Raw genomic sequence first — 115,343 nt, 5'->3', positions numbered from 1 at the left:
AGGACAAATAGAGTTCTGTTTCACAAACAAAAACCTTGCACCTCGCGTCTGTATATTGCAACCAAGCTTTATCACACTCCCTCAGCCCGTCTGTGCTAGATTGGGCGTACCGCTCACACCTATTTATCGACACAAGGTTATGGCAATCACAAAGCGAGGATTTGTCCTGGGAACAACAGCCGTTGCGGTTACTGCTGTAACTGTGACAGGGGCTGGCTTGCACCTTTCGCAGGGGCAAGCCTTTTTCCAAGAAAGTCCGAAGGAGCTGATCGATGAAGTTTGGCAGCTCATTGACCGCACCTACGTGGATGCCACCTTTAACCAGGTCGATTGGCAAAACGTGCGCCGAGACTACCTGAGCCGCGACTATACCGACCGCGAGCAGGCCTACACAGCCATTCGCGAAATGTTGGAGCAGCTCAATGATCCCTACACTCGCTTTATGGATCCGACCGAGTTTCGGGACATGCAAATCGATACTTCTGGTGAGCTGACTGGGGTTGGGATTCAGTTAACGCAAGACGAAGAAACCAAAAATTTGGTGGTTGTTTCGCCGATTGAGGGCACTCCAGCGGCAGAGGCTGGCATTTTGGCCCAGGATGTCATCATTAAAATTGATGACCAGCCCACGGAAGGCATGGATACCAATGCCGCAGTTTCTTTGATTCGAGGGCCTGTTGGCTCGAACGTGACGCTGACCATCCAACGAGGCGAGCAAGAGCTTGTGTTCAATCTACAGCGGGCTCGGATTGAGATCCATCCGGTTCGCTTCTCTATACAAAATTCCCCAACTGGGCAGGTCGGCTACATTCGCCTCAACCAGTTCAGTGCCAACGCAAGCGAAGAAATGGAAGAGGCCATCCAAGAATTGGAAAGCCAAAATGTTGCGGGTTACATCTTAGATTTGCGCTCTAATCCAGGTGGTTTGCTAGATGCCAGCATCACGATCGCCCGGATGTGGATGAATGAAGGCGTGATTGTCTCGACCGTTGACCGTCAGGGCATTGCCGAACAACAGCGCGCCAACCGCACTGCCTTAACCGATAAGCCGTTGGTGATTTTGGTGGATGGTGGATCGGCCAGTGCCAGCGAAATTTTGTCGGGGGCGCTGCAAGACAATGAGCGAGCCACGCTGGTGGGTAGCAAAACTTTTGGGAAGGGACTTGTACAGTCAGTGCGTGGCTTGGGTGATGGATCGGGAATTGCCATTACTGTCGCGAAATATCTGACTCCGAGTGGACGTGATATCAACACGTCGGGAATTGAGCCCGATATTGTGTTGGAGCTGACGGATGAGCAGCGTGAAGAGCTAAGCCAAAATCAGGATCGCATTGGTACGCCTCAAGACCCGCAATATGCCCGGGCGCTAGACGTGCTAACCCAAACGATCGCCCGTCAAGAGCAAGCGCCTCGAGCAAATGCGTCTCCCTAGGGTGCTTGCACGGGTTGCCGTATGCATCCCTGCTGAGGCAGATTAAATCTTGAAAGCCAGGATCATGAGGTCCTGGCTTTTGGTTATTGACAGGGGATTATGAGGCTGTTGGATTGTGGTGCTGGGTTTATGGTCTGCGCTAATTTAAACAGGTTTACACTTGCCCGCACGAATTAGGCCAACCCGACGGGCGATCGCCTCTCCTTGTGAGGGAAATGGCCCCCATTGCTCTGCATCTGGGTTTTCGGAATTAGTGTTTTCAGAATTGGCCGCAAGGTCACTCGCATCCACAATGTCACAAACACCCGTTGACTGTTTCACAATGTACCAAGCCTCACTGGGCGCGCTGCGTTCAAACGTTTCGGTATCTGACATGGTTTTCGTCCCTGCTGAATTGGGCAAACGTGCGATCGCCATTTAAGCTGTAGACTTTAGACGGTATCTGGATATTACCGAATCAATTGCGATCGCAGCGACCTTTGCCATGAACGCACCCAACTCAGTCTCCTCAGCAAATCGCGATGCCCTTGCAGCGTGGCTGTTTTTGGCTCCTGCCCTCGTGCTGTTAGGCATTTTTGTGCTGTATCCCATCGGATATTTGTTCTACCTTAGCTTTACGCAAGGCAGCTTCACCCGGGGCGGCACTTATTGGGTGGGGCTGCGAAATTATTATCGACTGCTGCTGAATCCTGACTTTCGCCAAGTGTTGGGCAACACGGCTTACTTTACTCTAGCCACCGTAATTCCCAGTATTGTGCTGCCGTTGGGGTTGGCCGTTCTGCTGAACCGCACCGTAGCTCTACGAGACCTGCTGCGCACCGCCTACTTTATTCCATCGGTAACTTCGTTGGTGGCCGTAGGGCTGGGGTTTCGCTGGCTTTTTCAAAACGAGGGGCCTGTGAATGGGCTGCTTAGTGCCGTGGGACTTGAGCCAATCGCATGGTTGGGAAATACGACATGGGCCATGCCAGTGCTGATTTTGCTCAGCATTTGGAAGCAGCTTGGCTTTAACTTGGTGGTGTTTTTAGCAGGGCTGCAAACGATTCCGCAAAATCGCTACGAGGCCGCTGAGCTAGATGGGGCGAATGGATGGCAGCAGTTTTGGCATATTACGTTACCGGGGCTGCGTCCTACGTTAGTGTTTGCCGCCGTGACAACCGCCATTTTCACCCTGCGCAGCTTCGAGCAACCCTACGTTATGACGGGTGGCGGCCCATTGAACACCACAAATCTGCTAGTGTTCTACGTTTATCAGGAGGCATTTGCCCAGTTTGACTTTGGCTATGCGGCTGCGGCGGCCACGCTGCTGTTGGCGATCGCTCTCGTGTTGGTGTACATTCAGCTGCGCATATCGCGTGAAACAGACTCATGAGTCAAGACTGGTTGATATTTGAGCGAGGAAAATGGCGGCAATATACGCTGGATGACTGGTTCTGGATTGCAGGATTAGGCATGGCCTCGGTGGTCATGTTTACCCTGCGGTTAGGCAGTTTGGCCCTGCGTGATTGGGATGAGGGAACCGTTGCTCAAGTGGCCAAGGAAATTTCACAAGCTCCTTTTTCGGCGCTGGTGTGGCTATTTCCCACCCTGAATGGCCAGCCCTATGTCAACAAACCACCGCTGATGCATAACCTGATGGCGATCGCATTTCATATAGGCGGCATCCACGAATGGACGGCACGGCTACCGGGAGCCTTGCTCACAGCCATCTCGGTGCCCTTACTCTATGCGGTGGGCCGCGAGGTGTTTGCCAAACGAATTCCCGCTTTGTTTGCAGCCATGGTGTACTTGACGCTGCTGCCTGTGGCGCGGCTGGGGCGGTTGGCCATGCTAGATGGAGCCGTGCTGTGCTTTGCTTTGGTCATGATGTGGTGCGTGCTGCGATCGCGCCGGGATGTCCGCTTTGCCCTGGGCATTGGCATTGGGTTTGGGCTAATTTGCCTCACCAAAGGGGTGATGCTAGGTCTGCTGCTGGGGGCGATCGCGCTGCTGTTTTTGCTATGGGATACGCCACGGTTGCTGGCTCACCCCTACCTATGGATGGGGTTGGCGATCGGCAGTGTGCCCGTGCTGGGATGGTATGGCACGCAATGGTGGCGCTATGGGTCTCCCTTTTTAGGCGGCAACTTGGTGAATCAATCCTTTAGCCGCATTTGGACATCGGTTGAAAATAACGGCGGCCCACCCTGGTATTACTTGCTGGAAATTGTGAAATACACCGCCCCCTGGCTGCTGTTTTTGCCCCTGGCTCTGCAACGCGCCTGGCAAAATCGGGAAATGAGCTGGGCCAAACTGGCGATTGTGTGGGGTGGTCTGTATCTTCTGGCTATTTCGCTGATGGCCACCAAGTTGCCCTGGTATGTACTGCCGCTGTATCCGGCGCTAGCGCTGATGGTGGGGGCGCAATTGGCCCACTGGTGGGAACAAGGACAGCCCTCTAGCTTTTTGCAAAAAAGCACAGCTCGGTATAGCCGGGGTTGGGTGTTTGTGCTGCTGCTGTTGGCGGCGGTCGGCGGTGTGGGCGCACTGTACTTTGCCTGGTGGAATGAGCCCGCCGAGTGGGATTTGGTGGCATTGGCGATCGCCCTTATGGCCACGTTTGCCACAACGGCTATCCTCATTGCCCGCCAAAATCCCCAGTTTTTGCCCGTCCTTGGCTGGGGCACCTATGTAGTGCTGATGGTGCTGATGGTGTCGGATCATTGGGTATGGGAATTGGCCGAGGCGTACCCCGTCAAGCCCGTCGCGGCGATTGTGCAGGCATCGGTGCCGCGCGAGCGCCCCGTCTATACGTCATTTCCCTACCACCGCCCATCGCTAAATTTTTACAGCGATCGCTTTGTGCATCCAGCCGACCTCGCCAGCTTGCAAGCTCATTTTCTCAACGAGCCCACTCCTTATCTCCTGATCCAGCAAGAGGTCATGGCCCAACTCCAGTTGCCAAAACCCAAAATTTTGGGAGCCTCTCAGGGATTCATGCTCATTACCAAGTAAACGGCTGCGAGCATCTGAGCATGGCGATCGCCATCAGATTCTCACGGCCTCTGTCCTCCCACCTTTTTGGGTTATGGATATTGATATCAGCACTCCGGCCATTTTGTTTCCCACGATTTCGCTGCTGCTGTTGGCCTATACCAACCGTTTTCTGGCATTAGCGGCCGTCATTCGCAACCTGCACGCTACCCACAAAACCCACCCAAGCCCCATCCTGCTGAAGGAAATTGCCAATCTGCGCCATCGCGTTCGGCTCATTCGCGATATGCAAGCGCTGGGTGCCCTGAGTTTGCTGCTGTGCGTGCTATGTATGCTGGTGCTATTTGTGGGATGGATTCAGCTTGGCAAAGTGGTGTTCACCATTAGTCTGGTGCTCATGCTCGTATCGCTAGCCTTGTCCTTTCGAGAAATTCAAATCTCGACCCGAGCGCTCAATCTGCACTTACGAGATTTGGAATCGTTTGAAGTGGCAGGGCGCGATCGCCCTACCCACCCAATATCTGCCGAAGATGCGATCGCCCCTAAACTCAATCCATAGAAGCGATCGCCTTCTCCTTATTAACCCTGAGTCCGCTTCACATGATCCAGAATGCGAGCTTTGCGATCGGGCGAACCCGCCGAAGCCGATTTAGAAAACTCGCCCTTACTGCGGGCGATGTGCTCCATAATTTGCTTTTTGCGGTCGGTCATATCAGCCATAGACGGTGCAATCCCTTGAACTACATTTCAATTATGTAGAAATATGAAGCTCCTGGGGATGGGTTTCCCGCGATCGCAGCAAACCAGGCAAACCGATACATCACTCGATCCACTCAACAAACCTCTGAATCGCCTTGAGGTAGGACTGCTCTCCTGGTTGGTAAATCCTCACATGATCCGCACCGGGAATTAGAAACAGCTGCTTCGGATCGGGGGCCGCTTCGTAGAGTTGCTGGCTCATATGCGCTGGCACCACCGAATCTGCACTGCCATGCAGAAATAGTACCGGAACCTGAAGCGATCGCACCTTGGCAAGGGAATCAAATCGTTCTTGCAACAGCAGCGAAATCGGAAACAGTTGCAAAAACCATCTGTGCTGAATTGCCTCGCGCATTGATGTAAACGAGCTTTGGATGATCAATCCACCTGCTTCGGGATGGTAGGTCGCCAGTTCCAGGGCGATCGCCCCTCCCAACGATTCGCCATAAATTACGATTTGCTCTGGGGGAATCTGGCGCACATTCCGCAGGTAATTCCAAGCAGCCTGACTATCCTCATACACCTGCGACTCACTGGGAAACGCTCCTGTACTCAAGCCATATCCCCGATAGTCAAACACCAGCACCGAAAAACCCAACTGCCGAAACGCCGACACCCGCGCCAGGTAGTTGTAATCTCCCATATTCCGCCCAACCCCACAGAGATACAGCATCACCTTGGGAGACCGCAAAACATTCGCAGGCTCATCCGGCAGCAGCACAAACGGTTCTGCCTGAGCAGGAAGCCACCAGCCATGCAGCCGCTCTTGCGAGCCCGCGATCGCAATCCACACATCCTCATAGCTCAGGTTGAAATCTGAAGCATCTGGTCGCAGCGATCGCTCAAACGCAGGGCGGTAAATGAATTGCCGCTGCCCCCAAAGCAACACCAGGCAAACAGATAGATAAGCCCCAAACAAGCCCACCGAGCCAACAAGCAACACCCGTTTCCACTGGTCAAACCGCCTGTTCAATCTGTTCGCCAACACCTGATCCCCAAATCGGCAGTCCCAACGTATCACAGCAAAGCGGGCGATCGCTCCTCACCTAATTCACACAGCAAACACCACCCTGTATCGAGTCCAAACTCCTCCCCTACTCCCGAGTCCCTACTCACCCCTGCGTCTTTCCCCCGAGCCCCTTCCCCACTCCCTAATTCCCTACTCACCCGCTAGAGGGGTTGACGGACTTTCGAAACCTCTGTTACCGTTTGAAACAGATTAAACATTCCGCTCGCATGAGCAAATCGCAACAACGCATGTCTCACCAAAGCTTTTACTTTTATTGGTTTAGCAAGGTTCACCGGGAGTGAGTCCATTTTGTGATGGAATCCCAGGTGAACCGCAGAGACTCGTTCCTGCGGTTTTTGTTTTTCTAGGCGTAATTTTCGCTCAATTGGCCGACCACTAACTAGCACACTCCGCCCGCTCAATTCATTTCAACAACACCTCATCTACAGCCATGTTGACCCACCCCAACTACTTTTACTTTTTCTGGACCAGGCTAGCTCCCGGGTAAAGTGGTCATGCGCATTTACTCTAGCCCGGGACCTCACTAGGCCCGGGCTCTTTTTTTGGACTTCCCTCGCTCATTCCAACCTTCAACACTTTGGAGACTCCCATGCAGAAAGCTAAGCTCACCCTCAAAACCGAAACGAATCACACCACCGCTATTCAGATTTCAGATTTCATTACCGTGGGTGGGCAAGACCTGTGGATCGTCGGCGGCCCCTGCGCCGTAGAAAGCCGCGAACAAATGGAAACCGTTGCCAATCGCCTAGCGATCGCCCCCGTACAGGGCATTCGCGGTGGCGTGTATAAGCCACGCACCTCTCCCTACGACTTCCAGGGCATGGGGCAAGAAGGATTGGAGATTTTGGCAGATGTGCGCGATCGCTATGGATTGCCCGTCGTCACCGAAGTCATGGCCATTTCGCAAATTGAGGCGATCGCCGCCAAAGCCGATGTCTTGCAAGTCGGCAGTCGCAACATGCAAAACTTCGACCTGTTGAAAGCCTTGGGCGAAACCACTAAACCCATCTTGCTAAAGCGCGGACTTGCTGCCACCATCGAAGAATTCGTTATGGCCGCAGAGTACATCATGGCCCACGGCAACCCCAACGTTATACTGTGCGAACGCGGCATCCGCAGCTTCGACACCTATACCCGCAACGTGCTGGATCTGGGTGCCGTTGTTGCCCTCAAGCAAATCACCCACCTACCCGTCATTGTTGATCCCAGCCACGCCGCCGGAAAGCGCGAACTCGTACCCAGCCTCGCCAAAGCTGCGATCGCCGCTGGAGCCGACGGCCTCATCATGGAATGTCACCCCATCCCCGAAAAATCTGTATCCGACGCTCGCCAAGCCCTATCCCTCGATGACATGGTCGAACTCGTGCGCAGTTTAAAGGCGATCGCCACCGCCGTCAACCGTTCCATCCCAGCCGGAGTTGCCACAGTGCCCCGGCTGTCGTTCGTTTAAAGAGCCCTATCTCCCAAAAACGAAGGGATATCCATTTGCGACGAGATGGATATCCCTTCATGCATAAACCCCAATCCGCCACCTTTTGCTACTCAGATCACACCCTAATCCACGTCAGTTTCGGTTAAGGGCACTTCAGCTTATCCATAACTCACGTTAATCCGGAGCGCGGATTGGCATTGAGCCATTAACCCATGCGGGGAGGCTGGGGGAGTTAGGCCCTCAGAAGGCGGGGGATCGAGGGGAAGTCCCCTGAGCAGGGTTTCGTTAGAGAAGGCAAAACCTCCAAACTGCAGCCGAGCTGTAACGCTACTCAGCGATCGCCCCTTTCAAACTGCGGCAAAATGTCTCAATTGCCTCCAGTCCTTGATGCGGCTCACCTTCCGCCAACCGCTTCACAAACGCACTTCCCACAATCACCGCATCCGCGCCCCACTCCATCATTTGACGCGCCTGACCCGGTTCCGAAATGCCAAAGCCCACCCCAATCGGCTTATCTGTCACACTTTGCAATTCCATCAGCAAATCCTGCACCCGGTTTTCCACCTTCGTGCGAATGCCCGTCACCCCCGTCACACTGACTAGATAGATGAACCCCTGGCACTTTTGGGCGATTGCCTCAAACCGTTCCTTCGGCGTCGTTGGTGCCACCAGCAACGTGACATCCACCCCAATCGCCTTCGCAGGCTCCAGCAACACATCCATTTCTTCCAGCGGCATATCGGGCACCACCAAACCGCTAGCCCCCGCATCCACAATATCCTTCAAAAAGGTTTCGATACCGCGATTAAGAATGGGATTGTAATAGGTAAATAGGATGATCGGCGCTTTCAGCTTCGGACTCACCGCCTTCAGCATTTCCAGCACTGCATCCAAATTGGTGCCATTCGCCAGCGCCCGAGTTGCCGCCGCCTGAATCACCGGGCCATCGGCCAATGGGTCCGAATAAGGAACCCCCAACTCAATCAGATCCGCCCCGCTGCGATCCAACACTTCCAATGCCTTTGCGGTGGTTTCCAAATCCGGATCACCCGCGGTAATAAAAGGAATCAGCGCACATTGGCCGCGATCGCGCAGCGACTCCATCCGTTCAGAAACCGAAACCATGCTCTAACCTTCGTCCTTCTGCTTTGCTGCAAGCGCTTCTTGTTCAATTTCCGCCTGCAATTTTTCCAACTCTTCTGGTGTCATTTCATCGAGCCGCTTTTGCAACACCGCATCTTCGTAGTCTTGCAACTGCTGGTGATAGGTCATGTTTTTGGTAACAACCCGAAATAGATAGGTTGCCGTCCAACCCAGCAAACCCAACACCAATACCAACTGCGCCCAAATCCCAGCATCAACACTGTCTAGCCCCAGCACCGTAAAGGCTAAGTAAATGACTAAGCCTCCCCCAGCAACAGCTAAACCAACCCAAATTACATCAATGCGGCGCATATCAACTCTCGATGCTAGGCTTCTAGTTCTCGCTTTTTAGGCCGAGCATTCGTCAGCAAGCCCAAAATCAGCAACCCAGGAAAAAACAAAAACACGGTGAAGTACATCAAAAGTCGCTCAACAGAACCCGATGTATAAAACCGCTTTTGCATATACACCAAGATTGCAGCGGGAACTACCACCAAATAGGCACCCGCCAACACGACATAGATCGCCAAAGTTAGCAACGGAAACGGAAGAGTCATAGAATTTTGGATTGCCAGTACAAACTGCAAATACAAACCGATGCAATGTTCAACATCACTCAAAATTCTATCGCTTCCCTGTCCACAATTCAGGCCCTCAGGGATGAAACTTCCTGAAGGAACCTATCGCAAAACCTGTACTGGCTTGACAGACCTGAAGGGCGATCGCATCTCGACAAGGTCTCAAAGTGCAAGCCATATTGGGACATCATTGCAACCCAACACCACCAGCTCGCCCTTCAACTCCAAAGACGATCTGACCCAAAAGTTAACTAACTAGAACCCGAATCAGCCAGAAGACGACTTAACCAAAAGGCTACTCAGCTGGCAGATCAGGAGGATTGGGTCGTTCCGTATCCAATAATTGCGCTTTAGACTTTTTGAGCTTGCGCCACATTTCCTTAATTTCGCGGTAGGCGGCCTCTGGCTCAAGTTTGCCACCTGTTTCTAGGCTGCACAGCATCGCCACCCGCTGAGCAAACTCCTGCAAATTTGCATCAAAGGCTAATTTTTCGGGGGTGAAGTCGCCCTGGTATTTGGCTTTGGGGTAAATGAACCGATCTTTGTCGCTGGGGGGCTGGTTACTCAAAGGTTTATGTCCAAATGCGGCAAGCGGAGAGCAAAGCGGGAAACACTAACCAATGTCACTCTTAGGGCTGGCAATTGGTTTCTCTATAGGTTGCTCTAAGGGAACCTTCAAACAATTGCCAATCTTAATCAAGTGTAACGACAATCCGCTGCGATCGCTCCCTTCCGCAGACATAAACCCATCCAGTTAGCAACGGCTTCCCAGATTCAAAGTCAGTATCCGGCCGCTAGCCATCAAATATCAAATGAAATATCGTTGGCCATAAAGATGACCTCTTCCACGTTGTATACAGGCTCAGTCAGCAAGGTTTCGCGGATTGCCTCGAACAGGCTGTACTGATTGGCGCTGCTCAAGCTTTGAAATGCGCGTCCACCCCGAGGATTGTTCACCTCAAAGTTAATTTCAGCTTCGCGAGTGCGACTGTCAACGCTGACTTCATAGCTTTGAATACCTACGTCTTGCCCTTCGTAAGACTGAAGAATTTGGTCAACTGCAATCTCAGCGGGTTCATCAGCACCCACCAGCATGGATTGGGGCACCAACTCTTGCGTATTGGGATCGGGAATGTAAATCACGGCGGGACGATACTGCCGAGTCACCGACGAGTCAATTTCTTGAATTGATTCTTGAGAGGTGGGCGATGGTGCAGATTGGGCGACAACTTGAGGTGCGTCAGGCTGGGGAGTGGCGATCGCCTCGGCAGACAAACCAGCCAGCATCACCGCTGAACCCATTGCAACGCTCGCCAACTTAACCACGCGACCCGGAAAACCCGATAGACCTGAACGCAATCGTTCACAGGAATTACCTTTTCCAAAAACCGCTTCAAACATGCTGAACGTTCTTAACATTGTATTCATTGTATTCACTTCTATTCCTCCACCCCTGTTGAACAATACGATTTTCTTTTGCTTGGTTTTTCCGAATTTTGAATCCTACCAACCTGTCCGTTGGTGAAATTATACAAAGCTTGCAACGGCTGACGATTCAATGTTCGCAAACATTAAAGATTGACTAAACGCAATCTATATTTCGTTTCGTAAATTTCGTTTTGTAATCCCATCTTTAATTGAGTTGATGTATCTAAATTTTGATGAAAACGAGTGCTTAAATCTCTAAGTTTTTAACTGTTGTCTAACTGTTGGATGACAAGTTGAATTGCATGAGTTGGGCTTTCTGCAATCAAGATGCGATCGCCCCTGAGTGATTGAAAAAATGCTTGCCCAACTTGGCTACAGCGCAGCAAAACAACCGGAATGTTGCTCTTTATTGCCAGCGCAACCTCGGAGGCCGTACCCGCACCCATACCGCAAGCAATTACAACTCGGCTCGATAGAACGTTCACGTTGTTCCGCGCATTTCCCAAGCCTGTCACAATCGGAATATCAACATATTCGGATAGTCCAACAAGATACGCCGAGGGTAAAATACCGACCGTTAATCCACCTGCTACTTTCGCACCGTGATTTGCAGCTTGCATTACTCCACACCAGTGAGCAACACCCAACCATGTTGCGCAATCAATTGGCCTAATGCATACGCGTCATTGCACTCTTCAATGCTTGCATCTTCACCAGTACCCATCACGCCAATGATAATTCTTGGAGCGTTCATGCGCGTGTACCCGCAGAGTGAGTTCCGTCATGATTGCAAGAGCGCAAAAATCGTGTCTCTTGGGTTAATCAGTCGTCGATCTCTGCGATCGCCCTTGTGTTCTAAAACGCGATCGCACCGAATGTCATTTCATACTCAAATGCATTCACATAGGCGGTGATTTTACATGGGTTCTTCGTTGGGTAATGTCGATATTGACTCATCCAACGAGGGCTGAACAGAGCCTTCAATCAATCCGGCGGGTGGGGTAATCTCAATGCGCTGCTGAGTCAAATCAACAATAGGAACGATCGCTTTTACAAATGGAATTAGAACTGTTTTTGCCTTGGTTTGAGGGTTGGCCAGCTCAACTTGTAGCAAATCATTTCCAGCAGGGATCACATCCGTAACCGTGCCAATGAGCACCTGACTCACCTGATCAACCACAGATAAGCCCAACAAATCGCGTACGTGATATTCATCGTCGTCCAGTTGGGGGCGATCGCGCTCATCCACCACCAGCAGACAATCGCGCAAAGCCTCAGCCTGAGTGCGATCGGTAATGCCACCCAGTTTCAGCACATAGAGCCCTTTTCCGGGCAACAATCGCCCCGACTTTAGCTCAATGGGCTGAGGTTCGGTTGCGCCCGGTTGCAACAGCCAACGCTGTCCCGGATCCTCAAATCGCTCTGGAAAGTCGGTATCGGGATACACACGCACTTCGCCTTTCAGCCCTTGTGCGCCCACAATCTTGCCAATCGGAATCCACTCAGCCATATGTTAGAACTCAAGCCTTTGGTCTACACAGCTACACAGAACATTTGGTCAAACCCAACGAGCCCAACCTACAGCACTTTACCCTCTTGCGTAGACTTTTTCGGCAACCCCAGCCAAACGCTGCATTGCGGTTTCCAATTCGGCATCGCTGGCCGTCAGGCTAATGCGGAAGCACTGGTGCTTATGGCTCCACTCTTCTTGCAAGCCGGGAAAGAAGGGTTCACCCGGAACGACAATGACCCCTGTTTGCTTGAGTTCCTGATAAAACTCCCAGTCGGTCATGGGCAGGTCGTTCAGCCACAGCCATGCAAAGATCGCGCCCTCGCCATTGTGCAAATACCAGGGCAATGTTTTGGGCATGGCAGCATCCAGCGCAGTTTGCAGGATGTTGAACTTGGCCTGGTAGTAGGGGCGAATCACCGTTTCCGACAGGGTGGCTAAGCGGCCAGAGCGAATGGCCCGTGCGGCGATCGCCTGTCCATAGCGCGAGGAATGTAGACACATATTGGTGAGAAAGGCTTCTAGGGTGCGAATCACGCACTCATCGCCCAGAGTGATCCCCAACCGCTCACCGGGTAACCCTGCCTTAGACAAGCTCGTGCAGTGGATGATATTGCGCCCAAAGATAGGCGTCATTTCAGTAAAGTTGAGGCTGGGGAACGGTGGCGCGTAGGCCGAGTCCACAAACACAGGCACATCGTGGGAGTCAGCCAGGGCAGCAATTTTGCGCACTTCATCATCGGTGAGCACGTTGCCCGTGGGGTTACAAGGACGAGAGAAGAGCACAAATCCAGTAGTGTCGTCGATGTTGAGTTGGGAAAAGTCGGGTCGATATTTGAACCGATGGGCGGCTTCGTCAATATCTAACTTGGGCTGATACGCTTTGAGCGATTCGGGAATGAGGGTGACGCCACCGTAGCCGGTGTAGTCGGGGCTGAGGGGCAACACAATCCGCTTGAGCTGGCCGCTGGTGGTGTATCCAGCAAGGGCATTGGCCGCCAAAAAGTAGAGGCTTTGGCTGCCGGGGGTAATGAGGATGTTGCAATCGCTCAAATTTAACCCGTAGCGCTGGTTGTAGTCATCCACCACAGCATCAATTAAAGGCTGATAGCCCGTGCTGGAACCATAACGGCACACCACTTCGCCATATTCCGAGCTGGCCAACAGTTCTTGGGTGCAGTCGCGCCAGAGTTGCTCTACTTCTGGCAAAATCACCGGGTTGCCTGCGCTCAGGTTGATAAAGTCGCGATCGCCAGACAGGCGCAGGGTTTCAATGATGTCCTTCATGATGGCGCGAACCCCTGTCAGGTGCGACATCTGTTCGCCAAATTGGGTGAGAGCCGGGTTCATAGCGGATGCCAATTGTTGAAGTGTGATTGGGTGGAGATATTTGATCCTAAATCAAGAGCGGGCCACCGTCCCGGTACAAAACGTCAAACTTTGCATGGCGATGTGTCTAACGATTTGCGGTTTGCCAGGTTGAGCGCGGCAATACAAACGGGCTTTGAGCAGCCCACCCAGGCGCGATCGCCCACTCGTGTTTAGTAGCTCGCGTTTATGACTACACCATGGGCCTGGGCAAGCTGGCACCACTGCTCTGCCAAAACCGGAAAGAGTATTAAGTCTCGCCCCTGAGGTATCAATTCCTGGCACCCTGAGAAATGAAACACCGAGTTGGCTTTATCGGTAAATTGCACGATTGCAACAGGCAAAGACGCAGAGGTGTGAGAAGACGCTACAGCTGTGCTGCAATCGGGGTTTAGTTCTATTCACCATCCCACTGGCCAATGCCAACTTCGGGTTATTAGGGTATCCAACAACGTTCATGACCATGCAAAATACGATGTCGTTTTCACCAGTCGAAAGGCTGCGTGCTCGTCTGCCGCTGTCGCTCAAACGGTTGGCAGATTTGGCCTACAACTATTGGTGGAGCTGGACTAGCGATCGCCTCACCCTATTTCAAAACATCAGCCCGGATGAGTGGCAGCGCTGCGGCCATAACCCCGTCGCCCTACTGGAAACTGTTTCCTACGATCGCCTCTCGCAAATGTCCGAAGATCCGAACTACATTCGTCGGGTGAATGCGTTAGCGGCAGAGTTTGACACTTATATGGCTGGAGCCGAAACCTGGGCAGGCCGGGTCGCTCCACAGATTAGTCAGGAAAATCCGGTTGCGTACTTTTGCGCTGAGTTTGGGCTGCATGAATCATTGCCCATCTATTCGGGCGGTTTGGGCATTTTGGCCGGCGATCATCTCAAGTCGGCGTCCGATCTGGGTGTGCCGTTGGTGGGGGTGGGGTTGCTGTACCGCCAGGGCTATTTTCGGCAGCGGCTCAACCTCAGCGGTTGGCAAGAAGACTACTACGTTGACAACGATTTTGAACGGATGCCGATGGAGCTGATGCATGATGCCCATGGCAATCCGGTGGTGGTTGAGCTGCACATTCGCAAGCGCCAGGTACGGGCGCAGGTGTGGCGGGTGCAGGTGGGTCGGGTGCCGCTATATCTGCTGGATAGCGATCGCGATGATAATGATCCCATCGATCGCTGGTTGACGGGGCACCTGTACGGCGGCAACCAGGAAACCCGCATTGCCCAGGAGATTTTGCTGGGGATCGGCGGGGTGATGGCGCTACAGGCGTTGGGCATTCAGCCGTCGGTGTACCACTTGAACGAAGGCCACGCGGCGTTTTGCTTGCTGGAGGTGGCACGGCAGCGGCTTGGAGAAACGGGTCAATCTTTTTACGATGTGGAAGGCTGGGTGCGCGATCGCGCCGTATTCACCACCCACACACCTGTTCCCGCTGGGCACGATGTGTTCTCCGGCGACCTGATGGATTCGTTCTTTGCCAACTATTGGGGTTCGCTGGGCCTCACGCGAGAACAGTTTATGGCGCTGGGTGCGCGGCGATTGGGCGATCCCTACGAGCCGTTTGGCATGACGGTGCTGGCACTGCGCATGACTCGTGCTGCCAATGGCGTAAGTGAGCTGCATGGGCAGGTTTCCCGCAAGATGTGGCAAATTCTGCATCCCAACCGTAGTGAGGATCAGGTGCCGATTGGTTACATCACCAATGGTGTTCATGCTCGCACGTGGACGGCTCCGCTGATTGGCGATCTCTATACGCAGTATTTGGGTCAGAACTGGGTAACGCGGGTGGCCGATCCGGAAATGTGGCAGCAGGTCACGACAATTCCCAATGAGGAGTTGTGGCAGCGGCACCAAATTTTGAAGGAGCGGCTGGTGGCCCATACTCGCTCTCGCATGAGGCAGGTGTGCCAGAACCGGGGCGAATCTTGGGAAACGATTGAGGCGTGCGATCGCCTACTAGATCCCAATGCGTTGACGATTGGCTTTGCGCGGCGGTTTAGCCCGTACAAGCGAGGCGATTTGCTGCTGCGGGATTTGGGGCGGATTAGCCGCATCATTACCAATGGCAGCCGTCCGTTGCAAATTCTGTTTTCGGGGAAGGCTCACCCGGCGGATGAGGAAGGCAAGCGCATTATTCAGCGGGTGCTGGAGTGGTGTAAGGATCCGGCAATTCGCGATCGCGTGGCCTTTATCGAAGACTACGACATCTTTACCGCCCAAAAGTTGGTGCAGGGTGTGGATGTATGGCTAAACAATCCGCGTCGTCCGTTGGAGGCGTCGGGCACCAGTGGGCAAAAGGTGTGCTTTAACGGCGGCATCAATTGCAGTGTGCTGGATGGCTGGTGGTGCGAGGGCTATCAGGCCGATGCCCATGGCAAGGGATTGAATGGCTGGGCCATTGGTGAAAATGCCAATACCAGTGATCAGGAGTTGCAGGATCGCATTGATTCGGAGTCGCTGTACAAACTGCTGGAGGAAGAGATTATTCCGCTCTATTACACGCAGGATGAGCAGGGTATTCCCCACGGATGGGTGGAGATGATGAAGGCGTCGATGCGGACGAATGGCCCACTGTTTAATACCGATCGCATGATTTCGGACTATGTGACGAAGCTGTATGCGCCGGGTGGAGCGGTGAATACGGCTCCGATCGCAGCAAGTTTGGCGTCGAAGTCGTTGAGCTAACGGTCATTAAACCTCTTACAGGAATCGTCGTGCGGCGGGGCTGTGCGACGATTCTTGCTTTAAAGACTTTTGTGTAGAAGGTCTCAGGACTGACGCAGTTGAATGATTTTTGGGGCACCTAGTGCCTCCAAATAATCCCCTGGTTTTTCGGATGAAGTGCGTAAGTGCTAGGTCTATTGGTGTGGGGTGGCGTTGGTGTTGTGTACCAAGGAATTTGGGATGTGTAGCAGATAGTCTACCGGGGGACTTCCCCCCGTTCCCCCGCCTTCTGGGAGCCTAACTCCCCCAGCCCCCCCGGCAAGGGGTGAACCGCTCAATGCCAATCCGTCCACCAGGTTAACGTCGGTTTCGGTTAAGGGCTTTTCTGAAGTTTGCGCGGCGCGCAAACTTCAGAAAAGCCCATTTTTGCGTGCGCAACGCGCACGCAAAAATGGACACTTCAGCTTATCCAAAACTCAGGTGGGTTAGGGCTGGGGCTGTGTGGCAGAGGGGCGCGGATTGGGGTGTATGCCGGAACCCTCGAACCGCAACAGTAATCCTCTTCGACTCCCCACACCCTCTTCGACTCCCAACTCCCGATTCCCTAGTCCCTCCTAGGCCCCTAGTCCCTAGCCCCCAAATCCTAGCCCCTTCCCCAATCCCCGACTCCCTAAAAAATCTGAACAAGCCCATAAGCGATCGCCGCACTTCCCAATGGCACGCTCAGGTTATCGACGCCATATTTGGAGAAGCTTTCGAGGAGGGTAGCGGCGATCGCAACAATTGCGGCAATCAGCAGGGGTTGCAACAAGCCTCCAGGTAGGGTTGGTAGCGTTAGGACAGAAATTGCAAAACTAACGAGCAGCATGGTGGCTGAACCTTCGAGGCTTTTGCGATCGCCCCAGATTTGGTAGGGGTGTCGGCCAAAGCGTTGTCCAATCAGGGCAGCGAGGCCATCGCCCCAGGCCATGATCAAAATGCCGAGTAGGGCAAACTGGGGCGCAAGTGGCCAAAAAATTCCAATTAAGCAGGCAAAGCTAAGCGCATAAAAGAAGGTGCCCAGGCTTTTGCGACCAACGCTGTTGACTCCTGGCAAGATGGGAAAGCTGTAGGACAAATACGTGACCACGCTGAACAGGAGTGAAGCCGCTACGCCCATCCAGGTAGGAAGCTGGAGCCACCAGGCCAGCAGAATGACGTTACCAATGCCAATGTGCACAATTTTGCGTACCACTTCGGGCTCGGCCTTGCCTACTAGATTCAGACCCTCTGCGATCGCAATCACTCCCACAACCCATACCCCAGCCACCACAAGCTGGAGCCACACCGCAGGCGCAGGATTCAGCGGAGAGAGCAGTTCAAGCAACACAAGTTCACATCCAAATTGAGGGCACGTTTTTTCACTCTAGGCGCAACGAGCCGTCTTGCATAGCCGCACCAACATTTTTGATGGGAACAGGGCAGCATCCGTTACGGATTGGCGGCGGGGGCTGTTTTCAAGCCGGAAATGAGACCTTGGTAAAGACCAATTAGGGTCATGTCGCTGAGGGGAGCGTCGGGATTGTTCCATGTGGCAGCAATGCAGTAAGTGGTGCCATCGGCCGCTTGCAGGTGAGAGGTGAGATTGATCACGCCAGATTCGGAGCCACCTTTGTAGGCAATCCGGTTCCAGTCGGCAGGATTGGCGATGCCGGGGTTGACACCCATCAGGGGTAAAGCAGCCACAGATTCTATCAAGCTGCACAGTTCTCGCGTGCTAAAGAACCATTCCACATCCAGGGCAATGGGTTCACCCAAAAAGGTTTCGACTGGGGGCAGGGGCAATGTTTGGAGCTGCGACAGGAGCGATCGCCGCGTGTCTCCATCTCCATCGCGATATTGCTGCAATTGCTGTGCATTCTCAGGAGCCTTCAGTACAAACAGTTCGCGAGTGGTGAGGAATGGCACGTTGCGCAATCCGTAGGCTTCGACGGCTTCTCGACCGAGGATTTGAATCAGGGCATCGGTGGCGGTGTTGTCGCTAAGGGAAATCATGAGCGTGGCCAGGGTTTCCAGCGTGAGCGAGGCTCCTTCGGGCCAGGATTGCAAAATGCCGCTGGGCAGGCTCTTCCAGGTGGGATCAAGCTGCACGGTCTCGGCCCACGTGCGATCGCCCTGCTCAATTTGCTGCTGGAGTGCCCGCAAAACCGCCAGCTTAAAGGCCGAGCCAACGGCTAATGGTTCGTCGGCGTTAATAGCGGCCTGCTTAACTCCGTCTTTGAGCACCAGCAAGCTGGTTGTTCCGGGTAGGGCTTGCAGTTGAGCGATCGCCTCTTCCAGCGTTAGGGCATTGGGTTGCAGCAACAGTGTGGCAATTTGTCCCGATGCATTGAGCGAAATTTGAGCCTGCAAGCTCCCCTGCTCAAACAGCACCATGAACCGATTGGCCTCGGCGGTGGGCTCGATCTGGCGATAGGCTCCCAAATCGGTGGTTATGCTGCGAAGAATGGCCTGAATCTGCGGCAGCGGCACCTGTTGCAAAAACGAACTGGCAAACCAATCGGCCTGGAGATCGGGCCGGGTAAACAGCCGATCGAGCGCTTGACTAGGGGTTATGGTCGATTGGGCCATGGCGATCGCACCTCGAATCTGTAGCGATGGATGAACAAAGACGATTGGGGTTACCAACCAGGCAACCACGCTCAACAAACTACTGAGCCCAACTGCAAGTGCGATCGCCCAAATTCGCTGCATAACCCTATCCTCATCTAACACAACCCATGACCCGCAAACCCTAACCCACCGTGCCATAACCGCCACTTCGGTATACTAGACCATACCTTCTGTTACCGATTCATGACTTCTATACCCACCTTAGAATTTTACGATGGGGTGCCCGAAGAGCTGACCGGAATTAGCCTGCGCCGCAATCGCAACACCGGAACCCGCATCATGGTGCTGTCGTTTTCTCAACTCAAGGCCATCGAGCGCTTCAACAGCTTTACCCAAAAGTTCAACAAAGCGCTGAAAATGACCGATTCTGAAGGAGCCATCACCATCGAGCCATCCTCGATTCAATTCATCTTTGGTGGCGACGAAGGCGACGAAATTCAGCGCATTGACTGCAAGCTAGAGGTCGATCGCGAGGAGCATTGGGAGCGGCTGATGCGATTTATGCATCGCTATGCCGAAGCCAACGGGATGGAGTATGGAGAGAGCAGTCCAGGATAAGCCAATTTTCTACGCATAGGCATTTCGCTCACTCGCCCGCCCTTACCGTTATCAGCATCCCCCTACACTAGAGATTCACCTCTTTGGGTACACATTTAGTGGAATCCAGTCACCATGCGATCGCACATTGAATTCACATTCCTTGTGATACTGATGAATTGATATTCAATTGATATTCCGTTTCATTCTGCAGACATTACCTCATCTCAAAAATAACAATGAAAATTGCAATCACAGGGGCAACAGGATTTGTCGGCACACGCTTGGTTGAGCGGCTCGGCCAAGAAGGGCACTCAATAGTCGTGCTAACCCGGGATGCTGAGCGGGGTCGGCGGGTGTTTCCCAGCAGCGCATTTCCTCAAGTAGAGGTGGTGGCCTACGCTCCCCTAGAGTCGGGTGAGTGGCAAAATGCGATCGCCGGATGTGATGGCGTGGTGAACTTGGCAGGCGCACCCATTGCCGAAGAGCGATGGACTCCCCAGCGCAAACAAGAAATTATGGATAGCCGCAAAGTTGGCACCGAAAAGATTGTGGAGGCGATCGCCAAGGCCAATCCCAAACCCGCAGTATTGGTCAACTCATCGGCAATCGGATACTACGGAGCTAGCGAAACTGCCACCTTTGACGAGACCAGCGCCTCCGGCGAAGACTTCTTAGCTCAGGTGTGCCAAGCCTGGGAAGCTGCCGCACAAGAGGCAAAGAACAGCGGCACCCGAGTCGTCATTTTGCGAACGGGCATTGTGCTGGGCATGGGCGGTGCTGTTGAAAAAATGCTGCTGCCCTTCAAGCTATTTGCAGGAGGGCCGATTGGCACAGGCAGACAGTGGTTCTCGTGGATTCACCGCGATGACATGGTCAATCTCATCATCGCAGCACTCACCAACCCGCAGATGCAGGGCGTGTACAACGCCACCGCACCCAACCCGGTCAAAATGGCCGAGTTTACCAAGGTGATGGGTCAGGTCATGGGTCGTCCGTCTTGGCTGCCCGTTCCCGCCTTTGCCCTAGAAGCCATGTTGGGCGATGCCGCCCACGTTGTGCTAGAAGGCCAACAAGTCCTCCCCAAGCGCACCCTCGATAGCGGCTTCACATACCGCTACGAAACCGTTAAGCCCGCGTTAGAAGAGGTCTTGGGCGGCCAATAGTCAAATTGACGAATCAGCCCACGTTACCTTTCAGTTAAACGGCACATTCAACAGAAAGCCGAAGTCCGTGTGAGTTTGGTTGGAGACCCAAACTCACACGGACTCACCCCAACAGTGGCGCTAATTTCATTGTGCTAATTCAAGGACTGGCGATCGCTCAATTTCTTGTTGACCCAACCCGCAATACCGCTCACGATCGCCCCTAGCATCAGAATTCCCAACGCAGGCTGAATCACAGGTTGCCAAAGCTTGTACCAAATATCAAAGCCAAGTGGAATATCCATCGACCGACCAACAAGGGCGATCGCAAACCAGGCAAACGCCCCCAACACCACAAAAATATTGATCATTAATAGGGTGTTGAGTCCGTTCAGCAATTTATCTTTCATCGGTACTCACCTAAATCGTTGTGTTAGCGAATGTATCGAGTTAGCGAATCTGTCGTAACGCTTTTTTTACACGGGGTTTAAATAGATTTTGGGTTAGCCTGTGGCTCTGTCGGTTGATTTTATCTTGAAACGATGCACATTGTGATCTGTCCTGGAATCCACTCCCATGAAGCTACGCAGCAATTTTTGGCGGCGTTAGAGTCCTGCTTTCAGGCGCATCGTTTGTGCATCATGCCCGACCGTTTTTTTCCTGGGTTTGCGTTTCCCGTCTTTTCGGGTTGGCACGTCTTTCAGCATATTGAGCACACGCTGGGCACACCAGCCCACACGCCGGGATCATTGCTATTCCTTGGATTCAGCGCTGGTGTGGTAGGCGCACTGGGCGCAGCGCATCTGTGGCAAAGTATGGGAGGCCGAGTTGCGGCCTTCATTGCCATAGATGGCTGGGGAGTGCCGCTATGGGGCAATTTTCCCATTCATCGGTTGAGCCACGATCACTTTACCCAGTGGAGTTCGGCACTGATGGGGGCAGGTGACAGTGCCTTCTACGCCGAACCATCGGTTGAGCATTTAGAGCTGTGGCGATCGCCCCAAATAGCAACCGGGTATTGGCACGCCTCTCCCCACGCTCAGCCATTCCCTATCCCACCGGATCAACTAGGCCCCATCACCGCAGCCCAAGTCATCCAAACGCTGGTACAGCACTATGCCGATGCAGACCGCCAACCAAGCTCGTGAGGATCAACGCCGATCAAGCCACCCCCATTTTCAAAGCGCTACGTTAGCATCTGATAACAATCCTGCCGGACTTCCACCCTCCATTCACCAATCTCAAATAGCTAGCCAGGGCGATCGCCCAGTTGCGTCAAAGCCAGATCCCTAGCGCACTATTGCCTGTGGGCCTTGGGATACAAGAGGGCGATCGCCCCCCACAACATCCCATCTTTTCTCGCAAAAATCAGCCCAACGACTGAGACAAATTTCTCACAGATTCCCCATCTCCAACCCTCGACAGAATCGCTACATCAGAACTAGACTGGGGAATCAACGGATTAATGCATCAATAGATACAATTCCTGAGCCAACCTATGCAAGACGTCCTCTCTGGTTCCCCGACACCCGCTACATCATCTGTTCAGCCATCCACCTCTACCCCTTCTAGTAGAGCCGTTTCGGCGATTCGTGCAACTGGAGCTTTCGCCCTAATTGACAGTCTGCGCCGCCACGGTGTGAAGCACATTTTTGGGTATCCCGGTGGTGCCATTCTGCCCATCTACGACGAGCTATATCGGGCTGAAGAAAGAGGCGATCTGCAACACATTTTGGTGCGCCACGAGCAGGGTGCCGCCCACGCCGCTGATGCCTATGCCCGCGCCACTGGGCAAGTGGGCGTCTGCTTTGGCACCTCTGGCCCCGGCGCAACGAACCTGGTCACCGGAATTGCCAACGCTCAGATGGACTCCATTCCCATGGTGATTGTGACGGGTCAGGTGAGCCGTGCCGCCATTGGTAGCGATGCCTTCCAAGAAACCGATATTTATGGCATTACGCTGCCGATCGTCAAGCATTCCTACGTGGTGCGCGATCCTCGCGATACGGCCCGCATCGTCGCCGAAGCATTCTACATTGCGCGATCGGGTCGTCCTGGTCCTGTCCTCATCGACATTCCCAAAGATGTGGGGCTGGAAGAGCATGACTATATCCCCGTAGAACCCGGCAGCGTGCGCCTTCCTGGCTACCGTCCCACGGTGAAGGGCAATCCCCGTCAGGTGGTACAAGCTCTGCGCCTGATCCGCAAAGCCAAACAGCCGTTGTTATACGTGGGAGGTGGTGCGATCGCCGCCGATGCCCACAAAGAGATCTTGGCTTTGGCCGAGCGCTACCACATCCCTGTGACCACCACCCTCATGGGCAAGGGTGCGTTCAACGAGCATCATCCTCTATCGGTTGGCATGTTGGGGATGCACGGTACCGCCTATGCCAACTATGCCGTAAGCGACTGCGACCTGCTGATTGCCGTCGGCGCTCGGTTTGATGACCGTGTGACGGGCAAGCTAGACGAGTTTGCTAATCGCGCCAAGGTCATCCACATTGATGTAGACCCCGCCGAGGTGGGCAAGAACCGCATCCCCGAGGTGCCCATTGTGGGCGACGTGCGCTATGTGTTGGCCGAGCTGCTGCGTCGTGACTCCGAAGATCGCTACGATCCCGATCCCAGCCTGACCCAGGACTGGCTGCGCCGCATCGACAGCTGGAAGCAGGACTATCCGCTCACCGTGCCTCGATACAGCGATCGCATCTCTCCGCAAGAAGTGATTGTGGAAGTGGGTCGTCAAGCGCCCAATGCCTTCTTCACCACAGATGTGGGCCAGCACCAAATGTGGTCAGCTCAGTTCCTCAAGTGTGGCCCGCGCAAGTGGATCTCCAGCGCTGGCTTGGGCACCATGGGCTTTGGTATGCCCGCCGCTATGGGTGCCAAGGTCGCGCTTCCCGATGAGCAGGTGGTATGCATTAGCGGCGACGCTAGCTTCCAAATGAACCTGCAAGAGCTGGGCACGCTGGCTCAGTACGGCATCAATGTCAAAACAGTGATTGTCAACAATGCCTGGCAGGGCATGGTGCGCCAGTGGCAGCAAACTTTTTACGAAGAGCGCTACTCTTGCTCGGATATGCAGCCCGGTATGCCTGACTTTGTGAAGCTGGCCGAAGCCTTTGGCGTGAAGGGCATGATCGTGACAGAACGCGAGCAGTTGCAGGATGCGATCGCCGAAATGCTGGCCCACGATGGTCCTGTACTGCTGGATGTGAAGGTGGCTCGTGAAGAGAACTGCTACCCCATGGTGGCTCCCGGTAAGAGCAATGCTCAAATGTTGGGCTTGCCCGAGCGTCCTCAGCCTCAAAACCGTGCAGACTTGACCTGCCTCAACTGTGGCGCGCAAAACTCTGTAGACCACAAGTTCTGCTCTGAGTGCGGCACCAAGCTGTAGGCTATTCGCCGCTAACCTTCTGTTGGGTTGGCTCACCCATTCAACAAAGCCGTCTCTCGTGCGAGGGGCGGCTTTTGTCATGCTCCAAGCAGTTTTCGGCACATAGACTGGGAAGGGATCGCTAATGCCCCAAAGCCATACCTCACCAGCCAAAAGGTCTGCTATAAGATGAAGGGGATTTAGGCAAACAGATGTATTTGCAGGCTGAGCAATGCTAACCAAGCCGAAAAATCGAACGATAGCGGCTGCGCTGGCCTTTGCTGGCGTGGTCATTCCGGGATTGCACAAGTTTTACTTACGGCAGCCAGGATGGGGCATGCTCTACCTGGTGCTGGGGCTATCGCCCGTTGGCACGCTCAATCCCATTGCCAAAATTGCCAGCGTTGTAGAAGGCATCTGGTTTTTGTCGCAGGGGCAAGCGGCGTTCGACCAAAACTTTAACGATGTGGCGACGCTGCAAGCCGAAGCTGGGCAGGCCACCCCTGTGAATGCCGCCCAAGTTGGTGCCGTTGCCGATGCCCTACGCCAACTAGATGGCCTGCGCCAGGATGGCTTGATTTCGGAATATGAGTTTGAGCAAAAGCGTCGGCAGTTGTTGGATCGGATGATTTAGAGGGGAGTCGGGAGTCGGGAGTCGGGAGGGGCTAGGATTTGGGGGCTAGGGCTAGGGCTCTGCCACGCTGGGTTTGATAGGTTACAAACCTATTAAACCCGAATAAATCGCCGTTTTTGGGGGGGTTCCCAGCTTGTCAAACCCCCTGTGGTGGCCTGCTAGGGTGTGGAGGGTATGGAGATGGCGTTAGGAAACTGGTTATCGTTTGGGGATAGGGGAGGGCGATCGCGCTTTCAAAATCCTTACTATCGGTTGCAGCCTCACGAAATCTCGCTGGCGGCGCAGGCTGGCGTGGCCATTGATGTGAACCGGGCTGGTGTGGATGATTGGCTGCGGCTACCAGGCATTTCCATTCATCAAGCGCGATCGCTCGTTTCTCTGGTGCAATCGGGCGTGCAGTTCCATTGTTTAGAAGATTTGGCGGCAGCGTTGAGTGTGCCAGTGCAGCGCATTGCAGGGCTGGCTCCCGTCCTACAATTCAACTATTACGACCCGGCGAGTGCGGCGATCGCCCAGCCCATGAACCCCAACATGGCTTCGGTCGAGGAGTTAACCCGCATTCCCGGCGTAGATATTTACCTGGCTCGGGCGATCGTGCAAAATCGCACATCCTACGGTCGGTTTCAAAACATTGCCCATTTGCAGCAGCGGCTTGGGTTATCAGCCGCAATGACTGCGCAGGTGATGCACTATTTCCGGTTCTAGATGGGGCGATCGCCACCCAAGGCCACCACATCTGGAGCCACCACATCTGAAGTCAGCGTATCCGAGGCCAGCACGATCGCCCGAGGAAAAATCTGGTGCTCCATCGCCTGAATTCGGGCATGAAGCGTTTCTACCGTGTCATTCGGCAAAATGGGCACCGCCGCCTGAATCAAGATGGGGCCACTATCCACTTCTAGCGCCACCCGATGCACCGTGCAGCCCGTTACCTTGGCCTTGGCGGCTAGTGCTTGCTCCACCGCCTGCGCCCCCCGAAAGCTGGGCAGCAGACTGGGATGAATATTCAGCACATGGCCTGGAAACGCATCAATCAACCGCTGTGTCACAATGCGCATCCACCCGGCCATGATGATCCAATCTACACGGTGTTCACGCATCACCTGCACGATCGCATCATCCAATGCCTCGCGGGTGGGAAAGTCTTTGTGGTTGAGCAATTGGCTGGGAATGTTCCAGCGCTGGGCGCGATCGCTCGCTTTGGCATTGGGCTTGTTGTACACCAGCACGTGAATTTTGGCGTTGAGCTTCCCATCGGCAATCCACTGGGCGATCGCCTCAAAATTGCTGCCACTGCCCGACGCCAGCACCCCCAGCCGCAAGGGTGACCCTTCGGCATGCCGCGCCCACGCATCGGCAGACACCTCTGGTGAAATGAACCCAACCTGCTGAAAGGTAACGGAAGGCAACGCCGACCCAGCACTCATAAGTAACCGCCCAACTTGGAGAAATGACCGTCTGCATGCAAGCCGTTTTCTACTATGGCATATCCTCGCATCGCCCACGTGCAGATGCATTGCCCCACGCCAGACAGAATCCACGGCAGAAAGCATGGGCCACAGCGATCGCATACAAAACTTTACACAAACATTAACTATTGCTGCAAAGTGTTTTGTGCGATCGCGATTATTTGTTCTAATTCACTGAAAGAACAACGTTGATTCCACGTTTCAGGAGAGACTGCCTTGTTTATTTCCACTGTGCTGGCGACCATTCCCGCAACCCTAACTTGGAGCCCCAAAGTCGCCATTGTCATGATTGTGTGCAACATTTTGGCGATCGCCATTGGCAAAGCTGGCATTCAACAGCCCTCCGTCGGCCCCGAATTACCTTCTTCTGCCTTGTTTGGCGGTTTGAGCCTACCCGCACTGCTGGCCACCACATCCTTTGGCCATATTTTAGGCGTTGGTGCCATTTTGGGCTTGGCCAACCTCGGCGTTCTGTAAGCGCTCTGGCCTCAAGCATTTGACCTCAAGCATTTGGCATCAAGCGACGGATTGCGCGATCGCCGCAGCTTTATCCCAAGATAAATCATCCATAGCACACTGCCCTACGGCACACGGCTATGGATATTCACAACCAACACAACCCGGCTGGCTGCGCGACTCATCAGTTCACGCGATCGCCCTCTCAGCCACTCCCTTCAGTACACACCCACAGTTCACTGCCATCAGCGCTGCACAACGCTACTGGCAGTGTTTTTTTGGGCCTTTTACACCATATCAAGAGTGCGATCGCGTAACGATAGGAACTTTCATGGATGAAACGGACAGAATTCGGGCTACAATGTGGCCCTTAGGTCGCTGTTGGTTTCTTCTGTCTATCCCGCTTTTGATAGTGGGGTTATGGCGAATGCAACCAACTCAGCGATCGCTCAGGCTGCTTGGGGGATCAGCCCAAGCACCCTATGCCGCGCCTCGTTGGCATAGGTGAGGGAAAGTCCGGTGCAAGTCCGGCACTGTGCCGCAGCTGTAACGAAACACTTCGTTTCCGAGTCAGAATGCCTGCTTGAGCCGTCCCATCATCGAACCCCGCGTCGCACGGAAACTGAACTGCTATGCAAACATCCGAAATTTTGCGTCCATGCCAGCCCATGGACTGTATCGCTACGATTGTCGCGTCCGAGTGGCTGACCCCTACGATCAAGTCCATTCGGCTACAGCTAGACGCGGCTACGTTTGGCTTTTTGCCAGGGCAATCAGTTTGGCCCAAGTTTGAGCGCGATGGCAAATCCTTTACCAAAATCTATTCCATGGCCTCGTCGCCCTCCGCCTGTCCCGAAATCGAGCTGTGTGTCTCGCGGGTGGGCTGGAGTTCGGCCTTTTTGCAAGATTTGCAGCCTGGAGACACGATCCCGGTGCGCGGTCCCTACGGATTAATGACCCTAAGTGAGCTGCCGACGCGCGATCGCCTCTATCTGGCTGAGGGTTCTGGCATTGCCCCGCTCAAAAGCCAAATTGACTGGCTGCATGAGTGCCGCTTTGCCCACTCGATTGTCTTGGTGCAGGCCAATCCCGAAACAGCCGATCAGCTTCCCTATCGAGATCATTGGCGATCGCTAGCAGCCCAATGGCCCAACTTCCGTTATCTCGAAGCCATCAACCTCGCGCCGGAAGCGCTGCTAACGACCGTAAACCTGGATTGGGCACAAACTGAAGTGGAAATTTGCGCCGTGGGCGATCGCCCCAGCCAGCTCTACGATGCCATGATGAGCTTGGGCGCCTCGCCTCGCTCTGTCCGCATGGAAAAGTTTGTGGCGTTCTAATCAGCGCTTGGCTTACTGAGCGCGATCGCACTTACAGGTTTCTGGGTGTACCCTGCCACCTCAGATCTTCCGTTTGCGATCGCGCTATAGAATGGGCTTTGCACGTGTTTTGCATCCCTATGGCTACTGAACCCACCGACCTTCAAAAACCCGCTTCTACACCCGCCCCCGAAGCCAAACCCAGCTTTTGGCAATCGCAGCGCGAAAATGTTCAAATTTTGGCGATCGCGCTGTTGTTGTCTCTCTTTATTCGGACATTCATTGCTGAACCGCGCTTCATTCCGTCCGATTCCATGGTGCCAACGCTGGCCATTGGCGATCGCCTCGTAGTGGAAAAAGTATCCTATCGGCTGCACCCGCCCGAGCAAGGCGACATTATCGTGTTTGAACCGCCAGCCATCTTGCAAGACATTGGCTATGGGCAAGACCAAGCCTTTATTAAGCGCATCATAGGGCTACCCGGTCAAACAATCGCCGTGCATCAAGGCCAAGTAGTCGTCAATGGGCAAGCCATTGCAGAACCCTACATTGCCGCCCCTCCCGCCTACGAAATGCCCGCCGTCACCGTACCGGCCAACGCCTACTTTGTCATGGGCGACAATCGCAACAACAGCAACGACTCCCATGTGTGGGGCTTTTTGCCACAAGCCAATATTATTGGCAAGGCAGTGTTTCGATTTTTCCCATTGAATGAGCTGTGGGGCACTCTGCCACAAGCCCACATCTCCGCAGTAAGCCCATCCTCCACTCCCGAGGATTAATCTGGTTGTGTTTCAACGTCAGTTTCGGTTAAGGGCTTTTCTGAAGTTTGCGCGGCGCGCAAACTTCAGAAAAGCCCATTTTTGCGTGCGCAACGCGCACGCAAAAATGGGCACTTCAGCTCATCCAAAACTCAGGTTGTTTCACAGTTGTGGATGGGTGTGGTAGAAGGGCGGTGGAGTCGCCCTTCTACCACACCCATCCACATGTCTAGACATTACTGATTAATCTTTGGGCAAGCATAAAACGAGCGATCGCCCACTCAAACCCAACTCCCTAGCGCGAAGACCGCACCAACAGCAGCAAGCCCATCGTCAGGCCAAACACATTGGGCAACCACGCGCCAATCAAGGGATGCAAGTATCCCGCCTGGGCGATCGCCCCACTCATAAACGCCGACAGATAATACAAAAACACAATCAGAATGCTGATGGCAAAACCCGTTGCCCGTCCGGTGCGCCGCAACTGTAGCCCTAACGCCGCCCCCACCAAACCAAACGCCACACAAATAAACGGCAGCGAAAACTTTTGGTGAATTCGCACCCGCAGTTCTCGAATGCGCCCCTCATTGCCACTGTCTTTGATCAGGTCGTATTGCTCCATCGCTTGAGCAATGTTCATTTCGTTGTAGTCGCGGCGACGGTTTGCCAAATCCAGCGGCGTCCGGGGTAACTGTAGATTTTGCTGATCAAATTTCACAATATTGCGAAACGAACCATCCTCCGACACGACATAGATGGTGCCATCTCGAAACTGCCACAGCCCTTCTGCAATATCCCATTGGGCCGTCTTGGCACTGATGATCTGGCTTAAGCCATCCCGTGAAAAGTCCAAGATTGTTAGGCCCTGCATTTCGGTGCCATTAAACCGCTTGGCATAAAATAAGCGCGCCATGGTATTCTCGCTGCCGCCTTCGGGAGTCGCCACCGTGCGATATTCCTGATACAGAATGTCGCGCTCCTGAAAATCGGGCTTTTCGTCGCCTAGTGCCCGCTCCAATGTCGTAGAGGCCCGGTAATTGGCGGCTGGCATAATGCTTTCTTGAAACAGAAACGTGAGCCCGGTAATGACTAAGCAAAACGCCAGCGTAGGCAGCACCAATCGGTAAACGCTCACCCCGCAGCCGCGCAGTGCCACAAGCTCGCTATCGCCCGCCAGTCGGCTAAAGGTCATGAGCATGGCCAACAGCACCGACGTGGGGAAGGAGTACACAATGAACTCCGGCATTTTGAGCAGCAGCACTTCAAAGGCAATGGAAAGCGGCAACCCTTTTTCCACCACTTGATTGACCAAGTTGAACAAGCTGCCAACGGAAACGCCAACGGAGGTGAAGGCTCCCACCCCAAACAAAAAGGGAGGAATCAGTTCGGAGACGATATACCGATCCATGACAGACAGCGGCAGCCATCGGCTCCACCAGGGATAAACAGATTTTTGCAAGGAAGAACCAACACTCATGGCGCTAGGCGGCGTATCGATACAACAGTTCAAACATGGAAAACTAGAACAGGGAACAGCCAAGCGTTGGCCCATCAACCAAGCGACGAGCCGGGGGCATTGGGCTAAACTTGAAAGCTGTCTCCCAAATAGTATTGGCGAACTAAGGGGTTGGCGTATAGTTCTTCGGTGCTGCCCGAGGCCAAAATTTGACCGTCGCGCATGATGTAGGAGCGATCGGTAATGGCGAGGGTTTCGCGCACGTTGTGATCGGTGATGAGAATGCCCATGTGGCGATCGCGCAGTCCAGCAATAATCGCCTGAATTTCGGCCACGGCGATCGGGTCTACCCCAGCAAACGGCTCATCCAGCAGCAAAAATTGGGGACCTCGGGGGCCAGCCGCCAGCGCCCGTGCAATTTCGGTTCGACGACGCTCTCCACCCGATACACGAATCCCCAATGTATCTGCCACACGCTCTAACCGAAAATCTTTGAGCAAGCCATGAACGCGATCATCATGCTCATCGCGCGGAACTCCCGTCTGTTGCAAGACCAGCAAAATGTTGTCTCGAACGGTCAAATTGCGAAAAATGCTGGGTTCTTGCGCCAAGTATGCAATTCCCAACCGCGCCCGCGCTTGAATCGGCAATGCAGTAATGTCGCGCCCATCGAGCCAAACCCGGCCCTGGTTTGGCCTTTCAATTCCCGTCGCAATGTAGAAGGTGGTGGTTTTGCCTGCACCGTTTGGTCCCAACAATCCAACAATCTCACCGCGCGATACCGACAGGCTCACCCGGCTTACAACGGTACGCTTGCCATAGGATTTGTGAATGTTTTCTAGCAGGATCTTCAACGATGTACCTCGGCAGGTCGCAGGCAAAGAGAACAACGTTCATCCTATCAAGGAAGGGATGGCATCCGCACAAGCGGCCCGAACCTAGAAGGAACATCCAGGCACAGGCATCCATGATTTTGAAACGGGGATTCAAGCATCGGTGCGATCGCGCTTCCGGTATCGGCTTGCACTATCAAGCCTTCTCCCCAAAACTGGCGCTAGGTTGAATGCCTATCTTTTTAAGATTGCTGATTAAAACTTCTGAGATTTAGGGATCGCTAATGGGGTCTTTGAACGCAGGTTTGGGGTTGAAGGTGGGCTGCTGGCTGCCTGCCGAACCTGCCGGAGCATTGGGATCGGCGACTAAGTAAATCGACTCAACACGCTCTCCACGATCGGGCATTGCAATAAACCGACCTTCGTCGATGAGGTAGGTCACCACTTCGCCACGCAGACTGTTGCCCTCTTGCAGGATGTATACATCACCACTCAGCACGATGCGGCGCTCGCGGCTAAAATACTGAGCTTGCACTGCCGTTGCCTGAATTTGCCGTGCTGGATAGTCGATTCGCACATTGCCCCGTGCTGTAATCACGCCCGTGACCGAGTTCGCTTCTTGAATATCGGCTTCTAGGCGTAGAGGCTGCTGTGGGCTCGCCGTTTGAGCGGTGGCCTGACGCTGAAGCGGGGTCGGCATCAACATAGTGAGCAAGGTTATGGCCACAGTACCAGCGATCGCCCGTCGATAGCGAACTTGCCAAGCTTGGGCCAGTGGGTGTGCAGGGCGATCGCTCCAGCGAGCCAATCGGTTGAATCGAGAAAATTCCATAAACTTGCAGGAGAGCGACAAGCGCCCTAAATGGATGGATGTGGCCGATAAGCCTCAGAGAAGAAGCTCAGCCTACCAGCCTCATATTACACGGGGATGGAAGCAACGAGCCGTAGATTTTTTGACGAGCGATCGCCCCTCAAGTTCCGCCACATTCACATCCACAATCAAATCAGCAAGGTCAACATGCGTGAGAATCAAGCGGTTTTAAGATTCAGTTCGTTGACGAATTAGGGGAAGAGACGGCAACACTGTTTTTTCCATCAGTGCATGAACCCTCTCTTCATCCATCGGTTCTCCAGTCAAGTATTGCCACAAGGCGATCGCATCCTCAGGGCCAGTTTGCTGCAATGCCTGCATCAGGTACGATCCCTCCTCCAGCAGCAAATCCAAATCAATATTGGCCAGCCCCGCATCAATCCGTCGCAGTCGATTCATCCCCTCTCCTAGTAAAATGACTGCCCCACGCCAATTGCCATTGCCCAAATGGTAGAGCGCCACCGCCATTTGCAAAATCCCTTGATAGAGTGTTCGCTGCGGCTCTAGGGCTTCAATCCAAATGGCCTCTAGCGTATCGTGGCAGGCATAATACTGCCGTTGGTTAAACTCATCTACACCCACCCAAAATTCGGGGGCTACCGATTCTTCAGCCATATGCACCGCTTCTCGGTCAAGTCCGCGATAATCATGCCACGCTCAGCCTTCAATACCAACCCTTATCAACCCTCTCAGCCGCCACTAGTCCATACATCTAGACCATACGTATGGTCAAGGAGCGCAGGAGCATCTAGGCTTACGCATCCCAGAACAAGGGCGATCGCACGCATATCTGGCAAATTCAGCCTTCGAGTCTTGTTAAATCCTCCTTAAGTTGGAGCAGATATCCCCCCCGCCAGCATTGAATTCTAAAGGTGAGGCCCCTTTACTGAAAAGGAAGCAGTAACAGCCCCGTTCATTTAGGCTGAGTCTAGCGGTGTATTCCACTGCTCGCTGCTTACCCGGCGAACGTTCCTGGCTCTGGCTTGTCCTTCGTTTCTTGCCCACACAACGCTTAGCCAGTCCCTCGTCTTGATGCAGTTCGGTTCAGTCTATCGGTCACGGATCCCAACGTGCTGTTTTGGATCTTTACAACAGAGCAAAGCATTATGAAACAATCATTGATCGCCCTTGCAACGGCATCCCTCTTGGGCGTCACGCTGCTACAGAGCTGCGCCAACCCTACCTCCCCACAAGCCGATGCCCCCACCACCGACACCACCAGTGCTTCGGGTAAGCCTGGCAAACTTCAGCTCCGAGCCAATGGCGAAGACTTTGTTCGCCAAGGTTTCGTGTCCAAAGATGGTTGGGAAGTTAGTTTTGACCATGTGTACGTCAACCTGGCCGAAGTGATGGCCTACCAAACCGACCCCCCGTTTGATGCAACAGCAGAAGCCGAGCTAGAACCCAAGCAGGAAGTTGTGTTGGTGGATGCCAAATCCGTTGACCTTGCCGAGGGAGACGAAACGGCTGACCCCGTTTTAGTTGCGGAGGTGGATGCCCCGCCCGGGCGGTACAACGCCTTGTCGTGGAGAATGGTGAAGACCGAAGGGGAGGAGCTAAATACTTACCCGGTCGCGCTACAAGGCACCGCAACCCGATCAGGAGAGACGGTGAACTTTACCCTGCGGATGGATCAGGAACTGGCCTTTGTCTGCGGCGACTTTGTTGGCGATGAGCGCAAAGGGATTGTCGCGGAGGATGCTACCGCCGATTTGGAAGCTACGTTCCACTTCGACCACTTATTTGGAGATGCTGAAACTGCCCCAGAGGATGCCCTCAACACGGGAGCGCTGGGATTTGATCCATTAGCGGCGATCGCCCAAAATGGTGAGCTGGATGTCGATATGGCCGAGCTGCAATCTCAACTATCCGATGCAGACTACACACGCTTACTCGAAGTGTTGCCCTCGCTTGGGCATGTCGGGGAAGGACATTGTCAGGAGACCTCGTTGACATGATGAATGGGTGGTACATTGCTCCGGCAACTGCCATGGGACTGTTGGCCCTGGCGTTGGGCATACCCCAGCGGGCGATCGCTCACGGCATTCAAGTCAGCCATCAAATCACCCAAGCCGTGCAAATCGAGGCCATCTATGACACCGGCGAACCCATGGTTAACGCCCAGGTTGCCGTTTTTGCGCCCAGCGATCCCAGCCAGCCCTGGCTCACCGGTCAAACCAACGACCAGGGCAACTTTGTCTTTACACCCGATGCGGCACAGCCCGGCTCTTGGGAGGTGCAGGTTCGGCAAGCCGGACACGGCCAAATCGTCAGCTTTAGCACAGCAGAGGACAGGGTAGCAGCAGCGGCCACCGCTGGTAGTACCGAAGAACCGGGCTTCACAGTGCTACAAACCAGCCTAATGATGGGCTCGGTCATTTGGGGGTGTGTTGGCACCGCACTCTTTTTTTCACGAGGAAAGCGATAGTTCATGCATTTGCCCGATGGTTTCCTTCCCGCTCCACTGTGTATTGGTGGCTATGGCCTCACAGGTCTAGCAACCTGGTACTCGTTGCGGCACATTCACCGCCGTTCCAACCCTACGGAAGATATTCCCAAGGCGTCTTTATTAACTGCGGCCTTTTTCGTGGCATCTTCTATCTACATTCCCATTCCCCCAACGAGCGTGCACTTGGTGCTCAATGGTCTGTTGGGAACCGTGTTGGGATGGTACGCCTTTCCGGCAATTCTGATTGGGCTGTTCTTTCAAGCGGTGATGTTTGGCCATGGCGGTCTAACGACTCTGGGCGCAAATGCAGTCATGATGGGCCTTCCAGCGCTGTTAGCCGGGGGAGTCTTTCGTGGCTATCCCTATCTACAGCGCTGGCTCAAGCCTCGAGTGGCGATCGCCCTATCGGCCTTTATGGCAGGGGCCGTGGGCTTGGGCTTGGCCTTGATCATCTTTATTGGACTCACAATTGTCTTTATTCCTCAAGGGTTTGATGCTGCAACCGAGCGCACTGCGATTTACGCGCTGGTGATTGCCCATGGGCCACTCCTAATTCTGGAGGGGGTGTTTACTGCGGCGTTGGTCCTGTTTTTACAGCGGGTCAAGCCCGAAATGATGCGCCACGCCGCGTCACGCCAAGCATCCCCCCCCACTCCCATTCACACCCACCACCAGCCCCCGCGAGATCTGTAAATGAACGTTGCCCTCGATGAATATGCCAATTTAGAATCCCCCCTGCACCGCTGGTATCCCAAATACAAGCTGATCGGGCTGTTGGCGCTGGTGTTTGCCTTTGCCTTTGTCACCGATTTGCGGCTGCTTGTGCCGATGGTCATCATTACCGTGGTGGTGTACGGGCTGTCGGGTTTGCCGCTGCGTTTTTTAGGCCAACGGTTGAAGTATCCTGGTTGGTTTTTGTTAGGAGTGGTGGTGCTGCTCCCGTTTCTGTCGGGTTCGACGGTGCTTTGGCAGTGGGGATGGCTAACGCTGCGCCGCGAGGGGGTGCTGGCGATGGTGCTGGTGGTCAGTCGGTTCCTTTCGATTTTGACGCTGAGCTTGGTGCTGGTGGGCACTACACCGTTTTTGACTACGGTGCAAACGATGCGATCGCTCGGGTTGCCTGCCATTTTGTCGGATATGACGCTGCTCTCCTATCGCTACTTATTTGAAATTGCGGCCAATTTGAGTCAAATGCAGCAGGCTATGCGACTACGTGGCTTTCGCAGCCAGCCATCGCGCTGCTGGTTTCTGCCCAGCTTGCCCGATATTCGTCGATTGGTGGCCCTCACAGGGACCCTGCTCATTCGCAGCTACGAACAATCGGAGCGCATTTACAAAGCGATGCGGCTACGTGGCTATGGCGATCGCGCGATGGCATTGGGTCGCAGCCAGCGTCGCCTCAACCGCAGCCTAGGATGGGATCAAGCCGGGTTGGCGATCGCGCTGTTCACTGCGATTGCCCTTGTTTTAGCCAACACCCTGCTCATCTCCGCTGCTTGAAGTGATCTGCATCTTAAATTTATTTGGGGCTTTCCCTGTCCCTTTAGGCTTTTTCCCTATCATTCACGCTATTCATGTCGAAGGTCTCCCCAGTGAACGCAATCAACGCTATGGCAAAACCGATCCTCACCATCACGGATCTGTCGTTTTCCTATCCGGATCAGCCAGATGTGCTGCAAGAGTTTGACTTGGAGATTCACCGTGGCGATCGCGTCGGCATTGTTGGCAACAACGGCTGTGGTAAAACGACGCTGTTTTTGCTCGCCTGTGGCTGTCTTACCCCTTCGGCAGGTCACATTGCGCTTATGGGCGAACCCATTCAGCCGGGCCAGTTTCACCCCCAAGTGGGCATGGTGTTCCAAAACCCCGATGACCAACTGATTTCTGCATCGGTTTGGGAAGATGTGGCCTTTGGGCTGGAAAATATGGGACTTTCCCTCGATGATGTTGACCGTCGGGTGGCCGAAGCGCTGATGTTGCTAGGTGTGCAAGATTTGGCCCATCGGCCACCGCATCACCTATCAGGTGGCCAAAAGCGCATGGTAGCGATCGCTGGAGTCATGGCCATGCGTCCCCAACTGGTGATTTATGACGAACCTAGTGCCAATTTAGACTTGCGATCGCGGCGACGACTCATCCAGTTTTTACGCCAGTCGCAGGAAACTTTGCTGATTGCCTCCCACGATCTGGAGTTTGTATTGGAAGTGTGCAACCGCGTCGTGCTTATCGATCAGGGTCGCGTCATGGCCGATGGCAGTCCCCGTCACATTCTTGGAAATACTGCCCTCATGGAAGCTCACGGCTTGGAGGTGCCCTATTCCCTCTCTAGCTCGGTCAACCTGTCGGCTTACTAGGGTCTACCTTCGCAGATTCCAGTCGCAGACTCCATCTGTTAACGTCAGTTTCGGTTAAGAGCTTTTCTGAGGGTTGCGCGACGCGCAACCCTCAGAAAAGCTCTTTTTTGCGTGCCCGTCGCGCACGCAAAAATGGGCGCTTCAGCTGATCCAAAACTCAGGTTACTCTACCGTTCGCTATCAGGTGTAGAGTAGGAAGCATTCATTTTGCGTGCGGCTGTTTGCATCCCGGAATTTGGCGATCGCAGAAGAGAGCAACTCGTCCAGAGCACAGAACCACCGTTGATGCAACGGATGACGCAACAGAGCGCGATCGCATCGACAGGAGGCCAATGATGGAAAATATTGCTCGTCGTTTTGTCACCACCCTGGCCATTGGGGTGGGGATGGGGCTGTGGTTGTGGCTTGGATTTCCGTCCGTCGCAGCAGCGATCGCCAGTCCGGCCAACCAAGGTATGGTTACTGAAGTATCCGTTCACTTAGGAACCCCAGCCGGAGAACTCACGTTTGTCCCCGATCACTTACAATTTGAGGCTGGCAAACGCTACAAGCTCATCCTCGACAACCCCAGCCCCGAAAAGCACTACTTTACCGCCAAAGATTTTGCCGATGGCATTTGGACTCAAAAAGTAGAAGCCGGAAAAGTAGAAGTGAAAGGGGCCATTCATGAGCTAGAGCTAAAGCCAGGAGCCCTCGCCGAATGGGTCTTTGTGCCAGAGCGCAGCGGAACATACCCCTTGCGCTGCACCATTGCTGGCCACACCGAAGCCGGAATGGTTGGAGAAATTGCGATCGCCCCCTAGAGCCGCCACTCCTCATTCCATGCTGACATACGTTACCTTATAGGAACGTGCATCCACCCCAGGAATTAAGCCAAGGTCGCCAAGGTCACCACGGAGTTTGGATGGCCTAGTTGCCATATTCCGGTTAACATCTCAATCCATGCCTTGCTCTAGTTCCGCGTCAAGTCCCAGTCCCGCGTCAACCGTTCAGTCTGCAATTGTTGAGTGGGAACCAGTTGGCTTGCGGTCACCAAGGTTAATCTTTTAATTCACCATCGCCCACCTTACAACGCACAACCATGAATTTTCTCAGCAACCTGATCCCCAAAGTAGCGCCCGCCCCCGTGGTGACCAATCGCGGTCGCGGAATTTACATCAAGTCCGCTGAGGAAATCGCCATCATGCGGCAATCGGCAAAAATTGTTGCCACCGTACTGAAGGAAATTTCGGAACTGGTGGAACCCGGCATGACCACTGCCGACCTCGATGCCCACGCCGAAAAGCGCATCCGAGAAATGGGCGCAACCCCTAGCTTCAAGGGGTATCACGGCTTTCCAGGCTCCATTTGTGCCAGCATCAACAACGAAGTCGTGCATGGCATTCCCGGACGCAAGCAAATTCATCAAGGCGATGTGCTGAAGGTCGATACAGGAGCCTACTTCGATGGATTTCACGGCGACTCGTGCATCACCATTGCCGTGGGCCAAGTTACCGACGAGGCCGCACGCCTCATTCAAGTGGCGGAAGAAGCGTTGTATAAGGGCATTGAACAGGTTAAGGCTGGCAATACTCTGATGGATATTGCCGCCGCCATCGAAGATCACGTCAAACCCAGCGGCTTTACCATTGTGGAAGATTACACGGGCCATGGCGTCGGCCGAAATCTACACGAAGAGCCCTCTGTGTTCAACTACCGCACCTTTGAGCTACCCAATGTCAAGCTACGTGCCGGTATGACTTTGGCGATCGAACCCATTGTGAATATGGGCAGCAAGATTACCCGCACACTGAGCGATCGCTGGACGGTTGTGACGGTTGATCGCAAGCTCTCGGCTCAGTTTGAGCACACCGTATTGGTAACAGAAACTGGATACGAAATTTTGACCGATCGCACAACTGTCTAGTCAAAAACTTGTGCAGCTCCGATAGCCGTTCAAGCCGTGCAATTAGTGAGCCCTCATGAAATGACAGAACGCGTCATCTCATGAGGGCTCATTGCATAGTGCAAATTGTGGATTAACGTCAGTTTCAGTTAAGGGCTTTTCTGAGGGTTGCGCGACGCGCAACCCTCAGAAAAGCCCATTTTTGCGTGCGCGTCGCGCACGCAAAAATGGGCACTTCAGCTTATACAAAACTCAGGGTGTATTAGGGTATATCCAGGCTTTGGCCAACGATGAGCCACCCTATCCGCTACTTACGCGGAAACGTGGGCAAATCTACCGCAGCTAATGAAGCAATTTTGCGGGTGGGCCGCTGGGGATACACGATGGGAGAAGGAGAGCTGCCCTCCGATGCGATCGGCACGGGAGGCTGAGCATTGGCATGGGCTGGAGCCGGTCGAGACTGGGGCGACTCCATCGGCATCGACAGCGGCATCCGCGCCACCTTTTGCGGCGGTGTGTCCACGCCAAACCGCAACGGTGGAATGGAGGATGGGCGATCGGACGGTTTGCTAATGGGCTGTTCAACAGCTTCCACAGTCTCTTCGGTAGGCATATCCACCAACTTCGACAAATCTTGCCACAGGTTTTCGCGGGTGGTGCCGCTCTTTTCAGCGCCGGGTGGATCTTGCAACAAGCTATCCAGCACCGACTTCAGCTCAGCCGCAGCAGACTGCACTGCTTCCGCAACGTCTTCTTCTTCCCCCGCCACATCATAGGCATCATAGGCCATTGCATCGTACCCAACCGGAGCGATCGCCTCTTGGCTCTTGCTCGGTACGGGTGGCGTTGGGCTGATCTCCTCCGCCGCTGGCTGATTCACCAGCGCATCCAGCTTCGATGGCACCTGAGAGCCACCTGCCTGAGTTGACCACGGCTGAATCGTTTGCAGCTTGGGCGAAAGCGGCTGGGTGACAGGCAGCACACCCTCTACCGTACCGCCATCAAACGGTGGTGTTGCCACCTCAAGACATCGCTCCAGCGCCGCCTTAAACTGTAGGGTATACCGCTGCTGCCGCTGCAAGCGAACCTGCAAATCGCGACACAGCGTTTCGCTGTGAGCCAGCACATGGGCTTGCTCCTGGTTTTGGGTTTGCAGGGCTGTATAGTCTTGCTCAAGCCGAATCAGGCGCTCCTGGCTGCTAGTCACCTGATTGGTCAAGGTTTCAATCAGTTCTTGCTGGCGCTGATTCACTTGGTGAGAGCTTTCCAATTCCTGAAAAAGCTGTGTTAGCTGCTGCTGAGTGGTCACAAGTTCGCCTAAGTCGGCCTGCTGGGTTGCCGCTTGCCCCGCCTGCAAAGCTTGTTGGCTCTGGTCGAGTGCTTCTTCCAGCAGCGACACGCGATCTAACAGCGCACTATTGCACTGATTCAACTCTTGAATCAGGCTCACCAGTTCAGAAATATTGAACTGCCCAGACTCTACCTCGGCGACATCTACAGGTGCCGTGACAGAAGGGTTTGCGGAAGAGTTAGCGGCGGGTGCCGGTGGAATCGTGCGCACAGACCAATCCGGCAAATCCACTGGATTGGTCGATGGTTTGCCTTGAGCTTGGTGCGGGGCAGAAGTGTTTGAAGATCCTTGCGCCTTGGTGCCCTGCCGTTCCAATGCCTCCATCGGAATTGCATTGGGAAAATCGACCGTTTGCCAACCGGGCCACACTTCGGCAGGCTGCCCCTCTGCGGTGGGATTTGCGTCTGATTCGGGTGGTTGCAAAAACTCTTCCCAGCCTGCGAACCACGAGGAAGGTGGGTTGGGCTGTTGAGGAGTACCTTGCGGATTGTCGGCAGAATGGTTATCAGTCATGGTGATGTGCAGCTATTTGCAAGAGGGGCCTATTAACCAGTTCACATATTAACGAGGTCAGTTCACTCGGTCATCTATTCAGCAGTTCACTCAAGGAGGTGCTTAATCAGGAATTTACTGGGCGTGGTAGCTCGACCGATAAAACCCATCAACGTGGCATGAATATAGATTTGAAATTGCCATTCAATATAGTTCAACAACTGCGAATCGCAACATGGAATATTGAGATTCGGAGCAATTTCTTACATTTTTTAGGATAAGGATGAGCAGAATGGCGCGATCGCCCGCAGTTCAACTAATACATCTGCTCTCGTTTCTACCCGTTCAACACTAGTTGTTGAATGCTGCACCTGCTTCTAGCTTAACGGTTGCATCCATTGCCTGAGCAAATGGTTAAATGGTTGGCCAATTGGCGACTGATTGGCAACTGATTGGCAACTTAAATTCCAGCAGCATTTACCCACTGGATGCAGCCAGCAGCGCAGTTTCCAACAATTCCTGATGAGCATAGGCCCGATCTTGAACCGCTTGAATTTGATTTTTCGATAGCGGATCGCCGTTGGCGTAGTGGTCAATCCAGGTTTTGCCCATGGCGATCGCATCCTCGGGTATGTCTTCTAGCAACCAACCGGGAATGTCGAAATCCTGCATCAGTTGGGTAACTTTTGGATCGTAGCTAATGGCAAAGCATCGGCATTCCGCGGAGGCCGCCATAATTAATCCATGCAGCCGCATGGCGATCGCCATTTCCACTCCTTGAAACACACCTTTGAGCTGATAGGGGCTGCGGAGTTGAACGATGTGGCTAGCGTTGGGCAAGCGCCCATGAATCGACTTGGCAATGTCAAGATCTTGATGCAGATGAAACGGAATCAGTAATAGATAGGTTTGCGTGGCGGTTTGAAAATCCACCAACGCCTGGATCACCCTATCCAGCCGCTCTGGAGTGAGCAGGGGATGAGGACGTAGCACAACCGCCACCCGAGGTGCGGGCATGTCCCACAATCCCGGCATGGGTTCTCCCTGAAGCGCCCATACGGGATCGGGCGCGAGGGTAAAGGGCAGCTTCCACTGGTTGACCAGCTGAGCAGAGGCGCGATCGCGCACGCTAATCGCCGTACATCCCGAAAAGGTTCGTTGGGCAAGCCACTGGGTAGTGCGACGATGCAGCGGGCCAATTCCCTGGCCCCAGGCGATCGTTTTTAGCCCCATGCGCTGGGCCAGCTCCATTAACCCGGCGTAGTACACGGGGCTAAGGGCGCTGGTGGCATCTTGAATTAGGCTACCGCCACCCCAAATAAACGCATCGGACTGGCGGAAGGCGTTGACAATGGCTGAAAACGAGTTGCGATCGCACGCTTGGACTTGGTAATCCCGTTCCGTTTGGGCAGGGTTGCCAGAAAGCACCACAGGTTCCACATGGGCAGGCAGCATTTGTAACAGCGTTGCCAGCAGTGCCTCGTCGCCTCCGTTGCCCATGCCGTAATAGCCACACAAAACCGCGCGCATCAATGCCTACACCATTTCACAAACCATGCATCCCTAACAATAAACGAGGAATGCTCACCGAGCGTCAAGAAATCTCAAACTCCCTTTGTGGCAATCTGCCTCATGCGCGCTGGCGGCGGAACCGCATCGAACAATTGAACTGACGTAGGATTAACCTGAGTGTTGGATCAGCTGAAGTGCCCGCAGAAAAGCCCATTGTTGCGTGCGCGTCACACAGGCAACAACGGGCTTTTCTAAGGTTCGCGGGATGCGCGAACCTTAGAAAAGCCCTTAACCGAAACTGACGTTAGTATTAGATGTTGTGTTCGTCCTTCATTCTTCGCGGAATTCGCATTCCGTTGTGTCTATGAATGTCCTTTCAATTCCCACCTGGGTGATCCATATTTCAAGTGTGATTGAGTGGATAGCCGCAATTTGGTTGGTGTGGCAATTTGCCGAGGTGATCAAAAATCCAGCCTGGCGATCGCTCTCCTTTGGGATGTTGCCGGCCCTGGTGAGCGCCATGTGTGCCTGCACCTGGCATTTTTTTGACAATGAGCCGTCGCTAGCCTGGTTAGTCACGGTACAAGCCGCCATGACCATGGTTGGCAACGGCACGCTGTGCATTGCTGCTTGGTGGATTTGGCGATCGCAACAGACCGTCACACCCAATTCATAACGGCAATCTCCCCCATGTTTTCCAAAGAATCGCTCTTTGCCTTCTCCCTATTTCCCTATTTGGGGTTTCTCTGGTTTCTCACCCGCACCAAGCAAACGCCCCGTCTAGCGCTGATTGGCTTTTACATGACGTTGGTGTTCGTTGCGGTGACCATTCCCGCAGGCATCTACGCCAAAGTTGCCTATGGCGAGGAATTGGCCAATGTTGACGCACTGCACGGTGGCGCAGAATTTTTCCTCACCCTAGCCAATATTTTGGTGGTGCTCGGCTTTCGAGAGGCCATTCAGCAAAAGGCCGATCAACCCAAATCCTGATTCGTTAGGCTCGTCGCTCCAAAAAGATCTCTTCCCAACGGCTTGCGCCAAACTCTTTTTGGTACTCGCTAATCACCCAGGAAATAGACTTGCCCTGCCGCTGGGCGATCGCCATTAGATAATCCTTGTAGGCGTACTTATCCTCGACCGACGGCTGCTTGCCAAAGATCGAGCCCAAACACCACACATCTTTGGGCAAGCACCCAAAGCTTTCAAAAAACTTGCGCGTCGTCCACGCAGGCGATTCTCCAGCCTCATAATGGCGCTTCCGCAAATCATGAAACCCCCGCATCATTTCCTGCTCCTGCATCATGAGCAGTTGCTCTTCGCTTAGCACCTCTTCCAGGTCATCCATGGGCAGGGGCGCATCATTGCCCCACTGATGGTCGCAATCCGGGCAAATCATCACAAAAATCCACACAATGCGCCCACAGCACGGACATTGCTTGGTGGGTACTTTGCCCTCACCACTTTCGGGTTCGCTGCGAGTTGGCAGGTGGTACCCTTTAATATCTTCAGGGAAGCCCAATCGCCGCAGATTGCCCGCCTGATCCAAAATCGTGCCGTATAGCTTGCCCGTTTGAGGCGAAATGCGCATAACCCGACCAATTTGCTGAAAGTGCAGCGCTTGGGATTGCGTAGGCCGCAGCAACAGCCCCGCCTCCACACTCGGCTCATCAAACCCAATGCTAATGACATTGCAAGAGGTGAGCACGGTAATTTCCCCATCCCGCAAACCGTCATACAGCTTTTTACGCTCCTTGATGGGAGTTTCACCATCGACCGTTGCCGCAGGAATCCCCGCATCGTTAAACGCCTGGGCCACATGACGAGCATGTTCCACATCCACACAAAAGGCGATCGTGCGCTTATCGGGCACAAGGCGCAGCCACTCATCAACAATGCGCTCTACTAATTCGGGGCGATCGCACGCAATCTTGAGATCTCGCTCATCAAAGTCCCCCGCAACCGTACGCACCCCATCCAAATCAACCTGAGTTTCTTCTGGCATCCCGTAATACTTCATCGGGGCCAAAAAGCCCATCTTCTGAAGTTCCGAGGGAACAGGCGAAGCCACCAGCGTTTGCATGTGGTCACCCAGTTGATCCCGTCCCAGACGGTAGGGAGTCGCCGTCAACGCCAAATGCACCGCATCTTTGTGAGTTTGGTAAATCAGCTGCTGCCCCACCCGGCTAAATACCGTTGTGTGGGCCTCATCGTACAGCACCACATCGGCATGCCACTTGCGCCACCAGTTGCGCTTGGCCATGGTTTGCACGCTGGCAATCTGAATCGGAGCTGAAGGATCTTCTTCCCACCCTGCTTTAATAAAGCCGCACTTGAGCCCAAAGGCTTTCATCTTGTCGTAGGTTTGACCCACCAGCACATCCAAGTGCACCAGAAACAGCAGGCGGCAACCCCTGGCCTCGGCATGGGCGCAAATCTGTCCGGCAATCACCGTTTTGCCTGCCCCCGTTCCGGCAATCACAGCCACACGCTTGTGGCCCCGCCCCAGCGTATCGTACAGGTCTTTGATGAGCTGGAGTTGATAAGGGCGTAGGGTTGGTGGCTGAGGTGCAGCATTCATGCAGGAAACGGTGCCCGTAACAGTGATGAAGAACAAAGAATGCTAAGAGCTACTGTACCAGAGTTCACCTGTACTTCCTAACTGCGTCCGGGGGCTGAGCCACGCCACACCACTGTTCACTGCTACCAGGCCACTAGCTGCCGCTCCTGCACCACCCGACGATAAATTCCCTCAGTTTGGCTGGCCAAATACCCCCAGCTAAACCGAGTTTCAAGCTCTTGATACGCATTCACCACCAGGCGCTGCGCTAAGTCAGGATTTTGCAGCACCTCAAGAATGCCCGTTGCCAGCGAGTGAGAGTTGTTGGTAATGGTGACAATCCCCGTTTCCTGATGGCGCACAATTTCGGGAATGCCCCCCGTATTGGACACTACTACGGGCACCCGTGCGGCAAAGCTTTCCAACACCACGATGCCAAACGGCTCGTACAAGCTGGGAAAGACGGCACAATCGGCCACGGTTTGAAAGCGATCCAAATCCTCGTCGGACATAAAGCCGGTAAAGAAGCAGATATCCCAGATGCCCATATCCCAGGCTTGTCGCTTCAGGGCATCGGCCTGACCGCTACCAATAATCACAAACTTGACGTGGCCGTTCATTTCTCGATGAATACGGGGGGCGGCATTGAGCAAAACCTGGACGCCTTTTTCGTAGGTGAGGCGGCCTACGTAATACACAATGGACTGGCGATCGCTTGCAAAGCGGCGGCGAAACTCTTGATGGTCAAATTGGTGACGTTGGGGCTTTTTGCTGGAGCGAATGCCGTTAAACACCACATCCACCTTATCCCATGGGCAATACAGGGCTCGTTCAACTTCACGCCGCATATAGTCCGAACACACGATTACCCGCCATGCTTCGTGGGCTAAAAGCTTTTCTTTGCCATTGATGTAGTGATGAACGGGGTTGTGCAATCCATTGTGGCGGCCAAACTCAGTTGCGTGAATGGTAGCTACGAGGGGAAGCTTGAAGGCATGCTTGAGGGCGATCGCCGCATCTCCCACCAACCAGTCATGCGCATGAATAAGGTCAAACGGGCCATCTTCGAGCAACAGTTTGCCACCATGTCGGCCCATGCTTTCGTTCATGTTGCCAACCCAGTGAAAAAAGTCCTGGCTGGCTCCTACCGGAACGCGATGCACTCGAATGCCATCCACCACTTCGTAATGGGGAGCCTGGCCAAACTCAACCGTCAAGAGGTGAACCTCATGCCCTAACCTGACCACCTCAGGGTAAAGCTCAGCGACATGGCGGGCAATTCCCCCAACAATGCGAGGCGGAAACTCCCACGCCAAAACCAAAATTTTCATGGTACTAGCAACCAACCTTAGATGCTATTTCCAGCTAACGTTCAAGCGTTCAAGTTCTGGAAGTGTTTTACTGTGAATCAACTGATCTGCATACCTAGCTCTATGCTCTACTATTTTTCCCTTAAGTTACAAAAACGACATTCTGTTTTATTTTATGAACCGCGTTCCCAGCATTGAGCAAGAAACACTTTTTCAAACCTAAGTTCTCAATTTCGGCGTTATCTCTATCAAAAACCCAGTCCAAATCAAAACGATTTTTCCATCACTAGGCTGACGCACGATGGGCAGAATGCAATGCGCAGAATGCAAGTGGTGCAATCGTATCGTGCCATCCTGTAGTTACGACCTCGGGTGGCTGTTGCAGCGTAAAAAGCAACCTGAGCCAGAATTGCACAAAAGGCTGCCTCAACAGGGTAGGCTATAGGTGCACTGGTTTCTTGGAAGGGGATCGCACCGTGTTTGCTCTTTGTATCGGTTGCTGAATCGGATTTTTATGAAGTCACAGCACCGCATGCTTCGAGGTCACGTTACGGGCGATCGCAGACGATACTCTCATCAGTCTCTCATCAGTAAAGATTAGCCAAACTGCCTAACCTTCTGCTTTGCGATACCGTTTTGGTGCAGCCTTTTATCTATCCCTATCCCCCTAAAATCGCATGGAGGCTCTGCCCAATTTCACTTCCAAATCCAACACCCCCTTACAGCTATTGCTGTTTGTGGATAAGCGCCCATCTTCAAATGAGCGGATTCGCCAAATTCAAACTCGCTTAACCGAACTGGGGGCCGACTATCCATTTGACCTACAAGTCATAGACGTTAGTGAGCAGCCCCATTTAGTTGAACACTTCAAGCTTGTGGCCACACCGGCCTTGGTCAAAATCCATCCCGAACCGCGCCAAACCCTAGCAGGAAGTGATTTGGTAGGGCAGATTGAGCGCGCTTGGGTGCCCTGGCGGCAATCGGTAGAGCAATATATTCAAAGCTCCCAACTGCAAAACTCCCAGAACGGTGGTAAGAGCGAAAACGATTTCATTGGGAATTTGTCGTCGGTGAATTCAGTTGCCTATGTTGCTGAGATGACCCGTTTGTCCGATGAAATCTTTCGGCTCAATCAGGAAAAAGAAGAACTCCAGGAACAGCTCCAGTTCAAGGATCGCCTGATTGCCATGTTGGCTCATGACTTGCGGAATCCTTTAACGGCTGTGTCGATCGCACTGGAAACCTTAGATTTGGCGAATGATCCCACCGATGAACGCAGCGATCGCCTAACTCCCGCCATCGTTCGCCAGCTAATTCGCCATGCCCGAGCCCAAGCTAAAGCGCTTGATCGCATGATTACCGATGTGCTGCAAGCAGCACGCGGCAACGCTGGCAAGCTGCAAATTCAACCTCAAAAGCTGGATCTCAAGCGACTATGCCAGGACGTATTGCACGATTTGCAGAGCCAGTTTGAAGCCAAGGCTCAGCACATTGTGACCGACATTCCTTCCGACTTGCCATCGGTGTATGCCGATGCCGATCGCATTCGACAAGTCATGACGAACCTGCTGGATAACGCCAGCAAATACACCCCCGATTCCGGCACCATTGAGGTTTCGATTTTGCACCGCACTATGCAAAAGGTGCAGGTCACCATTTGTGACAACGGACCCGGCATTCCCGAAGAAAATAAAGAAAAAATCTTTGAAGATCGGTTCCGGCTGGAGCGCGACCATGCCAAAGATGGCTATGGTATTGGTCTAGCGCTGTGTCAACGCATTGTGCGGGCGCACTTCGGGCAAATTTGGGTAGATTCGGTCACCAGCCAGGGAAGCTGCTTTCACTTTACGCTGCCGGTCTACCGTGCCTAGCCTCTGCTGTCACACTCACGGCTTTACATTCGTGGGCGATCGCCAGTTCTAGGCGCAGTCGCGACACAGCATGGGTTGCCCTATCAACCTTAACCCATGTGATGGAATGTTACAGTCTGTGACAGGATGTTCCCCCAATGGCCAATTTAGCCGACATTGGTCTACAAGTAAGCTTTGCTGCAAAGGCTTTGGAGCAAAGGTTTACGGTTTAATTGAACGATTGCTGCCCGATTGTTTGAAGGAGTCTTACAAAAGATGGCTTTATCAGATACTCAAGTCTTTGTTGCTTTAGTGATTGCACTATTGCCTGCTGTGATGGCCTTCCGGCTCTCGACAGAGCTTTACAAGTAGATTTCGGCGAGGCTGTTGGCCCTAGTCATCCCGCTGGGCACACTAAATCGCGAAACTCATATAGGTGGCATGTCGCACAACGGCATACCACCTAAATCGTTTAAATGCCAGCGTTTCTTTCCCTGAAATTCGTTGCTAAAAGCCGATGCCGCATTGCCAGAGAGCGATTATATTGGTGTAGTTTCTGGCGAAATGGTGCTGAACTGCTCCCAGATACTGGAATTGCTTCCGTTTTAGTAGGGATTCTTTTAGGTATGTCCGCGATTCAACGCTACCAGACTTCAGTGGGTTTAGCAGAACCAGCACAACCGCCTTCGGTTCGGGTTCGCCGCCGTCGTGTGCCCAAGAAGCAGCACCATCGGGCGATCGCCATCGAGGCTGGAGTCAAACTAGCCGTTAATTCCCTATTCGCGCTGGTTGCTGCGAGCACCATTATTCGGTTGGCACCCGACATGCGATCGCACCAAAAGCAGCTCAAGGTCATCCATCAAGAGGTTGAATTGATGGAGGCCCGCGTTGATGGCCTACAAACCAACTTCAAGCGTCACTTTGACCCTCAGCAGTCCTATCGAGTCATGCAAGAGCAAAGCAGCCGCATTGCCCCCAACCAAGTGCAAATCATTTGGGTGGATTCCAATACCCAACAGGCCACCATTCAACCTCCAACTCAAAATCAGTAACGGTTCAGCGGTTCGTTGAGGCAACCATACTGTGCAACTTGGCAGGTTCAGGTTTGGTCAGGCTAAATCGGGCTCGACAACCTTGAGTCCAACAGGCTGAGTTCTTGGCATCATCCCGCGCAGATGATCAGTAATGATTGTCGAGGCTCGTGCAGTTTGGGGCATCGGCAAGTTGAGAGATCGGCCCTCTTAGCGGCATATTTGCCAATTTTGCCAATGATGATTGCAATTTATGTGCAAAGTAGCTCATCGTTGAGGTGAGCCTATTTTTTTGGGCATTCTTGAATAGTGCAAACCTTCATCACCAGGAGCAGATATCTACCAGAAATTTTCTAGTTCTTAAAGCAAAGATTGGTCGCTAAATCAAAGAGCAACAAATCGCCAAACTTGCTTTAACAAAACCTAAGTTCGAAATTGCTTCCACAGCCCAATCGCAAAGCCCTACAGGAACATTAAAGTCTTGTCAAACGACGAGATCCCTGCTTTTTTTCTAAGATATTTACTCACAGTGCAGAAGTTCCCTGGTATCTTAATTTAACCTTGGCCTTTGTACTTGCTAAATTTAGGCTTTTGAGAGAATTTTCACCAGTTTATAAAATTGGTGTAGCAATTTTTGAACCCTGCTTAACCTCCACAAAAAGACCCACTTCGGTCATGTCGATTCAAAAATTTTCCTTCGAAGCGCTACAAAAGGTTCGCAAGTACATTCAAAGTGGGCTTGTGTTACCTAATTTGGAAAAACAAATTCAAGCGGCAACATCGGCAGATATGCCCGAGCCGGAGTCGGTCGATGACCTGAGTGGGCTGTTCAACTTTGGTGGAGTGGCGCTGGCAGGACAAACAGCCCCCAACCTGGCCAATCGCTGGATTATTTCTACTGTAAATCCGGCGGCCCCTTTGCTAAAGCTGCCTGGGCTTTCGCTCAAACCCGATTTGCGGCTGGTCGCCTACCTGTATCGCGATGAAGCTGGTAGTGCTGGCATTGTGTGGGCCGTTCCCGAAGAGATGAGCGGTACCGCCCAGCTTGAGGCAACCCTGGCCGACACTCAAGATTGGAAGAAGCCGCCCAAACCCGAAGGCTCGTTGGAGCACTACATGGCGGCGATCGCGGGCGATCGCTCACCCGTCTCGTACTTGGTGGCCTCCATCCTAAAGCGAGAGCTGCGCGAATTTGGGGCTTCGGGCAATCGCCGCAGTTGGAGCTTTCACCATCTCATTAGCACTTTACCGACGGATGAACGGTGGAACTGGCAAGGCTCCCCTCCCAAGGATTTGTCACCCAAGGTTCGCATTTTGGATGATGGACAAGCCGCTGTTGAGTTTTTCTCAATTCGCAAAACGCTGCCACATCGGCTCTATCGCCATATGGATCACTATCCCGTTGGCCAATACCGCCCTCAAAGCTCTGACAAACCCATCGCCATCGCATCTTAGACTTTCGCAACCATGGGCGATCGTCTCGATGCCTACCCAACTTTCAATCCAAAACCTCGAAATAAACCAGGGAATTCTTTCGCTGTAGCCCGGGTTGATACGTTACCTTCTGCAAAGGATCATGGCAAAATGTGGACATAGCCATTCTGCCTCTGCGGGCAATGGTTGAATTTCATGGTTGAATCTCAATTAACCTGAATTACGCAAAACCAACGCAAAGAGTCTGACTCATGCCAGAAGACACCCAAGCCCAAGAGCCGAAAGCGAATCCGAAAGCTGCCGCAGGCAAACCCGCTGGAGACAAACCTGCCGCCAAGCCCGCCAAGGAAAAACCACCTGCACTAGAAGCCAAGCCTTTTCAAGAATTCATCACTCAGCACTTTTTGCCTGGGTTAACCAAAACTATGGAAACGCTGGGTGTCACCGATCTCAACTTGGCATTTGACCACAAGCCTTTACCGATTAAAGGCATGGAAGACACTGAGTGTTGGCAAGTCGTGGGTCGGTTCCAATCGGGGCAGCGCCAGTTCATGGTGGGCTTTTTGAAAGACGATCTCCAAAGTCCCAAGGTCTTTTCCTGCGCAGACAATGGCTCCAAGTTCAGCCTATTGGAATCGTTCATGATTGACGAGCGCAAGGTGACCCTTGACCTGCTGTTGCTGTACACCGTGCAGCGGCTTAATGGTCAAAAGTGGCTCACGCTGAACTAACGGATTCGGCATATCCCTGGGAACTTTTGGCAGGCAACTGCGTCTACGCTGAAAAACTCGGTGCGGCAGCAAGGGGTGACCATGCAAGGGGCAACCATGGTGGGCAGGCTTTCTCTTTCAATCGCTCTGGGCGGAATGTTGGCTGGGACTGTTGTGGGAGCGCCACCTGCGATCGCCCTTCCCGAAACTGCCGAAGAGACTACGCGTTCAGATGCGGTAGCCCGCCTAAAGCAAACTCCATCCCCAACAACAACAGCAGAGGCAAACAATCTCTCTTCTGCTGTTGTTGTCTCTGAAACCTGGATAGAAACCGCATCAAGCGCGACCGCCATTCAGCCAGAACCGCCCCCTGCGCCATTGACAGACCTTTCTACAGTGACCACAGTACCAGCAGGGGGTCAGGTCTCGGTAGCGACACCTGTTGGCCAACCGAGCCCACCAGCAGCGGTTCCATCTGATACGACGTCCGATGTTGAACCAACCACCCCAGCATCAAATAACCCAAATTCTGCCAGTTCTGCAGACTCGGCAAATGAGGCAGAGCCTTCTGTAGACTCTTCAGATCCAAACGCCAATCCGTCAGGGGATGATGGCTTAGCCGAAGATCCAACCAATGTCACTTCAGAACCAGAACCGTCGGATGCAGCGGGGGCAACCCAAGACGCCCCTGCCGCAGGTGCAGAAGACGCGGCTGAAGCCCTACTAGAGCAAGCTCGACGTCGAGAACTCATTTCCGAGGGCGATCGCCTATGGTTAGCGGGGCAATACGTCGAAGCCACAGCCCTTTATCGCGAAGCCAAAGGCGAACTCAGCGACGCAAACCTGCCTGATCGACAGCCTGCCTTTGCCGATCCAACGCTGCTGTCTCCCGAGGGGCGAGTGTACTGGCGCGAGGCCGAAGCAGGCCGCGAGCAGAGCATGACAACTCGGCAGTTGGTGGCACTGCGTCTTTTGGTAGAGCAAGAACTTGCCTTTATCCCTGGTCATCTCCGCTTTGCAGAACTCCTGATTGCCGAAGAAAAACCTGAAGAAGCGGTAGAAAGCCTGGAACGGGTGGTCGGCATTTATGGAGATGAGGCAGACCTAATTCATGCACAAGTCGATGCTCTAGCCGCTAACAATCAATGGATGGAGTCTTCAATTGCGGCGCGGCAGTTTGCCCTGCTGTATCCGGAACATCCCGCAGCCCCAGAGTTTCAAGCGATCGCTCAGGAAAATCTCGATACCTTTCGTCGTCGGTTACGAGAGCGCTTGACAGGAAATGCGATTGCCAATGCCATCACTGGAACCTTGGGATTTGCCCTCACAGGCGGCCTATTTGGCCCACTTTCGACCCTGCAAACAACGCTGACCCTATTACGTGGAGAGTCAGCCATTGGGGAGTCAGTCTCTAACAGTGCCGCGCGCCAGCTTGAACTGATTGAAGATGAAGAAGTCAGCGCCTACGTCAACGACATCGGGCAGCGCCTCGCCAGCCTAACCGGACGCGACAATTTTGAGTACGAATTTTTTGTCATCAACAACAACGAGCTCAATGCATTTGCTCTACCCGGTGGCAAGGTATTCATCAACTCGGGTGCCATTCTGCAAGCAGAATCGGAAGCTGAGCTAGCAGGGTTGATTGCCCATGAATTGGCGCATACGGTGCTGTCCCACGGGTTTCAACTCATTGTAGAAGCGAACCTGTCCAGCAACGTGTTCCAGTTCATTCCCTATGGTGGCATTGCCGCAAACCTCACCACACTAAGCTACAGCCGCGACATGGAGCGCCAAGCCGATGCCTTTGGCACACGGTTGATTAGCACATCGGGCTACGCGGCGGATGGATTGCACAATCTCATGGAAACACTGGGCAAGCGCGAGCGCAGCCGCGCAACAACATTTCGCTGGCTCTCAACTCATCCCGATACCGATGAGCGACTACGCAATATGGCCACTCAAATTGAGCGCAATGGCTACAACCGATTTGCCTACGAAGGGATTGAGCGCCACAACCAAATTCGCCAGCGAGTCCGCGAATTGCAGCGTCCCAAACGCTTTGAGGAACTGCTGAGGGAATCGGGGAAGGGACTAGGATTTGGGAGCTAGGGAGTGGGGAATCGGGAGTCGAAGAGGATTACTGCTACGGTTCGATGGTTCGAGCGGATAGCCCAATCCGCGCCCATTTGCCCCCGGCTCCAGCCCGAACCCGGTGGGCGGATTGGCATGGTGATGTCAACTCCTTGCGGGGGGTCTGGGGGAGTTAGGACCCCAGAAGGCGGGGATCGGGGGGAAGTCCCCCGAGTAGGATGTTTCGGGTCATTCGAATCTTCCTTATCTAGCTTAGGACTTACGCACTTCATCCGAAAAACCAGAGGATTGAATGATGTTTGGAGCGCTAAGCGCTCCAAACATCATTCAACTGCGTAAGTCCTGTAGCTTTTTAATTTAAGGAGTAGGTGGCCAAGATGGAGTGCTTTGTTTGCTGCCAAAGCCTGGCACCATAGGGCATGATATTTGGGGTGTTGCCCAAGCGCTAGAAGACTGTTCGCTAGTAACCTCTGTATGTTAGAAACCGATGTTGTTGTGATTGGCAGTGGAATTGGCGGCCTGAGTTGTGCGGCGCTGCTAGCAGGCTATGGCTTTGAGGTCGTGGTGTGCGAAAGCCACAGCATTCCCGGTGGGGCCGCCCATGGGTTTGAGCGGCAGGGCTATCGGTTCGATTCGGGGCCATCGCTGTACTCAGGCATGTCCTATAGTCCCTCGCCCAATCCATTGAAGCAGGTGCTGGATGCGATTGGGGAGTCGGTGGAGTGGGTACAGTACGATACTTGGGGCTGCTGTTTGCCGGAGGGCAATTTTTTCACCAAGGTTGGCGCGGCTCAGTTTTGTGAGGTGTTGGCCCAGTTTCGGGGTCCTGCGGCTGTGGAAGAGTGGCGCAATCTGCAACGGGTAATGGAGCCATTGAAGGATGCGGCGATCGCGCTTCCAACTGCAGCAATTCGACTAGATTGGGCAGTAGCGTTGACGGTGAGCCCGTTTGGGCGATCGCTCCTGCATTATGCGCCCACGATTGCCAAGCTCACGGGGCCATTTTCCCGCATAGTGGATGAGGTCATACAGGATCCATTTATCTGCAATTGGCTGGATTTGCTGTGTTTTTTGCTGTCTGGGTTGCCTGCCAGCGGCACGAGTGCAGCGGAGGTGGCATTCATGTTTGCCGATTGGTATCGGCCCAATGTGGCCTTGGACTATCCCATGGGTGGCAGTGCAGCGTTGGTCGAGGCATTGATCCGAGGCTTGCAAAAGCACAAAGGCACGTTGCTGCTGAATGCTCATGTTGCAGACATTTTGATGGAGCGGCGACGTGCGGTGGGTGTACGACTGCGCGATGGCAAGGAGATTCGAGCACGGCGGGCAGTGGTTTCGGCCGCTTCGGTGTGGGACACGTTGAAGCTGCTGCCCTCAGGTGCATTATCCCAGCGCGACCGCACAGCCCGTGCGAATACGCCCATGTGCGACAGCTTTATGCATCTGCATTTGGGCATTGATGGGCAGAACTTGCCGCCGGATCTGGCCTGCCACTACATTGTGGTAAATGACTGGACACAGGGGGTGACGGCTCCGCAGAATGTGGTGCTGATCTCGATTCCGTCAGTATTGGATGCGTCGTTGGCTCCCTCGGGTAAGCACGCGATTCATGTGTATACGCCGGGGAATGAGCCCTATGAGCGGTGGCAGGGGATGGATCGCCGCAGTGAGGCATATGCGGAGCTAAAGCGGCAGCGGGCTGAGGTGATGTGGCAAGCGCTGGAGCGGGTGATTCCGGATGTGAGATCGCGCGCGGAGGTGGCGTTGGTGGGCACGCCGCTGACGCATGAGCGGTATTTGCGGCGGTACAAAGGGTCGTATGGTCCAGCGATCTGGGCGGGAGAGGGGGTGTTTCCGGGGGCGCGATCGCCAGTGCGTGGGCTGTTTTGCTGTGGAGATTCGACGTTTCCGGGGATTGGGTTGCCTGCGGTGGCGGCGAGTGGCATGATTGCGGCGAATACGTTGGCTCCGTTGGCGGAGCATCGGGCGATGTTGAGTCGAATTGGGCTGAGTTAAGGGCGATCTCGCCTTTTAGGCAAAGTTTCGCAGTATTGGAGGTTTAGCAAGCTGCAAGATTCGACTTTCCCAAAACACCCTACTCGGGGGACTTCCCCCGATCCCCCGCTTCTAAGGGGACGAAGCACGTCCCCTTAGGAACCCCTCCGCAAGGGGCTAACATCTCAATGCCAATCCGCCCACCGGGTTAGGGCTGGGGCGATGCAGCAAACGGGCGCGGATTGGGGTGCATGTCCGCCCCCCCCAAACCGTAGCTCTTGACTTCTTACCACTCTCTACTCCCTATTCCCCACTCCCTACTCCCTATTCCCCACTCCCTTTCACGATCGCTCCAAAGTCTGCTAGAACTCGCGCATGGTTCCGCAGGAGGCCAAGTAGGTTCAGGCGGTTACGGCGGATGTTGGGGTCGTCGGCCATAACGAGGACGCTGTCTTCGCCGTCGAAGAAGTTGGCGACAATGGGGGCGGCTTCGGTTAGGGCATCTACCAGGGTTTGGTAGTTGCGATCGCGCTGGGCGGTTTGGGTTTTGGGAACGAGTTGAGTCAGGGCATTGTAAAAGGCTTGTTCTGACGCTTTTTCGAATAGGGCCGGATCAACGAGATTGCCGGGGTCGAGGGTAGTGGTATCTAGGTCACCCTGTTTGGCAAGACGGGTGGAGCGGTTGACGGTTTCATAAATGGCGTTGAGTTGGCCATCGTTGCGGATGGACTGGAGGAATAGGGCGCGATCGCGCACATCTAGCAAGTCTTGGAGGGCGCGTTCGGCATATTCGGGATCGTCTTCGCCCAGTACGGCATTGACCAGGTCGTAGTCGATCTGGCGATCGTCTTGCAGTAGGGTGCGAATGCGCTGGAGGAAGAATTCGCGAAGCTGCGATCGCAACCCTGCTGCATCTTGAATGGTGCTGGTGCCGTAGTCAGCAATCACGTCTTCTAACAGTTGCTCTAGGTTGAGCTTGAGGTCGGCGTCCCAGGCGATGTTGACGATGGCGTTGGCGGCGCGGCGCAGCGCAAACGGGTCGGAGGAGCCGGAGGGAATCATACCCAGGCTGAAGATGCCTACTAGCGTATCGAGACGATCGGCAAGGCCAACCACTTGTCCGGCTAGGGTTTTGGGTAGGGCATCGCCTGCACCTTTGGGTAGGTAGTGTTCTGAGATGGCGATCGCTACGGCTTCGGGTTCACCGCTGGTGCGGGCGTACTTTTCGCCCATTACGCCCTGAAGTTCGGGAAATTCGCCCACCATTTGGCTGACGAGGTCGGCTTTGCACAACAGTGCTGCCCGTTGAATATGGGTGCGATCGCTTGGGCTAACGTTGAGCTGGGTGGCAATTTGGGTGGCGATCGCCACAATGCGATCAGCCTTGGCCCGCATCGAGCCTAGCGCTTCCTGGAACGTAACGGTTTCCAGCTTAGGCAAATAGCCTTCCAACGGCTGTTTGCGGTCAATATCAAAAAAGTAGCGCCCGTCGGAGAGGCGTGCGCGAATCACGCGACCGTTGCCCTCGGCAATAATGGACGACTTGGCTGGGTCTCCATTGGAAATAGTGATGAAGTAGGGCAGCAGTTCGCTAGAGTCGGCAGACTTCAACACGGGGAAGTAGCGCTGATGACTCTCCATTTCCATCACCAGCACTTCGGCAGGCACAGCCAAAAATTCTGCGTCGAACTGGCCCACAACTGCCGTGGGATACTCCACCAGATCCACCACTTCTTCTAACAAGCCGGGGTTGATGGAGACGGTACCGCCTACAGAACGCGCCACTTCCTGCGACTGCTCCACAATCACCTGACGTCGCCGCTCGGGATCAACTTCAATCTTGGCTTTTCGTAAGGTTTCGACATAGGCATCCGCACTGGGAACGGAAATCTCACCAGGAGACAAAATGCGGTGACCCCTGGAAAGGCGATCGCTCGTCACCACATCCGATGCGTTCTCGATGGTCAACGGCAGCACATCCTTATCCCACAGCGCCACCAACCAGCGAATCGGGCGCGAGAACCGATGCTCGCCATCGCTCCACCGCATAAACCGCTTCCCTTCCAGCCCAAAAATCCATTGGGAAATCAGCTCGGTCAAAATTTCTGTGGTTGGACGACCGGGAATCTTTTGCGTCACAAACACAAACTCGCCCTTCTCGGTTTGGCGCACCTCAAAGTCATCCACCGAAACGCCGCGCGATCGCGCAAATCCTTCTGCGGCTTTGGTCGGTTTTCCATCCTTATAAGCGGCCTGTACCGATGGCCCCTTTACCTCTTCCTGGCGATCGGCCTGCTGCTCAGGCAAACCCTCGATCACCACTGCCAACCGACGCGGCGTGCCGTACACCTGCACCGACGATGGCGACAGAAACTGCTCACCTAGGCTAGCGGGAATTCGCGACTTCCATTGCGCGATCGCACTTGCCACAAAGCTAGCCGGTAATTCTTCAGTCCCTACTTCCAACAAAAAAGTCGCCATACTGCGGTTACGCCAACAATTCCCGATGAATTTTACAACTTCATCAGTGTATCGCAGCGATCGCGCCCCCTTTTATCTCCATTCCCAATTCCTCGTTCCCGTTTTCGTGATTGAGTTGTCCCGAAACACCCTACTCGGGGGACTTCCCCCCGATCCCCCGCCTTCTGGGGGCCTAACTCCCCCAGACTCCCCGCAAGGAGTTGACATCACCATACCAATCCGCCCACCGGGTTCGGGATGGGGCTGGGTGGCAAACGGGCGCGGATTGGGGTGTATGCCTGAACCATCGAACCGTGGCTGTAGTCCCTTCCACTCCCTCTCTTCACCCCTAGCCTCGAGATCCTAACCCCTAACCCTTAGCCCCTTCCCCACTCCCCACTCCCTCTTCACCCTAGCTCCTAGCCCCCAAATCCTAGCCCCTTCCCCGATTCCCTTCTTGCTCTCAAAATTGCAACCATACTCACACCTCCCCAACCCACAGATTAAATTTGGAGAAGCTAAGAATTCTTTGTTACACAAACACCGCCACTAATCTGTTTATGACGTATCGGGCTATTCAATCTGGCTTTTGGGCGATCGCCCTCACCCTAGTTCCCATGCTTGCGCCCACCCAAAGCGAGGCTGCTCCTAGTTTTCGTGTTCCTTCCTTAGAACAGCGTCTCCAGGCGCGTCCTCCACTGCGTCACAGCCTGCCGTTCGAAGGCTCCATCTACAATATGGACTTTACGCCCGACGGTAACTTTGTTGCTACCAGCCACTCCGATGGCTCTGTGCGGCTGTGGGCTTGGCGCGATGGCGTGCAGCACCTTCGGTTCGATCGCGATACCGACAACACCGTATTTAGCTGGGTTGATATCACTCCCGATGGGCAATATTTTGTCACCAGCAAGTCCAACGGCACCGTGCAGCTCCGGGAAATTGGCTCCGGTGTGGTAACCCAAGAACTACCCATCAACACTCGCGGCTCCGGCATTGTGATGGTCACTGCCGATGGCAAGACCTTGGTAAATGCTACCGGGCTGGGCAGCGATTTCAGCATTAGCCTCTGGGATATGGAGACCCAGCAAGAGCACCAGAACCTGGGCGGCTACCGCGCAGACTACGCAGCGATTACCCCCAATGGCTATACGCTAGTGTCGGCAAGCAGTTCTGGAACTGCCAGCGTGTGGGATCTAAGACAAGGCAAACGCATCAGCACCCTGCCTCCTGGGGCAACCGAAGGAATCACTGCTCTGGCCATTTGCCCCGATAGACGCGCCATCTATACCGCTCACAGCAATGGAACAATTAAACAGTGGAATGCGCAACAAGGACGGTTGGAACGGACGCTATTAACGACGAGAACTCCGGCCAAGGCGCTAGCAGTGAGTGGCGATCGCCAAACCCTTGCCATTAGCTTTGGCAACTACATCCAACTACGCAACCTGCCCACCAACCAGCCCCGCTACAACCTGGCCTCCAACGCTCCCGGCCCCCAAATTATGAGCTTTAGCCCCGATGGTCGCTACTTTCTCAACACCGACGGAGCAAATGACCAAAGCCGCCTCCGCATTTGGCAGATCCCCTAAGTCAACCTAGCCATGCTTCAGCTTTGCTCAGCACTTGTAGAGCTTATTGCAAGTTCAACAAATCCAGTATGTTTGCGTTAGCTCAAACTTGAACTCATGGGTGGAACGAAGCCGTATCCGAATCTCTCAGCTTTGGTGCACTGAAGCGATTTGGGCACCAAAGCTGGCTGATGAGGTTGCATCAACCATTGGATATTGCCGCCTGATCAAACAGGCCATCTGCACCAGGCGTAAAAACCGAAGCAGTCACTACAGCATCCAGGTTTAGCGGCCCATAGATATGAGGAAACTCAGAATCGACAGGCACATCGGGCACCGTTTCGTAGCGAATCACAGGTTGAACTTTGGCCGGATCGATGGTTAGCAGCACTAAATCGGGTTGCCCCCGATAAAACTGATTTGCCACCCACAAAACCTGATCTCGCTTTGATGTGTGAATGAAGCCCTCGGTCTCCAAACTTTCGGCCCAATATTCGCCAAGTTGTTGAGCCTGTTGCCATTGCAACTGCGTTGTGATGTGAAAAAGATGCATCATAATTTCGGCAGATGAGAAGTCAACAACAGCAAAAGAATGGCAAAGAAAAGTGCAGGGCTGCTGATGTATCGTCTCATATCTGGACAGATAGAGGTGCTACTCGTACACCCAGGAGGGCCATTTTGGGCAAAAAAGGATGAGGGTTGTTGGTCAATCCCCAAAGGAGAATACTTGGAGGGGGAAAACGCCTTTGCAGCCGCCAAACGAGAGTTTGAAGAAGAGACGGGGTTTACTCCAATCGGGGAGTTTTTAGAACTTCAAGAAGTGAAGCAGTCGGGAAAGCGAGTCAAGGCGTGGGCTTTTGAGGGCGATTTTGACTTGAAGCTATTTCGCAGCAATCTCTTTACGATGGAGTACCCGCCGCGATCGGGTAGGCTGCAAGAGTTTCCTGAGGCAGACCGCGCAGGGTGGTTTCGCTTAACCGAGGCTCGACTCCGCTTACTCAAGGCTCAGCATCCCTTTTTGGATGAGCTGCAAAGCCATCTGGCACGGGGCACATCCACCCATCAACGAACTTAAAGATACAACTTTAGCAACGCCCGCTTTGGCAAGGGCTTATCTAAGGGCCGCGCTACGCAACCCCAGATGAGCCTAGTTTGATGGGTGCGTTACCCATGCGCAGCTGGGGTTTCGGCTCACCCAAAACGAGAGGCTGACTAGACCATCCCTGACGTTGCTTTAGAAATGAAAATTTAGGTTATGGTGGGGGGTGCTTCGACAAAACAGGCAACGCCTTTCTGCGACGGAGGCTCTACTCAATGGAAGTTTGTTTGCAACTATAAAATCTTGCGGGCTTGCATTTGCGACTGATTGGGGATGACTTGGCGATCGCCCTTTTCCTCATCTTCATCACATCCTAAAATCAGCATGCTGTGCTAGCGACCACCCCCACGACCGCCAGCGCAAAAGCAACTCATTCTCGGGCTCCAGTCAGTGGCTACGGATTTCTCTGAAGCCTAGGCTGGTAGCCAAACTTGAAGGAAGACATCTACAGGCTACGTAATTTTGCGTAAACCCTCTCGAAAGCTTCATCTTATCTTCATTGAACTGTGGGTTCTTGCTCATCTGGTGGGATGGATCAATGTCCGTCACAATAGTCTTTGCAAAAATAGGGCGGAGTGTTCGACGGGGTGTTTTCCTAACCTGGCATGTGCGTGTCGATAAATCAGCATAGGAAGGAAGCACTGGTGTTTTCTGATCAGTCCCCCTTTGATTAGGAACAGGGCACTCGCGACTCAAGGGTGACCTACTTGGCAGCATGAACGTTTGGTTTCAACGATATATTTCAGCCGGGCAGCGATCGCTTACTTTATCGCTGCGCGTTTGGCGAAAGCTCATTCCTGGCACAGTGGCCTTACTGCTGCTGTGGATGTTGATGCGGATTGGCATTGGCCCATCGCTCGAAAACCTAGCCTACGATGCATTATTCCAAATCCGAGGAGAACTGCCATGGAGCGATCGCATCATCATCGTAGAAATTGACGAATCACGACCCGATCAATCGAGCAAGTTTTTTCGGGTGCGCGATCGCATCGCAGCCGTCCTCAGTGCGATCGCCCTCGACGAACCCAGCGTTGTGGCAGTAGATATTCTCATGCCCGATGCCGCTCCCGAAGACAGCCAGCTTGCTACCGCCATAGACCAACTAGACCGGGTTGTGTTGGCCCAATCTTGGAATGAAGATGGCATCCCCATTTTGCCTACCAAGCAGCTTGATGCCACGGCCACCGCAACAGGTCACATATACCGCCGTAAAGAAGTGGATGGTCTCGTTCGACGGGTCGATTTACAACGACAAGGGGTCAATGCGTTGGCCTTGGTTGCAACTCATCTGTATCTGGAATCGCGCGGAATCATTCCAGCACAAACCCATCGCCCAGCGTTGTGGATTAACTGGCTTAGCTCATCCGAACATGCCCAACGGGTTACCTATCAAGACATTATTGAAAATCGAGTTTCGCCTGGCACCTTTCGCGATCGCATCGTGCTCGTTGGCCTGAGCAACAGTGCCATCGATTCCTTGCAAACCCCCTACAACAGAGATCCAGCCACCAACGAAATCTATCTTGATGCCACCGTCATTAGTAACTTGCTGGAGCGCAATTCCCTGCACGTGCTCGGCCGCGAATGGACTATCATCCTGTTGGTATTGGGTGGCCCTGTACTCAGCATATTGATTAGCCGCTGGCGGCTAGAGCGGCGGCTGTGCATGTGGCTGGTGTTGACCACGGCTTGGGGTGGCATCAGCATTGTGGCGTTTCAGTTTCACTATTGGCTGCCTGTGGCCCTGCCCATTATGCTCGTTAGCCTCACGAGTGCTGTCGTCGAACTCAAGGAACAAAACCGAGTCTATCGACTGTTGCGCCAAAGTGAAGAACGGTATGCCCTAGCCGTGCGCGGCTCCAACGGCGGCCTGTGGGATTGGAATTTGAATAGTGGCGAGGTCTACTATTCGCAACGATGGAAAGAAATGGTGGGTTGCGATGGAGCTATCCTCACCAACCGCCCACAAGATTGGTACGGCCGCGTTCATCCCGATGATATTGCTGCGCTGAAGGAAGCGATCGCCAATCATTTAGAAGGCCGCTCCGAATCGCTAGAACATGAGCACCGCATCATACTAACCGACGGTAGCTATCGATGGATGCTGTGCCGTGGAGTCGCTGTGCGCGATCGCCAGGGACGTGCTTACCGCATGGCTGGCTCTCAACTCGACATCACCGAGCGCAAACTCATTGAAGAAAAACTGTGGCGAAACGCCTACTACGATGACCTCACCGGGCTTCCCAATCGTGTCTTTTTCGTCGAACGATTGCGCCGTGCGATCGTCCACGCCCAGCACAATCCGCTGTATTTCTATGCCGTGCTCTTGCTCGATGTTGACCGCTTTCAGGTTGTGAACAACAGCCTGGGCAATGCCATTGGCGACCAACTCTTGGTGGCGATCGGTCATCGGCTCAAAGGCTTCTTTCCCGTCGAGTCCGTAATTGCCCGCCTCTCAGGTGACGAATTTGCCATCCTCGTTGAAAATATTGAACACGCCAGAGATGCCAACCGCTACGCCGAGCAAATTCAGCACCTCCTTTCCCTCGCCTTCAATATTGAAGATCATGAGGTGTTTATCACCGTCAGCATTGGCATTACCCTTAGCTCCAGCCGTTACACCCAGCCCGAGCGGCTTTTGCAAGATGCCGATACCGCCATGTACAAGGCCAAAGCTCAGGGCAAAGCCTGCTTCGAAGTATTTGACCCTGCCATGCACAACCGCATGCTGGCCCGGCTCACCCTCGAAAATGATCTGCGGCGCGCGATTACCTACGAGCAACGGCTCGACCATCATCTTAGTCCACCTGTTTACAGCGATGTCTCCTCAACTCCCGATGAGCCGCATCCCGGCCTCATGCTGTACTACCAGCCCATTGTGGCCCTCGATACCCAAACCTTAGTAGGGTTTGAAGCTCTGGCCCGCTGGCAGCACCCCCGCAGTGGCTTGTTGGGTCCCAAAAAATTCATTGGGGTGGCCGAGGAAACAGGCTTAATTATTCCGTTGGGATGGTGGATTATGCGACAGGCATGCCGCCAACTCCAGCAATGGCAAAGCGAACGAGCCGAGGCCAAGCGGCTGATCATGAGCGTAAACTTATCAAGCCGACAGTTTGTGATGGCGGATCTGGCACATCATGTCCATTCCATTCTTAGCGAAACCGGGCTGGAGCCAACCAGCCTCAAATTGGAGCTGACCGAAGGCACCATTATGGAAAGCGGGCGATCGGTGATTGATGTGATGCATCAGGTGCGATCGCTCGGGGTCCAACTTGCCATTGATGACTTTGGCACGGGCTACTCCTCCCTCAGCTACCTGAGCCGCTTTCCCATTGATACGCTAAAAATCGATCGCTCCTTTGTGGCAAAAATGACGACCGATTCCGACAGCTCCGAAGTTGTACGAGCGATTGTCACTTTGGCGCATAATTTAAATATGGACGTAACTGCTGAAGGGGTTGAAACCGAAGCCCAGTCGCAACAATTGCTCAACATGGAGTGCGAATTTGGCCAAGGCTTTTTCTTCGCAAAACCGTTAGATGTTCATGCAGCAGAAGCACTGCTGGCCCAACACTTGGGTAACTCCTAGCCCAAAAAGCATCGTTTGGGTGCCTCTTTTTAGATAACACTCTGGCAAAAATTTTGATGGGCCTTTGTGAACTCATGATGGGTTTACTTAGTTTTATTTTGGATCATCACAAAACGGTTGAGCAATTTGAATTTGCATTGCAAAAAATCATCGTTTAGTCAACAACAACTGCAGCCATCAATGTAGAACGTTCGCTCGATAAACCGTGCAAATGGCCCTATTGATCAATGGCTTTTTTGAGAAAATTAGTCATTTTGTGGTAAGAGCACGTTATCTTGACTCAATCCGCTGATTTCTGCCAATTTTTCCAAACGGTTTCCATTGCCAGGGATGTCGCCCAAAAAATTGACCCAGTTGTGTATTTTGCTCAGGGTTTGCACTACGAAATCACACGATGTGCGATCGCAAACTTGAGATTTCCTCGAAAACGCTGAGCTGTGTTTGTTTTAGAAAATGATAAAATCCGGCTACGTCGAAAATCCTTTCAATCTGTTTCCGCTAACTGTTCTATGAAGTCATACCTGGCCGCTGCAGTTCAAATGAATAGCGTCCCCGACTTGAGCAAAAATCTGGCTCAAGCTGAGGATTTGATCGAGCTTGCTGTACGTCAGGGGGCCGAGCTCGTAGGATTACCCGAAAACTTTTCTTTTTTGGGAGACGAGCAGGCGAAGGTGATTCAGTCTGAGGCGATCGCTCAAGCCAGCGAAAAATTTCTCAAGACTATGGCCCAGCGCTATCAAATCACCCTCTTGGGCGGTGGTTTTCCTGTGCCAACCAGCACTCCCGGCAAGGTCTACAACACCGCACTGTTGGTTGGCCCCGATGGTCAAGAACTATCTCGCTACGAAAAAGTACACCTGTTTGACGTCAACCTACCCGACGGCAATACCTATCAAGAATCTACGACCGTCGTTTCAGGTCGGCAGTTGCCCACTGTATTCCCGTCCAAGGAGTTCGGCAACGTTGGCATTTCAGTTTGCTACGACGTGCGCTTCCCCGAACTGTATCGCCACCTCTCCCTCATGGGCGCTGAGTTGCTCTTTATTCCTGCTGCTTTTACCGCCTACACCGGCAAAGACCATTGGCAAATTTTGCTGCAAGCCCGCGCCATCGAAAACACATGCTACGTGTTAGCACCAGCACAAACTGGTCAGCACTACGGCATTCGTCAGTCGCACGGACACGCCGTCATTATTGACCCATGGGGAATTGTGCTAACCGATGCAGGAGACAAACCGGGTGTAGCGATCGCCTCCATTGAGCCAGCCCGCATTGAGCAAGTCCGCCGACAAATGCCCTCATTGCAGCATCGAGTTTTTGTATAACCTCGTCGTTTACACTCCGCTGACGGCACCGTATCGATGCATGCATCCACGCAACAGCGAGCGAGACGGCTTCACACTATGTCAACCATCAGCTTTCCAAAATCCGTAAGCGAACTGCCCTCGGTATACTAGCGATCGCAAGTTTAAAACTCTCAACCGTTGTAATTGTCCTATCATACTTAGGAATTTCGAAACGTTGAGATTTCGAAGCGTTGAGATTTTGAGTAATCCTTGCAGACTTCAACTGCACAAAATCATCAAAACGTAGGAGTTTAAGTTTATAAAATTAACCTCCTCATCCTGTTAAGAAACTTGTACAGTAGACAGGACTAAACTTGCTGTTGCGTTGTCGCTCCCAAAAAGGCTCATGGATTTGACATCACCGCTCTCCCAGCTCACCTTTTCTTTCAGCTCCTTACCATTCATCCTTGCAGAGGCAGCCGCAGAATCTGAAACCGAAAGCGGTCCTCTCGTCTTGGCTGGCGTTTTGGTCAGTCTCGTCGTGGTTTATCTCGCTGCCAAAATTGGTGGCGAACTGTGCGCCCGAGTGAACCTACCGTCCGTCCTAGGCGAACTCGTCGGAGGTGTGGTCGTCGGCATCTCAGCTCTACACTTGTTGGTTTTCCCCGAAAACATCGGTCAAGGCACCAACTCCCTCATCATTGAGTTTCTAGAGCGAACAGCTGGCTTAGCGCCCGAGAGCGTTGTGAGCGTTTTCGCCGCACAAAGCGAAGTCATCAACATCCTGGCAGAACTGGGTGTCGTCATCTTGCTATTCGAGATTGGCCTTGAGTCCGATCTAAAAGAATTAATTCGGGTCGGTCCCCAAGCCGCTGCTGTTGCAGTCGTTGGGGTAGCCGTTCCCTTTGCGCTAGGCACAGCGGGCCTCATCGGTCTGTTTGGGGTACCCACCATTCCAGCCGTATTCGCTGGAGCCGCCCTAACCGCCACCAGCATTGGCATCACGGCCAAAGTGCTCGCCGAACTTCAACGCCTTAACTCTCGCGAAGGCCAAATTATCATTGGTGCCGCAGTTTTAGATGACGTACTAGGCATCATTATTTTGGCGGTGGTGGCTAGCCTTGCCAAAACTGGCGAAATCGAAATCATGAATGTGGTTACCCTCATCGCCAGCGCAGCTATTTTTCTCGTGGGTTCCATCTTTTTAGGCCGTCTACTCAGCCCTTACTTTGTTGGTCTGGTCAACCAGCTCAAAACTCGGGGCCAGTTGTTGATCGCCTCGCTCATCTTCACCTTTGTACTAGCCTACATTGGTGCCATCATCCACCTCGAAGCCATTTTGGGTGCCTTTGCTGCGGGTCTTATCCTGGCAGAAACCGAAAAACGGGAAGAACTGGAAGAACAGATTGTTCCCATTGCCGATATGCTGGTGCCCATCTTCTTTGTGACAGTAGGCGCGCGCACCGATCTCAGCGTTTTGAACCCAGCCATTCCCGAAAATCGTGAAGGACTAATTATTGCAACCTTCCTGATTGCAGTCGCCTTTATTGGGAAAGTAGTGGCAGGTCTGGCAGTGTTTGGTCAACCCAACATTAACCGACTCGCAATTGGTGTAGGAATGGTTCCTCGTGGTGAAGTAGGATTAGTCTTTGTCGGGGTTGGCTCCGCAACAGGCGTTCTATCGAAACCGTTGGAAGCTGCCGTCATTGTCATGGTCATCCTAACCACCTTTATTGCTCCAGCTTTACTACGGCTTGTGTTTAAGGATGATTCTTCCACAACAGCAGAATCTGTAGACACGGCCCAAATCGAAGCGGGAAGCAACTCGGTTGTTAGTTCTGACATGGCCACTTCAGAAGAAGTTGAAATCGCTCAAGAACAGGGCTGATTTTGTCTTGGCATCGTCATTGTTAGCGGACGATTTCTAATAGGGAACCAACCACTACCCAGAAACTTCTGACTACTGACCTGCGTCCTTTTGCTTGTGTTGATTTATCCTTGAATTTGCCATTCAAGGTATTGGTATCGTCGGGATATTTTGCATCACTCAAACATGCAATCAACCAGAAAGAAATGACATCTTTCTGAAGGTTTGTCTTGTTTTTTGGGCATTCTGTCCTGATGGCATCGCTCACGCATATGGATCGCAAGGTTCGTAACTCACATCTTTGCAAGAGGTTGACTGTGAATTTTAGGTGGATTCTACCCGGAGTTCTGGGTATTGTTGGTTCCCTGTTGGTATCAGTCGCGGCAGAAGCCGGAACGCTACAAACCTGGCGCTTTAATGCCAATGAAAATCGGCTAGTTTTTACAACAGATGATGGGGTACAGCCTCGGGCACAGTTAATTAGCGACCCGACTCGTTTAGTGATTGATTTACCCGGCATTGCGCTGGGTCGCGCAACGCAGCGGCAATCTGTCGGTGGCGGAATTCGCGAAGTGCGCGTCGGGCAATTAGACAGCCAAACAACCCGAATCGTGATTGAGCTGGAGACAGGCTATACCTTGGATCCAGAAGGGGTTGTGGTTCGTGGGGCAACCCCTACGGAGTGGTTGGTTCAGGTGCCGACGCCTCAGCGTGTTGCTGGTGGAGGTCGACCTTCGCCTGGAACAGGCTCGGGTCAGCCTGCAACCGGAGGCGCCGTGCAGGTGGATTCTATTCAGATGACGAATGATGGCTTCTTTATTCGGACGAGTGGTGGCGTTCCTGATGCGAGTTTTAGCCGGAGTCGCAACCGGAGAGAGTTGACGCTTGAGCTATCGAATGCGTCGATTTCGTCGGCATTGGGAGAACGGGAGCTGAGCATTAACCGCAATGGGGTGCGACAGCTAGAACTCAGCCAAAGCGGCAGGAGATCGCCCCGAACCCGCATCACGCTAGATTTGAGCGATCGCGAGAGTGGATGGTTGGCCACCGTTCGCAGCAATAGCGGCATTTTGCTCGTGCCAACTCGCCGTAGCCGCGACCAAGTTTTTGTCAGCAACGATCCCCTCAACTTAGACTCGCCATCGCCCAGTTCGCCAACACCCCCACCCGTTCAGCCACCCCCGACCTCTAGCCAGCTTGCCACCATCCAATCCATTGACTTGACTGGAGATGGAACTCAGTTGCTGATTCGGGCCGATCGCGCCATTACCTACCGAGCCGATCGCGACAGCCGCACTGGGCTGTATCGGATTGCCATTCCTGGTGCTCGTCTCGATGCGCGGGCCAGCCGACCCCGCTTGCCCAGCAACAGTCCGCTTCGACAAATCTCAGCCACCCAAGACTCCACCCAAACAGTCCTCATTACGGTTGAGCCGGCATCGGGTGCTCAGCTAGGAACCATTAACCAAATCAGCAGCCAAATTTTGGCCGTACAAGTTCAACGGGCAGCCCAACCCACGCCGCCCGTTGTGTCACCGCCGCCCGTTGTGTCACCGCCACCCGTTGTAACCCCACCACCCGCCACACCGCCGCGTGTGCCCAGTGGCCGCATTGTTGTTGTGATTGATCCGGGTCATGGTGGCGTTGACCCCGGTGCGGTTGGAATTGGCAGACTGCGCGAAACCGATGTTGTGCTGCCGATTAGCCTGGAAGTGGCTCGTATTTTGGAGCAACAGGGCATTCAGGTCGTGCTCACGCGACGCGATGAAAACCGAACCGTTGATTTGGAACCGCGCGTTCAAATTGCTGAACAGGCTCGGGCCAATGTATTTGTGAGCATTCATGCCAACGCCATCAGCATGGATCGGCCTGAAGTCAACGGAGCTGAGACTTTCTACGCGTCGGATAGTGGATACCGACTGGCGCAGGCGATTCAAAGCAACATCATTCGCTCGACCGGAATGAACGATCGCGGCGTAAAGTCAGCTCGCTTTTACGTGATTCGCAACACGTCGATGCCTGCTGCGCTGGTTGAAGTTGGGTTTGTGACGGGAGCCCAAGATGCACCACGTTTGGCTAATGCCCAATTTAGAAGCCAAATGGCACTAGCAATTGCTCAAGGAATCCTGCAATATGTACAGCAAAACTTGTAAAGAAATTGATACCTATTGTGCCTAGCTTCGAGTCGTCTTCAGCTCAGCCCTGCGATCGCCCTTTGTTGGTGAAATCATCTCTCGGGTTGCATTCTGCCTCCGACAAGAGTGCTCCCATCGGAGTGTTTGATAGTGGCGTCGGAGGGCTCACCGTTTTGCAAGAGCTCTATCGTCAACTGCCTCACGAAACCTATTTGTACTTTGGCGATACGGCTCGTTTGCCCTATGGCAATCGTACCCAAACCGAAATCTTGCAATACGTTCGCGAGATTTTAGCTTGGTTTTTGCAGCACCGGGTGAAGATGGTAATTATGGCCTGCAACACCAGTTCGGCGCTGGTATTAGAGCAGGTACGGCAGGAGTTTGACATCCCAATTTTGGGAGTGATTTTGCCAGGGGCCAAAGCAGCCGTGCAGGTAGGCCAGCGAGTTGGCGTAATTGCCACCGTTGCCACGGCCAATAGCCATGCCTATCGGCGTGCGATTGAAGAGATTAACCCGACCGTTCAGGTCTGGCAGGTGGGCTGTCCAGAGTTTGTGCCGCTTATTGAGCAAAATCGCATTCACGAGCCTTATACGCTGGCGATCGCCCGTGAGTATTTGGCCCCCTTGCTGGCGCAGCGCATTGATACGTTAGTCTACGGCTGCACCCACTATCCGCACTTGGCCCCCGTGCTGCAAAAATTTTTGCCGCCCACCGTGCACTTGGTAAACCCAGCCGTATCCGTGGTGCAAGCCGCCGCCCAAGAGCTGGAAATGCTTGGCATTCGGAGCGATCGCCCCAGTTCTCCTACTCGATTCTGCGTCAGTGGTATTCCGCACACCTTTGCCCAAATCTCAACTCAGTGGCTCGGCTTTCAGCCCAGAGTTGAGGCAATTGATTTGGAGCTGTTGACCCAGGCTTGGGCCACCCATGCACCGCTCTCGCTAGAAGCCGCAGAGTAAGCTTGAATCTGGTCGGGAATTGCTCTCTGCGTTAGCGACCCAAGGAGAACAGCCCGATCGCCCTTATGATTCCGCTTGCTGCAATTCATCTAGCCGAGCTAATACTTCCTGGCTGTGGACACTAGGCACCACACCCAAAAAGCGCTCACGCAACACTCCATCCGGATCAATGATGTAGGTATGCCGCAGCGATCGCCCACTTAACCAAGACCCATAGGCTTTGCTCACCGCACCAGTGGTATCGGCCAGTAGCGGAAACCGCAATCCTTCAGAGTCACAAAACTCTGCATGGGTATCCACATCATCCACGCTAATGCCCAAGACTTGGGTATTTCGCGCTTGGTATTCCGGCAAATCTTGCTGAAAGCGCCGCGCTTCTAAGGTGCAGCCCGAAGTGAAATCTTTGGGATAGAAGTACACCACAACCCACTGCCCCCGATAGTCTTGCAGCGAAATCTCTTGCTCACCGGTGTTTGCCAATAGGGAAAATTCGGGTGCAGGCTGCGACAGTTCTGGTTGCGGCCCGCCCAAGGCGATCGCAGGGCTAGTTGGCATAATCCAGGTGAATAGGGCGATCGCAACGGCAATCACCACGTGGGCTACGGCAGCAGTTCGTCTCATCATGGGTGCTTTCTTTTTCTCAATCATTGGAAATGGGCGATCGCCCATTCGGCGCAATCAGCCACTTTATATAACTTTACATATACCAAACACCCAGTGAGGTCAGACATCGTTTTTTGCACCCGCTTGTCGCGCACCCCGATTCGACCCTGAGCAATTCAAACCTTGGGTGCTGTTTAGGGCACATCGCTTGAGACTTGCCCTAAACAGCACTGAAACGCAGCCTTACGCTTTCGTCAGAATTGCCGCACCCAATCCAGCCATCATTTCCTCCGGCGTAATTTTGCCGTCATGATTGGAGTCCAACGCATCAAACACCACATCGGCCCCCATCCACTCTTCGCGAGTAATAAAACCATCTCCATCCAGGTCGTATACCTTGAACAGGTTTTCGGCAATGTGGGCACCTGCACTCTCATCTTCTAACCGCCGCAGCCGTTCGGCCAGAAGCGTTTCCAGCGTTTCCAGCGCTTTGGTAAAGCCAGTAATGCCTTCCTCCAGTTTTTCGGATGCCATGGGATCTTCGGCGTGCATAGCGTCGAAGGTGGCTTTGTCCATCGTCAACTTTTCAATGTCCATGGTTTCAGCCTTGGCAGCGTCGAGCTTGCGGGGTAGATCGGCCTCGGTGCTGTTCAACTGCTCCAGCAGCTTGGGCGAAATGGTGAGTAGGTCGCACCCGGCCAATTCGGTAATTTCGCCAATGTTGCGGAAGCTAGCTCCCATCACCTCAGTTTTATAGCCAAATTTCTTGTAATAGTTGTAGATTTGCGTCACCGAAACAACGCCTGGATCTTCGACCGCTGTGTAGTCTTGCCCCGTCTTGGCTTTGAACCAATCCAAAATACGGCCCACAAAGGGAGAAATCAGCGTCACTCCCGCTTCGGCACAGGCGATCGCCTGGTGCAGGCCAAACAGCAGCGTGAGGTTGCAGTGAATCCCCTCCTTCTCCAAAATCTCAGCCGCACGGATGCCTTCCCAAGTTGATGCAATCTTGATCAGCACGCGATCGCGCGAGACCCCAGCAGCCTCATATTGGGCAATGAGCGATCGCCCCTTTTCCACCGTCGCTTCCGTATCGTAGGACAGGCGCGCATCCACCTCCGTTGACACCCGACCCGGCACAATTTGCAAAATCTTAAGCCCAAAGGCCACCGCTAACCGATCAAAAGCCAGCGTTGCCACATCTTGCTGCGAAGCCCCGTCACCCAGCTCTGCTTTCGCCTTTAGCAGCGTTTCATCCACAATTTCCTGATATTCAGGCATTTGGGCCGCCGCAGTAATGAGCGAGGGGTTTGTCGTTGCATCCCGAGGAGTAAATTTTTCGATGGCTTGAATATCTCCCGTATCGGCCACCACAATCGTCATTTGACGTAGCTGTTCCAGCAGGCTCTGAGTCATAGCTTTCTCCGCATTCTTCGCTCACACGGGTTATCGTAACCAGATTTTTTTCCAAACGTTCGATCTCTACTGAATGGCTTAATCCAATCACAGGGACAGGGTTACAACTGGTATTCCAGACATCCATTCCAGGCATCTATTTGAGCATCCTCTCTGCGCAAGGAAATGTTGTTGACAAAAAGATTGGGCATCCGCTTTTCCAGGTGTTCCCTTGCTCTGGTATTCTGCTCTGGTTAGGTAAATGCGGAGATGGCTATTTGAAGGTTCATTGGCTGGCATCGAACGTATTGGGACTGGCGATCGCGCTGCTTGCAGCTTTACCGGCCACAGCCAACAGTTTGCAGTCCTGGCAGTACAGCGATCGCAGCAATCGACTCACGTTTACCACCCAGGCTGGAGTCCAGCCCCGCGCCCAGCTCATTTTTGATCCTACCCGCTTAGTAATTGATTTGCCCGGTGTGGTGTTATCGGGGGGACAGCGCAACCAGCCAGGTGGCAACGGCATTCGCGAAGTACGGGTTGGGCAAGTTGAGCGTTCCATGGCCCGTATTGTTGTTGAGCTAGAACCTGGGTACACACTAGATCCCAATGGAGTGAGCTTTCGTGGCTTGTCGCCAACCAATTGGGAAGTTCAGCTACCTCCGCTTCAACGGGCCGAATCTAATGACATTGCAGAGACTTCGGACTCTGATTCAATCGAGGTGAATCCACCCGCCCGCACTTTCCGCAATCGCAATAGTGCCCCATCTGCCAATGCGCCCACGCAGATTCAAGAGATTAGCGTGACGGGAGATGGATTCTTTATCCGCACCACGGGAGCAGCCCCCCGCATTCGAGTTCGCCCCGAGCGTCGCGATCGCCGTATTGTGGTTGAGCTACGCGATACGGCCCTGCCAGCTCGATTGCTCAATCAAGAAGAAGAGAGCGATCGCTTTGGGGTAGAGCGGATTCGCTACACGCAGGATGACCGCACGCCTCCCACCACCCGCATCATTTTGGAACTGGCGGAACCCAACGCCAACTGGCAAGCGAGCGTTAGCCCGCTGGGAGGAGGCATTGTGCTGTTGCCGGGGCGCATTGCCACTGCACCATCACCCAGCCCTACTCCACAACCCGCGTCCGAGCCGATTGCCGTGCCAACCCCAGCCCCAAATTTGGATGCATCTCCTCGGCCAGATCCCCGACCAGTTTCCCAGCCAACCCCCCAACCAACCCGCCCGGCACCAGCCGAGCGACCTGCTGTTGCGCCCGTTATCACCGCGATCGCCCTCAGCAACGACGGCGCATCTCTGCAAATTCAGGGCAGCGGCCCGTTGGAATACACCATCGAGCAACAGAACAACACCCGCTATCGCATCACGTTTCCCAATACGCAGTTGGCCCGCGGAGCCAACCGCATCGACTTCAACCGCAGCAGCCGCATTCTGCAACTCAATGCCCAAGAAAACGATGGCACGGTAGAACTGGAATTTGAGCTGGCGCGGGATGTGCAAGTGCGGCAACTGCCCGAAGCCGAAGGCCGATTTGGGACGCGATCGCCCACCCTCACCATTCCCCTTGCTCGCGCTCATTGGCAACCCAGCAATGCCCCGCCCCCCATTCGATTGCAGGAATTGCGGAATCGAGGATTGACCATTGTGCTCGATCCGGGTCATGGCGGTCGCGATCCCGGAGCTGTGGGCATTGGCGGCTTGCAGGAAATTCAGGTAGTGAACAGCGTAGTGCCCCAGGTGGCTGCGCTGTTAGAACAGGCAGGAGCCCGGGTCGTCCTCACCCGCACCGACAACCGCACCCTGGATCTGGAACCACGAGTTCGCATTGCCGAACAGGCGCGGGCCACCATTTTTGTCAGTATTCATGCCAATGCGATTAGCATGAGCCGTCCCGATGTCAACGGCATTGAAACTTTCTATTCCTCAGCACGGGGCCAACCGCTGGCACAAACCATTCAAGACAGTCTGATCGAAGCGACAGGTTCACCGAGTCGAGGTGCGCGAGCGGCTCGGTTTTATGTCATCCGTCGAACCTCTATGCCTGCCACCCTCGTGGAATTAGGGTTTGTCACGGGAGCCGAAGATGCACCTCGAATGCAGGACGAACGCTACCGAGCTTTGCTTGCCCAGGCGGTTGCCCGTGGCATCTTACAGTACCTTAACCAAAACTTTTAGGGTCGCATAAGGCCAACGGTCGTGTTTCCAATGGGTGTGTTGTTTGCTGCAGAAAATGCGATGTACCACTTTCGCAACAAACAACCATACACCTAGACCATGACCAAGCCACCCTTAGCTCTTGTACTCAATCAATCGGCTGCGCTGCCCCATGCGATGATTCCAGACAAACTGTAGTTGCCCTAGCGCATTAGGAACCTTGCCCACCATGCAAAACAGGGCATAGAGCCTTGCCTCGTTTGCGGGATAGCCCTGGCGCTGCATATAGCGCGAAATGCGCAACATCAACAAGGGATAAGCCAAGAACAACAGAAGGCTGAGGCCATAGGTCGGAATTGCCAAAAATACAGCTACGACTGGCACCACCAAGCCCCACAGCCAATTGCTGCGCGTTTCTTTGACCCAGTGCCGCTCGGGTGGCGCGCCGTGCATGTACGACCCTTCAGCGAAGGCATGCCCCGCCCGCTGCGATCGCTTCCACCACTGGCCAAATTTCGTCATTTGGGCATCGTGCAGCGTCATTTCTGCATCCAGCCGATAAATCTTCCACCCTTGCCTCCGCAACCGCACACACAGTTCTGGTTCCTCACCTGCAATCAAGCCAGAATTAAATCCATTTACCTGCTGTACCGATGCAACTCGCATCAGGGCATCGCCGCCACAGGCTTTGGCTTCGCCCACAGGCGTGTTCCACTCAATGTCGCACAGCAGGTTGTACCTTGTGGCTTGAGGAAAGCGCTCGCGCCGCCGCCCACAAACGACCGCAAATCGAGAATTATCACGCAGAAATCGCTCTGCAGTTGCCAGCCAACCTGCGGCGACTTCGCAGTCACCATCGACAAACTGCACAAATTCTAAGCGGGGATTGAGCTGCATTAAGCGGATGAATCCGGCATTGCGAGCCCGTGCCGCCGTAAATGGAATAGATAAATCCAGCTCCACCACGTCCACCCCCAGCGATCGCGCTAGGTCAACACTGCCATCGGTCGAGCCAGAATCCACATACACAATCTGAGTCGCCTGCCCAACCAACGATTCCAAACATCGACGCAGGCGATCGCCCTCATTGCGCCCAATCGCTACGACTCCCAGCATTCCACCTCTCCTCATCTTGTTCGGGCTTACGCCGTGATTGATATTTCATAGGCAATGCCCACCAAATATCATCCCCCAAACCATCAGAATTCTGTACGCCTTGCATCAGTCCGGCTCGTTCCAAGGATTTCGGGGTGCACTGCAATCAACAGCACACCCCGAAATCACCCACTCTATTTGGCCGCTGCAGCGTAAACCTGTTGATAATACGCCTGATACTCTTCCGATAACAGGGGTTGCCACCAGTCGCGGTTGTCGAGGTACCACTGCACCGTTTTCCGCAGACCCGACTCAACCGTTTCTAGCGGAGTCCAGCCCAACTCGGTGCGAATTTTGGTTGCATCAATGGCATAGCGGCGATCGTGGCCTGGGCGATCGGTCACAAACGTGATCAGTTCCTTGGCCGGACGCACGGGCAATTCTGGGGCCAGCTCATCCATCAGGTCGCAGAGTAAGTGAACGAGATCCAGATTCTTGGCCTCGTTGTTACCGCCCACATTGTAGGTTTCGCCTGGTGCCGCCTTGTGGATAACCAAGTCCAGCGCACGGCAGTGATCGCGCACGTACAGCCAATCCCGCACATTCTGCCCATCGCCATACACGGGTAGCGGCTTGCCCATCAAAATGTTAATGCACATGAGGGGAATCAGCTTTTCGGGGAAATGGTACGGCCCGTAATTGTTGGAACAGTTGGTGATAATGGTGGGCATTCCATAGGTATGGAAGTAGGCCCGTGCCAAGTGATCACTACCCGCTTTGGAGGCCGAATAGGGACTATTGGGCGTGTAGGGTGTGGTTTCGCTAAAGGCGGGATCGGTTGGGCCTAAGCTGCCATACACCTCGTCGGTCGAAACATGCAGAAAGCGGTAGGATTCCGGCTTGTTGGCCGAGAGCCAGTACTGACGAAACGCCTCCAACAGCGTGAACGTTCCCACCACGTTGGTTTGCACAAACGCACCCGGCCCCAAAATCGAGCGATCCACATGAGATTCCGCGGCAAAGTGGGCTACCGTATCGATCGCTTCTTCCTGCAACAGCACATCAATTAAGGGGCGATCGCAAATGTCTCCCTGCACAAACCGAAAATTGTCGCCGCCTTCCAACGAGGCCAAGGTTTTGCGATTTCCGGCATAGGTCAGCGCATCCAGCACCACCACGCGATCGCCCGGATACTGCTCGCACCAGTGATGCACAAAGTTGGAGCCAATAAAGCCAGCACCACCCGTAATCAAAATTCGACGGGGAGCGCGATCGCCAGAAGAGTTCGCTTGCATCTCAGTCATCACACCTCTTGAAATAAATTTGGCTGTTCCGGGTTTTGTTCCCACCGAGGCTGTTCCCAAAAGTTCGGCTTTGCCGAGGTCTTGCCTAGCACCCAATCATAAATCTCCAGGGTTTTGCGCGCTTTCGCATCCCAAGAATAGTAGGTCATTGCATGTTCGTAGGCAGTTTGGCCCAACTGGCGAACCCGAGTGGGATCAACGACTAATCCCTCCATTTCTTGAACAAACCGATCCACGATGGTGTCGAACGTGCCCAAAGGCACTTTTACGCCGCGATCGGCTCCAATCAAGGTTGCGGGGCCACCGTAGTCCACCACGACACAGGCCATGCCGCAGGCCATCGCCTCCACCACCACGCCCGCCCCCAGCTCGCGAATGGAAGGGAAGGCAAAGATCTCAGCTTCGCGCATCAGTTCACCAATTTTGGCCTGGGGCTGATGACCCACCAACTCCACACAGTGCGATAGGTTGTGGTCGGCAATCACCCGCTCCAAGCGTGGCCGCTCTGGTCCGTCGCCTGCAATCACCAGTCGATGCTGCTGCAACAGAGGACTCTTGGCAAACGCCTGCACCACCACTTCTGGCAGCTTATAGGGCACCAATCGTCCCGCATACAAAATCGTCATGCGATCGCGCTTGGGTCGCACTGTTGGCGAAAAGACCTCAGGGTCAATCCCCACCTCAGGAACGTTGATCACCTGATCCAAAATCGAGCGGGGAAAGTCGGAAATGGTATGGTCAAACGCGCCTAAAACGGCCTGCGATCGCCCATAGGTTGAGCGATAAAACGGCAGCCATTTGTAAAACTTGCGAAACTTGCTCAGCCATTCCTTTTCCCGCTTTAGCTCGGCCTGGAAGGCGCTCGGCCAGGGTAAGTTGCCGTTCAGCGGCCCCAGCACAAACGGCACCGGACTGCGCGACGCCATGAGGCTCGGCAGCGTTGGTGTCATCGGCGTAATCCGGTGAACCAAATCGAACTCACCCGCCTTTAGCTCTTGCTTAAACCGTTGCCATGCGTACCACTCAAACGCCAAATAGGTTGGATAATCCATCGCCATCTGCAATGTCCAAGCCTTTTGTGGGCCGCCGCGAAGCTTGGCCGCCAGCTTGCTAATGGGCGCTGCAATCTTTTCCGTGTCGAGGTACACAACCTCGGCGCTTCCTAAGCCATCGCGAGTAATATTGGGCTGGTTGCGAATTTGAGTTGCGACTACTACGTCGGCATGATTGGCGATCGCCTTGGCATACTTGTAGCCCACAATCGGCAGCGACGGCCAGTCTGGATTGCAAACATCAGCAAGAAGAAGAACACGCATAGCGGGAAAAGGTTAAGGGTAAAGTTATGAAAGAAATTGCCAACGGTAGACGCTACGACGAAAGCTCAATTTGACAATCGTCACCAATCATGAAGCGAAGCGCTTTTGGACGCTTTTGTGCTTCTTTTAAGAATGCCCGCTGACCAATCACACTATCCACAATGCGCTGATGAATATTTAAAACCTGTGCGCCTTGCAAAATCACACTGTGTTCTAAATCAGCATCAATCAGCGTCACGTCGCTGGCAATGCTGCTATAGGGACCAATGAAACAGTTTTCAATGTGGCAGTTGTCGCCGATAGTGACCGGTCCACGAATGGTACTGTTGATGATTTTGGTCCCTTTGCCAATCTCAACTCGGCCAATGACTTGGCTGGGAGCATCGATCTCGCCAAAGATGCGGCACTGCAAACAGGTATCTAAGATGATGCGATTCGCTTCGAGCAAATCGTCTTTCTTTCCGGTATCCAGCCACCATCCCCTGAGTTGATAGGCTTCGACCTTGCGCTCAAGGTCAATTAATTTTTGAATCGCATCGGTAATTTCCAACTCGCCTCGAGCCGAGGGTTGAATTTGGGCGATCGCATCATGAATCGCATTCGAGAATAAGTACACACCCACCAATGCCAGATTAGACGGCGGCACTTTAGGCTTTTCCACCAAGCGCAAAATGCGTCCTTGAGCATCCACCTCAGCCACCCCAAACGCCGTGGGGTTTTCCACTTCCCGCAACAGGGTCAGGGCATCCAAGGTATTAGATTTGAACTGATCTACCAACGGTTCTAGGGTTCCTTCTACCAGGTTGTCGCCCAAGTACATGACAAACGGGGTATCCCCCAGGAAAGGCTGCGCAATTTTGACGGCGTGGGCCAGTCCGGCTGGATGCTCTTGCAAAATGTAGGTAATATTCGCGCCAAACTGGCTACCATCACCCGTTTTGGCCTTGACTTCTTCACCCGTTTCAGGGCTAATGATGATTCCGATTTCTGTAATTCCCGCCGCGGCGATCGCCTCCAGCCCGTACCAGAGAATTGGCTTATTGGCCACTGGCACCAGTTGCTTCGCTCCCGTGTACGTGAGAGGACGCAAGCGCGTCCCTTTACCGCCCGATAGAACAATTGCTTTCATAAGTTATGTGCGTAGAACTCGGTGAGCATTTGCCTGAGACTTTGCCGCCAGTGCGGAGCATGTTCGCCCAGCACCATTGCAACTTTTTTTCCAGAAAGAACAGAATACGCCGGGCGCTTGGCAGGAGTAGGATACTCTGCCGTTGTAATTGGCAACACACGCTGCACCTTCATAGGTACCCCCAGGCTGCGCGCCTCTTCAAAAATGGCGATCGCAAAGTCATACCAACTGGTGACCCCGCTGTTGGTGTAGTGGTAGATTCCAGACCCAGGCGCGATCTCTGTTGAGCCCGGCAAGCAACGAGACGAAAACACCGCGATCGCATCAGCCAAATCTTTAGCCCATGTGGGGCTGCCCACCTGGTCAGCCACGACCCGCAGTTCCTCGCGTTCGGCCCCAAGCCGCAGCATCGTCTTCACAAAATTACCTGGCCCTTGAGTGCCATACACCCAGGCCGTTCGCATAATGAAAAACGGCGGCAAGCTATCAGCTTGAGCGTGCTTAAACACTTGCTGAATTCCCACCTCTCCCAGCCATTTCGACTTGGCATACGACCCAGTCGGGTTGGGCTGATCATCTTCGAGATAGGGCGTATTCTTTTGCCCGTCAAACACATAGTCCGTTGAAATATGAATGAGCGATGCACCCAAGGCACAGGCTTCTTCCGCCAAGATGGTGGGGGCAGTTCCATTCACAACATTGGCCACCGAAACATCCGTCTCTGCCTTATCGACGGCGGTATAGGCCGCTGCATTCACAATCAGGTTGGGCTGTAGCTCGCGCAAGGTTGCCCGCAATTGTTCGGGCTGCGACAAGTCAACCCTATCTCGACCAGCAGCAATCACATCTCCCAACGATGCAAGCGATCGCTGCAGCTCAGCTCCCACTTGCCCCTGTGCTCCCGTAATTAAAATGCGGCTCATGCAAACACCTCTGCAGCGGTGAGCAAGCTTCCGGCCTGATCTTTCGTCGATAAAATGGGAGGCTCATCAGTTGGCCAAGCGATCGCCAAATCGGGATCATTCCATACAATGCATCGCTCATACTGCGGAGCATAGTAATCGGTCGTTTTGTACAGCACTTCTGCAACATCCGACAGCACCAAAAAACCATGGGCAAACCCAGCCGGAACCCAAAGCTGGCGCTTATTTTCAGCGCTTAGTTCATAGCCAACCCACATACCAAACGTGGGAGATGATCTGCGAATATCGACCGCCACATCGTAAATGGTGCCAACCACAGCACGCACGAGCTTGCCCTGAGGCTGCTGAATCTGGTAATGCAAGCCTCGTAAGACATTGCGACACGATCGAGAGTGGTTATCTTGTACAAACCGAACTGAATTATCAGCCTTATCAAGAAATACTTTCTCGTTAAAACTTTCGAAGAAAAAGCCCCGCTCATCTCCAAATACTCTAGGTTCGATAATGAGTACATCAGGAATTTCTGTAGAGATAACGTTCATCAAAATCCTCTCACTGAGTTCCGACACATGCTTGGCAGAAGCCAACCCATCATTCACTAGAGCAACATTTTAAGCAGATATTGGCTAGTCGCATAGCAATCTCAAATTTAGAATTCCCCAAATTGGAAACACCATAACGTCTTTATCAACACATCATGCCGCATGAATGAGCAGCAACATTTTTATACCATCCATAAACCTGTCATACCCTTCCGTCAATTTTCCTGAGTCAAATCGATATTGTTTCCGCTCGACATTCCCCAAACTCAGCATTTTTTCAAAGCTGTATCGAGCATCACGAATTATTTCACCATTGGTGTCATCTTCAATTTGCTCCCGTAATGCGTCATCTTTTAACGGCAGTTTCAGTTAAGGCCTTGTTAAGGTCTTATTTGGGAGTTTCGCGGTGCACAACCCTCAACACAGCCCTTTCTGGTGTTTGCGTTACGCACGCAAACCTGGGTGCTTCAGTCTATTCAGCACTGACGGTTTTCTGGAAGCGATCGCATGGTAGTGGTTTACATCTGTGGGGAGCGTTGTGAAGCAGCACCCCAATGGCATCCTGATCAACTGAGCCACGTCAGGTTTTGGACAACTGTGGCGATCGCCCAATACGTCAAATCGCCTGACAGTCAGCTACCCAACCATCAAGCGATTCAGCTTTCATTATCGGGACTAAAATCGCACATCCCTTTGTCAAATCATCGAGTCAATATCAAATGGACTTACGCAAGTCCACTAAATCTGGTGTGTTTGTGTTGTGGGTGGGGTGCTTCGCACCCCACCACACCACAAATGCGTAAGTCCTGATCAAGTCAAATCATCGAGCCAAATCCATCAAAGGGCTTGAACCATTTGAGTCCAAGGCTCCAAAGAAGCTTAAGGATTGATGATTTTAGCAGGAATTCCGACTGCAGTTTTTCCGGCAGGAATATCCATCAACACCACTGCATTGGCCCCAATATTGACGCCATCTCCCAGCGCAATGCCCCCAAGCAGCTTGGCACCCGCGCCTACGTTCACCCTACAGCCGAGTTGGGGTGCTTCTAAGGGACGATCAAGGTAGCGGTTTCCCAACGTTACCCCCTGGCGAATAATACTGTCATCACCAATGCTGGAATACCCATGAATAATGATGGCACCCTGATGTTCAATAATGACGCGACGGCCTAGCTTGACCGTGTAGGGTAGGTCAATGCCATAGGTATTGCGCACTTTGCGATAAAGCGATCGATACAGCATGCTGAAGGGAGCCCGCAGCAGCTTCGGCTGAATTGTCATGCGCCATACTCCAAACCGGTGTACAGCAACCGCACGAAAGCCCGGCTTTGTCCAATCACGACCATGGGCAGCCCAATCTTCCCGAATTTGCTGCCACAGCGACAGCGACGGCTCATTCACCGGAAGCGCCTGCCCCGACATCTGCTCTGAAATCACCATACACCTATCCTTACAACCGACTTAAGTTATATGCACATTGCTGCATAGTTGGGCCAGCTACCCAATCTTGGCGGGACCAATCACTCCCCCGCGAAAGAAAATACTATTGCGAATAAAATCGTTGAGCAGTTGAGGGGGATCAGAATCAGGCTTTTGCTGAATCAGGCGGCGCACCCGCCATAAAGCAAATCCAACTGCCCAAACCGTATCTGCCAACGCGGTATAAAACCAGCCGTAGTTTTTGAGAAAATAGCGGCGACGAGAATCAAACCAATACTGGGGTCTACGCTTTGCCGGACTCTTGGTGTTGGTCACGCCTGAGCTTTGACCCACTAAGTGCACAATCCGGCTTTGGGGCACATACCAACAGGGCCATCCGGCGCGATTTGCCTGCAAGCAAAAGTCCATTTCTTCGTAATACATGAAGTAGGCCTCGTCCATCAGGCCCACAGTTTCGAACACATCTCGACGGATGATCATACTGGCTCCTGCGACCCAGTCGGTTTGGCAGGCTTCATCGACAACGGGCGGAGCCACAATCCAGCGCTTCAGCATATTAGAGACAAACCCTAGGCGAATGCTTGAGTCAATTTCGCTAAATAGGGTGTGAAATCGAAAGGCAGAACATTGGGGAGTTGTGTCGGGATCTTCTAGTCGGCTGCCGGCAATTCCCACGGTGGGATGCTGATCCATAAAGTTGACGAGCGATCGCAAGGCATTGGGCCGAACCACGGTATCGGGGTTGAGGAGCAGCACATAGGGTGGCAGCGTACCCGCCTGTAGGTACGGACGAATGGCAGCGTTGTTTCCGTAGGCGAACCCGCCGTTGCGTTCGAGCGGCATCATGGTCACCCAATCACCCCATCCCCCTTGGGCGATCGCCCTCTGAATTTGGTTGATGGAATCATCTCCCGAGTCGTTATCGGTCACGACAACCTGAACGGTGGACATGGCCTGTACTTCGTCTTTGAGCGATCGCAAGCAATCAATCGTCAACGCTGGAGTTCGGTAATTTACGATTACCACAAGCAGTTGAAGCGACATGTTGGCCTCTGCAAAATTCGTCATGACTAGCTGAAAAATCTTAAAGCGAACAATTCAAACATCCTGATTTCTGAATCTTGCTTGGCAAGTTTGGTGGAGGGATTTTCGTTAACTGGCTCACTGAATTCTGAACAGCAATATCTGAACAGCGATCGCCCGCATTCATTCGGGAAAGAAGAGGTCAGCCACATGTGACACACTCGCGACGAAATACTTTTGCAACACCACCTCCACCATTCATGGCTAGCTTGGCCTTAGCCATCAGCAGACCCAGCATTACAATGCCCAAAATCAAATCACTTTACACATTTCTTGATAGGTTTTCGCCTTGCGCTTCCTCGAAATCTCTAACCCCTTGGTCAACAAGCGCCACTGTGGCGGTGCATCGTTTTTCACAGGGCCGAGCGACTCCAGCCAAGCAGCCACTTCAGGCTGTGTGGGCTGCAATGCGTCCAAGAGCTGATTCCAAAAGTTAGGCCACATCGCATCGTGATAATGCAGAATCTTCGCAGCCTTTAATGCATCGGGATGATTCCACAGCGCAACCGTTTTGCTGCCCAATCCATAATTGTGGGAATGGGACAAGGGCCGCCATCTCAGCCCCATCTTCACCATGGCTAAACCTAGCGTGTGCTGGGTGAAGTATACCCCTGCATGCTTGGAGGCAATATGAGAATCCATTAACCGAACCGTCATTTCTAAATGAGGCTTCGCAAAGCCAGTAGAGCGACGGTACACAAACACACCACTGTTCCAATAAAGACGAATTCGTGCGCCTTCGCGATGCGTTTCCACCCAGGGCAAATCTTCAAGATCCATACCCAACTCGCGACACACAACCGTCCAATACTCGTTGAACGGATCCTCTGGGCCAGACGTACCAATATTTTTGTCGGGGGCACAGGCTGCAAAGTCCTCGTCATCCTGCAAAAACAACTCCGTCGGCTCGTCCACGATCAAAAGATCGCTATCGAGCCACGCAACGAAGTCCGTGTTGCAAATTTCTTCAACAGCAGCCAAGGCGTAGTGCTTATTCAGAAAGCTTTTCCAAGCATATTTATTTGCCGCTTGAAATCGCAGATGGGTCACATTCAACCGCTCTAGCTCTTGGTGCGTTCTGCTAGACAAAGGAGGTCCAAATCGTGGTGTTACCGCATAGACAGGGGCGTTGGCCATGCGGCCACCCCATCGACGCAAGCTTTCAACCATCCGGATGGTTTGTTCTTCTAGCCATCCAGATTCAATACAACAGACAAAACTAATATTCAAACCATCCATTACCATATCTCCTCCCAATATTTGAACATGAGTGATGTCATCAACTCAGCACGATATCTATGGTTAAAATTTCATGTAGGATGAGATGGACATTGGGCATGAAATGACGCCATCTCTAACTGAAATTAAATGTAAGCCTTACGTTCCTTTTCCATCATTCATTGCTATTTCAGAACAGAAGCTGAAAGTTCATCTAATTCTGATATTTCAAACTGTTGTTTATCTTGAATCCGTTTCATGACGGAATAGGCGATCGCACCCCAGCCTTTCGCGGCATCATAGAATTGCCCTTGCAAAGCCACACAGCTTTTCATCTTTTGAGCATACAGTTCGGTATCATCACACAGCTGCACAATCGCATCTCGGTAGCCCATTGTTTGATTCACTGGAACTTCAACCACAGCATCTTGCACAGATGCAAGAGCAGGGCATACCGCCGAAGTAATCACAGGGCGACCCGACAACACCCCTTCAACCACAACCTTATTGAAGCCTTCAATAAAATCCGCTCGCGTTGGCACAATTACCACATGCGATTGGGCAAATCGTTCACGCATTTGGGTGTAATTGCAATAACCGTAGCAATGGAACACATCTTCGAGTCCAGCTGCTTGTACGCTGGCTCGCAATTGTTCCAGGCTTGAGCCATCGCCACAAATGTCAAAAACAATATCGTGTCGACCTTGCTCACGCAGGCTCTTTGCCACCTCTACCAAATCAAATACACCCTTTTCCGCTTCAACTCGGCCAACGTACAACACCCGAAATGGAGATCGTTCAAGACTCGGCTTAGGAACTCCCTCAAACCGATCAGGGCGATAGATTGGCGTGAACCGAAAAATTGGCTTATTTTGACCGTTCGTTAGCTCTTTAACCTGGTGTGCAATGTCATCTGAGACCACTAAAATTGCAGAGCAAAATCTGGAAAAAAGATACCGATCAAACGCAAACAGAATTCGTTCCTTTTTTGAAATCGGAATGAATTTTCGCCATAACAAACAGTGTAATGAGGGAACAACTTGGATACCGGCTAAGGATAGCAAGCTCAAAATAAACCAGTGAGTTGTTCCTTCCACCACAATTACTGCATCTGCATGAAACTGCAGCGCTGAGCGAATAATTCCCAGTCCATATAAGAGTTGGCCGACATGATAGGCAAGACCACTCGCTTTTGGAAATGGAAGAGGCCGATGCTCTACAACAATGTTTTGGCCTTGAATGGTTTCTCGGTCTTCCCGCGCTGCAATCACCCAGGCCTCAGCATTTAGATTGCGGCACACGTCAAAAAATTGCCCAGAGTAGGTAACAGAAACTTGAGATGGATCATCTTTCTCTTCGCTCCAGTGTTTGTAGGTGCCGATAACATTTCCATGACCGGCAGCATAAAGAATACGAAGAGGCTTTGGCATTACTCAAGAACTCCCTAAAAATGCTGTTTTAGCTAACTCTCAATGACGTTGGGAAATTTCCCGATTGAACGATAGATTCAGGGTTGAAGCCTGGGAATCCTGTACCGTTCAACCCACGTTTCAGGTGCCCCCACGTTAGAATTCCCATTTCTCGCCCATGGGTACCGTCTTGGTAAATGCGACTTGTGCCTCGTCAGAAATCTTGATCATCCGTTTTGCTTGAGGCCCCTCCTGCTTTTCATCTTCAATACTGAAGGCAGCTTAAGTCTTGAGTGATTTCTCTCATTTTTTGTCGATCGCCAATTTTTTGACCCACTTACCCTACAAAAGTTGGGTTAAGCCGGCTGTTGCGATCGCTGTTTTTTGGCAGCCGGTGGCAGCGTTTTCGCCTTTTTCTTTTTCCGTTTACGGCCCAGTGGTTCAGGATTGGCCGCCAAGCCAGAAAGGGCTCCGCAGGTCAGCACATACACCGGGTTAAACATTGCGTTCAACACGCTATCCAGCATAAATAACGTGACAATGACCGTTAACACCGCAACTGGTGCCACCTCAGGATGCCCCCACAAACGAGCGGGGTAGGCCCTAAACGGAATGAGCAAAGCTGGTACAAGCATTGCCCCAGTCAAAGTCGCCAATCCATAAATGCCGCGATCGCCAAACGCAATAATCCACAAACTATCCGTTACAGAGATATCCTCACCCTCATCGTTATAGACCCGAGCGCGCCCCCACCCGCCCCAGCCAAACAGCATGCGTTCGCGAGCCTTCTCACTCAAGATTTCCTCATTCTCAAGTCGAAAAACGATGGAGCCAGCCCGATCCTCATTCGAGAGCTTGGTAAGCTGCACAAAGACTTGATCTCGTGCCTCTGGGGTAATCGCCCCTGTCGCACCCATTTGCAGGTATGCACAAATTGCCGCCACCACCAATAACAGCAGCAGCGGCGTACGCAGCCACTTAGCCGAGAACAGAATCAAAATTCCTAAAGCAAGCAATCCATAGGCTCCCGTTGACTTACACATGATAAATACCACCAGCAGCCCCGGAACCAGCAGGATTAGCCGAAACCCCCAAACTTTCTTCAACGTGCCCGTATACCAAAACCACATGCCAATGAGGGTTGCGGCCATCATCCACACGCCAACCGCTAGCCCATGCTGAGTAAACACCGATGGGCGATAGCCACCATAGCGGATTTGTTGCAAAAAATTGGCGGCGTGGTAGCCATATACAATGCGGTGCAACTGAGGGCTAATAATGGTTTCCAGCACACATAGCGGTGCATACACCAGTCCGCCAATAAAAATTCCCGTTGCGAGCTGTCGCAATCCAGACAGATTGGACAAATACAACCGGCCCAACAAATACGGCAAGCCCCACATCGCGGTCTGATCCAGCGATTGGGAAATTCCATCATACAAACCCAGATCATTCGATACTGAGGAAAATACCGGGCAGGTACACCACAGCAACATGGGCACATCTACCCAGCTAAAGCGCAACGACTTAAACCGCTCGGCATCCGTCAAAAAGGTGGCCAGCAAAATTCCATAGCAGGTTGCCGACATCTTTGAATAGTCTGGCAGCCCTGGCAGCGGAAAAACGGCCATGGGGAGGAACAACCAAGCTCCAATGAAACTAACAATGACGGCTTTTTGTGGGGGAAACCGTGAAAAGAAGTTTAGAACGACTGGAATCCAGCCGAACATGACTAAGTAAACGGTTGGGCTCATGATTTTGGGTGCTCATGTAATTCAACAATCTAGAAATAGACCTACTGCATGAATCGCTGTACGGCAGAGCCGACGATTGATTCACGTTTCAAAGAGGAATGTATTTAACAGGTCTAATCATCAACATGAGATCAACACATTGGAAAGCAGAGGAACATTTGTAAGAGGGGGTACCTATCAACCACCAGACGGATGAACAGAGGAGGAATCTGTCTAAAACAATCCCGTAAATGGAGACCCGAAACCCAGCCACTCGCGTAATCCCAGTGAAGCGGCCAGCAATATCAGAAACAATACAGTTGCTTTAATATCTTGAATTGCTGTATTGAGCTTTTCTTTCCATAGGCCATAGACCACAACGAAATACATGGGCAAGTCGCTAAATGCAATGGTAATGATGACCCCACCAATGCCTAGCCAATCGTAGCTGAATGGCATGACAACCAACAAAATTAGAAAGCGCAACATGTTGCCGATCGCCCCATAGACAGGACGACCTACCCCCATCAGACAGGGGTTCATCGAGTTATAAAGCAGTGTGTGCCATAGGCTGAGAGCCAGCACTGGCAGCATCCATGCGGCTTGGTTGTAGCGGCTATCGTACAGTGTGCGAATGACGAGATCGCCCAGAGAAACCATAATTGTGAGCGCGATCGCCGCTCCAAGCAGCAGGATCCATCGCTTGCCCAAAATTTTGGTGCGCAATTCGCTGCGCGGTGTATCGAGCGATCGCGAAATGGTTGGGAAAATCACATTGGACCCCAACAAGCCAATCACCTGGCGCGGCAAATCTGCCAACGTTGCAGCAATGGTGTAAACCCCCAACACCTCAATCGAAATCAGCTTACCAAGCATCAGACGATCGGTCTGAGTTGCCAAAAAAGTCATCGCCGTTGCCACAAAAATCCATCGACCAAATGAAAAGATTTCTTGAAGGGCCGTCTTATCCCAGGCGAACCAGTTCTTGTACCCACGAATGAGCCAATAGCTAAATGCGGTTTTAATGACGGCTCCAACAACACTGCCACCAGCCAGCGCATAAATCGTGGGATTCAAATACGCCCAGATCAACAGAATTGAGATGGAAACCACCTGAACTAAAATTTCGTAGATCGCAATTCTGCCCACTTCTAACCGACGCTTGAGCGTCGCAAAAGCGGTGCAGTTAAACCCAGAAATAATTGTGGACAAACTCACAACTGGCAGCAGCCAGTAGAGTTGAGGTTCCTGATAAAACTGCGCAACTGGATAGGTAATCAAGCAACAAACGATCCACAGGGCCATGCCGCGCAAAACTTGAATCGTCCATGCTGTGTTGTAAAAGTCTGGATCTTCACCCCGTTTGTTTTGAACAATGCTAGGGGTAATGCCCACATCTGAAAACAGCTGTAGGCCAACCAAAAAGACATTCACCAACGCCATTAAGCCAAACAGCTCTGGTGCAAGTAGGCGGGTCAGCACAAGGTTGCTGGCAAAGCGGATCATTTGGCTGGTGCCGTAGCCCACAATAGTCCAGAATGTGCCGTTAACAATGCGTCGATTTAGGGATGTTGCGGATGCCATAAAGACTCGATACAAGGCTGGTGAACAATGCGCAGAATCCTAGTCACACTGGGGTGTGACTAGGATTCTGTTGCTGTTGATGACATCGCGATCGCCAATGTAGGGGCTGCGATCGCCGACTCATGCCCCGCTGCTGAGGGTTCTGCACTGAGCGATTGTGAAAAGAGAGATGCCAGCTTTCCTGCTTCTATAAAGCTGTTGTGCTGTTGTAGCGTTCTAGCACGGCCAACAGCGCCCATTTGGGTTAGCTCTGCCGTCGATGCAGTGAGTGCAGCTTTCATGGCGATCGCCAACTCATCGGCATCACCAGGCGGCACCAACCACCCACACTGCCCCGGCACAATCAACTCTGGAATTCCGGCGATGTAGGTGCTAATCACCGGACGGCCCAGCGCCAGTGCCTCCATAATCACCACAGGCAGCCCTTCCGCAAAGCTGGGAAGCACCATTGCCCGAGCCGCCAGAAGCTGTTGCTGTACCTGCTGCCCACTCGCCCAGCCCGTAATTTCAACACAGTGTTGCAAATTCCACTGGTGAATCAAGGCTTCAATTTCGGAACGAAGTGGCCCATCGCCAACCAACACCAGCTTAAAGCTCATCCCTTGCTGAGTTAGTTGCCGAGCGGCCTCTAGCAAAAGTAAATATCCCTTCTGTTCACTCAAACGCCCCACACACACCAATTGGGGAACCTCGGACACAGGCGATGGGATGTGGTCTAAAAATTCCTGATCAACCCCACAATGCACGATGTGAACTTTGGACCAGTGGCGGTGCTCACACCAGCGAAATAGTTGGCTTTTGCCAAACGAGCTAATCGCGGCAACGAATGAGGCGTGCTGAATTTTCTCGGAGAGGGAAATGACCGTGGGTTTATCAAACTCTTCGGGGCCATGCGCGGTAAAGCTGTAGGTCGGCCCTCCCAACTGCTGGCACAGGAGCGCTACCGTTGTGGAGTTCGTGCCAAAGTGGGCATGCACGTGGGTAATTCGAGCTGCTCGAAATTGCCGCAGCAAATGACACGCCTCAGCCAAGTAGATCAGGTGATGCACAATACCCCGATCAGAGTGACGGGCCAGCTTGAGTGCCATGTTCAGCGCTTTGAGGAAGCGCGTCGGTTGAGCGATCGCCACTTCTGCCAGAGCGATCGCCAGTCGCTTCAATCCTTGATCCATCACAACATAGGTGCGATCCAACTCAGCCAGATCAGCCTCATCCACCAACTCATCTCGACAGGCCCGAATGGCATACCGGGCAATGGGTATCCCGCATGCTTCAACGGCAGCAATCTCGCGGCGAATAAAACTGTGACTAACTTTGGGATATTGATTGACAAGATATGCAATCGCCATGGGGTATTTCGATAAAGACGCGGGTGAATTATGAGCCTTGATAGCGAAACCAAATAGATGTGGCTTTAGCCCAAACCTGTCTGCAACTGTAGACAGCTCTCTGCCAAACCTGACACACCCCTCAGAACATTCGAATTGATGAAGCACAGGTTCTATAACGCACCCAGCCAGCAGAGCATTGCTCAGCCCGTGCTAGGGGCTACCAGCCCCGTTCACGGAAGCGGTGCATGTAAGCAACACCCTATCCAGCATTCCCAGGATTCAGATGCGGGTAACAAAGCACACCCATCAACCCGAATTGGCCAATCGCTCAAGCAGACAACACAGGTCACCTAGACTGAACGCAAACTTCGACGGTTCGCCTTTACAGCCCAGATTTTCAGACCTTACATCCTACTTAACTTGAGTGATGGATAAGCTGAAGTGCCCATTTTTGCGTGCGCGTTGCGCACGCAAAAATGGGCTTTTCTGAGGTTTGCGCGCCGCGCAAACCTCAGAAAAGCCCTTAACCGAAACTGACGTTACTTAGACCTCGTGCATGAATCGTTACCCTGAGAACAGTCTTTAACCAAGCCTGACGTTGATTGAGCATGAGCCAAGCCCATGACAAATCATTCAACGGGTACGTCCTCGGTTCTGTTAAGACAGTTCATCGGTTCAGGAAAACAGCCTAGCTTTCTTGCTTCAATCTTCATCAAACATTGGTAGATGTATGGGCTGCCAGGGAACTCTGAAGATATCTGCACAATCTTAAAGATTTACTGTATATCTCGGCTACTTGGATAATCCGTATTTCTACCGTATTTCCACAGAGTTTCGCATCGCGTCAGCATTCGTTCGTTAGCCCCACTCTGCATCTGCCAAACGTTTGTCAATACTGTTGAATGTGAAGTCCCATCTCATGATCGTTCACTGGAAATCTCACCCCTTGATCTTCTTCTGCGATCGCCGTCATCTCACCCGACTAAGCTGGATTGTGCTTGGTACCTGCGTTGCGATCACCAAAGTCACCACGGCTTCGGCTCAAACATCCCCACCTCCAGCGCCCACAGTTCTACCTCAAGAGCAATTCATCCAGCAGCAGTTAGAAACACCCACTCAGCAACAGCTTCCGCTGCAGCCTACTGCCGAGCCACAAACACCAACAGCACCTCAACCGCCCTCGTCTGTCCAGTACGCACCCTTACCAGCCGACCTTTCCGAGATCACTCAAGCGGGCGAACCCTACATCTTGGGAGCCGGAGACACCATTCGCGTCGATATTTTTGATGTGCCTGAGTTTAGCGGCGCTCAGTACACCGTCTTGCTGGATGGTTCACTCAACCTTCCTTGGATTGGCAAAATATTTATCAAGGAAATGAACCTGGATCAGGCGGCGGAGGCGATCGCCACTCGCTATGCCCAATACATCAACCAACCGCTCGTGACCGTGACCCTGCTTGCGCCCCGCCCTTTGCGAATTGGGGTGGTGGGCCAGGTCAACCGTCCCGGTGTGTACACTGTAGGCGCCGAATTTAGCGGTGGTGCTGCCCAGCGCTACACCGTCACCCAGGCAATTCAGGCTGCGGGTGGCATTACCCAAATGGCCGACGTACGACAGATTGAAATTCGACGGGCTCAACAAACATCCCAAGCCGAAACCATCAACGTCGATCTGTGGACCTTCCTGCAAGCAGGAGACCTGGGCCAAGATGCCATCCTGCGCGACGGCGACACGCTCTATATCCCCCAAGCCACAGCCCTAACACCACAAGAAGCCTCCCAGCTAGCAGCAACCACCTTTTCGCCCACCTCCATTAAGATCAACGTGGTCGGCGAGGTCGTACGGCCAGGGACAGTAGATCTGCCTCCCAACACCACACTAAATCAGGCCATTTTGGCCGCAGGCGGGTTTAGCAATACCCGCGCCCGCAGAGCCGAAGTGGAATTGATCCGCATCAATGCCGATGGCACAGTCGCCAAGCGCGAAATTGACATTAACTTCTCTAGCGGCATCGATGAGGCCAACAATCCACCCCTGCGAAGTAACGACATTATTTTGGTGAACCGTTCCACCACCGCTCGGGTATCCGACTTCCTCAACACACTGTTAACTCCTATCAACGGAGCGTTTGCAATTTTGCGACTATTTGGCTTTGGTCTATAGCTCGCAACACCATCCAGTTATTGAATTTGAAACCGCTGAGTAGGGTTAGTACACGAGGTTGATATGGAGCAGGAATTTGAGTTGCAGGATGAATCCTTTGAAGAAGTTGAGGAATCACCTAGCACCAAGAAACCCAAGAAAGCATCCCCCATTCTTCCCCTCATTCGCACGGTTCAGCGCAAGTTACCGCTGATCACGGGCATTGCGGGCGTTATGTCGGTGTTGGCTTGGCTAAGTACCGCATCGGACGCACCAACCTATGGTGGTGGATTTCGGTTATTGGTTGAGCCCATCACCTCGGAAGGCAGGATTGCCGAGCCTACGGCCCTGTCGCGGACAGATGGAGGAGTGCCGAGTGAGCAACTGTTTAAGCTGGATTACCCAACTCAGCTGGAAATTTTGCGTAGTCCTCGCGTTCTCAACGAGGTCTACGAAGCCGTTAAAGCCAAGCATCCAGAATTTATCTACCCTGAGCTGGTGAGCGGACTCGTGCTTCAGCGCAGTGGCGGCAAGAGTCGTTCCACAGAAACCAAAATTTTGGATGTGATGTACCAGGGCTACAATCCCGATACGGTACAAACGGTGCTGGATGAGCTGTCCAAGAAATATTTGCGATACAGCTTGGAGGATCGCAAGACTCGCATTAGTGAAGGGGTCAAGTTTATTGAAGACCAACTTCCTACCCTACAAGATCGGGTGGATAAGTTGGAGTCAGAACTGCAAGACCTACAGCAAACCTATGATTTGTTAGATCCGGTTTCTCAAGGGCAGCAGATTTCAGCCCAGTTGTTGCAGGTTACCGATCAGCTGAAATCTACTCAACAAGACCTTCAGGAAACCCGAACGCTGTATGCAACGCTGCAACGACAGCTTCAGCTCAACCCGAGTGAGGCGATCGCCGTTTCATCCCTTAGCCAAGATCCTCGTTATCAACAGTTGCTCAACAGCATGAACGAGATCGAAAGCCAAATTGCGGTTGAGGCGGTGCGGTTTACTGCCGAAAGTCCTACCATGCAGCGGCTGGAGCAGCGCCGCGCCAATTTGAACGACCTGATTATCCAGCGGGCTCAGCAAATTTTAGGTGGAAGCGCCACAGTCAGCTCCAACTCGCAAATTAGCACGGTCCAGGATTCGGTACGCCAGGGCATGATTCAACAGTTGGTGGATGCCGCCAATAAAATGGAAGTGTTGGAAGTGCGGAACCGAATCTTGTCGCAAAACCGAGATATTGTGGAGCGGCAGATCCAGCAGTATCCCATGATCTCGCGGCGCTATAACGAGTTGCAGCGCCAGCTGGGTATTGCGACCCGCACGCTTGATCAGCTGTTGAGTCAGCGAGAGTCGCTCCGCGTTGCCGCTGCACAAAACCAGGTGCCGTGGGAGTTGGTATCCGAGCCTCGCATTCCTCGCGATCCTGCGGGCAATCCCATTCCCGACCCGGTCAGCTCGCGGAAGAAACTGATGGTGGGGGTTATGGCAGGGGTCATGATGGGGGCTGGAGCAGCGATTCTACTAGAGAAGCTGCAAGACATCTTCCACGAAGCAAACGATGTTAAAGATTTGATTCCTGCGCCGATGTTGGGTAGCATTCCCCGCTATCTCTCTGGCGATCCGTCTGTTGGGTTTCTGATGGGCACTCAAGCAAATGCCAAAGGGGCTGAACTAGACCCCGAGGCGTTTGGCTTTCAGGATGCGTTTAATTCGCTGTATGCCAATTTACGATTTTTGGTGCAGTCTGCATCGGTGCGATCGCTCGTCATTTGTTCGCCCCTAGCCGACGATGGCAAAACCACCGTTGCGCTAAATCTTGCAGAAACGGCTGCCGGCACCGGACAGCGAGTGCTCTTGGTAGATGCCAACTTCCGCACTCCCGAACTGCACACCAAGCTGGGACTGAAAAACATCAGCGGATTTGCAGACTTGCTGCAAAAAACAGCTCCACTTTCCAATCTCGTGCAGAGTGTTGCTGGAGCCGAAAACTTGCACATCCTCACGGCTGGACATGTGAAACCGGGCACCACGCGCCTGCTTGCATCGCCCTATCTGCGTCGCACCATGGAGAGTATGCAAGAAGCCTACGACTTGGTGATTTACGATTCACCGAGTTTGCAAAGCGCCATTGATGCAAACTTTTTGGCGGCGGCCACAGATGGAATTTTGATGGTTGTTGCACTACGACAAACCAGCCGAGCCAAAACCAAGCAGAGCTTGAAAAAGCTGGAAGAGTACAACATCTCGATTGTGGGCTCGATCGCCAACCAAGTTAAAACCAAAGCGGCCAAAGTGCGCGATCGCTGGGACAGCTCAGATGGAGAGGAAGAGGTGGATTTGGCCTACGAAGGTGTGTTGTATCCGCAGCCCGCTATGGGCTTTGTAGAAGCGCAGCCCACGCTGGCCCAAAATGCTGAGTAATTTGGCGATAGGGTGCATTGAGCGATCGCCCCATTATGTAGGTTCGCTCAGCTCTATCACGTTACCGTCGGGATCTTGCACAAATAGGGCAGCACGTCCCGATGCGCTCACTTGCACGGCATAACCGTGGGCTTGCAAATGATCTCTGGCAGCAGCCACACTATCCACTGCGATCGCCAAATGAGCATTGCGCCCCCACTTTGCTGCATTTTGCAACGCGATTTCCACACCTTCATCTTGAATGAGATGAATTTGCACTGCGCCAACTTGGTACCAAATGCCTGGGAACTTGAGCGATCGCTCAACCTTGGGGAGGCCCAACACCGTGCCGTAAAAGTGCGCCGCCTTCTCCAAATCGGATACCAGTAAAGCCGTGTGGAGATACTGTGCCAATTGCATACCATCTGTCTCCTGTTTGGATATCTCTATCCTATCCAGTTCAGGGAGATGTTCTAGATCGGTAGTGATTGGCAACAATCTAGTTCGGGACTAAGGCAAGCCCTCGCAATTTTGACGATGCCCCCGATAGTCTGACCTGGAATTCATACATCCGCTGGCAGCCATGAGCGAAAGCGTGCCAACCGTTCTCAACCCCAAAATTGGCCACAAACAGTAGGCTAGAGGTAACCCCATTGCCTTCCTAAAACCTCATGCTGTCTCGATTTGTTCAAACGGGTTCCCGCCAGGGCGAAATTGCCGAAGTTGTGCTGCGCCACGGCTGGGACTATATGCGTCGGCTACTCACGGGCGGCAAAACCGACGAACCAGCCCTCCCCACTCCGGCTGTGTTGCGCAACATTTTGGTTGATCTCGGCCCGGTATTCGTCAAATTGGGACAATTGCTCAGCACTCGCCCCGACCTGCTACCCCCTGAGTACATTGCCACACTCAGCACCCTACAAGCCGAAGTGCCCCCCGTTGACTGGGGCGAAATTGAGAGCATGCTTCGTCAGCAGCTACCACTGCCGCTCAACGATGTTTTTGCCCATATCGATCCCAAGCCCGTTGCCGCTGGCTCCATTGCCCAAACCCATCGGGCCACCCTCAAAGATGGCCGTGAAGTCGCGCTGAAGGTCCAACGTCCCGGATTGGACAGTATTGTGGAACGAGACATCAGCCTGATTCGGGTGATTGCCAATCTGGTTGCCCAAACCGATTTTGGCAAAGTGTACGACGTGGTCACGCTGGCCGATGAGTTTATTCAAGCGCTGCGAGCCGAGCTGCAATTTACCAAAGAGGGGCAATACACCGACCAACTGCGTACTAATTTATCTACCAGCAAGTGGTTTGATCCCGAAAAAGTAATGATTCCCCAGGTGATTTGGGAATTGACCACGGATGATTTGCTGGTGCTGGAATGGCTAGATGGAGGGCTATTGCTGGCAGCACCGTTTGTTGCCGAGCGATCGGGCACAGCGCATCTCAAGCGCAAAGAGGTTGCCGATTTGCTGCTGCGAGCGTTTTTTCAACAGGTGTGTTTGGATGGCTTTTTCCATGCCGATCCACATCCAGGCAATTTATTCTATCTCAAAGATGGGCGGGTGGCCTTGTTGGACTGTGGCATGGTGGGGCGGCTTGACCCGCTGACACAAGAAATTTTGCTGGAGCTCATTTTGGCAATCGTGAGCCGCGATGCGCAGCGCTGTGCACAGCTCACGCTAAAACTTTCTCCCTCGGATGAGCGCATCAGTCTGGTGCGGCTGGAGAATGACTATGAACGGCTGCTGCGCCAATACTACAGCGTGAGCTTGGCAGAGCTGAACTTTAGTCAACTCTTTTACGAAGTACTGCAAGCAGCGCGGAAAAATCGGATTCGGGTCCCTGGCAACTTGGGATTATGTGCCAAGGCGATCGCCAATTTAGAAGGAGTCGCTCACACGATCGATCCCGAATTCAACTTTCCGGAGCAAATTCGCCCGCTCATGACCGACTTGTTCCGGCAGCAACTGTTGGGAGATGCACCCATGCCTGCGTTTTTTCGCACCATGCTGGATGTCAAAAACCTGACGCTGCAATCGCCCCGCCAAATTGAGCTATTGCTCGATCGCGTCACCTCCGAAACGCTGCAATGGAATCTCAGCATCCGTGAGCTGGAGGGAACTCGTCGCACCATCGACAGTAGCGCCAATCGACTGTCTTTCAGCGTTGTGGTGGGGTCACTCATCATTGGTGCAGCCATCATTTCGTCGCGTACGCAAACCGGGCAGGTGATCTGGCTCAGCGATGCTCTATTTGCCGTGGCGAGTTTTTTGGGATTGTGGCTGGCGGTGAGCATTTTGCGCAGCGGTCGCTTGCGCTAGCGCCTGCCTGCCAGTTCCAACGGCTCACTCATCACGACGGGAGCTTTGACCGTCAGCACCAGTTCGGTGCAATGAAAGGCCATCCCCACCGGGCTAGGGTTCAGCAGAGCAATGGGGCTTGTAGGTGGAATTTCCACCTTAGCCCCGACTAAGTGAAGTTGACCATGCTCTGTTGCACTGAACTGAAGTAACCGCGACACCTGTTGGCTAAAGGCAGACATGGATAGCGCTTGCGGCAAGCCAGGCAGTTCCCAATCGCAAGTGAGTTGGCAGAGGCGATCGCTCCCCTGACTCACCACAACCGAGGTACGCGCTCCCACCTGCCAGTCAAACTGGGCCAGCTCTTTGGGCAATCCCCAAATGTCGCGCCCCCCCGCCACCGAATCGGGATGATCCACATAAATGTGTGAAATCCATGCGCCAATGTTGGCTCCTTTACGCACAAACGCACTCACCACAATCAGCTCGTTGTACTGCAAAACGGAGCCTTGCGTGTAGGACGCAAAGTAAATGCCGCCCAGCGTTTTTCCTGGAATGGGAGACACAATCTCCAACTCTGACGGAATACCAGCACGAACGCGATCGCCATCAAACAGTTGAATCGTTTGAAATGCATGACCCTGAAGCAACCAGGGAGCTTGCGGATACGGCATGGATATAGCCTCACGAATCCTTTCAATCCCTATTTGAAGGCATTCTCATCCCATTTCAATCAACCATTGTGCTTAAAATCCTGGTTTGACACGGGTGGGATATGGGTTCAATTGGCGCAGGATTTCTCCGCACTTATCGAAACCCCATTCCCTGGAAACCGCTCCAATTTTGAACTAGAATTCGGCACTTTGGGGTGTACGCGGGAACGGAATCACATCGCGAATGTTTTGCATGCCGGTCATAAACTGCACCAAGCGCTCAAACCCAAGCCCAAAGCCAGCATGGGGCACCGTGCCAAAGCGGCGCAAGTCCAAATACCACCACATCGACTCGGCTGGAATGTGAAAGTCAGCCATCCGCTGCTCTAATAAGTCCAAGCGCTCTTCACGCTGGGAACCGCCAATGATTTCGCCAATTCGAGGGGCTAGCACATCCATGGCGCGAACCGTTTTGCCGTCGTCATTTTGGCGCATGTAAAAGGCTTTGATTTCTTTGGGATAATCAGTAACAATCACTGGCTTTTTGAACAAGTCTTCGGCCAGGTAGCGCTCATGTTCCGATTGCAGATCGAGTCCCCAGGACACCGGAAACTCGAAGGTTTTGTCGGCTTTTTCTAACAGGGCGATCGCATCGGTGTAGGTAATGCGCTCAAACTCATTATTAATAATGTTGTCTGCCGTTTCCAAAACCGTATTATCAATCCGCTGGTTAAAGAACTCCATATCCTCGGGACAGGTTTCCAGCACGTACTTAAACACGTATTTTAGAAACGATTCCGCCAGTTCCATGTTGCCATCCAGCGCACAAAACGCCATCTCCGGCTCAATCATCCAAAACTCAGCCAAGTGACGCGACGTATTGGAGTTTTCGGCACGAAACGTGGGGCCAAAGGTGTAGACATTGGTAAACGCCATCGCCATAATTTCGGCTTCGAGCTGGCCGCTCACTGTTAAAAAGGCGCGTTTGCCAAAAAAGTCCTGGGCAAAGTCCACCTCGCCCGATTTGGTGCGCGGCGGTGTGTCCAAATTCATACTGGTCACCGTGAACAGTTCGCCCGCCCCTTCGGCATCGCTCGCGGTAATGAGCGGGGTATGCACCCACAAAAAGTTGCGCTCTTGAAAGAAGTTATGCACGGCAGTTGCGCACGCATTGCGCACCCGAAATACAGACCCCAACGTATTGGTACGAGGGCGCAAGTGAGCTATGGAGCGCAAAAATTCGAACGAGTGCCGCTTTTTCTGCAACGGGTACGTCTCAGCATCCGCTTCTCCAAAAACCGTGATGGACTCCGCCTTGAGCTCAATCCGCTGGCCCTTGGCAGGCGACTCGACCAACGTGCCCGACAGCTCCACCGAAGCACCGGTATTCACCCGCTTCAGCGCATCGGCATAACCCGGCACATCCTGGCTGACCACCGCCTGCAAGCCCGCCAACGAGGAGCCATCGTTCACTTCTACAAAGCTAAATTCTTTTTGGTCGCGCTTGGTGCGAACCCAGCCTTGAATGGTAACGGTTTCGCCGGGTTGCCCGTTGCGCAGCAGGTCGAGGATGCGTCGAGTGGTGGCCATGAAGGTTGTATGCAATGAAAGATCAACAAACGGCAAGATGGAGAGATGCGATCGCCCCCAAGGGATGGCTCTGTTTTACCCCAACGGGCAAAACACTGCTGCATTTGAGTGTAGCAAGGTCTTGGCTGTGCGATCGCGCCCCAATGTCAGGACTTACGCAGGTGAATGGATTTTTGTATGAAGTGCATAGGTCCTAAATGTTTTAGATTGGGAATTCGACTGTTTTGTGTAGAGCCGTTTGGGAACGTGCATGAGTGAGGTCAAAACCTGGATTCCCCAGCCAACCAGTGACGGTTCATTTACCTTTTTTTCGGATGAATTTGGCGAAGCATTTCACAGTAGCCAGGGGGCTAAAGAGGAGGCGTTTCTCAAGTTTGCGACGGCAACTCGGCTGGTGGAGCGATCGCACCATCCTCGTATTGCCTTGCTGGATGTGTGTTATGGACTGGGCTACAACACCGCCGCCGCTTTGGAAACTATTTGGGCAGCTCATCCCCAATGCCACGTCACCGTCTACGGCCTGGAACGAGATGCCAGCGTGCCAGTGGCAGCGACCCAACCTCCCGTGGTGCAAAGCTGGTCGCCACAGGTACAAACCATTTTGACCGAACTTGCGATCGCCCATCGCTGCACCACCCCAACCCTAGATGCCACCCTGCTAATTGGCGATGCTCGGCAGACCATCCAAACGGTCATTCAGTATCACTTCCAGGCCGATGCCATCTTTTTCGATCCGTTTTCGCCCCGTCGCTGTCCTCAACTTTGGACAGTCGAATTCTTTAAGAAAGTGGGCCAATGCCTTGCCCCATCCGGTATTTTGGCCACCTATTCGCGTTCAGCTTCGGTGCGGGCTGCCATGCTGGAGGCTGGCTTCACCATTGGCACCATTCCCATGGAGGCAACCGCCAACCTCCCATCCCATGAGTGGGCGCAAGGCACCGTCGCCAGCCGAACTGAACTGAGCTTGCCGCCCCTCTCTCCTATGGAGCAAGAACATTTGCAAACGCGAGCCGCAATTCCCTACCGCGATCCCACGTTGAGTGATGATGCGGACGCAATTTTGGCTCGGCAGCTGCACGAACAGCAGGGCTGCCAACGCGAATCGACCTCAAGCTGGCGACGACGCTGGAGCATTCAATAACCGTGCGATCGCCCCTAAACCATCTGGAATCGCAGACTGACTCACTCCACAAATTGGATTGGGAGAATAGACCCCATGTAGCTATTTGCGAACAACCAGCAGATTTGGTACGGTCATAGCTACAATTTATTTTTGTCAATCGAAGTAAGTTACCAAGGTCAGTCCCTTTCAGTTGTTCAGTGATCAGGTTCTGGATAAACGGACTTCAGGTTTCATCACTTCCAGAAGTCGTAATTTCCGGCCCAGCCGCTCCTCCATTTGCTGCATTTTCTTTGGGCGATTTCTTTGGGCGATCGCATCTTGGCATCCTTCATGCACCGAATCCGTTCATGGTTCGTCTTTCCATCAGCGCTACAGTCATTCATTTCTAGCGTTATGACCTCACCGATTGATCATGAAGTTCATTCAGATCGCATTCACAAAGGATGGCAGCAAGCTCAACGTGCGATCGAAATTTTGGCATCGCTGAGCTATCGTGAAGGCAACTTAAGCCAATATCTAAGAGACATTGCAACAGGAGTAGGAGAACTGTTGCAGTTGCCTGGAACGGTTGTCACCCTTCGACAACAAGAGCCAGGGGTCGTGATGGCTCACAGCGGCAACGAACTGTTCGATGGCAACCTCGTATCTTTGCATGGCACCCTCACAGAAACCGTTACCAACACCAAGCAAACGCTCGTGGTTGAAGATGCCCGATTACACCCAGAGTATGGAACGCTGCCCCCTGGCTATATTGCCTACTTGGGTGTTCCCCTAAAAACGGTACAAGGCCAGGTTTTAGGCACGATTTGCTCATTCTGCGAAAATTCACGATCGTTCTACCCAGAAGACGTTCGTATGGTGGAGCTGTTTGCTGAGCGTGCTGCCACCGCCATCGACAATTACTACCTGTATCAACAGCAGCGGCAGTTTACCGAGCGCCTAGAGGCAGAAGTAGCGCGCAGAACTCAAGAGTTAAAGGCTGCCCAGGAAAGGCTCATTCATCAGGAGCGGCTGGCAGCGATTGGCGAGTTTGCCTCCATGATTGTGCACGAAATTCGCAATCCCGTCACAACAATGACCCTTGGGCTTCAGCATTTTCAAAAAACAAGTACCGCTGCTGCTGATCAAGATCGGGCTATGTTGGCACTAGAAGAAGCCCATCGGTTGCAAAATCTGCTGCATGAAATTTTGCTGTTTGCCAAACCCCAAATCCCTCAGCTGGTGCCGCTCGACTTTACAGCATTTGTGTGTGAAGAGATTCCTTTTCTACAAATGATGCCCGAGGCCAGCGGACGGCACATTGTCTGGCATGGCGAAACAACCCCAACACGGGTGCTGGGCGATCGCGACAAATTAAAACAGGTTCTCATTAATCTTGTGAAAAATGCCTGCGAGGCGATCGCCCCTGGTGAAAGCGTGCGCTGTAGCATTGCAATTGAGCCAGCCGCTCCTGCTGCGATCGCGGCCCGCCATACCCCCACAGCCTATGTGCAACTCAAAGTTCACAATGGCGGTATTCCCATCCCCACCGAGCTATTGCCCAAACTCACCCAACCATTTTGCTCTACCAAAACAGGCGGAACCGGCTTAGGGCTGGCGATCGTAAAACGGATTATTGACGCCCACGGTGGCATCCTCCACATTCACACCGACCCCGCAGGAACCCAAGTCCAGGTTGGCCTACCCCAATTGATTCAGGACTCGACGCATTCGTGATTGCTCAACATTCTCTCTTCATACAAACCTCCATAAAGTTGAGGCATCCTCTCAGGCTTTTCTCAGCATTCCCTGTTAGCGTAGCGGTATTGAAAATTATCAACACACCAGCTTTCGAATGTTGCCACCTTTGGCCAAGCTCAAATATCGAACCCAGAGTTGGCTAGATGCTAGTCAGCAAATGCCGCTGCGGTTACAACTCACGCTGGGAATTCTGGCCATTATCGTGCCAGGAATGGTGGGATATGGTTGGTTGGTTCGGCGCGCCATGGCGCAGATGATGGTAAAAAGCTGCGAGCAGAGCATGGAGTTGGTTGCCACTCAGTTTGCCAAAGATGTGCAGGTGGACAATTCAGACTTACTCACTCCTACCCTGTTGCAGCAAACCATTAATAAATGGTCATCAGATACGCTGTGGATGTGGATTAAATATCCCCAACAGGGCATGATGGCGCACTCCGTCGAGCTAGAGTCCATCCCAACATCCGTCATGAGTGAGTGGGTAGATATGGAGCTGCCCATGGCCGAGCCCCAAGCCTACTATGTCGATAACCGTCGGTTATTGGTGATGGGCCATACTTTGGAGCTGCAAGATGGCACGATGGGGCAACTGTTTTTGGTGCAAGACACCACAGAGATGATGATGCTCTCCGATCGGGCTCGATATGCATTGGGCCTCACCACTCTAATTGTGTTACCGGGTTTGGTAGGGGTAGCCGTGATGACGGTACGGCGATCGCTCAAACCTATCCGCCAACTGCAATCGCTGGCCCAAGCCCCAACGGCCACAACTCCTCCCATTCGTCCTGAAGAGCTGCCTGAAGAACTGCGCGAACTGGTACTGTCTTACAACCATTTGTGCGAGCAGGTCTCTAAAACGGGAGAATGGCAGCGCGAATTTACCAACCAGGTATCGCACGATTTACGCACTCCGCTCACGTTGGTTTATGGCTATTTACAAAGCGTGCTACGCCGGGGCGATAACCTTACCCCAGCCCAACACGAAGCTTTGGCGATCGCCCAATCCGAGGCGGAGTACATCATTCATATGCTGCAAACCATCTTGAATGACGCTCGTGCTGAAGCGATCGCGACCTCTTCCCCATCCTCCGATCAGCCCCCCTCCCATGACTCAAACTCCTCACATTCTGCTCATTGAAGACGAAACCAAACTTGCCCGCTTTATTGAACTAGAGCTAACTGCCGAAGGGTATCACACCAGTGTTGCCCACGACGGCCTCACAGGCTTATCCCTTGCACGCTCGTCCATGCCCGATTTGCTCGTGCTCGATTGGATGCTACCTGGCATGACGGGAGTTGATTTGTGCAGGCGATTGCGTGCCACGGGCATCAAGGTTCCTGTGATTTTGCTCACCGCTCGGGATGATGTGAGCGATCGCGTGAGCGGACTGGATGCGGGAGCCGATGACTACGTTGTGAAACCGTTTAGCATTGAAGAGCTGTTGGCTCGCGTGCGTGCCCACCTACGACGCAACCAAGAAGCCAACCTCGATATGTTGGAGTATGAAGACCTTAGCCTGAACCGCAACACCCGCCAAGTGTTTCGCAATGGTCGCCCCATCGAGCTGACGGCTAAAGAATTTGACCTATTGGAATACCTGCTCAGCCATCCGCGCCAAGTCATCACCCGTGACCAAATTTTGGAAAAGGTGTGGGGCTACGATTTTATGGGCGACTCCAACATCATCGAAGTCTATATCCGCTACTTGCGTCTCAAGCTAGAAGCCAATCAAGAAAAACGGCTCATTCATACCATTCGCAGCGTTGGCTATGTGCTACGCAGCTAGCGATCGCCCTACGCCCTCAACGTCTGGCAGCATCTCGTTCTGGTACTCACCTCCAACCAAAAAATAGGAGACAACGATTTCCCGTCAATTTGGGATAAGCCAAAGCACTCTTGTTTGCCTACGCATTAGGCACACAGGAGTGCTTCGTTTTTCTAAAGGTTGCGCGCCATGCAAGCCTTAGAAAAACCTAAACCAAATCAGAACAAACACAAAAATAAGCGCTCATTTCAACAATGACGCGCTTATTATCCCTAACCCTTTCGGTGCAACGTACCCGTTTATCCTTGAGTTACTCAGTTGTGCTGTCACCAAATCTAAATGAGCAAGCAGCTCTTCACTTTAGATTTGGGAAGTTTAACGCTAGCATTGAAGGTGAAACCTAACGCGTAGCATTGCTGTGTAAGCACGTACTCTGCTTAACTCATCAGCATAGTATCACTCCCATTTTTAGCCAGGCTGATGGCATATCCAAAGCAAATTTATTAGGATTAGCAAGGATTTTCGGCCCTGTTCTGCTTCAGAAATATCCCCAACTGCGCGAGACTAAGTTCAGGAATTTTTCAGAATCTTGTTATGAGTGTTCACATTCGCTTTTTGCCCGATGATGTTCTGATAGAAGCCCAAGTAGGCGAGCCAATCCTAGCCGTAGCCAAACGAGCGGGAGTCTCAATTCCTACGGGTTGCCTGATGGGGTCTTGCCATGCCTGCGAAGTCGAACTGGGCAATGGAGATACCATTTGTGCCTGTATTAGTGCCGTTCCTCCTAGCGAATCGGAAGTCACCATCAACTTGTTCTTTGATCCAACTTGGTAGAAATTTACTGATTCGTCGTCAAATTCCAGTAGAAATCAACCATTGATACTGGTGCATATTCCTGCATAGATCTTTTCGAGGATAGATCTTTTCGAGGATCGAATAGAGGCTCGGAATTTTAGAAAATCCTGAAACAGCTAGGAAATCCTGAAATAGCATTAAGTGCTTTTGGTTGGCCTCGTTCGGCTGAGCAATCGACTAGGCTCACGCAGCCTTATGCCACAGCAGCATCTTTCTCGCTCATGGTGTGTGTGTTCGAATGACAGAACGAGAGTATTTCCTCTCATCAAAACCTTGCACGAGCCGGTTCGTTCGAGCATCCGCCGAAGCACCCCGCACTAAATCCCCTATCCTAGACCGTGACTCCATTGCGCAACTGATTGCGCGATTATTCTCGATACGGAATTGCCATCTTCTTAAAAACGCCAAAGTTGAGCGTATGCTATTCGCACATGAGCGCTGAGATGGCTTAGCTGAGATGGCTTAGTTGTACAACAGCCAATTTTCAACACTGTATAGAAGATTTTTCCAGTGACAATACCAAATTCCAACACACAGCATCACGCAGCGATCGCACTGGGTAGCAATTTGGGCAACTCTGCCGATATTTTGCGCGCTGCGATCGCCGCATTAAACAACACAGCTGGCATCACCGTCATCGCCTATTCCCAGTTTTATGAAACCGCGGCTGTTGGGCCTCCACAGCCGGACTATATCAATGCAGCAGCCCTCCTCAAAACAACCTTGACCCCGTTTCAACTTCTGGAGCATTTGCTAGCCATTGAGGCCAATTTTGGCCGGGTTCGTCGTGAACGCTGGGGGCCACGGTTACTAGACTTGGATTTACTCCTCTTTGATCAGCTTGTATTGGATACACCTCATCTGTTAATTCCGCATCCCCGAATGAATGAGCGTGCCTTTGTGCTGGTTCCGCTCAGCGAAATTGCAGGCGATTGGATTGACCCCATTACTGGAAAAGCGATCGCAGCCATGGTACAAGCCGTCGATACATCCGAAGTTAGGCTTAGGGCCGATCTGTCTCAATAGCAAGCAGGATACTCGCAGCCATGGTGCAATGAAGAACTATCTGATCCAGCAAACATCGCCTCAATATTTTCAAAGCGATCGCTTTTGCATCACACCAGATATCGCACAGCACCCCAATGCAACCATCAATTCAACTGCCATGTTGGGTGCCGAATGACACGTGAGAAGGCCAAGCCTAACAGAAAACCAAGCCCTTCCTAGAACCCAAAATCGACATCATTTCCACCACGAGACAGAGGCAATCCAAGACCTTTTCTGAACCCAAGCATGATAGATCGAAGAATCTGATCGGATTGACATTCAATAAAAGACAGATAAATGTTTGACATTAAGAAATTTACGCTATAAGTGATTCATAGATGGGAATACTAATTCCATTGTATGAAAGGTCTATTCAAACATTCAGGCCGAATAGATTCAGACCAAATAGATGATGAATAATCTATCCGCTAAACATAAAGGAGCGAATTCATGACAGGTGGCAGACGGCGATCGCCCTCATCAACAGCAGTAACAAAAGATTCAATCGAGCAAGCAGCAGAATTCTTAAAAGATCTGCCTGAGAAGCCCAAAGAATTGTGGTCATTGCGCGAAGCCATCGATCAGTTGCAAGACACCATCAAATCAGCCCTCGATCGCGGCTATAGCCACGAAGAAGTATCGGCAATGTTGACCGAGCAAGGTATTAAAATCAGCCCTTCTTCGTTGAAGTCTTACTTAGCTGCTACCAATCGAGAAAAATCTGCTGGCGGCACCACGCGCAAGCGTCGCACTCGGGGTGGCCAAGCTCTGCCCCTTGAGGCAGTTGCTCAATCCTTAGATAACGCATCCAAAGCCGAGGCAGCCCCCCCCGCACCTGCCAAAACAGGGCGCACCCGTGGCCCTCGTTCTACCACTGCCGCTAAGACAAAAACCGCTGCCTCGCGCGCAAAGAAAACAACAGCAACCACCGCAACCCCTCGCACTCGCCGCAAGAAAGCAGACTCTTAAGCGCGATGTTTTCTTTGCTGTAATCCGTGGCGTTTTACTGTTGCCTCACGTTAGGCACATCATCGCCAGTGCAAAGGCCCATTTTTCATGCACCAACTTGGTGCATGAAAAATGGGCCTTTGGTTTCCTCTTGGCAAGTATGACGAAGGAAGAATCTTTATCTCAATGGATACGTTAATTCTTACAGGATTGACGAAGTTGAGTGATGTTTGGGGCGCTTAGTGCCCCAAACATCACTCAACCCCCCTGGTTTTTCGGATGACGTGCGTAAGTCCTATCTTAGAAATGGATAGCGCAACAATCCAACAATAAAGGCATCATTTGCGTGTGGCTTATGAGGAGGATGAATTGGCTCCAGCCGTCATCGCAGATATGACGGCCGCTTGATTCGCCACACCATAAATGGTTCTGAGATAATCCATGACCATTTGGGGAGATAGGGTTGATGCAGTTCCAACTACATCACTATGGAGTGGCATTGGCCCTAATATGTCCAATACTGTTTCTGTATTGGTTGATGGCGCAATCACCACCAGGGATGGATCAATTTGCTGGTCATATCGCCAGAAGTTTGCCAAATCGATCGCCCCAGAGTCTTGAGCTATCGCCTTCGTTGCAGCTGCATCTTGGGACTCGGTGTGTGCACTACGCAATCGTCGTAGTTCTCCAATTACCTGTTCTTTAGTCCGACCCCGCAGCTGAAAGAGCACAAACGGATCTTCACTAAAGCGATCGCCCAGCACATAGTACACCGCACCAATATGCTTGCATGGATTCGCTTGGTCAGGACAACTGCACTTGCTGTGAATATCAAATTTTGTAAAAGGAAACAGGCTTAACCCATTATTGGTAAACACCTGTTCAATATTCGTGGGCATTTCACCCGACAACAGCTTTGCAGAAAAAATTGCCCGCTGAGACAACGACTCAATCACATACTGCCATTGCTCATCGGTAAATGGATCAAGACTTAAGCTCACCCGATAGGGTTCCGGTGCTGTTCCCTGAACGCGAGCAACAACCTTCGCCCCCCGAAACTCCAGACTAAGCACATGCCCTTCGCGTGCATAGTTGCGTGCCCGAGCCAACCGCCGAACCCAGCCAAACGACTCCAGAACATCAACCCATCGCTGTGCCCACCATTCCCGGCCCGATTGAGCATCGTAATTGGTCATCGCTTTTAAACAACCATTCAAATCAAACAACCACAGGACTTACGCAGTTAAATGATGTTGGAAGTGCTGAGCGCTTCAAACATCATCCACCCCCCTGGTTTTTCGGATGACGTGCGTAAGTCCTGAACCATTCAAGCCAAACAGGGGTTTCAAAACTCAGAATTGGCCCTCTAATTGGCTCGCTCCAAGTTTTAACAGACGCCAAGTCAGCGCCAAATTAGCGCCAACTTTCAGCACTCTCATGCATGTAAGCCTACACATAAGCTTAGCCGACTGCATCTTCTTTTTTTAAGAACCTGTTTTAGGCTACTGTGATCCAACCAGGCTGGTTTGTGAATTTCACCTCAACCCATGGGAATACTCGCTACAGTGTGGGAGATAGATGTAAAAATGAGTTTAAATACTGTAGGGATCAATCATGATCTTTAATCCTGACGGCTCTGACTTCTTTACAGGCCATACAGAAGATAAAGAAACGAACCAGTTGCTGAAGTACCTCCAGCATCAATCGCCCGAAATGATGGCCAAGGTGGCTCGCTCTGTCAGCCCAGAGATTAAAGACATCATTTCTCAGAATGTGCAGGGTTTAGTTGGCATGTTGCCATCTGGGGCATTCAACGCCCAAATCACCACCGATCGCGACAATTTGGCAGGTTTACTGGCTTCTGCCATGATGACGGGCTACTTCTTGCGGCGGATGGAGCAGCGCATGGAGCTAGAAACTAGCTTGACAGGAATTTCGCCGCTTCACCACGAGACCCCCTTCCCAAGCGATCGCGACAACGACGAATCCTTGGATTAAAGCACCGCATTGCTACCCCTTCAGCATGGGGGTTAGATCCAAATTCACGGGCTCACCGCTGCTGTGATTGAGTTGGAAACGTGCCGGGACGAACTTCCACCTGGCGCACAACTCCATTGCGATTCACTTCAATGGGGAGCGGCTGGCCAATTTCGCTTTCTTCCACCTGCTCTTGAACATTAATCGAGGAAACCACCGACTCGCCATTGACTCGCAAAATTACATCTCCAGGGCGCAGTCCGGCTTGAGCGGCTGGAGTTTGGGGCAGCACATCCAAAATCAACACCCCTTCTTCTAGCTCTACCTTGCTTGCTAACGAGCCTTCTTCATTGACTTCTTTAGCAATGTCTGGGGTAAGATCCACCATTTGAATACCCAGATAAGGATGATCGACGGTGCCAGTCGCAAAGAGCTGGTCAGCAATACGCTGGGCTGTGCGAATGGGAATGGCGAAGCCTAATCCTTGAGCATTGGCACGAATGGCTGTGTTGATGCCAATCACTTCTCCCTGATCATTGAGAAGAGGCCCGCCCGAGTTTCCAGGATTGATCGCGGCATCGGTTTGAATAAACCGCACTCGGCGATCGCCTACTCCAACCTGATTGCTGGGTCGGCCAGTTGCACTAATGATGCCAGCAGTGACTGTATTATCTAGCCCCAAAGGACTACCAATAGCGATCGCCCATTGCCCCGGTTTTAACGTATCCGAGTCGCCCAAACTCACAACAGGCAAGTCTTGCGAGTCAATTTTGATAGCGGCAACATCCGTTACTAGGTCAACGCCCACAACTCGACCTTCAAAGGTGCGTCCATCCTTCAGCGTGACCTGAACTTGGGTAGCCCCTTCCACCACATGGGCATTCGTAATCACTTGACCATCTGCCCCAACAATAAATCCCGAGCCACTCCCCTGCCGAAATCGTTCAGGGGGAAAGCCATCTTCAAAAAAGCCAGGAAACTGAAAATTATCCTGTGCTGAGGCATTGGGCCGCCGCGACACCTCTAGCCGAACAACGGCAGGCCCCACTCGATTCACGGCCTGCACAATAAAATTGGGAGCCACCGGTGTTGAATTGACGATCGTGTTGGCCGATCGCACTGTCCCCAAAGAACTAGGCAAAAGCTGTAACCGAGTTGGTGAGGCTGTTGCATGAGGTGACGGCCATGCAGAAACAAAGTACCGCTTACCTGCCCAGCCAGCCACAATCCCAGCCGTTAATAAAAGAGCGTAGGCAGTGGCTTGCTTGGTCGAAATTCCTGACATGGCGCTGCTAGCTAAAGATCGAAACTTGGAGATTAAAACCTGGAGGTTGCAAAGGACGGTGCTTCACGCGATCGCTCTCATAGGTTTCTGTCAATACATGCTTTTGGTGAGCTGCTCATCAGCTGAACTTCAATTGATATCGATTGAACGGGTGAAAACAGCGGGCAAAAGCAAACCCATTTTGATTCTGACACGGTTTTTTGACCTGACATGTAATGCAAGGCATGAATTTAGAGTAAATAGAGCGATCGCACGCCACATTCACCACAACAAGTCGTCGTATATTTCATCATGAGTTTAAGACGCATACGTTAAGTTAGGTGCCAACAATGAGACCTCCTCAGCATTTACAGTACCGTCCACCCATGGCAGCACTTCATCGTGCAGGGTGGATGCTGGGTGCTGCCCTAACAGCACTAGGGCTTGCCCCTGGCTTTGCCACCGCCCAAACGCTGTCCTCCCCGGCAACCCCATCTTCCATACAGATGGCCCAAGCCAATACCGAGCTGTGTGAGGCTCCAGCCCTGTCGCGCTTGCAGCGGCATCGGATTGCCCCCGGCGAAACATTGGTCAGCTTGGCGCAGCAGTATAACCTGATTCCTGCAACGCTGATGGGCTTCAATGCAAACCTGCGGAGCGGCAACGCCCCCGTTGGGGCCGAAATTGTTGTACCTCCGTACAACGGTGTACAGGTGAATGTGCCATCGGGCAGCTCTTGGTCTAGCATTGCCGAGTCCTATGGCGTACGAGCCGACGTATTGTTTGAAATTAACGGCTGCCAGCCCCCCTCAACCACGGTTTTCATTCCGGGGGTGAACTGGTCGCCCAATGGCATTACTCGCGGTGGCACCACAACCGCCGCCGCTTCATCGCTGGGTGGCTATCCCCTCTCCACTACTTCGGCGACGGTCACGTTGGGCTACGGTTGGCAGGTTGACCCAGGTTCTGGCCAGGTCATTTTTCATAGTGGAGTGGACTTGCAAGCCAATGCGGGAGATGCCGTTTTGGCAGCGGGCAGCGGCACCGTTGCATTTGTGGGACAGCAGGGTGCCTATGGCAACTTGATTGTGATTAACCATGCGCAGGGCTTGCAAACTCGCTATGCCCAGCTACAAAGCACCAGCGTGACGGCGGGGCAAACCGTTCGAGCGGGCGATCGCATTGGCACCGTGGGCAGCAGCGGCAGTGCTACCGCTCCCCACCTGCATTTTGAAGTGCGATCCAATTCTGACCTGGGCTGGGTTGCCCAAAACCCCGGCGATTATTTTCGCGGCATGGAAATTGGGCGATAACGGTGTTTCCCAAAAACACCTGAGTTGGAGCACCCAGCGACTCTATTGCAACAGCGCGATCGCCATCCAGGAATCAGAATTCAACAATGTGCAATTTGGAGCAGCAGTTTGGCTATGCTCAACCCATCCAGAAAGCATAACCGCACAGATGAATGTTGGCTGCTTGGCGATCGCTTCCAATGCTTGGCCTACAGCCCCAACCTGGAAAGGTGCGCACTTAGTCATCTATCCCAGGCCGTAATCTTTGGGGCAGCAGCTTAGCGAATTTGGCCTATCGCAAGGCGTAAATTGTCAAATTTTGTACATATCTTGTTGACAGCGCAAAATTAAACCGTAACAATAGATACAGAATTAAAGCCGTTTTCGATCTGGTCTAGCAATTACTCTTGAGCTAACGACTGGGTTAGTTACTACGCTTCATGAATCTTTTAGTTTTTGAGTAAGAGGCAATTATGGAACTCCACTACCGCGGTGCAAGTTACGAAGCTCCCAACAACGGGGTTGACTTCGTTGAAGGCCCAATCATTGGCCAATATCGTGGCGCAAAACTCCACGAGCACAATGTTCGCAACATTCCCGCCCAACAGCACAAACCCCGCATGAAATATCGCGGCGCTTGGGTGAACTGAGCACGTTAGAAATTGGTGAAGAGGCGCGATCGCCATAATATCTTGCACTCCAGGTTCCAAGTTCTCCCACTCGCAACCAGAGAAAAAAGACTGAGCGATCGCCCCTACTCTCATCATTTGTCTATGATGTGCGATCGCGATTTATGCCGCAGCATACCCGCTTACCAACGAGCCTGGATTGAAGCACGCTTCAATTTGATGTCAGTCTAGGCAATCACTAAAGTTGTTCTTTGTCGATATAGCGAACTCAAAAACTCCACCTAGGATGGCCTCGGTGGAGTTTTTTTGGGCGATCGTGGGTCGGTACTATTTTTCTAAAGCGCACTGAGGAAACCGCCCCAGGTTATACGCTTCGACAATCGCATTGCGGCATTCCAGCAAACTGGCTCCTGTCCGATACGATAAGTCTCGAAGATTAATGACGGGATGGATGGACTGCGGAGCTTCTAAATACATCTCGTAAGCCACCTCAAGAATTTTGGTGTTGAGCATTAACGGCTTAACGGTTGCTTCCAGCAGATTAAACATAAGTACCTAGCCAAAAGTGCGTATTAATGATGAAACTATCTCAGTTTTGCGCTAGGTTTTCCTCGGTCTTTAGGTAAATTTTCGAGTTCTCTCAAGGTAGAAATGATGAGGAAATCGCTCGCTTTGTGAATGGCGATCGCATCTTTTGCACAAGAGCCGCGATCGCTTCAAACACCTGATTTATAAGCTTTTCAGCCACTCAACCAGACAATGCAGTCGCTTCGTTTGAGTGTCTAGCCATCGCAACTTGAATATCTCAACCAAGCGTCCACAGTCCCCAATTTGGCTCAAATACGCAACACCGCAACGCCCCTGTAGAGCCATTGCGGTGTTGCCAAGTGATGCAGTTTTTTGAACCCAACTCGAATATGTATAGCGATGGCCAGTTTGATTAGGACATTTTTGGGGAATGGCTTTGCCATTCCCCAAAAATGTCCTTGTCCCAACTAAGCTGGCGACAGCTATAGACCAGGAAACTAAGGCAAGCTCGTGGCATTGGTGAGCACCTGATCCGGATCGCGCCACAGAACCAGGCGATCCGTCAAGGGTTGTAGCCGCGTTCCAGGATAATAAAACTCCAAAATGCGGCTGGCCGACCAGTTGAGGCGTCCCAAGTTGTAAGCTCCGGTTTGGCTCATGCCTACTGCGTGTCCTAAACCACCACCCACAAAGGCATACCCCTTGAGAACGGTTTGAGTTTGGGCAGCGGGCGAGGGAGTTGGGGTAATTGGCTCTGTGGAACTGGGGGTTCCCGTTGGGCTTTCGGCTGATGTGGGAGGATTGATAGCTGGTGGAGCCGCAATTGTTTCAAACATGGGCTCCATGTAAAACAGCAAGCTGCGAGGTGGAATCAGCGCCCGCAGAATTTCATCCTTTTCTAAAATGACCGTTCCCACGTCGGTTTGCACGGCAACTTTTTGCACCCGACCACTATTCGCCCGCTCCAGCACCTCCATTTGGCGAATACTCGTCATCCGCGCTAAGGGATGCTGTTGACCTTGCAGATATTGCTTTAAGCCAGCTGCAATTTCGGCCAGGGTGCCTTCTCGCCGCCAGCGAAATGTATCCCATCCCACTTCGTTAAAGCCAGCCGTTAGGGCAATGAACGAACGGAAGTTGCGCTCATCGGACAGAGGAAACTGATTGAGATCCCAAACACTTTGTACCGAGTCAACCCGAGGCCGCAGATATGGGCGATCGGCTCCGTTCCATACATCGGAAAACGAGGCCGTGACGCCTCCGGTTGTTGACGAGTACAGCGCATCAATGAGTTCGTTGCCGTAGGTGAGCACCTGACCTTGGGTTGCAGCGATCGCCCGATCGGTAATTTCTGCAGCTCCCGACAATCCCTTGTACACCTGGCATTGAGTATCGGCACAGAGCTGGTAGTTATCGATTTCAAATCGACGCAAGTTGCGCAAGGCATAGGTGCGCGCCAAAATTGCCTGCGCTTGGATTGCCGTCGGTGGTGCCTGTAGGCCAATCTCGTGGGGCACCACACCTCGCAAGTAGGTTTCGATGGGAACATCGTTTACCAGGGTGTAGTTGCCATAGGCATTGGGCTGAATTCGCAGGCTTCCGCCAAAAAGCTGACGCGTTTGGGGGCTGGTGCCCTGGTTCACATAAATTCGATTGGTGCCTGCGGCGATAGAGAACTGATCGCGGGTGTATCGAAAGTTGTTGATGACAAAGGAGGCTTTGGGCGATTCGCGCTCAACTCGGCTTTGCAAAAAGGCTCCACGCGACCCCTGAGCTTCCAAATTACGCATGAGCAAACGCCGTACCAACGGGTTGCTGTAGGTGTCACGCTTGGCCCACACTTGCCACTGCCGGGGCTGGGCAATTTCTACCTCAATGCCGCGCGATCGCCATTGTTTGGCGCTATCTTCTGCACTTTCAAAGCTGCGATGCGTACTGAGCACCACCCGCTCTCGCACCTGTGGCTCTGGCAAGGGTTGCACCACCACATCCACCTTGATGGGGCCTGTTGTTGTGATGGTTTCTGTTTGGCCTCCCGTTTCAAACGTAATCGACAGGCGATCGCCCGACGGAGGCTCAAGGGTGAGCGTACTTTGGTCTGGTTGCTCACCAAACCGCTGCACAATGCCCACCTTAATGGTGGGATTTTGAGGAGCAGGCTGCGCTGCGGGGGCCTGCTGAGACGCCTGAGCCGATGCAGCAGGCAAAGACGGCTCTGCCGCCAAAGGCGCAGGGTTTGCCGGTTGCGCAGAAGATGCCTTGGGCAACGTTGGAACGGTTTGCGCGGCCACCGGAGTTGAGGCAGCACCGAGCAGCCAACCCAAGGCCAATACCGTACCCGTCCACAGCCCAACGCGAGAGGATCTCACCATGCCAAACTGAGCCATTGTGTTGTTATCTGTGCAGATCGTTGATTTTGTAGGCATTATCAGCCAACCCAATGCGAATCGATGTGAACGTTCAGATGCAAGGTTGATATTGAAGGTTTTGTTAGCACGTTCATTTCTAGCACACGCCACCCTGAAACCACTTCCCTTAAGAACCTGGATGGATGGGTGCACTCACATCCATCCAGGCCACCGTGACTACGTACGCATCTCTCTGGCAAACGCCCCAGGCAGTTTTGAAACTCGCTGAATAACCATTTAGAAATCAGCTGTTTCAATATCCTGTTTCAATGTCCTGACTGCTAATTCTACAAGGGTTTTCGCGGAATGGATTGCTGGGTCATCGCCCAAATTTTGAACCCAGATTCATGAGGTGGTCCATTCCCACCAAATCAGGCGATCGCCCCAAAAACCAGAGCAGAATCTCAGCTCCTTCAGCGATATCACCAACGGGCTTGTTCCTACAGCACCTAGCTTCCGTTTTCATAGGTTTAAACGATGGCTCAATTCTTTCAACATTTCGCCTTTAAAGCAGGACTTACGCAAGCCCACTAGATCTGATGTGTTGGTGTTGTGGGTAGGGTGCGAAGCACCCTACCCAC

At 52.9% G+C, this 115,343-nt stretch carries 105 protein-coding genes and 1 riboswitch; of the genes, 56 read left to right on the top strand and 49 right to left on the bottom strand.

The genetic code is table 11. From position 1 onward, the window contains the following. Positions 1–139: 139 nt before the first annotated feature. Positions 140–1,432, top strand: coding sequence for a carboxyl-terminal processing protease CtpC (gene ctpC, locus ACQ4M4_RS08455; RefSeq protein WP_430684045.1), 1,293 nt, complete (start codon positions 140–142; stop codon positions 1,430–1,432). Positions 1,433–1,576: 144 nt separating this feature from the next. Here ctpC and ACQ4M4_RS08450 read toward each other — a convergent pair whose 3' ends face one another. After that, complete coding sequence (locus ACQ4M4_RS08450; protein ID WP_430684044.1) at positions 1,577–1,807, bottom strand: hypothetical protein; 231 nt, start codon at positions 1,805–1,807, stop codon at positions 1,577–1,579. 109 nt (positions 1,808–1,916) lie between these two features. Between ACQ4M4_RS08450 and ACQ4M4_RS08445 the strand changes: the two genes are divergently transcribed. The 3 genes from ACQ4M4_RS08445 (at position 1,917) to ACQ4M4_RS08435 (ending at position 4,964) form a co-directional block, all read left to right on the top strand. After that, positions 1,917–2,804: a carbohydrate ABC transporter permease gene (locus ACQ4M4_RS08445; RefSeq protein WP_430684043.1), complete on the top strand. Its 888-nt coding sequence runs from the start codon at positions 1,917–1,919 to the stop codon at positions 2,802–2,804. Next, complete coding sequence (locus tag ACQ4M4_RS08440) at positions 2,801–4,426, top strand: ArnT family glycosyltransferase (protein WP_430684042.1); 1,626 nt, start codon at positions 2,801–2,803, stop codon at positions 4,424–4,426. Before ACQ4M4_RS08445 ends, ACQ4M4_RS08440 begins: the two co-directional genes overlap by 4 nt. A 73-nt stretch (positions 4,427–4,499) precedes the next feature. Then, positions 4,500–4,964 (top strand): DUF2721 domain-containing protein, encoded by a 465-nt coding sequence (locus tag ACQ4M4_RS08435; protein WP_430684041.1) that lies wholly within the window; start codon positions 4,500–4,502, stop codon positions 4,962–4,964. Between the two features lie 20 nt (positions 4,965–4,984). On the opposite strand, the gene ACQ4M4_RS08430 is transcribed toward ACQ4M4_RS08435, so the two are convergent. Further along, positions 4,985–5,125, bottom strand: coding sequence for a hypothetical protein (locus ACQ4M4_RS08430; RefSeq protein WP_430684040.1), 141 nt, complete (start codon positions 5,123–5,125; stop codon positions 4,985–4,987). Between the two features lie 100 nt (positions 5,126–5,225). Continuing rightward, positions 5,226–6,137, bottom strand: coding sequence for an alpha/beta hydrolase (locus tag ACQ4M4_RS08425; RefSeq protein ID WP_430684039.1), 912 nt, complete (start codon positions 6,135–6,137; stop codon positions 5,226–5,228). A 646-nt stretch (positions 6,138–6,783) separates the two neighbouring features. Between ACQ4M4_RS08425 and aroF the strand changes: the two genes are divergently transcribed. Continuing rightward, positions 6,784–7,644, top strand: coding sequence for a 3-deoxy-7-phosphoheptulonate synthase (gene aroF / locus ACQ4M4_RS08420; RefSeq protein WP_430684038.1), 861 nt, complete (start codon positions 6,784–6,786; stop codon positions 7,642–7,644). Positions 7,645–7,953: 309 nt separating this feature from the next. Here aroF and trpA read toward each other — a convergent pair whose 3' ends face one another. The 3 genes from trpA to ndhL are packed head-to-tail and all read right to left on the bottom strand — an operon-like array spanning position 7,954 to position 9,326. After that, the gene (gene trpA / locus ACQ4M4_RS08415; RefSeq protein ID WP_430684037.1) at positions 7,954–8,751 is read right to left on the bottom strand and encodes a tryptophan synthase subunit alpha; all 798 of its coding nucleotides are present in this window, start codon (positions 8,749–8,751) and stop codon (positions 7,954–7,956) included. Positions 8,752–8,754: 3 nt separating this feature from the next. Next, complete coding sequence (locus ACQ4M4_RS08410) at positions 8,755–9,081, bottom strand: DUF3007 family protein (protein ID WP_430684036.1); 327 nt, start codon at positions 9,079–9,081, stop codon at positions 8,755–8,757. Positions 9,082–9,095: 14 nt separating this feature from the next. Further along, positions 9,096–9,326 (bottom strand): NAD(P)H-quinone oxidoreductase subunit L, encoded by a 231-nt coding sequence (gene ndhL, locus ACQ4M4_RS08405; protein ID WP_430684035.1) that lies wholly within the window; start codon positions 9,324–9,326, stop codon positions 9,096–9,098. A gap of 103 nt (positions 9,327–9,429) precedes the next feature. Between ndhL and ACQ4M4_RS08400 the strand changes: the two genes are divergently transcribed. Next, positions 9,430–9,606, top strand: coding sequence for a hypothetical protein (locus ACQ4M4_RS08400; RefSeq protein WP_430684034.1), 177 nt, complete (start codon positions 9,430–9,432; stop codon positions 9,604–9,606). A gap of 36 nt (positions 9,607–9,642) precedes the next feature. Here ACQ4M4_RS08400 and ACQ4M4_RS08395 read toward each other — a convergent pair whose 3' ends face one another. The 6 genes from ACQ4M4_RS08395 to ACQ4M4_RS08370 all read right to left on the bottom strand — a co-directional run bounded on the left by ACQ4M4_RS08395 (position 9,643) and on the right by ACQ4M4_RS08370 (position 13,635). Next, positions 9,643–9,915: a DUF7219 family protein gene (locus ACQ4M4_RS08395; RefSeq protein ID WP_430684033.1), complete on the bottom strand. Its 273-nt coding sequence runs from the start codon at positions 9,913–9,915 to the stop codon at positions 9,643–9,645. A 233-nt stretch (positions 9,916–10,148) separates the two neighbouring features. Further along, positions 10,149–10,649 (bottom strand): hypothetical protein, encoded by a 501-nt coding sequence (locus ACQ4M4_RS08390; protein ID WP_430684032.1) that lies wholly within the window; start codon positions 10,647–10,649, stop codon positions 10,149–10,151. Between the two features lie 389 nt (positions 10,650–11,038). Further along, a complete protein-coding gene (locus tag ACQ4M4_RS08385; protein WP_430684031.1) occupies positions 11,039–11,395 on the bottom strand; it encodes a cytochrome in 357 nt (118 codons plus the stop codon). Further along, a complete protein-coding gene (locus tag ACQ4M4_RS08380) occupies positions 11,395–11,499 on the bottom strand; it encodes a hypothetical protein (RefSeq protein WP_430684124.1) in 105 nt (34 codons plus the stop codon). The genes ACQ4M4_RS08385 and ACQ4M4_RS08380 overlap by 1 nt, the downstream gene beginning before the upstream one ends. Positions 11,500–11,691: 192 nt before the next feature. Next, positions 11,692–12,285 carry a ribosome maturation factor RimM gene (gene rimM / locus ACQ4M4_RS08375; protein WP_430684030.1) on the bottom strand — a complete coding sequence of 198 codons (594 nt, stop codon included), beginning with the start codon at positions 12,283–12,285 and terminating at the stop codon, positions 11,692–11,694. A gap of 78 nt (positions 12,286–12,363) precedes the next feature. Then, positions 12,364–13,635, bottom strand: a complete 1,272-nt coding sequence (locus ACQ4M4_RS08370; RefSeq protein WP_430684029.1) for a valine--pyruvate transaminase — start codon at positions 13,633–13,635, stop codon at positions 12,364–12,366. Positions 13,636–14,128: 493 nt separating this feature from the next. Between ACQ4M4_RS08370 and glgP the strand changes: the two genes are divergently transcribed. Continuing rightward, positions 14,129–16,342: an alpha-glucan family phosphorylase gene (glgP, locus tag ACQ4M4_RS08365; RefSeq protein ID WP_430684028.1), complete on the top strand. Its 2,214-nt coding sequence runs from the start codon at positions 14,129–14,131 to the stop codon at positions 16,340–16,342. Between the two features lie 649 nt (positions 16,343–16,991). Here the strand turns inward: glgP and ACQ4M4_RS08360 are convergent. Together ACQ4M4_RS08360 and ACQ4M4_RS08355 are read right to left on the bottom strand one after the other, a co-directional pair. After that, positions 16,992–17,690, bottom strand: a complete 699-nt coding sequence (locus tag ACQ4M4_RS08360) for a diacylglycerol/polyprenol kinase family protein (RefSeq protein WP_430684027.1) — start codon at positions 17,688–17,690, stop codon at positions 16,992–16,994. Between the two features lie 101 nt (positions 17,691–17,791). Beyond that, positions 17,792–19,054, bottom strand: a complete 1,263-nt coding sequence (locus tag ACQ4M4_RS08355; RefSeq protein WP_430684026.1) for a serine hydrolase — start codon at positions 19,052–19,054, stop codon at positions 17,792–17,794. A gap of 102 nt (positions 19,055–19,156) precedes the next feature. Here ACQ4M4_RS08355 and psb28 point away from each other — a divergent pair, with 102 nt between their 5' ends. Further along, the gene (gene psb28, locus ACQ4M4_RS08350; RefSeq protein WP_430684025.1) at positions 19,157–19,531 is read left to right on the top strand and encodes a photosystem II reaction center protein Psb28; all 375 of its coding nucleotides are present in this window, start codon (positions 19,157–19,159) and stop codon (positions 19,529–19,531) included. A gap of 218 nt (positions 19,532–19,749) precedes the next feature. Beyond that, the gene (gene thyD, locus ACQ4M4_RS08345; protein ID WP_430684024.1) at positions 19,750–20,676 is read left to right on the top strand and encodes a thylakoid membrane protein ThyD; all 927 of its coding nucleotides are present in this window, start codon (positions 19,750–19,752) and stop codon (positions 20,674–20,676) included. A gap of 134 nt (positions 20,677–20,810) precedes the next feature. On the opposite strand, the gene ACQ4M4_RS08340 is transcribed toward thyD, so the two are convergent. Further along, entirely contained in the window at positions 20,811–21,065 is a 255-nt protein-coding gene (locus ACQ4M4_RS08340; RefSeq protein WP_430684023.1) for a hypothetical protein, read from the bottom strand. Positions 21,066–21,197: 132 nt separating this feature from the next. Here ACQ4M4_RS08340 and ACQ4M4_RS08335 point away from each other — a divergent pair, with 132 nt between their 5' ends. From ACQ4M4_RS08335 to ACQ4M4_RS08320, 4 genes are all read left to right on the top strand, one after another. Further along, a complete protein-coding gene (locus tag ACQ4M4_RS08335) occupies positions 21,198–21,803 on the top strand; it encodes a hypothetical protein (protein ID WP_430684022.1) in 606 nt (201 codons plus the stop codon). 350 nt (positions 21,804–22,153) lie between these two features. Continuing rightward, entirely contained in the window at positions 22,154–24,052 is a 1,899-nt protein-coding gene (ilvB, locus tag ACQ4M4_RS08330) for a biosynthetic-type acetolactate synthase large subunit (protein WP_430684021.1), read from the top strand. Between the two features lie 211 nt (positions 24,053–24,263). Then, entirely contained in the window at positions 24,264–24,665 is a 402-nt protein-coding gene (locus tag ACQ4M4_RS08325) for an SHOCT domain-containing protein (RefSeq protein ID WP_430684020.1), read from the top strand. A gap of 180 nt (positions 24,666–24,845) precedes the next feature. Next, positions 24,846–25,370, top strand: coding sequence for a helix-hairpin-helix domain-containing protein (locus tag ACQ4M4_RS08320; protein WP_430684019.1), 525 nt, complete (start codon positions 24,846–24,848; stop codon positions 25,368–25,370). Here ACQ4M4_RS08320 and purN read toward each other — a convergent pair. Further along, complete coding sequence (gene purN, locus ACQ4M4_RS08315) at positions 25,367–26,092, bottom strand: phosphoribosylglycinamide formyltransferase (RefSeq protein WP_430684018.1); 726 nt, start codon at positions 26,090–26,092, stop codon at positions 25,367–25,369. The genes ACQ4M4_RS08320 and purN overlap by 4 nt on opposite strands. 258 nt (positions 26,093–26,350) lie before the next feature. Here purN and psaK point away from each other — a divergent pair, with 258 nt between their 5' ends. From psaK to lepB, 4 genes are all read left to right on the top strand, one after another. Further along, complete coding sequence (gene psaK, locus ACQ4M4_RS08310; RefSeq protein ID WP_430684017.1) at positions 26,351–26,611, top strand: photosystem I reaction center subunit PsaK; 261 nt, start codon at positions 26,351–26,353, stop codon at positions 26,609–26,611. Between the two features lie 119 nt (positions 26,612–26,730). After that, positions 26,731–26,907: a hypothetical protein gene (locus ACQ4M4_RS08305; protein WP_430684016.1), complete on the top strand. Its 177-nt coding sequence runs from the start codon at positions 26,731–26,733 to the stop codon at positions 26,905–26,907. A 139-nt stretch (positions 26,908–27,046) separates the two neighbouring features. Next, positions 27,047–27,191, top strand: a riboswitch (cobalamin riboswitch). Between the two features lie 31 nt (positions 27,192–27,222). After that, a complete protein-coding gene (locus tag ACQ4M4_RS08300) occupies positions 27,223–27,930 on the top strand; it encodes a ferredoxin--NADP reductase (protein ID WP_430684015.1) in 708 nt (235 codons plus the stop codon). A gap of 119 nt (positions 27,931–28,049) precedes the next feature. After that, on the top strand, positions 28,050–28,691 hold the full coding sequence (gene lepB / locus ACQ4M4_RS08295) for a signal peptidase I (RefSeq protein WP_430684014.1): 642 nt from the start codon (positions 28,050–28,052) through the stop codon (positions 28,689–28,691). A gap of 274 nt (positions 28,692–28,965) precedes the next feature. On the opposite strand, the gene ACQ4M4_RS08290 is transcribed toward lepB, so the two are convergent. The 4 genes from ACQ4M4_RS08290 to ACQ4M4_RS08275 form a co-directional block, all read right to left on the bottom strand. After that, a complete protein-coding gene (locus ACQ4M4_RS08290; RefSeq protein WP_430684013.1) occupies positions 28,966–30,147 on the bottom strand; it encodes an LptF/LptG family permease in 1,182 nt (393 codons plus the stop codon). A gap of 104 nt (positions 30,148–30,251) precedes the next feature. Beyond that, positions 30,252–31,016 carry an LPS export ABC transporter ATP-binding protein gene (gene lptB / locus ACQ4M4_RS08285; RefSeq protein WP_430684012.1) on the bottom strand — a complete coding sequence of 255 codons (765 nt, stop codon included), beginning with the start codon at positions 31,014–31,016 and terminating at the stop codon, positions 30,252–30,254. Between the two features lie 214 nt (positions 31,017–31,230). Then, the gene (locus ACQ4M4_RS08280; RefSeq protein ID WP_430684011.1) at positions 31,231–31,791 is read right to left on the bottom strand and encodes an LptA/OstA family protein; all 561 of its coding nucleotides are present in this window, start codon (positions 31,789–31,791) and stop codon (positions 31,231–31,233) included. Positions 31,792–31,998: 207 nt separating this feature from the next. Beyond that, complete coding sequence (locus tag ACQ4M4_RS08275) at positions 31,999–32,445, bottom strand: DUF309 domain-containing protein (protein ID WP_430684010.1); 447 nt, start codon at positions 32,443–32,445, stop codon at positions 31,999–32,001. 491 nt (positions 32,446–32,936) lie between these two features. On the opposite strand from ACQ4M4_RS08275, the gene ACQ4M4_RS08270 reads away from it, so the two are divergent. From ACQ4M4_RS08270 to map, 7 genes are all read left to right on the top strand, one after another. Beyond that, positions 32,937–33,788: a DUF4382 domain-containing protein gene (locus ACQ4M4_RS08270; RefSeq protein ID WP_430684009.1), complete on the top strand. Its 852-nt coding sequence runs from the start codon at positions 32,937–32,939 to the stop codon at positions 33,786–33,788. Next, positions 33,785–34,258: a carboxypeptidase-like regulatory domain-containing protein gene (locus ACQ4M4_RS08265; protein WP_430684008.1), complete on the top strand. Its 474-nt coding sequence runs from the start codon at positions 33,785–33,787 to the stop codon at positions 34,256–34,258. Before ACQ4M4_RS08270 ends, ACQ4M4_RS08265 begins: the two co-directional genes overlap by 4 nt. A gap of 3 nt (positions 34,259–34,261) precedes the next feature. Continuing rightward, a complete protein-coding gene (cbiM, locus tag ACQ4M4_RS08260; RefSeq protein ID WP_430684007.1) occupies positions 34,262–34,972 on the top strand; it encodes a cobalt transporter CbiM in 711 nt (236 codons plus the stop codon). After that, complete coding sequence (cbiQ, locus tag ACQ4M4_RS08255; protein ID WP_430684006.1) at positions 34,973–35,779, top strand: cobalt ECF transporter T component CbiQ; 807 nt, start codon at positions 34,973–34,975, stop codon at positions 35,777–35,779. Positions 35,780–35,889: 110 nt separating this feature from the next. Then, on the top strand, positions 35,890–36,633 hold the full coding sequence (locus tag ACQ4M4_RS08250; RefSeq protein ID WP_430684005.1) for an energy-coupling factor ABC transporter ATP-binding protein: 744 nt from the start codon (positions 35,890–35,892) through the stop codon (positions 36,631–36,633). Positions 36,634–36,854: 221 nt separating this feature from the next. Then, on the top strand, positions 36,855–37,436 hold the full coding sequence (locus ACQ4M4_RS08245) for a biphenyl 2,3-dioxygenase (RefSeq protein ID WP_430684004.1): 582 nt from the start codon (positions 36,855–36,857) through the stop codon (positions 37,434–37,436). A 278-nt stretch (positions 37,437–37,714) separates the two neighbouring features. After that, entirely contained in the window at positions 37,715–38,539 is an 825-nt protein-coding gene (gene map / locus ACQ4M4_RS08240) for a type I methionyl aminopeptidase (protein WP_430684003.1), read from the top strand. 286 nt (positions 38,540–38,825) lie between these two features. Here map and ACQ4M4_RS08235 read toward each other — a convergent pair whose 3' ends face one another. Continuing rightward, positions 38,826–40,382, bottom strand: a complete 1,557-nt coding sequence (locus ACQ4M4_RS08235) for a hypothetical protein (RefSeq protein WP_430684002.1) — start codon at positions 40,380–40,382, stop codon at positions 38,826–38,828. A gap of 456 nt (positions 40,383–40,838) precedes the next feature. Further along, positions 40,839–41,891: a polysaccharide pyruvyl transferase CsaB gene (gene csaB / locus ACQ4M4_RS08230; protein ID WP_430684001.1), complete on the bottom strand. Its 1,053-nt coding sequence runs from the start codon at positions 41,889–41,891 to the stop codon at positions 40,839–40,841. 346 nt (positions 41,892–42,237) lie between these two features. On the opposite strand from csaB, the gene ACQ4M4_RS08225 reads away from it, so the two are divergent. Next, positions 42,238–42,549 (top strand): DUF2499 domain-containing protein, encoded by a 312-nt coding sequence (locus ACQ4M4_RS08225; protein WP_430684000.1) that lies wholly within the window; start codon positions 42,238–42,240, stop codon positions 42,547–42,549. 14 nt (positions 42,550–42,563) lie between these two features. Beyond that, the gene (locus tag ACQ4M4_RS08220) at positions 42,564–42,863 is read left to right on the top strand and encodes a DUF3593 domain-containing protein (RefSeq protein WP_430683999.1); all 300 of its coding nucleotides are present in this window, start codon (positions 42,564–42,566) and stop codon (positions 42,861–42,863) included. 4 nt (positions 42,864–42,867) lie between these two features. Here ACQ4M4_RS08220 and ACQ4M4_RS08215 read toward each other — a convergent pair whose 3' ends face one another. Together ACQ4M4_RS08215 and ACQ4M4_RS08210 are read right to left on the bottom strand one after the other, a co-directional pair. After that, on the bottom strand, positions 42,868–44,451 hold the full coding sequence (locus tag ACQ4M4_RS08215) for a DEAD/DEAH box helicase (RefSeq protein WP_430683998.1): 1,584 nt from the start codon (positions 44,449–44,451) through the stop codon (positions 42,868–42,870). A gap of 122 nt (positions 44,452–44,573) precedes the next feature. Continuing rightward, complete coding sequence (locus ACQ4M4_RS08210) at positions 44,574–45,761, bottom strand: glycosyltransferase family 4 protein (RefSeq protein WP_430683997.1); 1,188 nt, start codon at positions 45,759–45,761, stop codon at positions 44,574–44,576. 656 nt (positions 45,762–46,417) lie between these two features. Here ACQ4M4_RS08210 and ACQ4M4_RS08205 point away from each other — a divergent pair. The 7 genes from ACQ4M4_RS08205 (at position 46,418) to ACQ4M4_RS08175 (ending at position 54,872) form a co-directional block, all read left to right on the top strand. Next, positions 46,418–47,611 carry a histidine kinase gene (locus tag ACQ4M4_RS08205; protein ID WP_430683996.1) on the top strand — a complete coding sequence of 398 codons (1,194 nt, stop codon included), beginning with the start codon at positions 46,418–46,420 and terminating at the stop codon, positions 47,609–47,611. Between the two features lie 255 nt (positions 47,612–47,866). Then, positions 47,867–47,962 carry a photosystem I reaction center subunit XII gene (gene psaM / locus ACQ4M4_RS08200; protein ID WP_430683995.1) on the top strand — a complete coding sequence of 32 codons (96 nt, stop codon included), beginning with the start codon at positions 47,867–47,869 and terminating at the stop codon, positions 47,960–47,962. Between the two features lie 254 nt (positions 47,963–48,216). Continuing rightward, positions 48,217–48,642 carry a hypothetical protein gene (locus ACQ4M4_RS08195; RefSeq protein WP_430683994.1) on the top strand — a complete coding sequence of 142 codons (426 nt, stop codon included), beginning with the start codon at positions 48,217–48,219 and terminating at the stop codon, positions 48,640–48,642. 654 nt (positions 48,643–49,296) lie between these two features. Continuing rightward, complete coding sequence (locus tag ACQ4M4_RS08190) at positions 49,297–50,076, top strand: hypothetical protein (protein WP_430683993.1); 780 nt, start codon at positions 49,297–49,299, stop codon at positions 50,074–50,076. Positions 50,077–50,306: 230 nt separating this feature from the next. After that, positions 50,307–50,786: a DUF2996 domain-containing protein gene (locus tag ACQ4M4_RS08185; RefSeq protein WP_430683992.1), complete on the top strand. Its 480-nt coding sequence runs from the start codon at positions 50,307–50,309 to the stop codon at positions 50,784–50,786. Between the two features lie 81 nt (positions 50,787–50,867). Continuing rightward, entirely contained in the window at positions 50,868–52,874 is a 2,007-nt protein-coding gene (locus tag ACQ4M4_RS08180; RefSeq protein WP_430683991.1) for a M48 family metalloprotease, read from the top strand. Positions 52,875–53,282: 408 nt separating this feature from the next. Beyond that, positions 53,283–54,872: a phytoene desaturase family protein gene (locus tag ACQ4M4_RS08175; RefSeq protein ID WP_430683990.1), complete on the top strand. Its 1,590-nt coding sequence runs from the start codon at positions 53,283–53,285 to the stop codon at positions 54,870–54,872. A gap of 303 nt (positions 54,873–55,175) precedes the next feature. Here the strand turns inward: ACQ4M4_RS08175 and glyS are convergent, their stop codons facing one another. Continuing rightward, the gene (gene glyS, locus ACQ4M4_RS08170) at positions 55,176–57,332 is read right to left on the bottom strand and encodes a glycine--tRNA ligase subunit beta (RefSeq protein WP_430683989.1); all 2,157 of its coding nucleotides are present in this window, start codon (positions 57,330–57,332) and stop codon (positions 55,176–55,178) included. Between the two features lie 539 nt (positions 57,333–57,871). On the opposite strand from glyS, the gene ACQ4M4_RS08165 reads away from it, so the two are divergent. Then, the gene (locus ACQ4M4_RS08165) at positions 57,872–58,900 is read left to right on the top strand and encodes a WD40 repeat domain-containing protein (protein WP_430683988.1); all 1,029 of its coding nucleotides are present in this window, start codon (positions 57,872–57,874) and stop codon (positions 58,898–58,900) included. 181 nt (positions 58,901–59,081) lie between these two features. Here the strand turns inward: ACQ4M4_RS08165 and ACQ4M4_RS08160 are convergent, their stop codons facing one another. Further along, the gene (locus ACQ4M4_RS08160) at positions 59,082–59,435 is read right to left on the bottom strand and encodes a DUF952 domain-containing protein (RefSeq protein WP_430683987.1); all 354 of its coding nucleotides are present in this window, start codon (positions 59,433–59,435) and stop codon (positions 59,082–59,084) included. Positions 59,436–59,471: 36 nt separating this feature from the next. On the opposite strand from ACQ4M4_RS08160, the gene ACQ4M4_RS08155 reads away from it, so the two are divergent. From ACQ4M4_RS08155 to murI, 6 genes are all read left to right on the top strand, one after another. Then, positions 59,472–59,954: an NUDIX domain-containing protein gene (locus tag ACQ4M4_RS08155; protein WP_430683986.1), complete on the top strand. Its 483-nt coding sequence runs from the start codon at positions 59,472–59,474 to the stop codon at positions 59,952–59,954. Between the two features lie 739 nt (positions 59,955–60,693). Beyond that, positions 60,694–63,567 carry an EAL domain-containing protein gene (locus ACQ4M4_RS08150; RefSeq protein ID WP_430683985.1) on the top strand — a complete coding sequence of 958 codons (2,874 nt, stop codon included), beginning with the start codon at positions 60,694–60,696 and terminating at the stop codon, positions 63,565–63,567. A 509-nt stretch (positions 63,568–64,076) separates the two neighbouring features. Then, positions 64,077–64,892 (top strand): carbon-nitrogen hydrolase family protein, encoded by an 816-nt coding sequence (locus tag ACQ4M4_RS08145; protein WP_430683984.1) that lies wholly within the window; start codon positions 64,077–64,079, stop codon positions 64,890–64,892. A gap of 367 nt (positions 64,893–65,259) precedes the next feature. Then, positions 65,260–66,741: a cation:proton antiporter gene (locus ACQ4M4_RS08140; RefSeq protein WP_430683983.1), complete on the top strand. Its 1,482-nt coding sequence runs from the start codon at positions 65,260–65,262 to the stop codon at positions 66,739–66,741. Positions 66,742–67,037: 296 nt separating this feature from the next. Then, positions 67,038–68,873, top strand: coding sequence for an N-acetylmuramoyl-L-alanine amidase (locus ACQ4M4_RS08135; RefSeq protein ID WP_430683982.1), 1,836 nt, complete (start codon positions 67,038–67,040; stop codon positions 68,871–68,873). A gap of 17 nt (positions 68,874–68,890) precedes the next feature. Then, on the top strand, positions 68,891–69,817 hold the full coding sequence (murI, locus tag ACQ4M4_RS08130) for a glutamate racemase (RefSeq protein ID WP_430683981.1): 927 nt from the start codon (positions 68,891–68,893) through the stop codon (positions 69,815–69,817). A gap of 63 nt (positions 69,818–69,880) precedes the next feature. Here the strand turns inward: murI and ACQ4M4_RS08125 are convergent, their stop codons facing one another. Both ACQ4M4_RS08125 and ACQ4M4_RS08120 read right to left on the bottom strand, forming a co-directional pair. Next, positions 69,881–70,441 carry a peroxiredoxin gene (locus ACQ4M4_RS08125; protein WP_430683980.1) on the bottom strand — a complete coding sequence of 187 codons (561 nt, stop codon included), beginning with the start codon at positions 70,439–70,441 and terminating at the stop codon, positions 69,881–69,883. Positions 70,442–70,663: 222 nt separating this feature from the next. After that, positions 70,664–71,836, bottom strand: a complete 1,173-nt coding sequence (locus ACQ4M4_RS08120; RefSeq protein WP_430683979.1) for a transaldolase — start codon at positions 71,834–71,836, stop codon at positions 70,664–70,666. 257 nt (positions 71,837–72,093) lie between these two features. Here ACQ4M4_RS08120 and ACQ4M4_RS08115 point away from each other — a divergent pair, with 257 nt between their 5' ends. Further along, positions 72,094–74,004 (top strand): N-acetylmuramoyl-L-alanine amidase, encoded by a 1,911-nt coding sequence (locus ACQ4M4_RS08115; RefSeq protein ID WP_430683978.1) that lies wholly within the window; start codon positions 72,094–72,096, stop codon positions 74,002–74,004. A gap of 114 nt (positions 74,005–74,118) precedes the next feature. Here ACQ4M4_RS08115 and ACQ4M4_RS08110 read toward each other — a convergent pair whose 3' ends face one another. The 13 genes from ACQ4M4_RS08110 to ACQ4M4_RS08050 form a co-directional block, all read right to left on the bottom strand. After that, positions 74,119–75,099, bottom strand: coding sequence for a glycosyltransferase (locus tag ACQ4M4_RS08110; RefSeq protein WP_430683977.1), 981 nt, complete (start codon positions 75,097–75,099; stop codon positions 74,119–74,121). Between the two features lie 173 nt (positions 75,100–75,272). Continuing rightward, on the bottom strand, positions 75,273–76,382 hold the full coding sequence (gene rfbB / locus ACQ4M4_RS08105; RefSeq protein WP_430683976.1) for a dTDP-glucose 4,6-dehydratase: 1,110 nt from the start codon (positions 76,380–76,382) through the stop codon (positions 75,273–75,275). Further along, a complete protein-coding gene (locus ACQ4M4_RS08100) occupies positions 76,382–77,698 on the bottom strand; it encodes a glycosyltransferase family 4 protein (protein ID WP_430683975.1) in 1,317 nt (438 codons plus the stop codon). Before ACQ4M4_RS08100 ends, rfbB begins: the two co-directional genes overlap by 1 nt. Positions 77,699–77,750: 52 nt before the next feature. Next, on the bottom strand, positions 77,751–78,827 hold the full coding sequence (locus ACQ4M4_RS08095) for a glucose-1-phosphate thymidylyltransferase (RefSeq protein ID WP_430683974.1): 1,077 nt from the start codon (positions 78,825–78,827) through the stop codon (positions 77,751–77,753). Then, complete coding sequence (gene rfbD / locus ACQ4M4_RS08090; protein ID WP_430683973.1) at positions 78,824–79,750, bottom strand: dTDP-4-dehydrorhamnose reductase; 927 nt, start codon at positions 79,748–79,750, stop codon at positions 78,824–78,826. Before rfbD ends, ACQ4M4_RS08095 begins: the two co-directional genes overlap by 4 nt. Beyond that, entirely contained in the window at positions 79,747–80,292 is a 546-nt protein-coding gene (gene rfbC, locus ACQ4M4_RS08085; protein WP_430683972.1) for a dTDP-4-dehydrorhamnose 3,5-epimerase, read from the bottom strand. The genes rfbD and rfbC overlap by 4 nt, the downstream gene beginning before the upstream one ends. 879 nt (positions 80,293–81,171) lie before the next feature. Next, on the bottom strand, positions 81,172–81,732 hold the full coding sequence (locus tag ACQ4M4_RS08080; protein WP_430683971.1) for a serine O-acetyltransferase: 561 nt from the start codon (positions 81,730–81,732) through the stop codon (positions 81,172–81,174). A 57-nt stretch (positions 81,733–81,789) separates the two neighbouring features. Further along, positions 81,790–82,800 carry a glycosyltransferase family 2 protein gene (locus ACQ4M4_RS08075; RefSeq protein WP_430683970.1) on the bottom strand — a complete coding sequence of 337 codons (1,011 nt, stop codon included), beginning with the start codon at positions 82,798–82,800 and terminating at the stop codon, positions 81,790–81,792. A 267-nt stretch (positions 82,801–83,067) separates the two neighbouring features. Beyond that, on the bottom strand, positions 83,068–84,054 hold the full coding sequence (locus ACQ4M4_RS08070; RefSeq protein WP_430683969.1) for a hypothetical protein: 987 nt from the start codon (positions 84,052–84,054) through the stop codon (positions 83,068–83,070). Positions 84,055–84,218: 164 nt separating this feature from the next. Next, positions 84,219–85,463, bottom strand: coding sequence for a glycosyltransferase family 4 protein (locus ACQ4M4_RS08065; protein ID WP_430683968.1), 1,245 nt, complete (start codon positions 85,461–85,463; stop codon positions 84,219–84,221). A gap of 335 nt (positions 85,464–85,798) precedes the next feature. Continuing rightward, positions 85,799–87,196 carry an O-antigen ligase domain-containing protein gene (locus ACQ4M4_RS08060; protein WP_430683967.1) on the bottom strand — a complete coding sequence of 466 codons (1,398 nt, stop codon included), beginning with the start codon at positions 87,194–87,196 and terminating at the stop codon, positions 85,799–85,801. 213 nt (positions 87,197–87,409) lie between these two features. Next, positions 87,410–88,759 carry an oligosaccharide flippase family protein gene (locus ACQ4M4_RS08055; protein WP_430683966.1) on the bottom strand — a complete coding sequence of 450 codons (1,350 nt, stop codon included), beginning with the start codon at positions 88,757–88,759 and terminating at the stop codon, positions 87,410–87,412. Positions 88,760–88,818: 59 nt separating this feature from the next. Continuing rightward, positions 88,819–90,108, bottom strand: a complete 1,290-nt coding sequence (locus ACQ4M4_RS08050) for a glycosyltransferase (protein WP_430683965.1) — start codon at positions 90,106–90,108, stop codon at positions 88,819–88,821. Positions 90,109–91,009: 901 nt separating this feature from the next. On the opposite strand from ACQ4M4_RS08050, the gene ACQ4M4_RS08045 reads away from it, so the two are divergent. Together ACQ4M4_RS08045 and ACQ4M4_RS08040 are read left to right on the top strand one after the other, a co-directional pair. Further along, complete coding sequence (locus tag ACQ4M4_RS08045) at positions 91,010–92,254, top strand: polysaccharide biosynthesis/export family protein (RefSeq protein ID WP_430683964.1); 1,245 nt, start codon at positions 91,010–91,012, stop codon at positions 92,252–92,254. A gap of 63 nt (positions 92,255–92,317) precedes the next feature. Next, entirely contained in the window at positions 92,318–94,666 is a 2,349-nt protein-coding gene (locus ACQ4M4_RS08040; protein ID WP_430683963.1) for a GumC family protein, read from the top strand. Between the two features lie 33 nt (positions 94,667–94,699). Here ACQ4M4_RS08040 and ACQ4M4_RS08035 read toward each other — a convergent pair whose 3' ends face one another. After that, positions 94,700–95,065, bottom strand: coding sequence for a VOC family protein (locus ACQ4M4_RS08035; protein ID WP_430683962.1), 366 nt, complete (start codon positions 95,063–95,065; stop codon positions 94,700–94,702). A 251-nt stretch (positions 95,066–95,316) separates the two neighbouring features. On the opposite strand from ACQ4M4_RS08035, the gene ACQ4M4_RS08030 reads away from it, so the two are divergent. Next, on the top strand, positions 95,317–96,966 hold the full coding sequence (locus tag ACQ4M4_RS08030; RefSeq protein WP_430683961.1) for an ABC1 kinase family protein: 1,650 nt from the start codon (positions 95,317–95,319) through the stop codon (positions 96,964–96,966). On the opposite strand, the gene ACQ4M4_RS08025 is transcribed toward ACQ4M4_RS08030, so the two are convergent. Together ACQ4M4_RS08025 and asnS are read right to left on the bottom strand one after the other, a co-directional pair. Continuing rightward, the gene (locus tag ACQ4M4_RS08025; RefSeq protein WP_430683960.1) at positions 96,963–97,619 is read right to left on the bottom strand and encodes an acetoacetate decarboxylase family protein; all 657 of its coding nucleotides are present in this window, start codon (positions 97,617–97,619) and stop codon (positions 96,963–96,965) included. The two genes, ACQ4M4_RS08030 and ACQ4M4_RS08025, sit on opposite strands and share 4 nt — an antisense overlap. Positions 97,620–97,793: 174 nt before the next feature. Further along, complete coding sequence (asnS, locus tag ACQ4M4_RS08020) at positions 97,794–99,188, bottom strand: asparagine--tRNA ligase (RefSeq protein ID WP_430683959.1); 1,395 nt, start codon at positions 99,186–99,188, stop codon at positions 97,794–97,796. 14 nt (positions 99,189–99,202) lie between these two features. Here asnS and ACQ4M4_RS08015 point away from each other — a divergent pair, with 14 nt between their 5' ends. From ACQ4M4_RS08015 to ACQ4M4_RS07975, 9 genes are all read left to right on the top strand, one after another. Next, positions 99,203–99,385 carry a hypothetical protein gene (locus ACQ4M4_RS08015; RefSeq protein WP_430683958.1) on the top strand — a complete coding sequence of 61 codons (183 nt, stop codon included), beginning with the start codon at positions 99,203–99,205 and terminating at the stop codon, positions 99,383–99,385. A 53-nt stretch (positions 99,386–99,438) separates the two neighbouring features. Further along, on the top strand, positions 99,439–100,329 hold the full coding sequence (locus tag ACQ4M4_RS08010) for a tRNA (5-methylaminomethyl-2-thiouridine)(34)-methyltransferase MnmD (protein ID WP_430683957.1): 891 nt from the start codon (positions 99,439–99,441) through the stop codon (positions 100,327–100,329). Between the two features lie 375 nt (positions 100,330–100,704). Further along, complete coding sequence (locus ACQ4M4_RS08005) at positions 100,705–102,027, top strand: ATP-binding protein (RefSeq protein ID WP_430683956.1); 1,323 nt, start codon at positions 100,705–100,707, stop codon at positions 102,025–102,027. A gap of 118 nt (positions 102,028–102,145) precedes the next feature. Next, positions 102,146–103,186 carry a histidine kinase dimerization/phospho-acceptor domain-containing protein gene (locus ACQ4M4_RS08000; protein WP_430683955.1) on the top strand — a complete coding sequence of 347 codons (1,041 nt, stop codon included), beginning with the start codon at positions 102,146–102,148 and terminating at the stop codon, positions 103,184–103,186. Continuing rightward, the gene (locus ACQ4M4_RS07995) at positions 103,155–103,835 is read left to right on the top strand and encodes a response regulator transcription factor (protein WP_430683954.1); all 681 of its coding nucleotides are present in this window, start codon (positions 103,155–103,157) and stop codon (positions 103,833–103,835) included. Before ACQ4M4_RS08000 ends, ACQ4M4_RS07995 begins: the two co-directional genes overlap by 32 nt. Positions 103,836–104,408: 573 nt before the next feature. Then, entirely contained in the window at positions 104,409–104,648 is a 240-nt protein-coding gene (locus ACQ4M4_RS07990) for a 2Fe-2S iron-sulfur cluster-binding protein (protein WP_430683953.1), read from the top strand. A gap of 531 nt (positions 104,649–105,179) precedes the next feature. After that, positions 105,180–105,695: a 2-amino-4-hydroxy-6-hydroxymethyldihydropteridine diphosphokinase gene (folK, locus tag ACQ4M4_RS07985; RefSeq protein WP_430683952.1), complete on the top strand. Its 516-nt coding sequence runs from the start codon at positions 105,180–105,182 to the stop codon at positions 105,693–105,695. A gap of 28 nt (positions 105,696–105,723) precedes the next feature. After that, positions 105,724–105,852, top strand: a complete 129-nt coding sequence (locus ACQ4M4_RS07980) for a hypothetical protein (RefSeq protein WP_430683951.1) — start codon at positions 105,724–105,726, stop codon at positions 105,850–105,852. A 314-nt stretch (positions 105,853–106,166) separates the two neighbouring features. Beyond that, complete coding sequence (locus ACQ4M4_RS07975; protein WP_430683950.1) at positions 106,167–106,685, top strand: hypothetical protein; 519 nt, start codon at positions 106,167–106,169, stop codon at positions 106,683–106,685. Between the two features lie 332 nt (positions 106,686–107,017). Here ACQ4M4_RS07975 and ACQ4M4_RS07970 read toward each other — a convergent pair whose 3' ends face one another. Continuing rightward, positions 107,018–107,860: an SWIM zinc finger family protein gene (locus ACQ4M4_RS07970; protein WP_430683949.1), complete on the bottom strand. Its 843-nt coding sequence runs from the start codon at positions 107,858–107,860 to the stop codon at positions 107,018–107,020. 418 nt (positions 107,861–108,278) lie between these two features. Between ACQ4M4_RS07970 and ACQ4M4_RS07965 the strand changes: the two genes are divergently transcribed. After that, positions 108,279–108,662 carry a DUF760 domain-containing protein gene (locus ACQ4M4_RS07965; protein WP_430683948.1) on the top strand — a complete coding sequence of 128 codons (384 nt, stop codon included), beginning with the start codon at positions 108,279–108,281 and terminating at the stop codon, positions 108,660–108,662. A gap of 52 nt (positions 108,663–108,714) precedes the next feature. Here the strand turns inward: ACQ4M4_RS07965 and ACQ4M4_RS07960 are convergent, their stop codons facing one another. Continuing rightward, a complete protein-coding gene (locus tag ACQ4M4_RS07960) occupies positions 108,715–109,926 on the bottom strand; it encodes an HhoA/HhoB/HtrA family serine endopeptidase (RefSeq protein ID WP_430683947.1) in 1,212 nt (403 codons plus the stop codon). A gap of 365 nt (positions 109,927–110,291) precedes the next feature. On the opposite strand from ACQ4M4_RS07960, the gene ACQ4M4_RS07955 reads away from it, so the two are divergent. Further along, positions 110,292–111,218, top strand: a complete 927-nt coding sequence (locus tag ACQ4M4_RS07955) for a M23 family metallopeptidase (RefSeq protein WP_430683946.1) — start codon at positions 110,292–110,294, stop codon at positions 111,216–111,218. A gap of 42 nt (positions 111,219–111,260) precedes the next feature. Here the strand turns inward: ACQ4M4_RS07955 and ACQ4M4_RS07950 are convergent, their stop codons facing one another. After that, positions 111,261–111,443, bottom strand: coding sequence for a hypothetical protein (locus ACQ4M4_RS07950; RefSeq protein WP_430683945.1), 183 nt, complete (start codon positions 111,441–111,443; stop codon positions 111,261–111,263). Between the two features lie 227 nt (positions 111,444–111,670). On the opposite strand from ACQ4M4_RS07950, the gene ACQ4M4_RS07945 reads away from it, so the two are divergent. Continuing rightward, complete coding sequence (locus ACQ4M4_RS07945; RefSeq protein ID WP_430683944.1) at positions 111,671–111,847, top strand: DUF4278 domain-containing protein; 177 nt, start codon at positions 111,671–111,673, stop codon at positions 111,845–111,847. Positions 111,848–112,153: 306 nt separating this feature from the next. Here the strand turns inward: ACQ4M4_RS07945 and ACQ4M4_RS07940 are convergent, their stop codons facing one another. Continuing rightward, complete coding sequence (locus ACQ4M4_RS07940) at positions 112,154–112,375, bottom strand: hypothetical protein (RefSeq protein ID WP_430683943.1); 222 nt, start codon at positions 112,373–112,375, stop codon at positions 112,154–112,156. Between the two features lie 476 nt (positions 112,376–112,851). Further along, complete coding sequence (locus ACQ4M4_RS07935; RefSeq protein WP_430683942.1) at positions 112,852–114,726, bottom strand: SpoIID/LytB domain-containing protein; 1,875 nt, start codon at positions 114,724–114,726, stop codon at positions 112,852–112,854. Between the last annotated feature and the right edge of the window lie 617 nt (positions 114,727–115,343).

The organism is Leptolyngbya sp. AN02str, from assembly GCF_050565595.1.
GTDB lineage: Bacteria > Cyanobacteriota > Cyanobacteriia > Elainellales > Elainellaceae > Kaiparowitsia.
Note: the sequence above shows the minus strand (reverse complement) of the source record. Positions and strands in the feature narration are given on the sequence as shown.

Coding starts and splice junctions, on each gene's coding strand:
- ACQ4M4_RS08110 (WP_430683977.1), bottom strand. CDS start 75,099: ATGCTGGGAGTCGTAGCGATTGGGCGCAATGAGGGCGATCGCCTGCGT.
- glgP (WP_430684028.1), top strand. CDS start 14,129: ATGTCGTTTTCACCAGTCGAAAGGCTGCGTGCTCGTCTGCCGCTGTCG.
- ACQ4M4_RS08180 (WP_430683991.1), top strand. CDS start 50,868: ATGCAAGGGGCAACCATGGTGGGCAGGCTTTCTCTTTCAATCGCTCTG.
- ACQ4M4_RS08000 (WP_430683955.1), top strand. CDS start 102,146: ATGTTGCCACCTTTGGCCAAGCTCAAATATCGAACCCAGAGTTGGCTA.
- ACQ4M4_RS08370 (WP_430684029.1), bottom strand. CDS start 13,635: ATGAACCCGGCTCTCACCCAATTTGGCGAACAGATGTCGCACCTGACA.
- ACQ4M4_RS07950 (WP_430683945.1), bottom strand. CDS start 111,443: ATGACTAAGTGCGCACCTTTCCAGGTTGGGGCTGTAGGCCAAGCATTG.
- ACQ4M4_RS08060 (WP_430683967.1), bottom strand. CDS start 87,196: ATGAGCCCAACCGTTTACTTAGTCATGTTCGGCTGGATTCCAGTCGTT.
- trpA (WP_430684037.1), bottom strand. CDS start 8,751: ATGGTTTCGGTTTCTGAACGGATGGAGTCGCTGCGCGATCGCGGCCAA.
- ACQ4M4_RS08005 (WP_430683956.1), top strand. CDS start 100,705: ATGACCTCACCGATTGATCATGAAGTTCATTCAGATCGCATTCACAAA.
- cbiQ (WP_430684006.1), top strand. CDS start 34,973: ATGAACGTTGCCCTCGATGAATATGCCAATTTAGAATCCCCCCTGCAC.
- rimM (WP_430684030.1), bottom strand. CDS start 12,285: ATGGCTGAGTGGATTCCGATTGGCAAGATTGTGGGCGCACAAGGGCTG.
- ACQ4M4_RS08385 (WP_430684031.1), bottom strand. CDS start 11,395: ATGCAAGCTGCAAATCACGGTGCGAAAGTAGCAGGTGGATTAACGGTC.
- ACQ4M4_RS08325 (WP_430684020.1), top strand. CDS start 24,264: ATGCTAACCAAGCCGAAAAATCGAACGATAGCGGCTGCGCTGGCCTTT.
- ACQ4M4_RS08265 (WP_430684008.1), top strand. CDS start 33,785: ATGATGAATGGGTGGTACATTGCTCCGGCAACTGCCATGGGACTGTTG.
- psaM (WP_430683995.1), top strand. CDS start 47,867: ATGGCTTTATCAGATACTCAAGTCTTTGTTGCTTTAGTGATTGCACTA.
- ACQ4M4_RS07935 (WP_430683942.1), bottom strand. CDS start 114,726: ATGGTGAGATCCTCTCGCGTTGGGCTGTGGACGGGTACGGTATTGGCC.
- ACQ4M4_RS08070 (WP_430683969.1), bottom strand. CDS start 84,054: ATGGATGGTTTGAATATTAGTTTTGTCTGTTGTATTGAATCTGGATGG.
- ACQ4M4_RS08205 (WP_430683996.1), top strand. CDS start 46,418: ATGGAGGCTCTGCCCAATTTCACTTCCAAATCCAACACCCCCTTACAG.
- ACQ4M4_RS07970 (WP_430683949.1), bottom strand. CDS start 107,860: ATGACCAATTACGATGCTCAATCGGGCCGGGAATGGTGGGCACAGCGA.
- ACQ4M4_RS08320 (WP_430684019.1), top strand. CDS start 24,846: ATGGCGTTAGGAAACTGGTTATCGTTTGGGGATAGGGGAGGGCGATCG.
- ACQ4M4_RS08120 (WP_430683979.1), bottom strand. CDS start 71,836: ATGACTCAGAGCCTGCTGGAACAGCTACGTCAAATGACGATTGTGGTG.
- ACQ4M4_RS08010 (WP_430683957.1), top strand. CDS start 99,439: ATGAGTGAGGTCAAAACCTGGATTCCCCAGCCAACCAGTGACGGTTCA.
- ACQ4M4_RS08390 (WP_430684032.1), bottom strand. CDS start 10,649: ATGGGTTCAGCGGTGATGCTGGCTGGTTTGTCTGCCGAGGCGATCGCC.
- ACQ4M4_RS08340 (WP_430684023.1), bottom strand. CDS start 21,065: ATGAAAGATAAATTGCTGAACGGACTCAACACCCTATTAATGATCAAT.
- ACQ4M4_RS08270 (WP_430684009.1), top strand. CDS start 32,937: ATGAAACAATCATTGATCGCCCTTGCAACGGCATCCCTCTTGGGCGTC.
- asnS (WP_430683959.1), bottom strand. CDS start 99,188: ATGGCCACCACTCGACGCATCCTCGACCTGCTGCGCAACGGGCAACCC.
- ACQ4M4_RS08035 (WP_430683962.1), bottom strand. CDS start 95,065: ATGCAATTGGCACAGTATCTCCACACGGCTTTACTGGTATCCGATTTG.
- ACQ4M4_RS07975 (WP_430683950.1), top strand. CDS start 106,167: ATGACAGGTGGCAGACGGCGATCGCCCTCATCAACAGCAGTAACAAAA.
- cbiM (WP_430684007.1), top strand. CDS start 34,262: ATGCATTTGCCCGATGGTTTCCTTCCCGCTCCACTGTGTATTGGTGGC.
- purN (WP_430684018.1), bottom strand. CDS start 26,092: ATGAGTGCTGGGTCGGCGTTGCCTTCCGTTACCTTTCAGCAGGTTGGG.
- ACQ4M4_RS08025 (WP_430683960.1), bottom strand. CDS start 97,619: ATGCCGTATCCGCAAGCTCCCTGGTTGCTTCAGGGTCATGCATTTCAA.
- rfbD (WP_430683973.1), bottom strand. CDS start 79,750: ATGAGCCGCATTTTAATTACGGGAGCACAGGGGCAAGTGGGAGCTGAG.
- ACQ4M4_RS08145 (WP_430683984.1), top strand. CDS start 64,077: ATGAAGTCATACCTGGCCGCTGCAGTTCAAATGAATAGCGTCCCCGAC.
- ACQ4M4_RS07945 (WP_430683944.1), top strand. CDS start 111,671: ATGGAACTCCACTACCGCGGTGCAAGTTACGAAGCTCCCAACAACGGG.
- ACQ4M4_RS08440 (WP_430684042.1), top strand. CDS start 2,801: ATGAGTCAAGACTGGTTGATATTTGAGCGAGGAAAATGGCGGCAATAT.
- ACQ4M4_RS08050 (WP_430683965.1), bottom strand. CDS start 90,108: ATGGCGATTGCATATCTTGTCAATCAATATCCCAAAGTTAGTCACAGT.
- ACQ4M4_RS08355 (WP_430684026.1), bottom strand. CDS start 19,054: ATGCAGCGAATTTGGGCGATCGCACTTGCAGTTGGGCTCAGTAGTTTG.
- ACQ4M4_RS08195 (WP_430683994.1), top strand. CDS start 48,217: ATGTCCGCGATTCAACGCTACCAGACTTCAGTGGGTTTAGCAGAACCA.
- ACQ4M4_RS08215 (WP_430683998.1), bottom strand. CDS start 44,451: ATGAATGCTGCACCTCAGCCACCAACCCTACGCCCTTATCAACTCCAG.
- ACQ4M4_RS08045 (WP_430683964.1), top strand. CDS start 91,010: ATGATCGTTCACTGGAAATCTCACCCCTTGATCTTCTTCTGCGATCGC.
- ACQ4M4_RS08140 (WP_430683983.1), top strand. CDS start 65,260: ATGGATTTGACATCACCGCTCTCCCAGCTCACCTTTTCTTTCAGCTCC.
- ACQ4M4_RS08400 (WP_430684034.1), top strand. CDS start 9,430: ATGAAACTTCCTGAAGGAACCTATCGCAAAACCTGTACTGGCTTGACA.
- ACQ4M4_RS07955 (WP_430683946.1), top strand. CDS start 110,292: ATGGCAGCACTTCATCGTGCAGGGTGGATGCTGGGTGCTGCCCTAACA.
- ACQ4M4_RS08280 (WP_430684011.1), bottom strand. CDS start 31,791: ATGGAATTTTCTCGATTCAACCGATTGGCTCGCTGGAGCGATCGCCCT.
- ACQ4M4_RS08335 (WP_430684022.1), top strand. CDS start 21,198: ATGCACATTGTGATCTGTCCTGGAATCCACTCCCATGAAGCTACGCAG.
- ACQ4M4_RS08160 (WP_430683987.1), bottom strand. CDS start 59,435: ATGATGCATCTTTTTCACATCACAACGCAGTTGCAATGGCAACAGGCT.
- ACQ4M4_RS08080 (WP_430683971.1), bottom strand. CDS start 81,732: ATGGTGATTTCAGAGCAGATGTCGGGGCAGGCGCTTCCGGTGAATGAG.
- ACQ4M4_RS08275 (WP_430684010.1), bottom strand. CDS start 32,445: ATGGCTGAAGAATCGGTAGCCCCCGAATTTTGGGTGGGTGTAGATGAG.
- ACQ4M4_RS08095 (WP_430683974.1), bottom strand. CDS start 78,827: ATGAAAGCAATTGTTCTATCGGGCGGTAAAGGGACGCGCTTGCGTCCT.
- ACQ4M4_RS08100 (WP_430683975.1), bottom strand. CDS start 77,698: ATGCGTGTTCTTCTTCTTGCTGATGTTTGCAATCCAGACTGGCCGTCG.
- ACQ4M4_RS08305 (WP_430684016.1), top strand. CDS start 26,731: ATGGATATTCACAACCAACACAACCCGGCTGGCTGCGCGACTCATCAG.
- ACQ4M4_RS08250 (WP_430684005.1), top strand. CDS start 35,890: ATGGCAAAACCGATCCTCACCATCACGGATCTGTCGTTTTCCTATCCG.
- ACQ4M4_RS08065 (WP_430683968.1), bottom strand. CDS start 85,463: ATGCCAAAGCCTCTTCGTATTCTTTATGCTGCCGGTCATGGAAATGTT.
- ACQ4M4_RS08055 (WP_430683966.1), bottom strand. CDS start 88,759: ATGGCATCCGCAACATCCCTAAATCGACGCATTGTTAACGGCACATTC.
- glyS (WP_430683989.1), bottom strand. CDS start 57,332: ATGGCGACTTTTTTGTTGGAAGTAGGGACTGAAGAATTACCGGCTAGC.
- ACQ4M4_RS08030 (WP_430683961.1), top strand. CDS start 95,317: ATGCTGTCTCGATTTGTTCAAACGGGTTCCCGCCAGGGCGAAATTGCC.
- ACQ4M4_RS07940 (WP_430683943.1), bottom strand. CDS start 112,375: ATGTTTAATCTGCTGGAAGCAACCGTTAAGCCGTTAATGCTCAACACC.
- ACQ4M4_RS08225 (WP_430684000.1), top strand. CDS start 42,238: ATGAATGTCCTTTCAATTCCCACCTGGGTGATCCATATTTCAAGTGTG.
- ACQ4M4_RS08300 (WP_430684015.1), top strand. CDS start 27,223: ATGCAAACATCCGAAATTTTGCGTCCATGCCAGCCCATGGACTGTATC.
- ACQ4M4_RS08125 (WP_430683980.1), bottom strand. CDS start 70,441: ATGATGAGACGAACTGCTGCCGTAGCCCACGTGGTGATTGCCGTTGCG.
- ndhL (WP_430684035.1), bottom strand. CDS start 9,326: ATGACTCTTCCGTTTCCGTTGCTAACTTTGGCGATCTATGTCGTGTTG.
- ACQ4M4_RS08075 (WP_430683970.1), bottom strand. CDS start 82,800: ATGACGAATTTTGCAGAGGCCAACATGTCGCTTCAACTGCTTGTGGTA.
- ACQ4M4_RS08410 (WP_430684036.1), bottom strand. CDS start 9,081: ATGCGCCGCATTGATGTAATTTGGGTTGGTTTAGCTGTTGCTGGGGGA.
- ACQ4M4_RS08445 (WP_430684043.1), top strand. CDS start 1,917: ATGAACGCACCCAACTCAGTCTCCTCAGCAAATCGCGATGCCCTTGCA.
- ACQ4M4_RS08185 (WP_430683992.1), top strand. CDS start 50,307: ATGCCAGAAGACACCCAAGCCCAAGAGCCGAAAGCGAATCCGAAAGCT.
- rfbC (WP_430683972.1), bottom strand. CDS start 80,292: ATGAACGTTATCTCTACAGAAATTCCTGATGTACTCATTATCGAACCT.
- ACQ4M4_RS08015 (WP_430683958.1), top strand. CDS start 99,203: ATGAAAGATCAACAAACGGCAAGATGGAGAGATGCGATCGCCCCCAAG.
- map (WP_430684003.1), top strand. CDS start 37,715: ATGAATTTTCTCAGCAACCTGATCCCCAAAGTAGCGCCCGCCCCCGTG.
- ACQ4M4_RS08150 (WP_430683985.1), top strand. CDS start 60,694: ATGAACGTTTGGTTTCAACGATATATTTCAGCCGGGCAGCGATCGCTT.
- ACQ4M4_RS07980 (WP_430683951.1), top strand. CDS start 105,724: ATGAAGAACTATCTGATCCAGCAAACATCGCCTCAATATTTTCAAAGC.
- ACQ4M4_RS08235 (WP_430684002.1), bottom strand. CDS start 40,382: ATGACTGATAACCATTCTGCCGACAATCCGCAAGGTACTCCTCAACAG.
- ACQ4M4_RS07965 (WP_430683948.1), top strand. CDS start 108,279: ATGATCTTTAATCCTGACGGCTCTGACTTCTTTACAGGCCATACAGAA.
- ACQ4M4_RS08450 (WP_430684044.1), bottom strand. CDS start 1,807: ATGTCAGATACCGAAACGTTTGAACGCAGCGCGCCCAGTGAGGCTTGG.
- ACQ4M4_RS07960 (WP_430683947.1), bottom strand. CDS start 109,926: ATGTCAGGAATTTCGACCAAGCAAGCCACTGCCTACGCTCTTTTATTA.
- aroF (WP_430684038.1), top strand. CDS start 6,784: ATGCAGAAAGCTAAGCTCACCCTCAAAACCGAAACGAATCACACCACC.
- ilvB (WP_430684021.1), top strand. CDS start 22,154: ATGCAAGACGTCCTCTCTGGTTCCCCGACACCCGCTACATCATCTGTT.
- ctpC (WP_430684045.1), top strand. CDS start 140: ATGGCAATCACAAAGCGAGGATTTGTCCTGGGAACAACAGCCGTTGCG.
- ACQ4M4_RS08380 (WP_430684124.1), bottom strand. CDS start 11,499: ATGGGTACTGGTGAAGATGCAAGCATTGAAGAGTGCAATGACGCGTAT.
- ACQ4M4_RS08210 (WP_430683997.1), bottom strand. CDS start 45,761: ATGAAAATTTTGGTTTTGGCGTGGGAGTTTCCGCCTCGCATTGTTGGG.
- ACQ4M4_RS07990 (WP_430683953.1), top strand. CDS start 104,409: ATGAGTGTTCACATTCGCTTTTTGCCCGATGATGTTCTGATAGAAGCC.
- ACQ4M4_RS08435 (WP_430684041.1), top strand. CDS start 4,500: ATGGATATTGATATCAGCACTCCGGCCATTTTGTTTCCCACGATTTCG.
- ACQ4M4_RS07995 (WP_430683954.1), top strand. CDS start 103,155: ATGACTCAAACTCCTCACATTCTGCTCATTGAAGACGAAACCAAACTT.
- ACQ4M4_RS08165 (WP_430683988.1), top strand. CDS start 57,872: ATGACGTATCGGGCTATTCAATCTGGCTTTTGGGCGATCGCCCTCACC.
- csaB (WP_430684001.1), bottom strand. CDS start 41,891: ATGCGCGCGGTTTTGTGTGGCTATTACGGCATGGGCAACGGAGGCGAC.
- ACQ4M4_RS08290 (WP_430684013.1), bottom strand. CDS start 30,147: ATGAGTGTTGGTTCTTCCTTGCAAAAATCTGTTTATCCCTGGTGGAGC.
- rfbB (WP_430683976.1), bottom strand. CDS start 76,382: ATGACTGAGATGCAAGCGAACTCTTCTGGCGATCGCGCTCCCCGTCGA.
- lepB (WP_430684014.1), top strand. CDS start 28,050: ATGGCTACTGAACCCACCGACCTTCAAAAACCCGCTTCTACACCCGCC.
- ACQ4M4_RS08155 (WP_430683986.1), top strand. CDS start 59,472: ATGGCAAAGAAAAGTGCAGGGCTGCTGATGTATCGTCTCATATCTGGA.
- ACQ4M4_RS08430 (WP_430684040.1), bottom strand. CDS start 5,125: ATGGCTGATATGACCGACCGCAAAAAGCAAATTATGGAGCACATCGCC.
- psb28 (WP_430684025.1), top strand. CDS start 19,157: ATGACTTCTATACCCACCTTAGAATTTTACGATGGGGTGCCCGAAGAG.
- ACQ4M4_RS08190 (WP_430683993.1), top strand. CDS start 49,297: ATGTCGATTCAAAAATTTTCCTTCGAAGCGCTACAAAAGGTTCGCAAG.
- ACQ4M4_RS08220 (WP_430683999.1), top strand. CDS start 42,564: ATGTTTTCCAAAGAATCGCTCTTTGCCTTCTCCCTATTTCCCTATTTG.
- ACQ4M4_RS08040 (WP_430683963.1), top strand. CDS start 92,318: ATGGAGCAGGAATTTGAGTTGCAGGATGAATCCTTTGAAGAAGTTGAG.
- thyD (WP_430684024.1), top strand. CDS start 19,750: ATGAAAATTGCAATCACAGGGGCAACAGGATTTGTCGGCACACGCTTG.